Genomic DNA, 115,343 nt, shown 5'->3' on the forward strand with positions numbered 1-115,343 from the left:
GTCGTGCCACTGCTGCGACGGCCTGCCGACCGTTGCGAGCTGTCGGCCCAGTTCGTCGAGCCGGTCGGCGACGCCGACGAGTTCGGCGAGCGCTTCGCCCGACGCGCCCGGCGGTTCAGCGCCGTGGCGTAGGTGAGGGAGGGTGGGTTCGTCGAAGTCAAGCAGACGTGCGAATTCCTCCGCGCGTCGGCGCTCCATCGGGTTCAAGTTCACCGGGCACACCCCCTCTCACTGCATGGATCCTGCTCCTGTACTGAGAACAACGCACGAGTAGCCCCTGAGGTTACGGTTCGCCGCGAACCTTGCGATGCGGACACTTCGGCCGCTTCTCGGTCCGGCCTCGCGGCGGCATCGGGCCGGTATACGGCCCTGACCTGGCGGTATCGGTCCGTCTGGGGCGGTCCCGGACGGGGTCGTGGATTACGTGGAAGCGGGTTGAGGTCCCGCTATCGGATGACGTCGGTGTCGTGTACCCGACAGTCGTATCGACGATCCCGGCAGCGAGCCCGCGCTGCCGGGACGCACCGGTCAGCCGCGGAAGCCGTCCGGCAGCAGCCGCGCGAGGGTGCGCACGGCCCGGTACTGGAGCGCCTTGACCGCGCCCTCGTTCTTGCCCATGGTGCGGGCGGTCTCGGCGACGGTGAAGCCCTGGAGGAACCGCAGGACGATGCATTCCTGCTGGTCGGGGTTGAGCTTCTTCACCGCGGTGAGCAGCGTGGCGTTGGTGAGCTTCTCCAGCGCCGCGGTCTCGGGGGAGGTGGTCGGGTCGGTCTCGGCGGCGTCGGCCCCCAGGACGTCGGGTTTGACGATCTCCAGCCGGTACCGGCCGGACTTGAAGTGGTCCACCACCAGGTTCCGCGCGATCGTGACCAGCCAGGCCCCGAAGGCCCGGCCCTGCCACGAGAAGCTGGAGATGCGCCGCAGCGCCCGCAGGAACGTCTCGGACGCGAGGTCCTCGGCGAGCTGCGCGTTGTTCACGCGGAAGTAGATGTAGCGGTACACCGTGTCGGAGTAGCGGTCGTAGATCTCCCCGAACGCCCTCGGGTCGCCGTCCTGGGCCCTGGCCACGAGGTCGGCGACCTCGTCGCCGTCGACCTGGTCGCCGGGGTCGGGCGCGGCCTCGGTGGCCCCGCCGGCACCCGAGCCCGAGCGGACCTGGTGCTGCTCGGCGGTGCCGGTGTCCAGGCTCAGGACCGTCCAGACCGCCTGCCTGAGGCGTTCGAACGTGGAGGCCGGCTGCGACAGGGCGTCGGCGACGGCCCCGGCGCGCAGGAAGGAGGTGAAATCGGGAGTGGACTGCGTCGAGTAGGTGCTCGCGAGCGGGTGCGGCAACGCTGGCGAGCCGAAGATTGAGCCAGCCGTGGCTGGTGCAATACCGGGCACTAGTGGCCTCCTCGTGTGAGGGGTCGGGCCGAGTCGAGCGAACGGATCCCGCAGGGACTGACCCGCCTGAGTCTAGAAATCAGGAGGGGCCGCGACGCGGATTTGCGATCGGCGTGTCGCGCTCGGTGACGGCTTCGGCCGGGGCGATGTCGGCGCTCGCACAGCGCGCCGGCGTACCCTTCGTTTTGGGGGCGGAATCCCACCATTACCTCCCCAGACGTGTCGACGGCCCGCGATCGCGGACCGGTTGTGCCTCAATAGTGAGCGAGGAATGACAGAGGGTGTCGCACAAGCTGTGCGATGTCTCCGTGAGTGAAGGGAGCAGGGTGAACAGGCTGACGCTTTTGACTACAAGGGAATGCCATCTGTGCGACGCCGCGCGCGCCGACCTCGACCGGGTCGCCCGCGCCACCGGCGAGTCCTGGACCGAGATCGACGTCGCCGACCACGCCGAGTACGCCCGCGAATACGGCGACCGGCTCCCCGTCGTGCTGCTCGACGGGCGCGAACACGGCTACTGGGACGTCGACGTGCCCCGCCTCGAACGCGACCTCGCCGCTGGGGACACGAAGCCCTAGACACCCCGTGCGATTCGACACACCGAAATTCTTCGGTTAACGGTCATCGACGACTTTTTGGTGCAAACTCAAGCCCTACGGCGGCTCGCCGGGAGAACACCGGACTTCGGTACAGCTGGGCTTCGCCCAGCGTTACGGGGGTGTACCGCGCCGGTCCCCGCGGGCCGCCGTATCGGTCCCCACTGCGTGTTCACACGATGAACGCAGCCGGTCCCGCAGAAGGCCAACGGGTTAGCGCCGCCTGTGCGAGGCCCTGCACGGCCCACCTCCTAAGCTGAGTCACGCGTCGGTCATCGACGACACGGAGGCGAGCGGACCTGGAGTTCCACCATTGACGACCACCGGTGAAGGCACACCCACCCCCGACGCCGCGCCCGCCGCGGCCGCCGACCTCCCCGCGGCCACCGTCAGGCGACTGCCCGAGTACCTCCGCGCCCTCGGCACCCTCTCGGAGTCCGGCGTCGAGACCGTCTCCTCCGAGACCCTCGCCGCGGCGACCGGCGTCAACTCCGCGATGCTCCGCAAGGACCTCTCCCAGCTCGGGGCCTCGGGGATGCGGGGCGTGGGCTACAACGTGACCGCTCTCGCCACCCACATCGCAGGTGTGCTCGGACTCACTCAGGACTCCCGCGTGGCCATCATCGGCCTGGGGCACTTGGGGCAAGCGCTGGCCCGATACCCCGGGTTCTCCGAGCGCGGCTTCGACATCGTTGGCCTCTTCGACGCCGACCAGGGCATCATCGGTAGGGACCTGGACGGCATCCCGGTGCGCGACGTGGCGCTCCTGGCCCAGGCAGTACGTGACGAAGGCATCAACATAGGGGTCATCGCCACACCCGGCGCGGCCGCCCAACATGTGGCCGACCTCCTCGTAGATGCTGGTGTCACAAGCATTCTCAACTTCGCGCCGTGCGTGCTGGCCGTGCCCGCGGGCGTGGTCGTCCGCAAGGTCGACCTGGCGGTCGAGCTCCAGATCCTCTCGTTCCACGAACATCACAAGACGATCGGCCTCCAAGCGGACCAATATCGGAAGACGCAGGCGAACACCGCCTGAGCAGACACGCACGTCAACAGACGGGAACGGTGAAGTGAACCTCCTGGTAGTCGGCATCTCGCATCGCAGTGCCGCGGTGGAGACCCTCGAACGCCTCGCGGTCGGCCCCGAGGCCGCCGCCGACCTGTCCCGCGCGCTGCTGCGCGGCGGCGAGGTCCGCGAGGCCGTGGTGCTCTCGACCTGCAACCGCGTCGAGGTCTACGCCGCCGCCAGCTCCTTCCACGGGGGGCTCACCGCCGTCGTCGACGAACTCCACCGCGTCTGGGGGCTCTCCGAGACCGAAGCGGCCCTCGACTTCGCGTCGTGCGGGTACGTGCGGCACGGGGCCGACGCCGTGGCCCACACCTTCCGGGTGGCCGCCGGGCTGGACTCGATGGTCGCGGGCGAGCCGCAGATCCTCGGGCAGCTGCGCGAGGCCTACGAGACCGCGCGCGAGGCCGACCAGGTCGGGCGGCGCCTGCATGAACTGTTCCAGCAGGCCCTGCGCGTGGGCAAGCGCGTGCGGGCCGAGACCGACGTGGACGCGGCCGCGCCTTCGATCGTGACCGCCGCGCTCGGCCTGGCCGAGACCGAACTGGCCCAGGCGGGGCTGTCGCTGGCCGGGGCCCGCGCGGCCGTGGTGGGCGCGGGCGCGATGGGCTCTTTGGCGACCGCCACGCTCGCGCGCGCGGGCGTCAAGACCCTCGCCGTGGCCAACCGCGACCGCGCCAAGGCCGACCGGCTCGCCGCCGAATGGGACGCCGAGGCCGCCTCCTACGACGACCTCGCCGCCCTCGCTGCCGGGGTCGACCTGCTGGTGTGCGCGACGGCCTCGCCCGAGCCGGTCCTGCGCGAGGCGCACCTGGCCGGGCGGACCGAGCCGCTGGTCGTGTGCGACCTGGCGCTGCCCAAGGACGTGGCCGAAGCGGTCGCGCTCATCGAGGGCGTGACCGTGATCGACATCGCCGAGATCCAGCGGGCCGAGGCCGCCGGTGCCGCCGCCGAGACCCTCGCCGAGGTCGAGGCGCTGCTGGCCGAGGAGATCGCGGCCTACAACGAGAGCCTGCGCGCCGACGCGGTGACCCCGACCGTGGCCGCGCTGCGTTCGGCCGCCGCCGACATCGTCGAGACCGAGCTCTCGCGCGTGGCCCGCCGCGGCGACTTCACCGACGACCAGCGCGCCGAGGTCGCCCGCACCGTGCATCGAGTGGTGCAGCGGCTCCTCCACGAGCCGACGGTCAGGGTCCGCGAACTCGCGGGCCGCCCCGGTGCGCCCGACTACGCCCAGGCCCTGCGGGACCTGTTCGCGCTGGACGCGGGCACGGTCGCCGAACCCGACGGCGACCGCCTCGCCGACGCGCTGCGCGTCAGCCCGGTCCCCGAGTCGGCCGAAGCGGGCGTCCTCGCGGACGCGCTCGCCGCGGACCACTCGACTCACGGCAGCAACGCTGCCGCACGTGCCGACGAGGCTCCTCGTCTCTCCTCGTCCGCCGCCCCAACGCCGCCCGGCGCGTCTGAGGTCGCGCCGGCCTTAGGAAGGGAAGCACCTGTGATCCGTGTCGGGACCAGGGGATCGAAACTCGCGCTCGCGCAGAGCGGCATGGTCGCCGAGGAGCTCGCCCGCGTCTCGGGCGAGCGGGTCGAGCTCGTGGAGATCAAGACCACAGGGGACGGGACCACGGTGCCCGTGGCCCAGCTCGGGGTCGGGGTGTTCGTCAACCAGCTCCGCGAGGCGCTGGACCGCGAGGAGATCGACATCGCCGTCCACTCGTTCAAGGACCTGCCCACCGCCCAGCCCGAGCACCTGGTGATCAGTGTGCCCCCGCGGGCCGACGCGCGGGACGTGCTCATCGCCTCGGGCGGGCGCACCCTGTCCGACCTGGGGCCGGGCGCGAGGATCGGGACCGGGTCGCCGCGGCGCATCGCGCAGCTCAACGCCCTGGGCCGCGGGTTCGAGTGCGTGCCGATCCGCGGGAACATCGACACCCGCATCGGCCGCGTCGGCGACGACCTCGATGGAGTGATCCTCGCCGCGGCGGGCCTCAAGCGGGTCGGCCGGGAGGGTGAAGTCACCGAGTACCTGGACCCGCTGGTGATGCTCCCCGCTCCGGCACAAGGGGCATTGGCGGTCGAATGCCGCAAAGCGGATATGACAACTGCGCTGATCTCAAGTAAGCTCAACGACCGGTACTCACAGGCCGCCGTCGCCGCCGAACGCGCACTTCTGCAACGACTCGAAGCCGGATGCAGCGCTCCCGTAGCCGCACTCGCCGATGTCGCCGAAAGCGCCGAACCCGGCGAGGTCGACCTGTATCTGCGGGGGGCCGTAGGGGCCGTCGACGGTTCCGTCATCGAACGGCTGTCGACCACCGCCGCGCTCCCTGACGCACGCGAGACGGGCGACGCCGAACTGGCCGCCCGGGCCGCCGCCGTGGGGATCGCACTCGCGGAGGACCTGCTCGCGGCCGGGGCCGAGCAACTATTGAAGTTAGACGCAAGCTCAGACGACTGTTGATGGAGAGAACATGACCAGTGCCCGTAAGCCGGTGGGCCGCGTGCGATTCGTGGGGACCGGCCCAGGCGACCCGGGACTGCTGACCAAGCGCGCCCTCGACGCGATCCGCGAGGCCGACCGCGTCTACTACGACCGCTCGCTCCCGCAGTCGCTCGTCGAAGCCGCCAAGGAGATCAACGGCGACGACACCCGGCTGCGACTCATCGAGTCCTCCCCGGGCGACCAGGGCAAGCTCATGGCCGCCGCGGCGCGCGAGGGCGAGAACATCACCCGCCTCATCGTCGGCGACGCCTACCCCAACCGCCTGGCCCGGGCCGAGATCAAGGCCGCCTCGGCCGAGCAGGCCCGCTTCGAGGTCATCCCCGGCATGAGCCACGCGCAGGCCGTCTCGGTCTACGCGGGGATGCCCCCCGGGGAGATCCGCACCGTCATCGAGATCGACGACATCGCCTCGGTCGAGCCGCTGGTCATCGCCGACGCGATCAAGCGCGGCTCGCTGACCGTGACCGCCGACGTCTCCGACCTCTCCAGCCTGAGGGACATCCTCCTCTCCGGCGGGGTCCCCGGCGAGACCGCCGTGGCCGTCACCGGCGACGCGACCGGCGAGACCGAGTACACCACCACGTCCTCCGTCGACACCTTCGTGGAGGCGGCCCTCGGCTACGCCGGGCAGGTCGTGCTCACCATCGGCCCCGGCGTCGACGACCGCCACGAACTCGCCTGGTGGGAGGGACGCCCGCTCTACGGCTGGAAGGTCCTCATCCCGCGCACCAAGGAACAGGCCGGCGTCATGTCCGAGCGCCTGCGCGCGTACGGCGCGATCCCCTGCGAGGTGCCCACCATCGCCGTCGAGCCCCCGCGCACGCCCGCCCAGATGGAGCGGGCCATCAAGGGCCTGGTCGACGGCCGCTACGCCTGGATCGTGTTCACCAGCCAGAACTCGGTGAAGGCCATCTGGGAGAAGTTCAAGGAGCACGGCCTGGACGCCCGCGCGTTCGGCGGCCTGCGCATCGCCTGCATCGGCGAAGCCACCGCCGACGCCGTGCGCGAGTTCGGGATCGAGCCCGAACTGCTGCCCACCGGCCAGCAGTCCTCCGAAGGCCTCCTCGAAGTCTTCCCGCCGCACGACCCGGTCCTGGACATGGTCGGCCGCGTGCTGCTGCCGCGCGCCGACATCGCCACCGAGACCCTCGTGCAGGGGCTCTCCGAGCGCGGCTGGGAGGTCGACGACGTCACCGCCTACCGCACCGTGCGCGCCTCGCCGCCCGCCGCCGACATCCGCGACGCCATCAAGTCCGGCGGCTTCGACGCGGTCCTGTTCACCTCGTCCTCGACCGTCCGCAACCTCGTGGGCATCGCCGGAAAGCCGCACCAGCGCACCGTCGTCGCGTGCATCGGTCCGGCCACTTCGGACACCGCGACCGAGTTCGGGCTGCGCGTGGACGCCAAGCCCGACAACGCATCGGTGCCCGACCTCATCGAGGCACTGGCCGAATACGCCACGGAGCTCAAGCAGCGCTTGGCCGAGGGGCCGATCAAGACCCGCCGCGGCCAGAAGGTGCAGGGCCCCACGGCGCTGCGGTTCCGCTAGCAGGCAATGAGTTTAGGAAGGAAGTGGCCGCAGTGCCGACCAGCTCCGAATTCCCGGTGATCCGACCTCGGAGGCTGCGTCGCACTGCGGCCCTTCGCCGTCTCGTGGCCGAGACCCGCGTGCATCCCTCCGACTTGGTGCTGCCGCTGTTCGTCAAGGAAGGCTTGACCGAGCCGGTCGAGATCGCCTCCATGCCCGGGGTCTACCAGCATTCGGTGGACTCGGCGCGCAAGCTCGCGGTCGAGGCCGCGCGATCGGGAATCGGGGGGCTCATGCCCTTCGGAATCCCGGCGGTGCGGGACGCGATCGGTTCGGGCGCAACGGATCCGGACGGGATCCTGAACGTGGCGACCCGCGCGATCCGCGAGGAGATCGGCGACGACCTGGTGGTCATCCCCGACCTGTGCCTGGACGAGTTCACCGACCACGGCCACTGCGGCGTCCTGCGTCCGGACGGCACTGTGGACAATGACGCGACCTTGGTGCGCTACGGCGAGATGGCGCTGTGCCTGGCCGAGTCGGGCGCGGACCTGCTCGGCGCCTCGGGGATGATGGACGGCCAGATCGGTTACGCGCGTGCGGCACTGGACGAAGCGGGCCACACCGACACCGGGCTCTTGGCGTACGCGGCGAAGTATGCCAGCGCCTTCTACGGCCCGTTCCGCGACGCGGTCGAGTCCCAGCTCCAGGGCGACCGCCGCACCTACCAGCAGGACGCCCCGAACGTCACCGAGGCGCTGCTGGAGATCGACCTCGACGTCGAGCAGGGCGCCGACATCGTCATGGTCAAGCCCGCGCTGCCCTACCTCGACATCGTCCGCGCCGCAGCCGACCGCAGCCCGGTCCCCGTCGCGGCCTACCACATCTCAGGCGAATACGCCCAGATCGTGGCGGCGGCCGAACGAGGCTGGATCGACCGCGACGCGGCCATCATCGAATCCCTGACCAGCATCAAACGAGCCGGAGCAGGCATCATCGCCACCTACACCGCCCTGGAAGCGGCCGAGATCCTCCGCTAGTCCTCTGGGAGCGTCTGGGTGATCCGCTGTTGGGTCAGTTGCGGGAAAATCTTCGCTGCGGCGATGAAGTCCTTGTCTTCGTGCAGCACCGTGAGTTTGAGCTGCATCGCGGTCGCCGCGATGAGGTAGTCGGCGACGCTGAACATGTTGTGCATGCTGCGATCCATCAGGTCGTGCCGGATCGCACGCACGTAGTCCCAGGCGCCATCCGGTACCGCGACGAACTGATTGCCGGCGAGAAGATTCATCTCGGCCATCTTCGCCTGGTTCTTCCCCACGGATGCCAGGGCCTCGCACAGGACCGGCTCGCAGATCGCGAATCGCCGTCGTCTTGCGAAGTCGACCCATGCGGGGTCGACTTCGCGCCGGAGGATGCGGACGAGCGCGCTGGTGTCGATGAGGAAGTTCACTCGTCGGCGGCTTCCATCTGATCGAGGTCGATCACGCCTTCGTCGACCATCGAGAAGAGGTCGCGCCAGGCTTCTTCGGGACTTTTGTCCTGAGCTTGGGCGTAGAACGAGAGCGCCTCGTTGATGGCCTGCTTCTTGGTCTTCGCCCCGCTCTTCGACATGACATCGGCCAGCAGTTCGTCGTCGATGTCCACGAGCGTCTTGGTCATGACCGCCTCCGCACTCTTATATCGCATGTAGTTCAGAGTATATCCAAGGTGGCGGTCCTTAGTGAAACTTAGGAGTACTCCGCGTGTTGTGAGATGCCGGTCTTGCCGTGCGGGTCAGCCGATGAGCGGGGCCAGGTAGGCGATGAGGGCTCGTTTGACCTCCATGGTGGTGAGGGGGAGGTCTTTCTCCTCGGCGGCGATGAGGAGGGGGAGGGTTCCTCGGAAGAGGTGGATCGTCATGGTCACCGTGAGGGCGAGCCGGGCCGGGGGGATGCCGGGGGCGCGCTGGAGGAAGATCGCTTCGAGGCTTGAGAACATGAGCTGTTGGGCGGGGCGTTTGGCTTCGGCGAGTTCGGGGGTGACGCCGGGGTCGGCCAGGAGGGCGTGGAAGCCGGGGTTGGCGCGGTCGAAGGCGATGATCGGGTCGAGGACGCGGTCGACGAGGTGCGGTAGGGGCAGGCGCGGGTCCTGGGGGGCGAAGGCCTCGCCGTGGGCGGCCTCCAGGCGTTCGACGTAGCGGGCCATGAGGGCTTCGGCCAGTTCCTGCTTGTTCTTGAAGAACTGGTACAGCGTTCCCGGGGAGGCGCCTGCTCGGGCGGCTATCGCGTTGGTGCTCGCCTTCGCGAAGCCTTGTTCGGCGAAGACCTCCGCGGCGGCGTCGAGCAGTTCGGCCATGCGCTTCTCGCCTCTGGCCTGGCGTTTGCGCACGGGCTTTGCTGTGTCCTCGGTCACCGATTTCCCTTCGACTTGCTAATACGAGTCGTTGCTCGTATTTTTATTTGCGAGTACTCGCTCGTGTTCGCAGTCTACGCCGGTCGGGAGACCACATGACCACCATCGCCCCCTCCCCGCCCCGCACTCGCGGGCTGGGCCAGTTCCTCTTCCGCCGCAGACGGGCCGTGCTCGTCTCGGCGCTGCTGCTCACCCTCGTCGCCGGGTTCTTCGGCGCGGGGGCCCTGAACGCCTTCGTGCTCTCCCGTTTCGAGGCCCCGGGCTCGGAGTCGATCGTGACCAAGGCCGAGCTGGCCGACGAGTTCGCCGTGGGCCCGGCGAACTTCCTGCTTCTGGTCACCGCCGCCGACGGCGACGTGGACTCCGCTGCCAGTGCCGCCGAAGGCGAGGCGATCGCGAAAGCCTTGGAGGACACCGGCCTCGCCATCGCCATACGGTCCTATTGGGACGACGCGTCGCCGACGCTGCGCAGCGACGACGGCTCCCAGGCGCTCATCACCGCGAACCTCCCCGGGGACGTCACGCACGTGAGGGAGAACGTCCTGCCCGAGCTGAAAGCCGAGTTCACCCGCACCGAAGGCGCGGTGGCGGTCGCGGTCGGCGGCTCCGACGAGCTGTTTCGCGAGGCCGCGCAGCTCGCCCGCGAGGACTTCCTGCTCGCCGAGGCGATCGTGATCCCCGGGCTGCTCGTCCTCCTCATCGCGATCTACCGCAGGGCCGCGGCCGCGTTCCTGACCGTCGGCGTGGGCCTGTTCGCACTCGTACTCTCCTTGGGGGTCATGCGGATCGTGGCCGCCTTCACCGAAGTGTCCACATTCGCCGCGAACCTGATCCTCGTGATGGCCATCGGCCTGGCCGTGGACTACTGCCTGTTCATCGTCAACCGCTATCGCGAGGAGGCCGCGCTGCACGGCCGGGCCGAAGCCGTGGCCCGCACCGTGGCCACGGCCGGGCGCACGGTCGTCTTCAGCGCCGTCACCGTGGCCGCGAGCCTCTCGGTGCTGCTGTTCATGCCGTTCCCGTTCCTGCGGTCCTTCGGGTACGCCGGGATCGTGGTCCCGCTCGCCGCGGTCCTCGGCGCGGCCGTGGTCCTGCCCGCGGCCCTTGCGGTCTGGGGCCACCGCGTCGAGCGCCGAAAGGCCCCGAAGCCGCTCGAAGAGGGCCGCTGGCACCGGCTCGCGACCCGCGTCATGGGCCGCCCGGTCCTGTACGGGACGCTGGCGCTCGCGCTGGTCGCAGTTCTGGCCTCGCCGCTGCTGGGGGTCCGCTTCGGGGTGCCCGACGAGCGCGCGCTCCCCGAGGACGCGGCCAGTCGCGTCGTGACCGACCAGGTCACGGCGAACTTCGCGGCCGAGGAGACCGACACGATCTTGATCCTGGTCGAAGGCGCGGACGCCGAGTCGCTGTCCGCTTACGCCGCAGCGGTATCCGAAGTGGACGGCATCATTCAGGTGGACTCGGCGGCCGGCTCGTTCATCGCGGGGGAGGAGGCCGGGCCGGGGGATCCCGAACGGTTCCAATGGAACGGCCAGGACACGTGGCTCGCGGCCGTGCCCACCGGGGACGCGATGCGCGACGACCCGTACGCGATGGTCGGCGAGGTGCGGGCCGTCGCCGCCCCGTTCGAAGTGTCCGTCTCGGGCTACCCGGCCGACCTCGCCGACTTCCGCGACGCGCTGCTCGACCGGCTGCCGCTGCTGCTCGCCCTGATCGTGCTGGTGACGTTCGTGATCCTGTTCCTCATGACCGGCAGCGTGATCGCCCCGATCAAGGCGACCATCCTCAACGCACTGTCGCTGTCGGTCATGTTCGGGGCCCTAGTATGGGTGTTCCAGGAAGGGAACCTCGCCGGACTCATCGGTTTCACTCCACAAGGGTCGTTCGAGCCGAGCATCCCGATCCTGATGTTCTGCATCGCCTACGGGCTCTCGATGGACTACGAGGTGTTCATGCTCTCGCGCATCAAGGAGGAGTACGACCGCACCGGCGACCGGGTCGGCTCGATCGCAGCCGGGCTGCAACGCTCCGCGCCGCTGGTTACCGCCGCCGCGCTCGTCCTCGCGTTCACCTTCGCGGTCTACGCGACCGGCGACGTGGTGTTCCTCCAGATGCTCGGCCTCGGCATGGCCCTGGCGGTCGTCGTGGACGCCACCGTGATCCGCGGCGTGCTGCTGCCCGCGATCATGCGGCTCACCGGCCGCGTCAACTGGTGGGCCCCGGCGCCGCTGCGGCGACTGCACGCCCGCATCGGCCTCCGCGAAGGCTGACGGCCTATAGGATATATCCTATAGGAAATGAGGAACTGAGGGCGATATCCTATATCATATAGGATATATCCTATACGGTCGCGACCTCAGGCGACCATGACCGGCTCGGGGTGGAGGCGGACGCCGAACTTCGCCTCCACCTCGCCGGCCACCTCATCGGCCAGGCCCAGCAGCTCCGACGCCGAGGCCCCGCCCCGGTTCGTCAACGCCAATGTGTGCTTTGTGGACAGACCGGCGTTGCCGCGCCGGTATCCCTTCGCGAACCCCGCCGCGCCGATCAGCCACGCCGCCGAGACCTTCACGCGCCCTTGGTCGGCGGGCCAATGCGGCGGCTCACCGCCCGCTCGCTCGGTCAGCTCGTGGAACACCGCCTGCTCGATCACCGGATTGGTGAAGAACGAACCCGCACTCCACGTGTCATGGTCACCCGCATCGAGCACCATGCCCTTCCCGCGCCGCAACTCGACCACCGCCGCCCGCGCCGCCGCCAAAGGCACCCGGTCGCCGACCTCGACGTCCAATCGCTTCGCCAACTCCGCGTAGGCGATCGGACCCGACAGCCCGCTCTCGGTCAAAGCGAAGTCCACACTCAACACCACGAACCGGCTCGAATGCTTGAACACCGAACGCCGGTAGGCGAAACCGCACTCCGCGGGCGACCAGTCGCGAACCTCGTCCGCCTCCCGGTCCCACACCCGCACTGAAGCGATCGTCTGCGCGACCTCCTGCCCATACGCCCCCACGTTCTGAATCGGCGTCGCCCCCGCGGAACCGGGAATCCCGGACAGGCACTCCACCCCCGACAGGCCCTCGGCCACCGTCCACGCCACGAACTCGTCCCACACCTGCCCGGCCTCGACCCGCACCACGCCGTCGCGCCGCACGATCCCCCCGCCGCGCAGCACCACCACCGTGCCGTCGAAGCCCGCGTCCCCGATCACCACATTGCTGCCGCCGGCCAGCAACAGCGTCGGCCCCGACGCGGCCCGCAGCACCGCCACCGCCTCCTGCGACGAAGCGGCCTCGACCAACTCCCGGGCAGGACCCCCCACCCGAAGCGTCGTGTACTCACTGAGCGCTTTGCCGGAAATCCGACTCGGTTCACGGTTCCCGCTTGGCCGTGGGCTGGCGTCTGTCACACCCGAAAGCCTAAGCTTTACGCAGGCTACGAGGAACGGCGGTCATCATGGCTAAGCTGCGCGTCACCGATCACCTCAACGAACTCAAGACCGAGGCCGCCGGCCTGCGCTCGGCCTGCGAACCCGACATCCTCGACCGCGTCGCCCCCTCCAGGCCCGACACCACCGTCGCCGGGATCCTCTCCGGTCTCGCCCGCCTCTACCAATGGGCCGTGAACGCCCTCCTGACCACCCCCACCGACGACGACCTGCCCGAGCCGCCCCCGCCCACGGGCCCCGTCCTGGACGCCTACGACCGCGCCCTGGGCGCCGTCCTCGACGCCATCGAAGCCCGCGGCCCCGAATCCCCGGCCTGGACCTGGGCCCCCGTCGAATGGCGCGCCGAATTCTGGCATCGCCGTGTCGCCGTCGCCACCGCCCTCGCCCGCTGGGACGTCCAGATGGCCGTCGGCGCCACCGCGCCCGTCCCCGTCGCCCTCGCCTCCGAGGCCATCACCGAAGTCTTCGACGCGTTCCTGCCCGTCGGCGCCCGCAGGGGCACCCACACCGGCGCCAACGGGCTCGTCCAACTGTTCGCCCAAGACGCCGACGCGACCTGGTTCATACGCCTGCGAGAAGGCCGCGTCGCCCTGCTCGACCAGCCCGACCCCCAGATCGCGCTCCAGGCCCGCGGGGCCGGATCGGCCTCGGACATCGCTTTGGCGCTGTGGGGGCGGCTGCCGTTCGGGATCTGCGATCTGGTGGGGGACGAGGCGCTGCTCCAGGCCCTGCGGGTCGAATAACGTTTCGGTAAACCCGGCCCGGAAAGCGGACAAACGTTCGGCTCCGACTTGGCAAAGGCATTCCCGCGACGCTAGGCTCAGCTCACGCTCCGCGGTGTCCGCACCGCGCGGCGTCCGTCCAGCGCAGGGCACGTGTGGTCCTGCCTTGGTCGGCACAACCGCCTTTTACCACGGATCGTCTGGCACGTACCTGCCAGTGAAAGGGACCACAGAACAATGGCAACAGTGACGTACTCGGATGCCTCGCGCATCTACCCGGGCACCGAGAAGCCCGCCGTCGACAAGCTCAACATCGAGATCCAGGACGGCGAATTCCTCGTCCTCGTCGGCCCCTCGGGCTGCGGGAAGTCCACCTCGCTGCGCATGCTCGCCGGCCTGGAGGAGATCGACGAAGGCTCGATCTTCATCAACGACACCGACGTGTCGAACCTCCCCCCGAAGTCCCGCGACATCGCGATGGTCTTCCAGAACTACGCGCTCTACCCGCACATGTCCGTCTTCGACAACATGGCGTTCGCCCTCAAGCTGCGCCGCATGCCGAAGGCCGAGATCAAGCAGCGCGTGGAGGACGCCGCGAAGCTCCTCGACCTCTCGGAGTACCTCGGCCGCAAGCCGAAGGCCCTCTCCGGTGGTCAGCGCCAGCGTGTGGCCATGGGCCGCGCGATCGTGCGCGAGCCGCAGGTGTTCCTCATGGACGAGCCGCTGTCGAACCTCGACGCCAAGCTGCGCGTCCAGACCCGTTCGCAGATCGCCTCGCTCCAGAAGCGCCTGGGCATCACCACCGTCTACGTCACCCACGACCAGGTCGAGGCGCTGACGATGGGCCACCGCATCGCGGTCATGAAGGACGGCCTGCTCCAGCAGTGCGACACCCCGCGCGTGCTCTACGACAAGCCGAAGAACACCTTCGTCGCGGGCTTCATCGGCTCGCCGTCGATGAACATCAAGACCGTGTCCCTGACCGAGGCCGGCGGCCTGTTCGGCGACGTGACCCTCCCGCTCTCGCGCGAGGTCCGCGACGCGGCGACCGCCGACGGCGGCGGCAAGCAGGTCACGATCGGCATCCGCCCCGAGCACTGCAAGCTCGGCACGGAGACCTCCGGCGGCATCCCGATCGAGGTCGACCTCGTCGAGGAGCTGGGCTCGGAGGCCTACGTGTACGGCCACGCCGCGTACAACGGCTCGTCGGAGCGCTTCGTGGTCCGCACCGAGTCGCGGAACGTCCCGCGCCTGGCCGAGACCGTGTACGTGGTGCCCGAGCCGGGCCACGAGCACGTGTTCCACGCCGAGAACGGCGACCGCCTCAACTAGGCGAAAATCGTATAGCCTATAGGATATATCCTATAGGGCGACGTCGAAGGGCTGCACGATTTCGTGTGGCCCTTCTTCGTGCGGGGGAAACCCGGGCTTAACGCGAGGGGCGCTACCGTTGTGGGTATGGCCGCCCTCACAGCGACGGACGGCTCGCTCGCCTCGCCGAGCGGGCCCGTGTCAGCGAGCGGACGGACCGGCGTCGGGCGAGAAATGTCGAGCGGTCTGGTCGACGGCGAGCGAGAAGCGTCGGGCGAGCGAATCGACGGTGTGCGAGAGGCGTCGGGCGAGCGGGCCGATGGCGGGTCAGTGTCGGTGAGTCGGCGCGCTGGCGGCGAGCGCGGGGCGTCGGGCGAGCGAATCGACGCCGCTCGCATCGTTCGGCCTCGGGTCGCGGGAGGGGACGAGTTCACCGTCGGGACCGAGTTCGGGCGCCGTCTCGACGACGGGCGGATCGAGTGCACCGTCTGCCCCAGGGCCTGCCGCCTGAGGGAAGGCCAGCGGGGCCTGTGCTTCGTGCGGGCCCGGCGCGGCGACCAGATCGTCCTGACCTCCTACGGCCGCTCCTCGGGATTCTGCATCGACCCGATCGAGAAGAAACCGCTGAACCACTTCCTGCCCGGGGCCCCGGTGCTGTCCTTCGGCACCGCCGGGTGCAACCTCGCGTGCCGGTTCTGCCAGAACTGGGACATCTCCAAGTCCCGCGAGATCGACACGCTCTCCTCCCAAGCCGAGCCCGAGGCTCTCGCTGAGACCGCGAAGCGCTTGGGCTGCAAGTCGATCGCGTTCACCTACAACGACCCGACCGTGTTCCTCGAATACGCCGCCGACTGCGCCGACGCCGCCCGCGAGGCCGGGCTCAAAGCCGTCGCCGTCTCGGCCGGGTACATCAACGCCCCGGCCCGCCGCGAGCTCTACTCGCACATGGATGCGGCGAACATCGACCTCAAGGCGTTCACCGAGGACTTCTACCGCAAGATCGCGTTCGCCTCCCTGAAGACCGTCCTCGACACCCTCGAGTATTTGATCCACGACACGGACGTGTGGACCGAGATCACCACACTCCTCATTCCAGGGCACAATGACTCCGATGCGGAGATCGCGGCCGAAAGCGCCTGGATCGCCGAACACCTCGGCCCCGACGTCCCACTGCACTTCACCGCGTTCCATCCCGACTTCAAGATGCGCGACGTGCCGCCGACACCACCGGCGACGCTCCGCAGGGCCCGGCGGATCGCCCAGGACGCCGGGCTGCGATACGTCTACACCGGCAACGTCCACGACCCGCAGGGCCAGACCACCACGTGTGTCTGTGGCGAAGCCCTCATAGTGCGCGATTGGTACCGCATTGACCGTTATGCGGTGTCGGATAGCGGACAGTGCAGTGGTTGCGGGGCGCGCGTTCCCGGCGTTTTCGACGGACCGGCGGGAGACTGGGGTCCCAAGCGGCAACCGATCCGCATAGCCGCACCGTCATACCGGACAGCACCCGAAACCACACCGCGCCGACCATAGGAACCACCACCGGAAGACCTGCGATGCCATCGATCACTTCAGACACCGTGCGGCCCGAGGCCGTCGCCGGCCGCTTCTACCCGGCAGGGCCCCAGGCCCTGCGATCCGACCTCGAACGACTCATCGCCGAGGTCGGCCCGGTCGACGAACCGCTCGCCGCGGCCTACATCGTCCCGCACGCCGGCTACCGCTACTCCGGGCCCGTGGCCGCCCAGGTCTACGCCCGCCTCGCCGCCCACCGCGGCCGCGTCAAACGCGTCGTCCTGGTCGGCCCCTCCCACCACTACCCGCTCCGCGGCCACGCCGCCGCCCCCTACACCTCCTGGCGCACCCCGCTCGGCGAGGTCAAAGCCGCACCCACCCACGTGGTCGGCCTCTCGCGCCTCCCGCACGAGAGGGAGCACTCGCTCGAAGTGCAACTGCCGTTCCTGCAAGTCGCCCTCGGCGACGACATCGAGGTCACCCCGGTCGCCTGCGGCATGAGCCAGACCCCCGACACCGCGCGGATCATCGCCGCGCTCCTGGCCGAAGCGGGCGAGGACGCCGTCCTCATCTGCTCCACCGACCTGTCCCACTACCACGACCAGGAAACGGCGACGCGCATCGACGCCGCCACCGCCGAAGCGATCAAGGGCCTGCGGCCCCGCGAGATAGCCGCCCAGCACGCGTGCGGCGTGTTCGCCCTGCGCGGCACCGTGGCCTGGGCCGACGCCACCGGACGCCGCCCCCGCCAACTCGCGCTCGCGACCTCGGCCGACACCGCCGGAGACGCCGACCGGGTGGTCGGATACCCCGCGTTCGCCGTGGAGCGGCCCGCGCTGTGATCCGCGAGCGCCGGGCGAAACTCGCGTGAGATTCGCCCGGCGGGGCATTTACCCTGTAAGACGTGACCGAGCACGAGAACGAGACCACCGAGTCCGGCGACGACCTTCCCGAGCAGATGCAGATCCGGCGCGAGAAGCGCGCCGCCCTCCTCGCGGAAGGCAAGCAGCCGTACGCGCTCGGCTACCCGCGCACCCACACCCTCGCCCAGCTGCGCGAGCAGTTCGCCGACCTGCCCGACGGGGAGTCCTCGGGCGTGACCGTCTCGACCACCGGCCGGGTGATCTTCGTGCGGACGGCCGGGAAGCTGTGCTTCGTGCGCCTGAGGGACGGGGACGGCACCGAGTTCCAGGTGATGCTCTCGCTGGGCAAGGTCGGCGAGGAGGCGCTCGCGGACTGGAAGCGCCTGGCCGACATCGGCGACCACATCGGGGTGACCGGCGAGGTCGTCACGTCCAAGCGCGGTGAGCTGTCGGTGATGGCCGACTCGTTCGCGATCACGGGGAAGGCGCTGCGGCCGCTGCCGGTGGCGCACAAGCCGCTCGCCGAGGAGACGCGGGTGCGCCAGCGCTACGTGGACCTGATCGTGCGCCCCGAGGCGCAGGCGAACGCCCGCAACCGCGCGAAGGTGGTGCGGGCGCTGCGGGACCTCCTCGACGACCGAGACTTCGTCGAGGTCGAGACCCCGATGATGCAGGTGCAGCCGGGCGGGGCGACGGCGCGGCCGTTCGTGACGCACATGAACGCGTACGACATGGACCTGTACTTGCGGATCGCTCCGGAGCTGTATCTCAAGCGGTGCGTGGTCGGCGGGATCGACCGGGTCTTCGAGATCAACCGGAACTTCCGCAACGAGGGCGCCGACTCGTCGCATTCGCCGGAGTTCGCGATGCTGGAGGCCTATCAGGCCTACGGCGACTACCGGACGATCGCGGAGTTGACCAAATCGCTCATTCAAGGCGCGGCGCGGTCGGCGTTCGGGTCGGAGACGGTGACCTTGGCCGACGGCACGGAGTACGACCTGGGCGGTGAGTGGAACGAGATCACCGTGTTCGGGTCCCTTTCCGAGGCACTCGGAGAAGCAGTGACGGTCGACACTCCGCTGGAGACGCTGCGTGCGTATGCGGAGAAAGTCGAACTCGGGGTGGACCCGATCTGGGGTCCGGGGAAACTCGCCGAGGAATTGTTCGAGCACCTGGTCTCGGACCATCTGCACGCGCCGACGTTCGTGTTCGACTACCCCGAGGAGACCTCGCCGCTCACTCGCGGTCACCGCGACACTCCGGGCCTTGCGGAGAAATGGGACCTGTACGTGCGCGGGTTCGAACTGGGCACCGGTTATTCGGAGCTCATCGACCCGGTGATCCAGCGCGAGCGCCTGGAAGCGCAGGCCAGACTGGCCGCGAAGGGCGACGACGAGGCCATGGGCGTCGACGAGGACTTCCTGCGGGCGATGGAGTACGGGCTGCCGCCGCTGTGCGGGATGGGCATGGGAATCGACCGACTCCTTATGGCGCTCACCGGACTCGGCATCAGGGAGACGATCCTCTTCCCGCTGGTGAAACCCGAATAGCAAAGCAATGGGACCGCACTGCGACAACGCCGCGGTGCGGTCCCTTTTCCGTGCGTCCCGGGAGTCGGGGCGAATTCGGACTCGATGCGGGCGGGGCCTGTAGCCGCGCATTCACAAATAAATGCTTCCACCCTCTTTCCCTTCTCTAAGGGACTCGTATATGCTCTGGCACTAGCAAGACGATTGTCCCGGGAGCGCCAGTCGCGTCCGTTCGAGAGGAATATGTCATGGCGAAGAAGACACAGGTCATCCTGATCGACGATATCGACGGCAACAAGGCTGATGAGACCGTCAAATTCGCCATCGACGGGCAGGCCTACGAGATCGATCTCTCCGCTTCGCACGCCAAGGAACTCCGTGACGCACTGGAGAAGTTCCAGGAGGCCGGCACGCGCCTGGGACGGTACAGCCTGGGCGCGCCCCGCGGCCCGGTCCGCGGCGCCTCGGCCCCGCGTCGCCAGACTGTGGACCGTGAGCAGAACAAGGCCATCCGCGAGTGGGCCGAACGCTCCGGCAAGCGCGTCTCCCCGCGCGGGCGGATCCCGCAGGCCATCGTCGAGGAATACAACGCCGCGCACAACTAGACCGGCGTCTTGAGTCTCCGCCCGCCTCCCCGTCCCGGGGCGGCGGGCGTTTTCGGTTCGGGCCTGGAACTGTCGTACCCTGCGGGCATGATCGGCATTCTTCGGTTAGCGGGGTGATGAGCGGGTATTGCGCTCACAGCGAACGTCTTATCACCGGGAATGGTCTCCGAGGCACGCTTGTTGCTACCCACGTGGCAACCGCCGCCCGCAGAACCGGGAGATAAGGTGTACCCACAGGGTTTTGCTAGCCACGACCAGTACTGACGACAAGTAAGCGGCGGACGCGAGGAGCAGAAGCGCATGTTTGAACGGTTTACGGACCGTGCCCGACGCGTGGTCGTCTTGGCTCAAGAAGAAGCCAGGATGCTCAACCACAACTACATCGGCACGGAACACATCCTGCTCGGCCTCATCCACGAGGGCGAGGGCGTGGCGGCGAAGGCCCTGGAGAGCCTGGGCATCTCCCTCGAAGGCGTCCGCCAGCAGGTCGAGGAGATCATCGGCCAGGGCCAGCAGGCCCCCTCCGGCCACATCCCCTTCACCCCCCGGGCGAAGAAGGTCCTGGAGTTGAGCCTGCGCGAGGCTCTCCAGCTGGGCCACAACTACATCGGCACCGAGCACATCCTGCTGGGCCTCATCCGCGAGGGCGAGGGCGTGGCCGCGCAGGTCCTCATCAAGCTCGGCGCCGACCTCAACCGGGTCCGCCAGCAGGTCCTCCAGCTGCTCTCGGGCTACCAGGGCAAGGAGCCGGCGGGCGCGACCGCGGGCGGCACCTCGCAGGAGTCGCAGCAGTCCGGCTCGCTCGTGCTCGACCAGTTCGGCCGCAACCTCACGCAGGCCGCGCGCGACGGCAAGCTCGACCCCGTGATCGGGCGCCAGCGCGAGATCGAACGCGTCATGCAGGTCCTGTCGCGGCGCACCAAGAACAACCCGGTGCTCATCGGCGAGCCAGGCGTCGGCAAGACCGCCGCCGTGGAGGGCCTGGCGCAGGCCATCACCAAGGGCGAGGTCCCCGAGACTCTCAAGGACAAGCAGCTGTACACGCTGGACCTGGGCGCCCTGGTGGCCGGTTCGCGTTACCGCGGTGACTTCGAGGAGCGCCTGAAGAAGGTCCTCAAAGAGATCAAGACCCGCGGCGACATCATCTTGTTCATCGACGAGATCCACACCCTCGTCGGCGCGGGCGCGGCCGAGGGCGCGATCGACGCGGCCTCGATCCTCAAGCCGATGCTCGCCCGCGGCGAGCTCCAGACGATCGGCGCGACCACGCTCGACGAGTACCGCAAGTACCTGGAGAAGGACGCCGCGCTCGAACGGCGCTTCCAGCCGATCCAGGTCGCCGAGCCGTCGCTGGCGCACACCATCGAGATCCTCAAGGGCCTGCGGGACCGCTACGAGGCCCACCACCGCGTCTCCATCACCGACGGGGCGCTGGTGCAGGCCGCGACGCTGGCCGACCGCTACATCTCCGACCGGTTCCTGCCGGACAAGGCGATCGACCTCATCGACGAGGCGGGCGCGCGCATGCGCATCCGCCGGATGACCGCACCGCCGGACCTGCGCGAGATCGACGACGAGGTCGCCGAGACCCGCCGTCAGAAGGAGTCGGCGATCGACGCCCAGGACTTCGAGGCCGCCGCGCGCCTGCGCGACACCGAGAAGCGCCTCCACGAGAAGCGCGCCAAGCGCGAGCAGGAGTGGAAGGCCGGCGACCTCGACCAGGTCACCGAGGTCGACGAGGAGATGATCTCCGAGGTCCTCGCGAACTGGACGGGCATCCCGGTCTACAAGCTCACCGAAGAGGAGACCTCGCGTCTGCTCAAGATGGAGGAGGAGCTCCACAAGCGGATCATCGGCCAGGAGGACGCGGTCAAGGCCGTCTCCAAGGCGATCCGCCGCACCCGCGCCGGCCTCAAGGACCCCAAGCGCCCGTCCGGTTCGTTCATCTTCGCCGGCCCCTCGGGCGTCGGCAAGACCGAGCTGGCCAAGGCGCTCGCGGAGTTCCTGTTCGGCTCCGAGGACTCCCTGATCCAGCTGGACATGTCCGAGTTCCACGACCGGTACACCGTCTCGCGCCTGGTCGGTGCGCCTCCCGGGTACGTCGGGTACGACGAGGGCGGGCAGCTCACCGAGAAGGTGCGCCGCAAGCCGTTCTCGGTGGTTCTGTTCGACGAGATCGAGAAGGCCCACCCGGACGTGTTCAACACGCTGCTCCAGATCCTGGAGGACGGGCGCCTGACCGACGGCCAGGGCCGCATCGTCGACTTCAAGAACACGGTGCTGATCCTGACCACCAACCTCGGCACGAAGGACGTCGGGAAGGCCGTGTCGCTGGGCTTCCAGGCCGACTCGACCGAGGGCGGGGACTACGAGCGGATGAAGGAGAAGGTGAGCGAGGAGCTGAAGAACCACTTCCGCCCCGAGTTCCTCAACCGCATCGACGACACGATCGTGTTCCCCAAGCACTCGCAGGAGGCGATCGTCTCGATCGTGGACCTCATGGTCAAGCGCATCGAGGACCAGCTGATCAACCGCGACATGGCGCTGGAGCTGACCGACAACGCGAAGCTGTACCTCGGCCACAAGGGCTACGACCCGGTCATGGGCGCGCGGCCGCTGCGCCGCACGATCCAGCGCGAGATCGAGGACACGCTCTCGGAGAAGATCCTGTTCAACGAGTTCGTGCCCGGACAGATCGTGATCGTCGACGTCGACGGCGACCCCAAGGACGTCGAGAAGTCGAAGCTCACGTTCCGCGCCGCCGACAAGCCCGCGGGCGTGCCCGATGCGCCCCCGGCCGAACTGGCCGGTGAGCGGGCGCCCAAGAGCCCGGGGGCCGGCACCGGCACCCTCCCGCCGAAGAGCCCGGGTTCGGGCCCCCGAGGCGGCCAGATGGGCCAGGGCGGCGCGTAGCCGCCGAAAGCCGAAACGGGGCGGGACCGAAAGGTCCCGCCCCGTTCGCGTGCCTAACGCGCCATCAACTCCGCGCGCAACTCGCTCGGCAGCTTCGCCACCGCGATCCGCAACGTCACCCGCGGTACCGCTTCGCCATGCTCGCGCAAGAACGCCACCAGCCGGTCCTGATCGACCACGCCGACCTCCCGCAGCCCCGTCCCCACGGACTTGAGCACGAGCTCGTCCGCATCGCCCAAGAGCAGCGCGGCGATCGCCAAAGCGTCGTCCACGTCCCCCTGCCGGATGAACCAGAACGCCGCGGTGATCGCCGAACGCCGCTCCCACACCACGCTCGACCGCGCGAGCGCGAACAGCGGATCACGCGGCTTGTCCAGCAGATACCAGCCCACCACCCGCGGCGCGGCCCGGTCCACCAGGCCCCAATCGTCGATCCGATCGTGCCTGCGCAGATACAACTCGCACAGCTCGCGCCGCTCCTCGTCGGTGATCCCCCTGCGCCGTGCCTTGAAATCGAGGACGCTCACCGCGCCCAACCGCGAGTCGTAGTACTCCGACTCCAGCAACCGCTCCACCTCGTCGAGCGGCATGTCCGCGTACACCGCCGCCGTATCGAAGATCGACTTCATCCGCACCCCGATCACCCCCGACGCGCCGCCACGCCGATGCTTGGCGATCTTCACCCGCTCCTGGTCCGACTGCAACGCCCACAGCGCCGCCTCGAACCCCTCAGCCGTCAACTCCATACCCTCAAGACGACCCGAACCCCCGAAACTCATCGCGCCCCACGCACGAAAAACGCCGGAGCAGCCGCTCCGGCGTTTTCTCTCCAAGTGGCGGAGGATAGGGGATTCGAACCCCTGAGAGCTTTCACTCAACACGCTTTCCAAGCGTGCGCACTAGGCCACTATGCGAATCCTCCGCCGAGTACGATACCCGACCCCCAGCGCCGACTCCCACCGGGTTGAACGAGGTGACCTGGCTTGCACTGGACCCGAACCGCGCACGTGACGCCCGCGACCGACCCGCTCGCCCCGTTCGGCACCGGCCCCGCGATGCGGTACGCTGTCACCCGTCTCCCATGCGGCGTCATCTTGTGAACCTCCCCAGGGCCGGAAGGCAGCAAGGATAAGCGGGCTCTGTCGGGTGCGTGGGAGACCCAGCCGCCTTAGCTCAGTCGGTAGAGCGTGTTACTCGTAATAACAAGGTCAACGGTTCGATTCCGTTAGGCGGCTCCAACGAACACCCCGGCCCGCGCCGGGGTTTTCGCGTTCACCCCCACGGCGGCACCGGCCCTGGCCCCGAACGTCGGACCCACGCCGTACCCTGGCAGCAGACCAGCAAGCAGGAGGAAGACGTGGCACTCGCCCTGTACCGCAAGTACCGCCCGCAGACCTTCGCGGAGGTCGTGGGCCAGGAACACGTCACCGAACCGCTCATCAACGCCATCGCCGCCGGCCGCCTCAACCACGCCTACCTCTTCTCCGGCCCCCGCGGCTGCGGCAAGACCTCCTCGGCGCGCATCCTCGCCCGCTCCCTCAACTGCGCCGGGGGCCCCACCCCCACCCCCTGCGGCGAATGCAACTCCTGTCGAGCCCTCGCCGCCGACGGACACGGCTCGGTCGACGTCATCGAGATCGACGCCGCCAGCCACGGCGGCGTCGACGACGCCCGCGAACTGCGCGAAAGGGCCGTCTTCGCGCCCGTCGACTCCCGGTTCAAGATCTACATCATCGACGAAGCGCACATGGTCACCGCCGCAGGCTTCAACGCCCTGCTCAAACTCGTCGAAGAACCCCCCGACTACGTCCTGTTCATCTTCGCCACCACCGAACCGGACAAAGTCCTCCCCACCATCCGCTCCCGCACCCACCACTACCCGTTCCGGCTCATCCCGCCCCCCGCGATGCGCGAACTGTGCCGCGACCTGTGCGAACAGGAAGGCGCCGTCGTTGCCGACGACGTGTTCCCGCTCGTGGTGCGCGCTGGCGGCGGTTCGGCGCGCGACACGCTGTCGGTCCTCGACCAGCTCATCTCCGGCTCCGGGCCCGAAGGGGTCACGTACGAGCGGGCGGCGGGGCTGCTCGGCGTCACCGACGCGGGGCTGCTCGACGAGATGTGCGAGGCGTTCGCGGCCGCTGACGGGGCGGCGGTCATGGAAGTGGTCGAGCGCGTCGTCGAAGGCGGGCACGACCCGCGTCGCTTCGCCGGTGACCTGCTCGAACGCCTCCGCGACCTCATCGTCCTCACCCAGGTGCCCGACGCGGGGAGCCTGGGCCTGGTCGACGCCCCGGCCGATCAGCTGGGGAAGATGACCAGCCAGGCCACGCGCATGGGCACCTCGACGCTCACCCGGATGGCTGAAGTCGTGGCCGCCGGTCTGGCCGGGATGCGGGGCGCGACCGCGCCTCGGCTGCTGCTCGAACTCGCCTGCGTGCGGGCGATCCTGCCCGGCTCGGACGAGTCGATGGCCGGGCTCATGCAGCGCCTGGAGACCCTGGAGCAGCGCGCCGCCGGAGCGGCGTTCGCCGCCCCCCGCGCCGCCGAGGCCCCGCAGCAGGCCGGTCCGGCCGCGGCCCGCACGGCACTCGCCAAGGCCGCCGCCGAGAAGGCTCCCGCCGCGCCGATCGCACCGGCTCCGGCTCCGGTCGAGGCGGCACCGCCTTGGGACGACGAACCCGAGGCCGCGCCACCTGCGCCAACGCCCGCACCAGCCGCCCCGGCAGCGGCTCCGGTGCCCGAGGACGACTGGGCCGACGCCGAACCGGCCCCCGCCTACACGCCCGCGCCCGAGCCGGTCGGCGACTCAGGGGGCGCCAGCGCCGCGTCCATCCGTCGCCAATGGGACCGGATCATGATGGCTGTCAAGGACAAGAAGCGCACCACTGCCGCGCTCCTGTCCGACGCGACCATTGCCGACGCCACCGAGGGCGAAGTCACTCTCGCGTTCAAGCACGCCTTCCATGCCGAGAACCTTCAGAAGGAACCCGCCTACGGCATCGTGGTCGCGGTCTTGTCCGACGTCCTCGGCGGCACCTGGAAGATCCGCTGCGAAGTGGGGGACCCGGCGAACCTCCCAAAAGCGGGACGGGCGGCGCCGCCGGCCCCGACGCCTAGCATCGCCCAGCCCCGCACCCCCACCGACGCACCCGCCCAGACGGCCCACGCCGAACCCCCGCCCGAGGAATACGACGAACCCAGCCCGGACGACCCGGTCGCACCCGGCGGGTTCGGCACCAGCGAAGAGCAGGCACTCAAACTCCTCACGACCGCCTTCGGCGCCAAGCAACTGCGTTGAAGCCGCCCCCGGGCGGACCATCGGTGTCCGACCGGGCGGCTAGGCTGGCGAAGGAAACCCGAACCCACCGGCGAGGAGAGACGACATGTTCCCTGGCGGAGACATGCAGAAGCTGCTGCAACAGGCCCAGCAGATGCAAGCCGACATGATGGCCGCGCAGGCCGAACTGGCCGAATCCGAAGTCACCGCGGCCGCGGGCGGGGGCCTCGTGAGCGCCACCGTCACCGGCGACGGCGAACTCGTTCGCGTCAAGATCGACCCCAAGGCCGTCGACCCCGAGGACGTCGAGACCCTCGAGGACCTCGTCCTCGCCGCCGTCCAGGCCGCCACCGAGGACGCCAAGCGTCTCGCCGCCGAGAAGATGGGCCCGCTCGGCGACGCCCTCGGCGGCATGACCGGCGGCCTGGGCCTGCCGGGCATGTAACCATCCTCAGCGGCCGCGCCGGCGCACTGCGCCTGCGGCCGTCCTTTGACGATCACGTTCGCGCGGCGAGAAAAGAGAGATCCTTGTACGACGGGGCTTTGGGCGACCTCATCGAGGAGTTGGGGCAGTTGCCGGGCATCGGCCCGAAGAGCGCCCAGCGGCTCGCGTTCCACCTGCTCGCGTCCGAGCCGGTCGAGGTCGAACGGCTCACCTCGGCGCTGGAGCGGGTCAAGGCGCAGGTGCGGTTCTGCGAAACGTGCGGGAACGTCACCGAGGCCGAGCAGTGCGGGATCTGCCGCGACCCGAGACGCTCGGAGGCGCTGATCTGCGTCGTGGAGGAACCCAAGGACGTGCTCGCGATCGAGCGCACCGGCGAGTTCCGCGGCCGCTACCACGTCCTGGGCGGGGCGATCAACCCGCTTGAGGGGATCGGCCCCGACGACTTGCGCATCCGCCAGCTCATGGTCAGGTTGCAGGCCGGGGAGACCAAGGAGCTCATCCTCGCCACCGACCCGAACACCGAGGGCGAGGCGACCGCGACGTATCTGGCGATGCTCGTCAAACCCATGGGGTTCAAGGTGACCCGGCTCGCCAGTGGTCTGCCGGTCGGCGGGGACCTGGAGTACGCCGACGAGGTCACGCTCGGCCGGGCGTTCTCGGGCCGCCGCGACGTCGATTAACCGCGCCCGAACCTACAAAAAGGCAACCGCTCGCAGTGGCCCGCGCCACTGCCCACGTGCGCGCTCCTACGCCTGAAGGCTATTCGAAATCGTTGCGGCACAACGAATCCCGTTCTCACACTTCGTGCACGATTTGGGTAACAATAGTCGCCGAATCGGTCACGATCACATAACGCTCAACAGTGGTCCAGCTCACCGTGTCTTACGCTTCTGGGGAACCTCCGAATACCCAACGAACGACGGGTGAAGCAATATGCGCACGTCTCGAACCGCCCCAGCCAGACGAGTGGTCGCCGCCTCCGCCGGCGCCGCACTCGCGCTCGGCATGGTCGCCGCCTGCAGCAGTGAGAGAGAAGGTGAAGACCTCAACGAGACCACGCCGTTCATCTTCGGCTCCCCGGGCGACCCCAGCTCCATGGACCCGGTGTTCGCCTCCGACGGCGAAACCTTCCGCATCACCCGCCAGGTCTTCGACACCCTCCTCGACCACGACGGCACCGAGATCGTCCCCGGCCTGGCCGAAAGCTGGGAGCAGAACGCCGAAGGCACCGAATGGACCTTCAACCTGCGTGAAGGCGTGACCTTCCACGACGGCGCCGAACTCGACGCCGCCGCCGTCTGCGCCAACTTCGACCGCTGGCACAACTTCACCGGCGGCTACCAGTCACCGAACTACACGTACTACTACTCCAGCTTCTTCGGCGGCTTCGCCGAGAACGACCCCGAGATCACCCAGGTCCCCTCCAACTACGCCGGCTGCACCGCCGACGGCCTCACCGCGACCATCGCCATCAACGAGTACACCGCCAACTTCCCCGGCGCGTTCTCCATGGCCACCACCGCGATCGTCAGCCCCGACTCGCTCGCCCAGATCACCGACGACGAGATCGTCACCGCCGAGGACCCGCTCCCGGCCTACACCCAGGAAGCCGGCGTCCTCGCCGGCACCGGCGCCTACGAACTCGTCGAATGGGACCACGGCGCGCAGTCGGTCACCCTCGAACGCTTCGACGACTACTGGGGCGAGACCGCCAAGGTCAAGACCCTCATCTTCAACACCATCTCCGACGAGACCGCCCGCCGCCAGGCCCTCGAGGCCGGCGACATCCAGGGCTACGACCTCGTCGCCCCCGCCGACGTCCAGCCCCTGCTCGACGCCGGATTCCAGGTCCCGACCCGAGACGTCTTCAACGTCCTCTACCTGACCTACCAGCAGCAGACCCCCGGCCTCGACGACCACGCCGTCCGCGAAGCGCTCTCCAACGCGATCGACCGCCAGCGCATCGTCGACTCCGTGCTCCCGCCGGGCGGCGAAGTCGCCACCCAGTTCGTCCCGCCGACCATCGACGGCTGGTCCGACCAGGTCCCGACCTTCGAATACGACCCCGACCTGGCGATCGAGAAGCTCGCCGCCGCCGGGCAGTCCGACCTCACCCTCGAGTTCTGCTACCCGACCGACGTGACCCGGCCCTACATGCCGGCCCCCAAGGACATCTTCGACATCATCGCCGCCGACCTCGAAGCCGTCGGTGTGACCGTCGAACCCACCCCGATCACCTGGACCGAGTACATCCCGACCACCCGCAGCGGCGACTGCCCGCTCTACCTCCTCGGCTGGACCGGCGACTTCACCGACGCCTACAACTTCCTCGGCACCTGGTTCTCCGAAGAGACCACCGAATGGGGCTTCGACGACCAGGCGATCTTCGACGGCCTCGCCGCCGCCGCGGCCGAACCCGACCCGGCCACCCGCACCGCACTGTGGGCCGACCTCAACGTCAAGATCATGGAGCTGCTGCCCGGCCTGCCGATCTCGCACTCCCCGCCCTCGATCGCGTTCGCCGCGAACGTCACCCCCATGGAGGTCTCCCCGCTCACCCAGGAGAACTTCGCCCAACTCTCGTACAACAACTAGTGAAGCAATCGAGTCGATAGCAAAATATGCTGCGCTACACGATTAAACGCCTCCTGCAGCTGGTCGTGGCGTTGTTGGGACTCACTCTGCTGCTGTTCGCGTGGTTCAAAGCCCTCCCGGGCGGACCCGAGACCCGCATGCTCCCCGACAACGCCACCGACCAGCAGCGGGAGGCGCTTCGCCAGGCACTGGGACTGGACGAGCCGATCTGGTTCCAGTACGGCGAATTCCTCTCCCGCATCGTCCGCCTCGACTTCGGCTCCTCCCTGTCGAGCGGACGGCCCATCGCCACCGAACTGGCCGACCGCCTCCCCGCCACCATCGAACTCTCGTTGTGGGCCATGGCGATCGCGATCGGCATCGGCATCCCGCTGGGCTACCTGGCCGCGAAACGCCGCGGCTCCTGGCTCGACTTCACCGCCGTCTCAGGCTCACTCGTCGGCATCTGCATCCCCGTGTTCTTCCTCGCGGCGATGCTCAAGGTCGTCTTCGCGCAGCAACTCGGGTGGCTGCCGACGACCTTCCGACTCTCACCGGGCCTGACCTACACCGACATCACCGGCCTCAGAGTCCTCGACGGCCTCCTCACCGGCGAATTCGACGTGGCCCTCGACGCGGCCCGGCACCTCGTGCTGCCCGCGCTCGCGCTCGCGTCGATCCCGTTGGCGGTCATCGTGCGCATCACGCGCGCTTCGGTTCTCGAAGTGGTCGGCGAGGACTTCGTGCGCACCGCCGACGCGAAGGGACTCAAGCCGCAGACGATCCGCGGCCGCCACGTCATGAAGAACGCGATGCTGCCGATCATCACCGTGATCGGCCTGCTGTTGGGCAGCCTGTTCGCCGGAGCGGTCCTCACCGAGAGCGTGTTCGCGTTCGGCGGGGTCGGCTCGTTCGTCTACCAGGCCACCACCGAACGCGACTACCCGGCGCTGATGGGGTTCATCCTGGTGATCGCCGTGTCCTTCGTCGTACTGAACCTGATCGTGGACCTCGCTTACGGGTTCCTGGATCCGAGAGTGCGGGTGCGCTCATGATGACCTCCAAGATCGAGCGGCTCGACCGGCTCGTCGAGGCCGGTGTCCAAGCCCGGCACGGCCAGTCGGGGTCGCTGTGGCGCCAGTCTTTGCGGCGCATGAGCCGGTCCCCGATGGCGATCTGCGGCGCGATCATCGTGTCGTTGTTCGTCCTCATGGCCATTCTCGGCCCGTGGATCGCCCCTTACAGCCCCACCGCGCAGACCTGGGGCAAAGAGGTGTTCCTCAACCAGAACATCTTCCCCGGCCCGCGCGCCGAGAACTGGTTCGGCCTCGACCACTTGGGCCGGGACATGTTCTCCCGCATGATCGTCGGCGCCCGCCAGACGCTCCTCGTCGGCGTCGTGGCGACCCTGATCGGGTTCCTCGCCGGGGCCGTGATCGGCGGCGTGGCCGCCGCTTCGGGCGCGTTCGGCGGCCGTTGGGGTCAGCGCGTCGAATCGGTCATCATGCGCACCGTCGACATCGCACTGTCCATTCCGATGCTGCTGCTCGCCCTCAGTGTCGCAGCGCTTTTGGGTCCGAGCCTGACCACGGTCATGATCGCCGTGGGCGTCGCGCAGATCCCGATCTTCGCGCGTATGCTCCGCGGTTCCATGCTCGCGCAAGCGCACTCGGACTACGTCCTCGCCGCGATCGCACTGGGTGTGCCCAAACCGCGCATCGTGGTCTCGCACATCCTGCCCAACTCGATGGGCCCGGTGATCGTCCAGGCCACGCTGGTGCTCGCCACGGCGATCATCGAGGCCGCGGCGCTGTCGTACCTGGGCCTGGGCAACCCCGACCCGGGCAACCCGGAGTGGGGGACGATGCTCTCTGACGCGCAGCGGTTCCTCTCCGGCGCACCGCAACTCGCGATCTATCCGGCGGTGGGCATCATCGTCACCGCGCTGGGCTTCACGCTCCTGGGCGAGGCCATGCGCGAATCGCTCGACCCGAGGCTGAGGAGGCAGGAGTGACGAATCTGCTTGAAGTGGAAGACCTTCGGGTCGCGTTCGGTTCGGCCACCGCGGTCGACGGCGTCTCGTTCGGTGTGGCCGAAGGCAAAGTGGTCGGCCTGGTCGGCGAGTCCGGTTGCGGCAAGTCCGTCACCAGTCTGGCGATCATGGGCCTGCTCCCCAAGAGCGGCGGCCGCGCCCGACGCGGCCCCGCGAAACCCGCGCAGGCCGCCGCCGGGACCGACACCGCCGAAGTGCCGCAGGCACCTTCGGTCGCCAAGCGCCGCAAGGGAGGAGCTGACGTCACCGGCCGCGCCGCGTTCGACGGCGTCGACCTCCTCGCGCTCAGCCCGACCGCGATGCGTCAGCGTCGCGGCAAGGACCTCGCGATGATCTTCCAGGATCCGCTCTCGAGCCTCAACCCGGTGGTCACGATCGGCCGCCAGATCACCGAGGTCTTGGAGCGCCACCGGGGTCTCAAGGGGGACAAGGCGACCAAGGAGGCCGCGAACCTCCTCGACCGCGTCGGCATCCCCGACCCGTTGCGCCGCTTGAAGGAGTACCCGCATCAGCTCTCGGGCGGGATGCGCCAGAGGGTGCTCATCGCGATCGCGGTGGCGTGCGCGCCGAGGCTCCTGATCGCCGACGAGCCGACGACTGCCTTGGATGTCACTATCCAGGCGCAGATCCTCGAACTGCTCAAGGACCTTGTTGACTCCGAGGGCACGGCGCTGCTGATGATCACGCACGATCTCGGTGTGGTGGCGGGGATCTGCGACGACGTGAACGTGCTCTACTCGGGCCGCGTGGTCGAGTCCGCGCCGGTCCGGGAGCTGTTCGCGCGGCCCACACACCCGTACACGGTGGGCCTGCTCGGGTCGATCCCGCGCCTGGACCTGCCGATCCACGAACCGCTGACACCGATCCGCGGCTCGATCGCGGACGTGATCCGCTGGAAGGACGGCTGCGCGTTCGCGCCCCGCTGCGACCGCGTCACCGAGGCCTGCGTGGACGGTGAACCGGCGCTGACCGGGGCCGTGCACGCCCACCGCTGCGTCATGGCCGAGGAGGTCGTATGAGCACCGAACCCGAAGCCGACGTGAAGGTGGCCGAGGATTCCCAGGCGCCGCTGCTGGAGGTCGAGGACCTGAAGGTCCACTTCCCGATCCGCCGCGGCATCGTGGTCGAACGCACCGTGGGCGCGGTCCGCGCCGTCGACGGGGTCGGCCTCTCGATCGACTCGGGCGGCACGTACGGTCTGGTGGGCGAATCCGGTTGCGGCAAGACCACCTTCGGGCGGGCCGTGCTGCGACTGGAGGAGCCGACGGCCGGCCGCGTCCGCCTCGGCGGCGACGAGGTCACCGCGCTCAAGGGGGAAGCGCTGCGGCGCTTCAGGTCCCGGATGCAGATGGTCTTCCAGGATCCCTTGGGCTCGCTCAACCCCCGGCACAACGTCGAGATGCTCTTGGCCGAGCCGCTCAAAGTGCACGGCGTGGGCTCGAAGGAGGAGCGCCGCCGCCTCGCCGTCGAGACGCTCGACGCGGTCGGGCTTCCCAAATCGGTCCTGGAGCGCTATCCGCACGAGTTCTCCGGCGGGCAGCGCCAGCGACTGGGCATCGCCCGCGCTCTGATGCTGCGGCCGAGCCTGATCGTGTGCGACGAGCCGGTGAGCGCGCTCGACGTGTCGATCCAAGCGCAGGTGATGAACCTGCTCGACGAGCTCCAGGGCGAGTTCGGGCTGACGTATCTGGTGATCGCGCACGACCTCGCGGTGGTGCGGCACCTCTCCGACCGGGTCGGGGTCATGTATCTCGGCAAGCTGGTCGAGGAGGCCGACTCGGAGACGATCTACGAGCACCCGCGGCACCCGTACACGAAGGCGCTCCTGTCGGCGGTCCCGCAACCGGACCCGGAGATCGAGGCGACCCGCGAGCGCATCATCCTCAAGGGCGACCTCCCTTCTCCGGCGAACCCGCCCTCAGGCTGCCGCTTCCGCACCCGCTGCCCGTGGGCCGAGGACATCTGCGCGGAAGTCGAACCCGAATGGCGCGAGGCCGCGAGCGGCCACAAGGTCGCCTGCCATTTCGACCTCTGACCCGACCAGCAGTTGCACCACAATCCACAGAGTTATCCACAGGCAGGAAGTTCTTGTTGCCATTCGCTCGCGGGTCGTGCGAGGCTTGAGGAATGCGCGAGAACATGATCGAAACCGGCCCGTCCACCGCCTCCCACCTGGGATTGCAGTGGGCGGGTTCGGTGATCGTGAACGCGCTCCACATTTCCGAAATGGCGGGAAACAAAGTTATCCACAGCCCGAAAATTAGTTCTCGCCGATCTCCCCAACCCGTGAAAGGGTTGGTACAAAAAAGCCATCTGGCCCTGCGGGATGGCGGCGAATGGAAGAGGGTATTCGCGAACGTCGCCATACCGAGACCGCGCGCGGGAAGCCACCTGCGCGCGGTCCCCGCAGAGCCAGCTCCGCGCGGAACACGCGGGTGGCCGGGCACACCAGCCCGGCCACCCCACGCGAAAAATTTCTGAGAAAACCCGTCCCCCCGGGGGCCGTTGGCTGAGCAGGACCGGCGCCTGTGGGACACCGCGATGATCGCCGAAGGCGTGGAACGGTGGTAGGCAGCGCGGGCTTGGGACGCGTTGGGGGCATCGGGGGCAGGCCGCACGGCTGCGGCGGATATGAGCGGTTGTTCGATACTGCCACAATGGCACCATGAACCAGGGCACCACTGAAACCTTCACCGCTCCCGACAAGATGAGCGCCGGGATGCGCCGAAACGGGGTCATGATCTGCGCGTTCTTCGGCCTCGGCTGGTACGTCGGCGGTGCGGGCGTGCTTCCGGCCGGCGCGTATTGGGTCGGCCTCGGCCTGGCCGCCGCTGTGAGCATCGCCCTCGTGGTGGCGGTCTACCGGGTCGGCTCGGGTCGGGAGCGGCCGCGTGAACTGCCGAAGGACTGGGGTCGCCGCTACGGGATCTGGGTCGGTGTCGAGGTCGTGCTCATCGTGGCGGCCGTGGTGCTGGCCAACCGGTTCGACCTGGTCGACTTCCTGCCCGGGACGATCGCCGTGATCGTCGGCTTGCATTTCGTGCCGCTCGCGCGCGCGTTCGACGAGCCGATCTACCGCTGGGGCGGCATCGCCATGACGGTCGCCGGTCTCGGCGGCGTGGCCGCCGCGTTCGGCGACGGCCTGGTGGCCGGCGGGATCGCCGGGATCGGTTCGGCACTCGTGTTGTGGGCCACCGGCTTCGCGGTGCTCAAGCGCGGCTGAACGCGCCGAGCCGGTCGGCTTTGACGTTGCCGCCCTGCATGATCAGATGCAGGCGGTGCTCGGGGTCGGTGAGGACGGCGAGGTCGGCGAGCGGGTTGCCGTCGACCACGAGCAGGTCCGCGCGAGCCCCGGGCGTGATCTGGCCGATCCTGCCCTCCTCGCCGAGGAGCCGGGCGGCGGTGACGGTGGCCGAGCGGATCACGTCGGCCGCCGGGATGACCGCGCCACGGATCGTGAACTCCTGCAACTGGTGTCGCCGCATCCCGCCGAGCAGGTCCGAGCCGTAGCAGATCGCGACGCCGGCGCGGTGGGCCGTCTCCAGGGCTCGGAGCCCCGCGTCGAGGACCGTGGTGTTCTTCGCGAGATTCGCTGCGGAGAGCCCGAACTCGGCGCCCTCGCGGGCCATCTGCCGGTAAGTGACCAATGTGGGCACCAGGAACGCGTTGTGGCGCAAGAAGAGTTCAGTGCTGGACTCGTCGAGCAGGTTGCCGTGCTCGATCGAGCGGACCCCGGCCTCAAGGCCACGGTTGATCGCGCGCGCCGTATAGGCGTGCCCGGTGACGTACCGGTTCGCGGCCTCGGCCTCGTCGACGATCGCGCGGATCTCCTCGATCGCGAACTGGGTGGAGTCGATCCGGTCGGTCGGCGAAGCGACCCCGCCCGAGAGCATGATCTTGACGTGGTGGGCGCCGGTGCGCAGCTGCTCGCGCGCGGCCTTGCGGACCCCGTCCACGCCGTCGCACACCAGGCCCATGCTCGGGCAGCACTGGTGTGAGTCGCTCACCTGGCGCCCCCGCGGGCGCATGTCGACGTGGCCGCCGGTCTGCGAGAGGGCCTTGCCGCCGAAGAAGATCCGCGGCCCCTCGATGAGCCCTTCGGCGACGGCGTCGGCGATCCCGAAGTCCGCGCCGCCGGTGTCGCGCACCGTGGTGAATCCACGATGGAGCATCGCGCGCAGTTCGATCGCGGCCGTCGCGGCCACGTAGGCGGGCGAGTCGTCGGCGATGCCGCCCAGGTCGGCGCTGTGGGCGTTGACGTGGACGTGGCAGTCGACGAGCCCGGGCATGAGGGTCCGCCCCTCCAGGTCGACCACGCGGGCCCCGTCGGGCGCTTCGACGTCGGGACCGACCGCGTCGATCTCGTTGCCGCGCACCAGGACGCGCTGGCCGGGCAGGAGCGTCCCGGCGACGGTGTCGAGCAGGGCGGCCCGGTCGAACAGCACGGTCTCGGTCATCGGTGCCTCCTGGTTGATCGCGGCATAGACTAGCCGCGCGGCTAGTGACGGGTATCAATATGCCGGATCGTGCGCGGCGGCGCCGCTGGGGGTGGCCTCATGTCAGGATCGGGGGATCCACGGCGGTGAATTTTTCCCCTCGGCGTCGTCTGCATGAGTGTTCGTACTGTTGAGGAGTGAGTTGACATGTCGTATCCCGAACCCAGGTACTTCGGTGACGAAGGCGAGATGAACGCGCAGTTCCGGCCCGCCGGGGCCGCGGCGGACATCCTGTTCGCCAATGGCGGTTCCGCCGACTACCTCGCGACCGGCGCGACCACGAACGGCCAGTTCGGGCTCTACCAATGGAACATGAGCGGGGCGCGTTCGGGCCCGGACCCGCATTTCCACCGCACCATCTCCGAGTCGTTCTACATCCTCTCGGGCACGATCCGGATCTACAACGGCGCCAAGTGGGTCGACCATGTGCCCGGCGATTTCGTGCACGTCCCCGAGGGCGGCGTCCACGGGTTCCGCAACGAGTCCGGCGAGCCCGCCTCGATGCTGCTCATGTTCCACCCCGGCGCGCCGCGGGAGGAGTACTTCGAGGGCCTGCTGACCGTCGGGGAGCTCTCCGACGAGGAGCGCAAGGAGTTCTTCGCCCGCCACGACAACTTCTGGGTCGAGGAGTCCTAGGCACGGAAAAGGCCGGACGACACCGCCGTCCGGCCTTTCGCGTTGCGTCCCTTAGAGGTTCTCGATGACCTCGCGCATGAGGCGCGCGGTCTCGCTCGGGGTCTTGCCGACCTTGACGCCGGCGGCTTCGAGGGCCGCCTGCTTGGATTCGGCGGTGCCCGCCGAGCCGGAGATGATCGCGCCCGCGTGGCCCATCGTCTTGCCCTCGGGGGCGGTGAAGCCCGCGATGTAGCCGACGACGGGCTTGGTCACGTTGGCCTTGATGAACTCGGCCGCGCGCTCTTCGGCGTCGCCGCCGATCTCGCCGATCATGACGATGGCCTTGGTCTCGGGGTCGGCTTCGAACGCCTTGAGGCAGTCGATGTGCGTGGTGCCGATGACCGGGTCGCCGCCGATGCCGACGGAGGTCGAGAAGCCGAGGTCGCGCAGCTCGTACATGAGCTGGTAGGTCAGCGTCCCGGACTTGGAGACCAGGCCGATGGGGCCGGTGCCGGTGATGTCGGCGGGGGTGATGCCCGCGTTCGACTTGCCGGGGCTGGCGATGCCGGGGCAGTTCGGGCCCACGATGCGGGTCTTGCCGCCCTTGGCTTCGGCGTAGTTCCAGAAGGTCACCGAGTCGTGCACCGGGATGCCCTCGGTGATGACGATGACCAGTTCGATCTCGGCGTCGATCGCCTCGATAACGGCGGCCTTGGAGAAGGCCGGGGGCACGAACACCACGGAGGTGTTGGCGCCGGTCTCGGCCATGGCCTCGGCCACGGAGGCGAACACCGGGAGGCTGACGCCGTCGACGTCGACCTTGGTGCCGGCCTTGCGCGGGTTGACGCCGCCGACGATCTCGGTGCCGGCGGCGAGCATGCGGCGGGTGTGCTTCATGCCCTCGGAGCCGGTCATGCCCTGGACGATGACCTTGCTGTTCTCGTTGAGGAAGATCGCCATTGGCCTAGGCCTCCTTGTTCGCGAGTTCAGCGGCCTTGTCGGCTGCGGCGTCCATGGTCTCGACCACGGTGATGAGCGGGTGGTTCGCCTCGGCGAGGATCTTGCGGCCCTCTTCGGCGTTGTTGCCGTCGATGCGGGCGACGAGCGGCTTGGTGACGGTCTCGCCGCGGTCGGCGAGGGTCTGGAGCGCGCCGAGGATGCCGCGGGCGACCTCGTCGCATGCGGTGATGCCGCCGAAGATGTTCACGAAGACGCTCTTGACCTGCGGGTCGGAGAGGACGACTTCGAGGCCGTTGGCCATGACCGCGGCCGAGGCGCCGCCGCCGATGTCGAGGAAGTTGGCGGGCTTGACGCCGCCGTGGTTCTCACCGGCGTAGGAGACGACGTCGAGGGTGGACATGACCAGCCCCGCGCCGTTGCCGATGATGCCGACCGCGCCGTCGAGCTTGACGTAGTTGAGCCCGGATTCCTTCGCGCGCTGTTCGAGCGGGTCCACGGCGGACTTGTCCTCGAACTCGGCGAACTCGGGGTGGCGGAAGGCCGCGTTCTCGTCGAGGGTGACCTTCGCGTCGAGCGCGAGGATGGTGCCCTCGGGGGTGCGCACGAGGGGGTTGACCTCGACGAGCGTGGCGTCTTCGGCCACGAACGCGCCCCAGAGCTTGACGAACACGTCGACGAGCTGGTCGCGGAGGTCCTCGGGGAACCCGGCGCGGGTGACGATGTCGCCGGCGATCTCGGGGGTGACGCCGACGCCGGCGTCGATCGGGAGCTTGACGACCTTCTCGGGCGCGGTGTGCGCGACCTCTTCGATCTCCATGCCGCCCGCGGTCGAGGCGATGCACAGGAAGGTGCGGTTCGCCCGGTCGAGGAGGTAGGAGAAGTAGTACTCCTCGTCGATGTCGGCGGTCACGGTGAGCATGACCTTCTCGACGGTGTGGCCCTTGATGTCCATGCCGAGGATGTTGGTGGCGTGGGTCTTGGCCTCGCCTGCGTTGTCGGCGAGCTTGACGCCGCCGGCCTTGCCGCGTCCGCCGACCTTCACCTGCGCTTTGACGACCACCCGGTCACCGAGGCGCTCAGCGAGCTCCACGGCCTCCTGCGGTGTGGTGGCGACGCCGCCGTCCAGCACCGGCACGCTGTGCCGGGCGAACAGTGCGCGGCCCTGGTATTCGTACAGATCCACTGTAGAGTCCGCTCCACTAGCTAGTCTTCTTTGACCGGACGGCCTGGTCCCTTCCGCTCGGGCCCGGAGGCGGGCCGCGCTGCGGCGAGCCGGTTCCGGCGAGCGGGTGGACGGTTCAGGTGCCCGTTATCGCAGGGTAACGCGCGGCGGACGCGGGCGGGGGCTGGCAGTGATCGGGTGTGACGAGTCAGGCTGCTTTCGCCCCGAAACGGGCCGGGACCAGGCCGAGCGGACCGAGCCGGAGGGCCGGCAGGGCCGGGCAAGAGGGTTCGGGCACCGCGCGGGGCGCGGGCGGGGGTCTTGCGCGTCGTGCGGTCGGTTGCCGTGTGCTGCGGGGATTGCGGGGGCAAAGAGGCGGGGACCGGACGCACCCCTCAGGCGTCCGGTCCCCTTAGCGGGAACCAAGCCCACCCCTCAATGGCTTGATTCCCTTAGGCACGATGCCCTATCGCCACCCCTCAATCGACAGGGCATCGGCAGTTTGTGGCACAGCTCTATGAGCGTGTGCGCATCATTGCGGCGCCTTTCGGGCCGCTGCCGATGCGTCTTCCGAGGCGTTGCTTCCCCGTCTGACACTTATAAGAACGAGGGCCGCAGCACCCGGTTACGGTCTGCTCAGAATATTTTTTTCGGGCGGCGTTTTCCCTGCTGGGAGCCGATAACACGGCTGCGGGACGGCCCTGATCGGGTGAGGCGACATGTTCGCGGACCCATTCGGCGATGACTTGCGTGGAAGCGCCGGGGCCGAATATCTCGGCGACTCCGGCTTCCCTCAGTTGCGTTGCGTCGGCGTCGGGAATGATGCCGCCGCCGAACAGCACGATGTCCTTCGCGCCGGCTTCGTCGAGCAGTCGCAGCACGCGCGGGAAGAGGGTCATGTGGGCGCCGGAGAGGATGCTCAGGCCGATCGCGTCGGCGTCCTCGGCGAGCGCGGTGGCGACGACCTGCTCGGGGGAGTTGTGCAGGCCGGTGTAGACGACCTCCATGCCCGCGTCGCGCAGGGCCCGCGCCACCACTTTCGCGCCCCTGTCGTGCCCGTCGAGCCCGACTTTGGCCACGACCACGCGTATGGGCGCGCTGCTTGCAGACATTGATGTACCTCCTCGTACGGAGGCCGCGGCGCGCACGTCGCTCGTGGCGAGGCGTGCGCGCCGCGGCCGATGCATAGGAGTGAGCTTAGTCGCGACCGATGGGAGTCGGAAGGCCTAACGGCCGTAGGGCGGCTGCGGGGGCTGTCCGCCCTGCTGGTAGCCGGGCGGCGGGGGCGGGAAGCCGGGCTGCCCGAACTGCTGCTGGGGCTGGCCGTAGCCCTGCTGCGGGTGGCCGCCCTGCGGCGGGTATCCCGGGTGCTGGGGCGCGCCCTTGATGAAGGCCTTGACCTCGTCCTTGGTGATGTACAGGAAGCTGGCGTAGCCCAGGGCCGCGCCCATCAGCAGGTACATGATCAGGCCGATCGCGTTGAACACGATCAGCGACATGAGCAGGGCCAGGACCGAGCCGCACGCGCCGATCATCATCAGGACGATGCCGGTCATGCGCAGGCCCGCGGCCGTGACCTTGCCCTGGGGCAGGGCCCAGCCGTACCAGGCGAAGGCGCCGGCGATGGCGATGCCGAGCACGCCGCCGGGGACGGCGATCGGGCCGATGACGGCCATGTTGATGATGTTGCCGAGGATGCTCACGCCGGCGACGACCAGGGCGACGAGGCCGATGTGCTTGATGCCGACGGGGGCTTCGCCGGTCAGCGGGGCCGTCTGCGGCTGCGGGTATCCGGGCCCGGGCTGCTGGGGGCCGGGCGGGGGGAATCCGCCGGGCTGGGGCGGCTGCTGTCCGTAGGGCTGCTGGCCGGGGGCCTGCGGCGGGACGGGAGGCGCGCCGAGGGGGCTGGGGGGCGGGGTCTGGGGGCCGCCGGGCTGGTAGCCGGTCTGGGAGCCGCCCTGCTGGGGCATGACGGTGGTCTCGGCGTAGGTCGCGGCGGGGGGTTCGGCCGGGCCGGTGGGGTTGCCCAGGGGCGAGGGCGGCGGGGGCGGGGTGCTGCTCTGCGGGGACGGTGCGCCGCGCTGGATCTTCATGGTGCGGTCGAGGTTCTCCTCTTCCGCGGCCGGAGCCGGGGGCGGCGTGGCGCCGCCGGGCTTGAGCTTGAAGGTCCCGCCGTCGTCCTCGGGCTGGTCGTTCTCAGGGGGAGTCATGACATCCACTCTCCATGCCGGATCGGTTGTGACTGCTCTCGCTCTCACCTTACCGACCGTGGTCGAACGGCGGGAGTCCGTCCGGTGCGGTGGCGGGAGGGCATGGGGCGCAGCGGGTCCGGCTTCGCCTGGGGCGTCTCCCCCGTTCGGGGGAGAGGGGCGGTTCAGCCCAGGTGCTTGAGGAGGACGGCGCGGTGGGTGGTCTTGGCTTCGTTGAAGCGCGCTTCGCCTGCGGGGGTGAGCATGAGGAAGTTGGCGCGGCGGTCGAAGTCGCATACGGCGCGGGTGATGAGTCCGGCCTTCTCCAGGCGGGTGACGGTGCGTGAGAGCGCGCTCTGGCTGAGGTACATCTCGGCTTCGATGTCCTTCATCTTGGCCTTGGAGGTGTGACCGGAGCAGTTGCGGGTGAGGATCAGCAGGACCTCGAACTCGCTGAGCCCCAACGCATGTCGGGCCTGGAGCTCGGATTCGAGTTCGCAGGACGTGTTGTGGTACACGCGGAGTGTTTCAGACCACTTGGCGCATACGTCGACTTCAGCTGGAGCCTCCATGACCAGGAGATTACCATGTCAAGACATTTAATGTCCATGCATTTGATGTGTTGACATCAAATGCACGTGCATGTAAGTTGATCCGCATGACGATCACCGAACCGAAATCCCAGGCTGCCGTCAGCCTCGTCGACACCCCCGCACACGCCCCGAGCCGCTGGGGACCCAAACTCTGGGCCGTCCTCTTCGTCGCCGGACTCGCGATGTTCCTCGACGCCCTCGACGTCTCCATGGTCGGTGTCGCGCTCCCGTCCATCGGCGCCGAACTGGGCCTCGAAACCGCCTCGCTCCAATGGATCGTCAACGGCTACATCCTCGGCTACGGCGGGCTCCTGCTCCTGGGCGGACGCATGGCCGACCTGCTCGGCCGCCGCCAGGTCTTCCTGACCGCCCTCGTGGTCTTCGGCGCGGCCTCCCTCATCGGCGGCCTGGTCGACAACGAGGCCCTGCTCATCGCCTCCCGCATCGTCAAGGGCGTCGCGGCGGCCTTCACCGCCCCGGCCGCGCTGTCGATCATCACCACCACGTTCAAAGAAGGCCACGACCGCAACAAGGCCCTCTCGATCTTCACCGTGTTCGGCGCCACCGGGTACGCCTCGGGCCTCATCGCCTCCGGCCTGCTCACCAGCGTCGACTGGCGCCTGACGTTCTTCGCGCCGGTCGCCGTGGTCGCCGTCGTCATCGTCGCCGCGTTCATCGTGGTGCCGAAGAACGCCGAACGCGAGCGCGGCAGCATCGACTTCGCCGGGTCGGCCACCCTCACCGGCGGCATGCTCGCCGCCGTCTACACGATCGTGACCGCCCCCGAGACCGGGTTCACGCCGCTGGTCACCGCCACCGCCATCGCCGCAGTGGTGCTCCTGGGCGCGTTCTTCGTGATCGAGAACAAGGTCGCCCACCCGCTGGTGCGGCTGAGCATCTTCAAGGTCAAGTCGATCGTGCGGGCCAACCTGGCCGCGCTGGCGATCTTCGGGTCCTACATCAGCTTCCAGACGATCGTGTCCCTGTATCTCCAGAACACGCTCCAGTGGGAGCCGATCCAGATGGCGCTCGCGCTGGCCCCGGCCGGGATCATCGTGGCGATCCTCTCCCCGATCGCCGGGAAGTTCATCGACCGCTACGGCACCCGCACGATGATCATCGCCTCGATGGCCGCGTTCGTCCTGGGCTACCTGTGGTTCATCGTCCGCGGCGGCGACCCGAACCCGAACTACGCGCTCGACTACCTGCCCTCGTTCCTGCTGCTGGGCCTCGGTTTCGCGCTCGGGTTCTCCTCGGTCATGGTCCAGGCCACCGAAGGGATCGCCGACGACGAGCAGGGCCTGGCCTCCGGGCTGGTCCAGACCTCCGGGCAGATCGGCGGCGCGGTCGTCCTGGCCATCGTCACCGGGCTCATCGCCTCCGGCACCGCCAGCGGCATCGCCCAGTTCCGTCCCGGGCTCTACCTCGTCACCGTGGTCGCGCTCGTCGGCCTGCTCGCCAGCGCTTCGGCGCTGCTGGGTCGCCGTGGGGCGAAGGACGAGGTGGTCGAGGCCGCGTAACCGTCCCGTGAGGGAGCTGATCGAATAGGATATATCCTATAGGATTTTGACTCCGTTATGTGTGAGGGGCCGCCGTCTTCGGACGGCGGCCCCTTCGGCGTTTTCAGTCGGTGGCGTGTGCTGCGGTGGGCGGGCCGAGGGCGCGGCGGGTGGGGATCGCGGTGGCGGTCCAGGCGAGGAGTGCGGCGACGGCGACGGTGGCGGGGATGGCCCAGAGGGGGCCTTGGGGCCAGGGTTCGCCTAGGAAGCCAGGCCTAGGACGGACATGGGGAGGACGGAGAACGCGAGTCCGGCGCCGATGGCGATGCCCGGGGTCAGGAGCGCTTCGCGGCCGATCATCGATCGGATCTGGCGGGGGTGGCGCCTAGGTCGCGCAGGTCGGCGGCCAGGGCGATCGGCCCGAATCCGAAGCCGCGCTCGTAGGTCGCGGCGATCTCGGGACTGATCTCGGTGCTGTCGGCGAGGACGAGGTCGAGCCGGTCGCCGGGAAGCTGATCGGTCATGTGGGGCCTCCGAAGGCGGCGCGGGGTTCGGAGGATGAGCGACGGTGAGGAGCAGACGATTCGGATGCGCCGGGAACCGCGAGCGGTTCGGTCGTGTGAGAGACGGTCGACTCGGTGGCGTGTGGTGCGTTCATGTCCGCCGCCTGCCGGGGCGGCGAGGCGAGGCCCGGGCGCCGCGGGCCGTGTGGTCGCGAGTCGAGGGCGGTCGGCGGTGCGCTGGCGGCGCGGCCCGGCCGCGGCGGGTTCCGGTTGTTCGCGGAGTGGTCGGTTCGGTTCGCGCGTTCATGTCCTGTGTCGGCCGAGTGCCGTCAGGCGTGCTGCGAGGTCTTCGGTGGTCGGGTTCGGCAGGTACGCGTCGATGCGGCCGTCGGCCACGACGCAGGCGGCGTGGGCTCGGGCTGCCGCCGTCGGGTCGTGGGTGACCATCACCACCGTCTGGTCGGACTCGTCGACGAGTTCGCGCAGCAGGTCGAGGACCTCGGCGGCCGTGTCGCGGTCGAGGGCCCCGGTCGGCTCGTCGGCGAAGAGCACGTCCGGGCGGGACGCGAGCGAGCGGGCGATCGCCGCCCGCTGCTGTTGGCCGCCGGACAGTTCGCCGGGCCTGCGGCCGAGCAGCCCGGTCAGGCCGACGCGTTCGACGAGGTGGCCGAGCCAGGCCCGGTCGGTCTTCGCGCCCGACAGGCGCAGCGGCAGCGTCAGGTTCTCCTCGACCGTCAGCGACGGCAGCAGGTTGTAGGACTGGAACACGAACCCGACCCGGTCGCGCCGCAGCACGGTCCGCTTCGCCTCGCTGAGCCCCGACAGGCGCCGCCCGCCCACCCGGACCTCGCCGCTGGTCGGGTCGTCGAGCCCGGCCGCGCAGTGCAGCAGCGTCGACTTGCCCGACCCCGAAGGGCCCACGACCGCCAGGAACGTGCCCCGCCCGACTTCGAGCGAGACGCGGTCCAAGACGGTGTGCGCCCCGTCGTAGACCTTCGAGACCTCCCGCAGCAGCAGCGCCGGGGGCCGGGCGGTGTCGGAGCGCAGCGGCGCGGCCGGGGCGGTGAGCGTGCTCATCGGCGCTTCCCGGCCACGGCGCGGACGATGAGGCCGATGCCGCTGGCCGCGGCGATGAGCCCGAACGGGATCGCGAGGATCCACAGCCCGATCGCCTGGAGCACGGCGTTGAAGACCACGCTGGCCCCCAAAGCGACCCACAGCGCGGTGGTGGTGAGTTTGTAGTGGTCGGCTCGGTACGGTGTCGTGTGCTGGTCCACGGTGTTCCCTCCTCGGGTTCGATGCTGTCGACGCTATGGCCAAACGCGTTCGCGCCCAATGCAGTCACCTGCCGAAACAGGGGTGGGGCCAGGTGGTGGGGCGGGGGTACAGGCAGCTGTAACGACGATCGGGGCCCGCGCGGGTAGGTTTCGGAGTCGACCACGGGACGAAGGGGGTGCACGGTGGCCGAGGGCAGGTTCGGGCGCTGGCGCGCCCGCTACGACGAGCTGCTGCGCCCCGAGGGCGCGGGGAGCGACTCGCGTTCGGTGCTCATGGCGTCCTTGCGGGCCTCGGGCTACGGGGCGGTGGGGGCCGCGTACGGGATCCTCGCGCTGTACACGATCCCACTGCTGCTGCTCGCGGGCCTGCTGGCGCTGCTGGGCGTGGGGAGGCCGCTGATCGCGCCGATGATGCAGTGGGTGCGGATCGTGGCCGGGCTCGAACGCCGCCGCCTGCGCCGCCTCGGACATGACGTCGCATCGCCGTACGTGCCGCCGATCGCCGACCCGCCGCGCACCCTGCGCGAGGTCCGCGCCGACCCGAGCGCGCGCCGCGACCTGTTGTGGCTGGTCGTCCACGGCACCTGGGGGCTGATCCTCGGGGCCGTCCTGCTCCAGATGCCGTTCACGTCCGTCCGGGACGTGACCTACCCGCTGTGGTGGTACTTCGCCGCCGACTCCGAGCAGCAGATCCTCAACGGGCTCATCACCGCGCAGTCGGCGAACACGGCGATCCTCGGTTGCGCCACCGGCATCGCGGTGTTCATCCTGTGGCTGCTGTTCGCGCCCAAGATCCTCGACTTCCAAGGCCGCCCCGGGGTGAGCCTGCTGGGCCCCGACCCCGAAGTCGACCTCTCCGAGCGGGTCGCCCAGCTGACCGCGACGCGCGCGGCCGCCCTCGATGCACACGCGGTCGAGCTGCGGCGGATCGAACGGGCCCTGCACGACGGGGCCCAGAACCGACTCGTGGCCGTCGCGGTCCTCATCGGCGCGGCCCGCCGCGAGATCGAACGCGCCCCGCAGCGCTCCGACGAGATCCTCGAGCGCGCCCAGACCACCGTCGAGGACGCCCTGGCCGAATTGCGAGCAGTCGTCAGATCGATCCTCCCGCCGGTCCTCGAAGACCGCGGACTCGCCGGGGCGCTCAGCGCCCTGGCCTCCGACTGCGCCGTGCCCTGCACGGTCGAGGTCGACGTGGCCACCCGCTGCCCGGCGAGCGTGGAGGCCACCGCCTATTTCGTGGTCGCCGAGTCGCTCACCAACGTGGCCAAGCATTCACACGCGACCCGCGCATCGGTGTCCGTGGCCTTGCGGGGGCCTATGCTCAGCGTGGTCGTGACCGACGACGGCCGCGGCGGCGCCGACACCGAAGCCGGGTCCGGCCTGGCCGGAATCGCGCGCCGCGTCGAAGCCCTGGACGGGACCGTCGCCGTCGACAGCCCCGCCGGCGGCCCAACCGAGATCAGAGTGGAGCTGCCGTGCCAATTTACGACTCTGCAAGCGGCGTCGTGAGGCGCATCGTGATCGCCGAAGACGACACCCTCCTGCGCGAGGGCCTCAACCTCGTCCTGCGAGGCGAGGGCTTCGACGTGGTGGCCTCGGTGGGCGGCCCCGCCGAGTTCCTCGCCGCCGTCGAGGAGCACCGGCCCGAGATCGCCGTGGTCGACGTCCGGATGCCGCCCACCCACACCGACGAGGGCATCAAAGCCGCCGTGGCCGCCCGCCGCGCCCACCCCGGGCTCGCCGTGCTCGTCCTGTCGGCCTATGTGGAGCAGTCGTTCGCGACCGACCTCCTCGCCGACGGCGCCCGCGCCGTCGGCTACCTCCTGAAGGAACGCGTCGGCCGCGTCGATGCGTTCATCGAAGCCCTCCACCGCGTCGCCTCCGGCGGCACCGCGATCGACCCCGAGGTCGTGGCGCAGCTGTTCGCGCAACGCCGCGCCGACGACCCGATCGAGCGCCTCACCCCCCGCGAGAAGGAAGTCCTCTCGGTCATGGCCGAAGGCCTGGGCAACCAGGCGATCGCCGCGCGCCTCTACATCACCGAGAACGCCGTCCACAAGCACATCCGCAACATCTTCCTCAAACTCGACCTCAACCCCGGCGACCAGACCGACCGCCGAGTCGCCGCCGTCCTCCATTACCTCGAACGCGCCTGATTCGCATAACTTTTCCTCGCGAATCGGACTGAAACCGCGTGCAGTGTCCATAATGCTGCGATCCTCGACCCCTGAAGCCGACACGACGAGGGGGACGTCATGCGCGCTGTCTGGGCCGAACTGGTCGGTACTTTCTGTCTGGTGTTCTTCGCCGTCGGGGCGGCCGTGTACGGGATCGAACCCGAGGGGATCGGGTTCGTCGGCGTCGCGTTCGCGTTCGGACTGGTGCTGTTCGCGCTCGCGTACGCGCTCGGGCCGATCTCCGGGTGCCACGTCAACCCCGCGGTCACGCTCGGGGCGCTGCTGACCGGCCGCATCGGCGCCGGGGCCGCGATCGGATACTGGATCGCGCAGTTCGCCGGCGGCATCGGCGCCGCGGCGCTGCTCAAGTTCATGACCACCGGCGGCGGCGCCACCGACCAGACCGGCGCGCTCGGCGCCAACGACTACGGCGCGACCGTCGACATGGCAGGCGCGTTCGTCATCGAAGCGCTCCTGACGTTCCTGCTCGTGTTCGTCGTCCTCGCCGTCACCTCCAAGAAAGGCGCGACCCCGGCCGCCGGAGCGGCCATCGGCCTCGTCCTGGCCGTCATCCACCTCGTGGGCCTGCCGCTCACCGGCACCTCGGTCAACCCGGCCCGGTCCCTCGGACCGGCCCTGTTCGCCGGGGGCGCGCCGCTCGAACACCTGTGGCTGTTCATCGTCGCCCCGCTCGTGGGCGGCCTCCTCGCCGCACTCGTGCAGCCCGCGCTCTACGGCAGGGAGCACACGCCCGTCGACGAAGCCGTGTGACCACCGGAAAGCCCCGGCCGCAGTGCGGCCGGGGCTTCCTTGTGTCTCAGTCGTGCTCGGGCGAGGCCCACATGCCGCGCCGCTCGGCCCGCGCGAGCTTCTCGGCCTTGCGGAGCGTGTCGCCGATCGTCAACTCCTGGTGCCGCAGGATGTACGTGTGCGCCATGCCCTCAGCGACCGCCAGGACCGCGTAGTTCATGCCGTTCTCCATCACCACGTGCGCCAGCAGCCGGTCGTACTGATCGTGGGTCGGATCGCCGGGGTCGGTGAACAAGTGCAGCGTGCGGCCTTCGAGCTTGTCCTTCGCGAACCGCTTGGACTCCGCGCCCCAGTCCTCCTCCTCGCGGTAGCCGCCGGACTCGGGGGCGTTGATCCCCATGACCCGCACCCGGACCTTCTCGCCGTCGATCCTCGCGCGGAACGTGTCCCCGTCGACCACCTCGTAGGCCTCCACCGTCGCGTAGAAGTCGCCCGGACCTTCCATGTGCCGCCTCCCTCGGGGCCCGGCCCCTCGCGGGCGAGCCTGGAGTCATCCTCGCATTGCCGCGCCCGTCAAGGGAACCGTCCCGGCAGAGCCCCGCTGTGACAGACTGTTCGGCGTGGAGCAACGACCGAACCGACGCCCCCGCGGTGCGGGAGCCGCGCAGCGCGACACCGTGCGCATCGACCCCTCCGCGCTCCCCGCCCCCCGCCGTGGCAAAGGCCAGGACGCGACCACACCCGTGCGCGCCAAGTCCACCCGACGCCCCCGGGCCCTGCTCGCCTCCGCCCTGGCGACCACCGCGTGGGCCGTCACCGTCGTGTTCACCCCGATCCTGGTGTTCGTCATCCTCGGCTGGTGGCAGGCCGGCGCCGAAGGGCCCGTCTCGGTCGTGGCCGCCGCCGCGGGCACCGTGTGGCTCACCGGGCACGGCGCGCCGGTCGACATCGGACCGATCCACCTGAGCATCGCCCCGCTCGCCCTCACCGCTGTGATCGCCTGGCGGCTGGCCAAAGCCGCCGCCGGGACCACCCGCGCGATCGGCGGCCGCGACGCCGCCGCCGTCCGAGCCGCCGCCGGTCTCGTCACCATCCTCTACTCCGGACTCGTCGCCCTGGCCGCGGCGCTGTCGGGGATCGGCCCGTTCGGCGTCGACGTCGTCCCCGCGCTCCTCCACGCCGTGCCCCTGACCATCGCCGCCACCGCCTACGGGGCCGCCCGCGAAGCCGGGGTCCTGCCCTGGGACGCGGCCTCCGAATGGCTGCGACGGGGCCTGCGCACCGGCATGATCACCGCCGGAGGCGTCCTCGCCATCGCCGCCGCCGCGGTCGGCGTCGCCTTCGCCGTACGCGGCCCGGTCGTGGCCGACACCCTCGGCGTCTACGGCGACGAAGCGTGGATCGTGGCCCTCATGACCCTCCTGTTCCTGCCCAACCTGGCCGTGTGGGCCGCCGCCTACATCGCCGGGCCCGGCTTCGCCGTCGGCGCCGGGACCGCCGTCCAGGCCGAACTGGTCGAACTCGGGCCGCTCCCGGCCTTCCCCGCGTTCGCGGCCGTCCCCAACGCGACCCTCCCCGACTACGCGACCATCCTCATCGGACTCCCGTTGATGCTCGCGGCCGTGTTCGGCGTCATCCTCACCTACCGGTCCCCGGATCTGCGCCTGCCGCGCGTCACCACCGCCGCGGTCGTGGCCGCCGCGACCGCCGCCGCCGTCCTCGGCGCCCTCTCGCTCCTGTCCGGCGGCGACGCCGGGACCACCCGCATGGCCGGGCTTGGCCCCGACCCGCTCGCCGTCGCCGGAGTCGCAGGGATCCAGTTCCTCATCGGCCTCGTCGGCGCGGCCCTGGTCGCCCGCCTGTTCGCCGTCCACCGCCGCGCCGCCGAAGCCGAGCTCGTGCGCAGAGACACGGTGGTCATCCCCGAACCGGGCGCAGGGCCCGAAGACCGGTTAGGGTTCTGGGCGTGACCGCCAACCTCGTCGTGCTCGTCTCCGGCTCCGGCTCGAACCTCCAGGCCCTCATGGACGCCTGCGCCGACCCCGCCTACGGGGCCCGGGTCGTGGCCGTCGGCGCCGACCGCCACGGCACCTACGGGCTCGAACGCGCCCAGAACGCAGGCATCCCCACGTTCGTCCAGCGCGTGAAGGACCACCCCACCCGCGACGAATGGGACGCGGCGCTCACCGCCGACATCGCCGCGTACGAGCCCGACCTCATCGTCTCGGCCGGGTTCCTCAAGATCTGCGGCCCCCGCCTCCTCGAGGCCTACCCCGGCCGCTACATCAACACGCACAATTCGCTGCTCCCGGCCTTCCCGGGCATGAACGGCCCCGGCGAGGCCCTCAACGCGGGCGTCAAACTCGCCGGAGCGACCCTGTTCATCTGCGATTCGGGGATCGACACCGGGCCCATCGTGGCCCAGTGCGCGGTGCCGGTCGAGGACGACGACACCGTCGAGACCCTCACCGAGCGCATCAAGGAAGCCGAACGCGCCCAACTGGTCGAGGCCGTGGGCCGCATGATGCGCGACGGCTGGAAGGTCGACGGGCGCCGCGTGCGCCTGGGTTGACCTCACCGAAATGACCCCCGCGCCCCTCGCGGTCAACGCCCTGGAGACGGCCACCGTCACCGCCGCTCTCGCGCTCATCCCGCTCGGCCTGCTCGCCGCCTGGGCCCTCGCCGCACTGCGCATCGGGCGCGGCGTCCCGACCCGGCTCGCGTGGCGGCACTCGGTGGCCGAAGTCGGGATCGTGGCCGGGACGCTCCCGTGGCTGTTCCTGGTCCTGACCCCGAGGAGCGGGGCGGGCGGGCTCCAGCTCGTGCCCTTCGCCGACCTGATCGACCTCGCTTCGGCCGACCCGCGGACCATCGTCGAACAGCTCGTGGGGAACCTTCTCCTGTTCTTCCTGGCCGGGCTGTTCGCGCCGCTGCGCTGGAACCTGGGCCTGTGGCAGGTGTTCGTGGCCGGGGCGGCCGGGGCCGCGCTGGTCGAGGCCGCGCAGTACGGGTTCGGGACCGGGCGCGTGGCCTCGGCCGACGACGTGCTGCTCAACGCGGTCGGAGCGCTGCTGGGCGCTTTGGCGTCGCGGCACTGGTGGCGATCCTCACGCCCCGTCGTCGAACCGGCACCCGAAACGGCCGTGTTAGGCTCGGCTCGTCGCGACTGGCGAGTGAGGTCTTTCGAGGTTTCCCGTGGCACGGACCGGGCAGCTCGTTGTTGAGGGGAAGCCTTCAGAGACATCGCAGGTGGAGCACCACCAGGGAGCGGCACTGCTGAACCTGTTACTGCGGTCGAACGCCTGGGCCGCAGTCATTACTCGACCAGGAGCAGTGCATTCATGTCTGAGCGGAAGCTCATCAAGCGAGCCCTCATCTCGGTGTACGACAAGACCGGCGTCGTCGATCTGGCCCGCGACCTCCATGCGGCGGGCGTGCAGCTCGTGTCGACCGGGTCCACCGCCGCGCGCATCGCCGAAGCGGGCGTCCCCGTCACGAAGGTCGAGGAGCTCACCGGGTTCCCCGAGATCCTCGACGACCGCGTGAAGACCCTCCACCCGAAGGTCCACGCCGGGATGCTCGCCGACGTTCGCCGCACCTCCCACCGCGCCGAGCTCGCCGAGCTCGGCATCGAGCCGTTCGACCTGCTCGTGGGCAACCTCTACCCGTTCGCGGCCACGGTCGCCTCGGGCGCGGGCTTCGACGACATCGTGGAGAAGATCGACGTGGGCGGGCCTTCGATGGTCCGCGGCGCGGCCAAGAACCACGCGAACGTGGCCGTGGTGGTCGACCCGGCCGACTACGACCTGGTGCGCACCGCCGCCACCGAAGGCACCACTGCCGCCGAGCGGCTTCGCCTGGCCGCCAAGGCGTTCGCGCACCTCGCCACCTACGACGCGGGCGTCGCGACCTGGCTGGCCGAACAGACCGCCGAGGGCGGGCTCGGCGATTTCGGGGCCGTGCCGATGGCCAAGCTCGCCGACCTGCGCTACGGGGAGAACCCGCACCAGGCCGCGGCCGTCTACAGTGTCCCCGGCGCGGCCGGGCTGGCGCAGGCCGAGCAGTTGCACGGCAAGGCGATGAGCTTCAACAACTACACCGACGCCGACGCGGCCTGGCGGGCCGCGCACGACTTCGCCGAGCCCGCGGTCGCGATCATCAAGCACGCCAACCCGTGCGGGATCGCCGTGGGCACTTCGATCGCCGAAGCGCATCGTAAGGCGCACGAGTGCGACCCGTTGAGCGCGTTCGGGGGCGTGATCGCGGCGAACGCCGAGATCGACGCCGAGGCCGCCTCGCAGATCGCGGGGATCTTCACCGAGGTCGTAGTCGCTCCGGCGTTCACCGACGAAGCGGTCGCGATCCTGACCGCGAAGAAGAACCTGCGGCTGCTGCGGGCCCCGGCGTGGGCGCCCGCCGAGCTGGAGCTGAAGCCGATCTCGGGCGGGGTGCTCGCGCAGCGGCCCGACCGGGTCGACGCCGACGGCGACGACCCCGCGAACTGGACGCTCGCGACGGGCGACGCGGCCGACGACGCGACGCTGGCCGACCTCGTGTTCGCTTGGCGCGCGGTGCGTTCGGTGAAGTCGAACGCGATCCTGCTCGCTTCCGGCGGCGCTTCGGTCGGGGTGGGCATGGGCCAGGTCAACCGGGTCGACTCGGCGAAGCTCGCGGTCGAACGCGCCGGAGCCGACCGCGCCCGCGGCGCGGTCGCCTCCTCGGACGCGTTCTTCCCCTTCCCCGACGGCCTCCAGATCCTCATCGACGGCGGCGTGAAGGCGGTCGTCCAACCGGGCGGTTCGGTCCGAGACGAAGAGGTCATCGCCGCGGCGAAGGAAGCGGGCATCACGATGTACCTGACGGGGACGCGGCACTTCACCCACTAAGGGGAGGGGCCGAAATCGGGGCTCGCGCCAACGGCCATCCCTAGCCCCCACCCACCCAGGGGGGAAAAGGAAGCCAAGTGCACGGTCGAGTTTGCGGCGGGGGTACGACAGGAATCGGGCCGAAAAACCGCCGCGGGCCGAAAAGTCGTCCGATCGTGTGAACGTAGGTGAGGGCCGCACGGGAATCTTCCCGTGCGGCCCTTCTTGTTACGAGGCCCAGGAGAGGCAGGCGCTCGGGAGGTAGCCCCAGGCGTCGCCGGAGAAGTTGACGCGGGCCCATTGGTCGGAGGTCTGGCCGCAGGCGGTGTAGGCCTCGCCGGGGGTGAGTGAACAGTCGGCGCTGTAGGTGCGACCGGCGACCACGCCGCCGACCGTGCCTTCGCCGGTGCCGGGGGCGGCCCATACCGAGCGGTTCTCGGTCGCCACGGCTGAGCAGGCGGCCGCTTCGGTGTCGGCCTGGGCCGGGGAGGCGAATCCGGCGGTGAACGCGGCTGCGGCCGCGAGGGCCGCGAACGTCATCGTCATTCGTTTCACAGTTCACTCCATTCGAGTCGATACGCGGGGATTGCCCGCATCGAGACGACGCTTTCATGAAGTGGGACCGCTGTCGACGCCCGAACGCCATTCGTCGGATTTCTTACCAGAACTGTTCTAGCTGAAAGAATTCACAGGTGGCGAGGCCCTTGCCGGTTGGGCACGCATGGACCGTTCACGATAGGTTAAAGGCATGCAGATGCTCTGTCCGAAATGTCGGAACCCGATGCACCAGTACGAGCGCAACGGCGTGGTCGTCGAGCAGTGCTCCGAATGCAAAGGCATTTTCCTCGACCGCGGCGAGCTTGAGCACCTGATGACCGCTGAGGCCTCGTTCCTGCGCGGCGCCGCGGTCGCTCCCTCGCCCCCGCAGGACGACCGCCGCTATGACGATCGTCGTCACGATGACCGCCGCTACGACGACCGGCGCCGCGACGACCACTACGACCGCCGTCGCGACGACGAGTACCGCTACAAGAAGAAGAAGCGCAAGAGCGTCTTCGAAGACCTCTTCGACTTCTGACCCGAGACTTCCGACCGCCGCACGATCACACCGTGCGGCGGTCTGCGTGCGTCAGCCGCCGAGCGGGTAGACCGCCCTCGGCGTCCACGGGATCGGCGCTCCGGTGAGCGTCTCGGAGCTCCAGTCGCCGGGGCTGGGGTGGGTGTACAGCGTGAACGACTCGACGCGGAACTTCGCCTCGAAGCCGGAGAGCGAGGCGAACGCGGCGTCGAGCGCCTCGGTGCCCACGTTCTGCGCGATGGTGATGTGCGGGTGGTACGGGAAGGTCCGCTCGCGTTCGGCCGGTCCCGAGCGGATCGCCGATTCGAGCTGCTCGCACATCGCGATCCCGTCCACCACGGCCGCGAACACCACTTCGGTGATCGGCCGGAACGACCCGGTACCCCGCAGGTGCAGGTCGAAGGCCGGGCACGCGGCGGCCACGACCGCCAGGTGCGCGCGGAAGGCCTCCAGCGAACCGGCGGCGATCTCGGTGGGCCCCAGGAGGGTCAGGTGCGCCGGGACGCTCCCGCCGAGCGGGTCGCCCGAGGCGATCCTGGCCTGGTCGAGGACCTCGCGCCACGGCGAGGGGACCGGGATGGCCACGCCGACGGTGACCGTCCGCTCGGCTCCTGGGGCGGGGCCCACTACAGCGCCACCGGCGGGAAGAATCCGACCTTCTTGTACGCCTTGGCCAGCGTGCGCGAGGCGACCTGGCGGGCCCGCTCGGCGCCCTTGGCCAGGATGCGGTCGAGCTCGGCCTTGTCGGCGAGGTACTCCTTGGTGCGGGCCGAGATCGGGCCCATGAAGTCGGCCGCGACCTCGGCGAGGTCGCCCTTGAAGTCGCCGTAGCCCTTCCCGGCGTACTCGGATTCGAGCTTCTCGACGGTCGTGTCGCCAAGGGCCGCATAGATGTTGAGCAGGTTCGAGACACCGGGCTTGTGCTCGGTGTCGAAGCGCACCTCCGCGTCGGAGTCGGTGACGGCGCTCTTGATCTTCTTGCGGATCTGGTTCGGTTCGTCGAGCAGGTACAGGCACCCGCGCGGGCTGGTCGAGGACTTCGACATCTTCTTCTCGGGCTCGGCGAGGTCCTTGATCGTCGCGGTCTCCTTGACGATGCGGGCCTCGGGCACGGTGAACGTCTGCCCGTAGGTGGTGTTGAACCGGATCGCGAGGTCGCGCGAGAGTTCGAGGTGCTGGCGCTGGTCCTCGCCCACCGGCACCTGCTCGGTCTGGTAGAGCAGGATGTCGGCGGCCTGGAGGATCGGGTAGGTGAACAGACCGACCGTTGTGCGTTCTTGTTTGGCGGACTTGTCCTTGAACTGGGTCATCCGGCCCGCCTCGCCGAACCCGGTCTCGCAGCCCAGGATCCAGGCGAGCATCGGGTGTTCGGGCACCTGGGACTGGACGAACAGGGAGCTGCGCTCGGGGTCGACACCGATCGCGAGCAGCTGCGCGGCACTGACACGAGAGCGTTCGTGCAATACCTTTGGGTCGTGATCGACGGTGATCGCGTGGAGGTCGACGACGCAGTAGAACGCGTCCGCGGTGTCCTGGATAGGCACCCACTGCCGTAGCGCGCCCAGGTAGTTGCCGAGGTGGAACGAGTCCGAGGTGGGCTGGATCCCCGAGAAGACACGGGGTTTGCGGTCGGCAGTGGTCATGTCCCGATTCTGACATCCGGGCCGGACGAGCGACCACCCGGTATTGCGGCGCCGCCGATCCTGATGTTTAATTGTGTTGGATCTTGAGCGAAGGAGAGGCGACATGCTGGCGCAGCAGCGGCAGACCCGCATCGCCGAACGCGTCCACCGCACCGGCGCGGTGCGCGTGGCCGAACTGGTCGAAGAGTTCGGCGTCTCGGACATGACCATCCGCCGTGACCTCGAAACCCTCGCCGACCGCGGCCTGGTGGCCAAAGTCCACGGCGGCGCCACGGCCGTCGACTTCGGCTCCACCGCCGAACCCGGGTTCGCGGTCAAACAGGTCCGCCAAGAGGCCGAGAAGCAGGCCGTGGCCGACGCCGCCGCGACCCTCGTGGGCCCCGGCCAGGCCATCGCCCTGTCGGCCGGGACCACCACCTGGACCCTCGCCCACCGGCTCACCGACGTCCCCGACCTCACCGTCGTCACCAACTCCGTGCCCGTCGCCGACGTGTTCTACCGCTCGGGCCGGGCCGACCAGACCGTGATCCTCACCGGCGGCGTGCGCACCCCCTCCGACGCCCTCGTCGGCCCCTTCGCCGTCGCCTCCCTCGAGCGCGTCAACGTCGACACCGTGTTCCTGGGCGTCCACGGCATGTCCGAACGCGCCGGATTCACCACCCCGAACCTCCTCGAAGCAGAGACCGTCTCCACCCTCGCCGCCAAAGGCCGCCGCCTCGTGGTCGTGGCCGACCACACCAAGTTCGACGTCGTCGGGATCGCCACCATCGCCGCCTTGAGCGACGCCGACGTCATCGTCACCGATTCCCTCCTCGACGAGGAGGCCCGCAGGGCACTCGCCTCGCACGTCGACCAAGTCGTGCTCGCGCCCGTGCCCGAACCGGGAAAGCGCAACACCCACGAGAAGAGCCCATGACCGCGTTCTGCCTGGAATCGGGCGTCCTCGCCGACGGCCGCCAGATCCTCTACTTCAACACCGCCGACGGCGCCGGGCGCGCCTCGTTCGCCGACAAACGCGACCTCGGCGAACGCGCCCGCGCCGGGCACATGCGACACGACGTCCTCCGCGACGAGTGGATCGCCGTCTCCGCCGGCCGCAACGCGCGCCCCCAACTGCCCGTCGACTGCCCCCTGTGCCCCAGCCGCGACGGCGAACTCACCGAAGTCCCCGCCCCCGACTACGAGGTGGCCGTCTTCGAGAACCGGTTCCCCAGCTTCGGGGGTGCCCCCGGCGAGAGCGGCCACACCCACGGCATCGAAGTCAGCGCCCCGGCCACCGGACGCTGCGAAGTCGTCTGCTTCTCCGCAGACCACGACGCCTCGCTCGTGGACCTCCCGCCCGAACGCGTCGCCCTCGTCGTGGCCGCCCAAGCCCAGCGCACCGCCGACCTCGCCGCGCGCGGCGACGTCGAGCAGGTCTTCTGCTTCGAGAACCGCGGCGTCGAGATCGGGGTGACCCTGCACCACCCCCACGGCCAGATCTACGGCTACCCCTACGTCACCCCCCAGACCTCCCGGCACCTCGACGCCGCCCGCCGCCACCGGGACGAGACCGGCCGCAACCTCTTCGGCGACATCCTCGAAGCCGAACGCAAAGGCCCGCGAGTCGTCGCGGCGAACGACCTGTGGACCGCGTTCGTGCCCTACGCCGCGCGCTGGCCGTTCGAAGTCCACCTCTACCCGAACGAGCGATTCGCCGACCTCACCGAGCTGCCGAGCGCATACATCGAGGCGTTCGCACCGCTTTATCTCGATGTGCTGCGCCGCTTCGACGCGGCGTTCCCCGAGGGCCGCATGCCGTACATGGCAGGCTGGCACCAAGCCCCCGTCCGAGAAGGACGCGACCTGGCCTGGCTGCGGCTGGAGATCGTCTCCAACCGCCGCGCCGCGGGGAAGGTCAAGTTCCTGGCCTCGTCCGAGTCGGTCATGGGCGGCTTCGTCAACGACCTCGGCCCCGAGAAGGCCGCGCAGATACTGAAGGATGCCTTGTGAAATACCTCGTCACCGGCGGTGCCGGCTACATCGGTTCGATCGTCGCCACGATGCTCCTCGAAGCGGGACACGACGTGGTCGTCCTCGACGACTGCTCCACCGGCGCGGCCGAGCGCGTCCCGGCCGGGGCGACCCTGGTGCGCGACACCGTCCAGAACGCCGCGGCCGTGCTCGACTCCAGCTTCGACGGCGTCCTGCACTTCGCGGGCCTCATCGCCGCGGGCGAGTCCATGGAGAAGCCCGACATCTACTGGGAGGCCAACACGGCCGGGACGTTCGCGCTGCTCGCGGCGATGCGCGAGGCCGACGTCAAGACCCTCGTGTTCTCCTCCACCGCCGCCGTCTACGGCAACCCGACCGAGGTGCCCATCCGCGAAGAGGCCGTCAAGGCCCCGACCTCGACCTACGGCGCCACCAAGCTCTCCAGCGACATGGCGATCGCCTCCGAGGTCACCGCGTACGGTCTCGCCGCGGTCTCGCTGCGGTACTTCAACGTCGTCGGCGCCTACCAGGACCGCACCGGCATCTGGCACGGCGAGAACCACGAACCCGAGACCCACATCATCCCGATCGCGTTCGACGCGGCCTCGGGGCGGCGCGAGAAGTTCGCGATCTTCGGCGAGGACTACCCGACCCCTGACGGGACCTGCGTGCGGGACTACATCCACGTCGCCGACCTCGCCGAGGCCCACCTCCTGGCCCTCGATTCGGCCCAGACCGGGGAGCACCGGATCTACAACCTCGGCAACGGCACCGGCTTCTCCAACAAGCAGGTCGTGGCCACCGTCAAGCGCGTCACCGGCGTCGACTTCCCCGTCGAGTTCGGGCCGAGGCGCGCCGGCGACCCGGCCGAGCTCGTGGCCTCCTCCGAGCGGGCCAAGACCGACCTCGGCTGGAAGCCCAGCCGCGACAGCCTCGACCGCATGGTCACCGACGCCTGGGAGTACTACCAGCATGCCCGCGCATAACACCCCGGACCCGCACGCCGAGGCGCTGGCCCGGACCGCCGCGGAGGCATTCCGTACGGTGTACGGTGAAGAGCCGGAGGGGGTGTGGGCCGCCCCTGGGCGCGTCAACCTCATCGGCGAGCACACCGACTACAACGACGGCTTCGTGATGCCGTTCGCGCTGCCGTTCTACGCCGCGGCGGCCGCCTCCAAATCCGAGACCTGGGAGTTCCACTCCACGTACGACGGCGGATCGACGGTGCGCTCCGGGCGCCTCGACGGGCCTGCTGTCCAGCGGGTCGACGGGTGGGCCGCCTACCTCGCCGGGGTCGCGTGGGCGCTGGGCGAGTCGGGCTATCCGGTGGGGCCGGTGCGGATCGCGCTGTACTCGGACGTGCCGCACGGCGCGGGGCTGTCCTCGTCGGCCGCGCTCGAATGCGCGGCGCTCATCGCGCTCGCGGACCTGTACGGGCACGAGATCGACAGGGCTGAGGCCGCGAGGATCGCTCAGTTGGCCGAGAACGAGTACGTGGGCGCGCCGACCGGGGTGCTGGACCAGTCGGCCTCGCTGCTGTGCAGCGAGGGGAACGTGATGTTCATGGACTGCCGCGACCTCTCGCGCGAGCAGGTGCCGTTCGACCTGGGGCCCGAGGGGCTGACGATGCTGGTCGTCGACACGCGGGCGCCACACCGGCACGCCGACGGCGAGTACGGTGCGCGTAGAGCCGATTGCGAGGAGGCCGCGCGACTGCTCGGGGTGAGCCACCTGCGGGACGCTCCGGCGGACGCGACGCTCGCCGACGACCGGCTCAACCGGCGGATGCGCCATGTGCTGAGCGAGAACGAGCGGGTCCAGGCCACGGTGTCGATCCTCAAGGGCGGCAACGTGTCCGGGATCGGCGATCTGTTGACGGCCTCGCATGTGTCGCTGCGCGACGATTACGAGGTCTCCTCGGTCGAACTCGACTCGGCCGTCGACGCGGCCCTTGGCGCTGGCGCCCTGGGCGCCCGCATGACCGGCGGCGGCTTCGGCGGCAGCGCGATCGCGCTGGTCCGCGTCGAGGACGCCCCGAAGGTCGAGACGGCGGTGCTCGAAGCGGCGGCGAAGGCCGACCTCCCGGAGCCGAGAATCTTCACGGCGAGAGCGGCGGCGGGCGCGCACCGAGTCCTCTGAGTCCGAGTCAGAACGAAGGCGACGCGGCTGCGGCTCGGCCCCAATGGGGCCGAACCGCAGCCGCGTCCGTACCCCGCGGTCGGGCGTGTCGCGATGCAAGCGCCCCCGGTTTCAATGATGGCGGAGGGGTGTGACACGTCAAGCGGGGCTCGTGATGTGACTGAGGTTCGCGTGCGGGCGCTCTCGTGGAGGGGGCGTGATCGCTCTGCCATACTCCGGGCATGGATCTCCTTCAGCTGGTGCTTCGGTACCTTCACCTCGTCGGATTCGCTGCGGTGCTCGGCGGGTGGCTCGTTTCATGGCTCGGCGGGAAGCGGAACTTCAACACCGCGATGCTGTACGGGATCGCGACGCAGCTGGCGACCGGGATCGTCCTGTTCGGGCTCGCGGCCGCCGGGGACGACGCCAATCACGCCAAGCTCGGGGTGAAGTTTCTGCTGGCGCTGCTGCTGGGCGTCATGATCGCGATTCCGGTGTGGAAGAAGCGCGAGACCATCGCCGCGGGCCACTTCTTCGCGACCGGCGCGCTCATCGCCGTCACCGCCGGAGTCGCCGTCTTCTGGCAGTGACGCGGCGACCCCTCGAATTCACCGGTTCGTCACACGGCGTGGGCACGCGGAGCTGCAATGTCGCCGTAGTGCAGGCGAAACACCAGTTCATCACTGGTCTCAGTCATAGGATGTTTCGGTAACGAAATCATCAAGGACAGTGTCAAAGGCCATCGAGTACGGCCATGATTAGGCGGGTATCGACTTACCCCCTTGAATCGTCAAAGGAGACCGAAATGGCTGTCAAGCCGTTCAAGCTGGCCCTGGCGGGCTTCTCCGCCGTCGGCCTCGCCGCGCTCACCGCCTGCGGCGAAGCGCCCACCGACAACGGCAGCGACGGCAACGCCGACGCGTCGTTCCTGGCCTGCATGGTCACCGACTCCGGCGGCGTGGACGACAAGTCGTTCAACGAGTCCTCCTGGGCCGGCATGCAGAAAGCCGAGGACGAGAACGACGACATCAAGGTCGCCTACAAGGAGTCCTCCTCCGAGGCCGACTACGACCCGAACCTCCAGGCGTCGGTCGACGACGACTGCGACTTCATCGTCGGCGTCGGCGGCCTCATGTCCGCCAACGTCACCACCGCGGCCCTGGCCAACGAGGACATCCCCTTCGCGATCGTCGACGGCGGCCCCTCGGACGCCGACGGCAACCCGGTCGAGGCCGACAACGTCTACTCGATCCAGTTCGACACCGCCCAGTCGGCCTACCTCGCCGGCTACGTCGCCGCGTCGCAGACCGAGACCGGCATCGTCGCCACCTGGGGCGGCATCCAGATCCCGCCGGTGACCATCTTCATGGACGGCTTCGCCGAAGGCATCGCCAAGCACAACGAGGACAAGGGCACCGACGTGCAGCTCCTCGGCTGGGACGAGGCCGCGCAGTCCGGCACCTTCCTCGGCAGCTTCGAGGACACCGCCGCCGGCAAGAGCACCTCGGACACCTTCATCACCCAGGGCGCCGACATCATCTTCCCGGTCGCCGGCCCCGCCGGCATCGGCGCTCTGACGGCCGCCGCCGAGAACGACGCGGTCTCGGCCATCTGGGTCGACACCGACGGCTACGAGTCCACCGAGTACGGCGCCGAGCTCATCACCTCCGCCGAGAAGGGCCTGGCCAACGCCGTGCACGACGCGGTCCTGGCCGCCTACAACGGCGACACCGGCTCGGGCACCTACGTCGGCACCCTCGAGAACGAAGGCGTCTCCCTCGCCCCGTTCCACGACTTCGACGCCGTGGTCTCCGACGAGACCAAGGCCGAGGTCGAGGCGCTCACCGCGCAGATCATCTCGGGCGAGATCGTCGTCCAGTCCCCGGCCAGCCCGGTGACCGAGTAGCGACCGCTTCGAGCTCTGATTCGCAAAGGGACGTTTAGTGCGACTTGAACTGAAGGGCCTGACGAAGAAGTTCGGCTCGTTCACCGCAGACGACGACATCGACCTCGTGGTCGAGCCCGGCCAGATCCACGCCGTCCTCGGCGAGAACGGCGCGGGCAAGTCGACGCTCATGAACATGCTCTACGGGATCCTCCAGCCCACCAGCGGAGAGATCCTCATCGACGAGGAGCAGGTGGCCTTCTCCGGCCCGGGCGACGCGATCGCCGCCGGGATCGGGATGGTCCACCAGCACTTCAAGCTCGTGGGGCCCTTCAGCGTCGCCGACAACGTGCAGCTGGGCCGAGAGCACACCCGCACCGCGGGCGTGCTCTCGGCCTCGGCCGCGCGCAAAGCCGTCCTCGACGTCTCGGAGCAGTACGGACTCCGGCTCGACCCCGACGCGATCTGCGAGGACCTCCCCGTGGGCGTCCAGCAGCGCGTCGAGATCGTCAAGGCCCTCTCCGGGCCCAAGACCGAGCTGCTCATCCTCGACGAGCCCACGGCGGTGCTCACGCCCGCCGAGATCACCGAGCTGCTCCAGATCATGCGCAACCTCGCCGCGGCGGGCACGTCGATCCTGTTCATCTCCCACAAGCTCAAAGAGGTCCAGGCCGTCGCCGACACCATCACGGTGATCCGGCGCGGCAAGGTCGTGGCCGAACTCGAGCCGACCGCCTCCGAATCCGAGATGGCCTCGGCCATGGTCGGCCGCGCCGTGTCCCTCCAGGTCGACAAGACCCCCGCCCAGCCCGCCGAGGCCCGTCTCGAAGTCAAGGGCCTCACCGTGGTCTCCGGCGCAGGCGTCAAGGTCCTCGACGAACTCGACCTGACCGTCCACTCCGGCGAAATCGTCGGCCTCGCCGGCGTCGAAGGCAACGGCCAGACCGAGCTGGCCCGCTCGATCCTCGGCCTCATCAAGCCCGACGCGGGCTCGATCGCCGTCGACGGCGAGGACGTCCAGGGCCGCAGCCCCGCCCGCCGCATCGCCGACGGCCTGGGCTACATCCCCGAGGACCGCGGCCGCGACGGCCTCGTGGCCGAATTCTCCGTGGCCGAGAACCTGGTGCTCAACCAGTACCGGGACCGGCCGTTCGCGAGCCTCGGCATGGTCAACGCCGCCAAGGTCCACCAGCAGGCCGTCGACTCCATCGCCGAGTTCGACATCCGCACCCAGTCCCCGGACGAGTCGGCCTCGTCCCTGTCCGGCGGCAACCAGCAGAAGGTCATCATCGCCCGCGAGTTCTCCCGGCCCCGCCGGTTCCTCGTCGCGGCGCAGCCCACCCGCGGCGTCGACGTGGGCGCGACCGAGTTCATCCACTCCCGCCTCATCGCCGAGCGCGACACCGGCACCGGAGTCCTCCTCATCTCCTCCGAACTGGACGAGATCTACGCGCTCGCCGACCGCATCGCCGTGATCTACAACGGCCGCATCGTCGGCGAGGTCGCCCCCGACACGCCCCGCGAGGTCATCGGCCGCCTCATGGTCGGCGGCCAGATCAACGCCGAGACCGAAGCCGACGCCACCACCGATGAGCCCAATGGAGGTGACCGTTGAGCACGGAATCCCAGACCCCCGACGAGCAGCCCGAAGCGCCGGAGCGGATCGAAGCCCTGCCCGAGCCCGAGCAGCCCGAGCCCCGGCCGAACTTCATGCGCCTGTTCGGCCGCTACCTGTCCGAGGCCAACTCGGTCATGGTCACCGTCTACTCGCTGCTGCTGGCGTTCTTCATCGGCGCGGTGCTGCTCATCGTCTCCGACGAGTACACCCGCTCGACCTGGACGTACTTCTTCGCCCGGCCCCAGGACGCGCTGCTGAACTCCTGGTACCTGGTCAGGGACTCCTACCTCGCGCTGTTCGAGGGCTCGATCCTCAACCTGAACACGCTCGACAAGTTCATCGCCGGGACCGCCGACTTCGGCGACCTGCTCCGGCCCCTGTCCGAGACGCTCACCTACGCCACCCCGCTGATCTTCACCGGCCTGGCCGTGGGCCTCGCCTTCCGCGCGGGCCTGTTCAACATCGGCGCCCAGGGCCAACTCATCTTCGGCATGCTCGGCGCGCTCATCATCGGTTTCAGCCTTGACCTGCCGATCTGGCTGCACCTGCCGCTCGCGGTCATCGCGGGCGCGGTCGCCGGCGGCCTGTTCGGCGCGATCCCCGGCGTCCTCAAGGCCTCCACCGGAGCCCACGAGGTCATCTCCTCGATCATGCTGAACAACATCGCCGCGCTGTTCCTGGTGTGGGCGATCAGCACCCAGTTCCTCCACTCCGAGACCAGCTCCCAGCTGGTCACCAAGCCTGTCGACACCTCGGCGCGGCTGCCCACGCTGCTCTCCTCGCTCAACGAGACGCTGCGCGTCAACCTCGCGCTCGTCATCGGCGTGGTCGTGGCGATCGTGGTGTGGTGGCTGCTCAACCGCTCCACGTTCGGGTTCCGCATCCGCGCCGTCGGGTTCAACGAGCACGCCTCGGCGACCGCGGGCATGCACATCGGCCGCACGTACACGACCACGATGGCCGTCTCCGGCGCCATCGCGGGCCTGGCGGGCGCGGCCCTCGCGCTCGGCGTGGGCGCCTCGGGCGTCACCAACAACACCGCGCTCGAATACGGCTTCGACGGCATCACCGTGGCGCTGCTGGGCCGGGCCAACCCCGGCGGCATCGTGGCCGCGGCGGTCCTGTTCGGCGCGCTCAAGGCCGGGTCGCTCTCGGCCCAGCCGGACGTGCCGGTCGACATCTCGATCCTGCTCCAGGCCATCATCGTGCTGTTCATCGCCGCGCCCGCGCTGGTCAGGGCCATCCTGCACCTGCGCACGCCGCGCGGCGGCCTGGTCACCCTCGAAGCGAAAGGCTGGTGAGCCCCATGGCAGTGGACACCATGACCGCCGCCCCGTCGTTCGTGGACGAGAGCAAACCGGTCCGCCACGTCAAGGCCGCGTCGATCCTGCTCGGGCTGACCGTCCTCATCGTGGTGGGCATCCAGCTCGTGGGCATGGGCGAGACCGCGACCGTGGCCTTCGACCGGACCCTCACCGACCTGCGGTGGGCCATGCCCTCCACTGTGGTCGTCTACGTGCTCGCCTTCGTCGTGGCGGGCCTTGCGGGCTGGATGTTCAAGGGCCTGCCCAAGCGCTGGTTCAAGGTCGCGGTGGCCGTTTCGGTCACCGCGATCGTGCTGATCCTCTTGATCTGGAACTACTCCCAGACCGGCACGGTCTTCCGCGCCGAGTCGATCCTCGCCGGGGCCCTGTTCCTTTCGCTGCCTTACGTGTTCGGCGCGCTCTCGGGCGTGGTGTGCGAGCGCTCCGGCGTGATCAACATCGGCATCGAGGGCCAGTTCCTCATGGGCGCCTTCACCGGCGTCCTGGTCGCCAACATCACCGGCAACGTCTACGCCGGGATGGTCGGCGCGATGCTCGCCGGGCTGCTCTCGACCATGCTCCTGGCGCTGCTGGCCACCAAGTACCAGGTCAACCAGGTCGTGGTCGGCGTCATCCTCAACCTGCTGGCGCTGGGCTTCACCAGCTTCATGTACGACCAGCTGAAGAAGGCCGAGGGCTTCAACTCGGCGTTCACGATCCCCACGATCTCGTGGGGCCCGCTCGCGGACATCCCGATCCTCGGCCCGGTCTTGTTCCAGCAGAAGCTGTTCGTGTACGTGGGCCTGGTGCTCGTGTTCGTCGTCTGGTTCCTGCTGTACCGCACCAAGTGGGGCCTGCGCACCCGCGCGGTCGGCGAGCACCCGACCGCCGCGGATTCGATGGGCGTCAACGTCAATCGGCTCCGGTTCTGGAACGTGACCCTCGCCGGTCTCATCTCCGGTTTCGGCGGCGCGTGGTTCACCATCGCGAACTCGTTGGCGTTCAACAAGAACATGACCGCCGGGCTCGGGTTCGTGGCCCTCGCGGTCATGATCGTGGGCCGCTGGAACCCGCTCGGTGTGCTCGCCGGGGCGCTCATCTTCGGCTTCACCACCCAGATCGCCCGCGACCTCGACGCGGCGGGCGGCGCGCTCATCCCCGGGGACTTCCTCAAGATGCTCCCGTACGCGGTCACCCTCGTGGTCGTGGCCGGGCTCATCGGCAAGTCCAGGGCCCCCGCGGCCGATGGCGTGCCGTACAACCCGGGGGACAAGTAGCGCATGGCGACGCACGACATCGACTGGGACACGTTGCGGGCCACCGCTCGCGAGGCCATGGGCCACGCGTACGTCCCGTACTCGAAGTACCCGGTCGGCGTGGCCGGACTCGTGGACGACGGCCGGATCGTCTCGGGGTGCAACGTCGAGAACGCCTCCTACGGGCTGACCCTGTGCGCCGAGTGCGGCATGGTCTCCCAACTGGCCGCCACCGGCGGCGGCCGCCTGCTCGCCATCGCCTGCGTCGACGGCGCGGGCGAACCCCTCACCCCTTGCGGGCGTTGCCGTCAGCTCCTGTTCGAGCACGGCGGGCCCGAGTGCCTTGTGGACGACCGGCCCGAGCCGACCACCGTGGGGGCCTTGCTCCCCGGGGCGTTCGGGCCGGGCCACTTGGCATGAATGGCGCCTCCAGCCGGGGCGCCGCACACCGTCTAGTGAGGGAATGCCAATGATCACCGCTGTCGACGTCATCCGCACCAAACGGGACGGCGGCGAACTGTCGACCGCCCAGATCGACTGGGTCATCGAGAACTACACCAACGGCACGGTCGCCGACGAGCAGATGTCGGCGCTCAACATGGCGATCTTCCTCAACGGCGCGAAGCCGCGCGAGATCGCCGACTGGACCGCGGCGATGATCCGCTCGGGCATCAAGCTCGATCTGTCCTCTGTGGGCAAACCATGCGTGGACAAGCACTCGACCGGCGGCGTGGGCGACAAGATCACGCTGCCGCTGGCCCCGCTCGTGGCCGTGTTCGACGTGGCCGTGCCGCAGCTCTCGGGCCGGGGCCTGGGGCACACCGGCGGCACGCTCGACAAGCTGGAGTCGATCCCCGGGTTCCAGGTCGACATGACCGAGGCCCAGGTCCTGGAGCAGCTCAAGGACATCGGCGCGGTCATCTGCGCGGCCACCGGCGACCTCGCCCCGGCCGACAAGAAGCTCTACGCGCTCCGCGACATCACCTCCACTGTGGAGTCGATCCCGCTCATCGCGTCCTCGATCATGTGCAAGAAGATCGCCGAAGGCGCCGACGCGATCGTGCTCGACGTCAAGGTCGGCTCCGGCGCTTTCATGAAGGACTTCGCCCAGGCCCGCGAGCTCGCCGAGACGATGGTCCGCCTCGGCGCCGACCACGGCGTCGACACCCGCGCGCTCCTGACCGACATGTCGATCCCCTTGGGCCGCACCGCGGGCAACGCCCTCGAGGTGCGCGAATCGGTAGAGGTCCTCGCGGGCGGCGGCCCCGCCGATGTAGTCGAGCTGACGGTGGCCTTGGCGAAGGAAATGCTCGCCGCAGCAGGCCAACCGGACGCCGACCCGGCCGCCGCTCTGGCTGACGGCCGCGCGATGGACGCCTGGCGCAAGATGATCACCGCCCAAGGCGGCCAAGTCGATGCGCCGCTTCCGATCGCGCGCGAGACCGAGGAGATCACCGCAGGCGCCGACGGCTTCGTCACCGAGATGGACGCCTACGCGGTCGGCGTCGCCGCCTGGCGCCTCGGCGCAGGCCGCGAACGCCCCGGCCAACCCGTCCAAGCCGGAGCGGGCATCGAAATCCTCAAGACCATCGGCGAACCGGTCAAGGCAGGAGACCCGATCTTCCGCCTCCACACCGACACCCCCGACCGCCTCCCGGCCGCAAAAGAAATCCTCGCCGACCAATGGCGCATCGGCACAGAACCGACCAAACGAACCCCGATCATCCTCGACCGAGTCACGAGCTGACAGGCAGCGAACCGGGCGGCGACCTCGAAGAGGTCGCCGCCCGGTTCGCTGCCCATGGTCAGTCGCTTTGTCTGCGTGCCATCGCCTTTGCCACGAGCAGGGAGGCGCGGGCGCGGTACTCGCCTTGAGGGAGTGAAGCGGCGATGCGCTCGGCGCGGGCCGTCGAGGCGGTGCTCAGCTTTTCGATCAGGTCCAGCAGGGCGCTGTTCCGCTCGGCTGGGTCGCCGATCATGCGGGCGACCTTCTCGGCCCGACGCGGATCTGGGGCGGCGAGGGCCAATGCGGCTTCGCGGAGGCACTCGTCCCAGGCGGCCGTCTCGATCGAGAGCTCCCCGGCTATCCGCTCGGAGTTCGCGGGCACCAATGGGGCCCAGGCGATCATGATGCCGGCCAGTGTCGAGTTTCGAGTGGCGGCCGCGCTGTCGGGGAAGGCTCTCGCGCCGCGTTCGGCGGCTTCGAGCAGCTCCACGGCCCGGTTGCGATCGAACGCCGCGAGCTCGGATGCCAGCTCTCGCAGCAGCTCGGGTCTGGTGGGGTCGTCCTCGTCGAGCTGGAGCGCGTAGTGGACGGCTTCGTGCAGATAGCGCTCGGATCTGATCGAATCCTCGGGAGTCATGGCGCGACTGGCGCCGATGAGCGCGAGCGACTTCGCGTGGCCGGTCGCCACGCCGGGTTCGATGGAGTCGGCGGCTTCGATCGTGAAGGCCGGAAGGGTTTCAACGAGTCGTCGCGCGAGCAGTGCCGCCGCCTCGGCCCGTGCCTTCGGTGGATTGATCCGGCCGAGAGCGGATTTGGCGAGCGCGGTGGAATCGATGGCCGCGCCGATCACGAACTGCGTGAAGGCGAGTGACTTCGCGTGCTGGTTCTCGATGGTGTCGGCGATGGACAGCGCCGCTTCCGGCATCACAGGAGCGATGCCTTTGACGAGGCCCACCAACATCTTGTCGGCATCGGGAGCGGTCTTGACGGCGCGGGCGAGATCGGTGAGGCGCGAGGGTGCCACCGTCGCGACTGTCGCGGCGATCGACTCGATGGCGGGGCCGCGATCGAGATGCGGCGAGTAGCTGGACTTGACCAGTTGAACGGCGTGTCCGGGATCGACCCAGGCGTATCCCTGCGCCAGTTCGAGCAGGGCTCGGCGTCGCCGCTCGTCGTCGCGTGCGGCGCGGGCGATGCGCTCGGCCGCCGCCGCCATGCCCTGGGCGGCCACATGCCCGGATTCGCTCGCCGGTCCGATCGCCTTGAGGTAGCCGGCGAATCGGCGGTCGTCGTCGGGGTCGAGTTCGAGAAGGCGCTCTGCGAACCGGGGTGCGGGGCTCGCCAACTGTTCGGCGAAGTGCGAGAGCTGCCCCAGTTCTGCCTCATCCTGGAGCCCCGTGACGCGTTCGATCTCGTCGAGGAGCCGGTCGAGGAAGGTCGACTCGGCGTGATCGGTGGTCGTGAGTTCGTTGAGCAGGCAGTTGAGGAGTTCTCCGCGCTGCTCCCTTGACGCGCATCGGTCGTTGAGGGTGTTGAAGAGCCCAAACGCCAGTGAGTGGTCGATCCGCAGGAGGGAGGTCGCGAGGTCGGCGAGGCTGTCGATCTCCTCGTCGGCGAGCGCTTCTGGCGAGAGGTCGACCTCGTCCTGTGCCAGCAGGGCCGCGGCGACCGTGGGGTCGACGTGGGCGATGCGCCGAGCGGCCTCGATCAAGTAGGACTGCTTCAGCGGGGTTTCGAGCGTTTCGATGAGCCCGTCGTTGAGGGAGTCGAGGAGCGTGTCGAGCATGCTCGGTTCTGCGCTCAAGTGGGACCGGGCGGCGTTGATGAGGCTGTCGCTGAACTGATCGTTGTGCGCTTCCGGGGTTAGCGCGGTGAGGAACAGCGAGCACAGTCCAGTCAGTACGGGAACACTGTGGTAGACGCCGTCTTCCATGAATCTGGCGCTGAGGCACACATGCTCCAGTATGGAGAGGATCAGCTCGGTCTCGTTCTCGGGGAGGAGGTTGGCGTAGGCGATCTTCGCGGTGGCCTCGTCCGGTGAGGAGTATCCGAGACCGTCGATGAATTCGGTCAGGAAGTCGCGATGCCGATCGAACAGGCCTGAGACCAGCCCTGTGACCACGAGCTGTCTCGTGTGGTCGAGCGGGAGTCCTTCGAGGATGCCGACCGCCCACTCGGGCTTGGCGTCGGCGGCTTCCGCGACGGCGTCGATGACGACCTCCTCCCTTTCGGGATCTTCGAGGTGCGTCCACAGCGCGGCGTCGACGGCTTGGCCCAGCATGTGTTCGAGGCGGTCTCGCGCGGTGGGCAGGTTCCATTCGGGGACCGGCGACGCGGCGGGCTCCGCGGGCACGGGTCGAATGTCGGTGTCGGCCGATCGCGTCGTCTCCGATGCGCTGAGCGCTGGCGGGACTTCCAGTACCGTCTCCGGAGCCGCTGGCTCTACAGGCGGTGCTTGCGTGGGGATCGTCGGCGCTCTGCGGGCCAGGATGATCGAGCCTGCGCCGTTGAAGTAGTACTGGGGTTTTGCTTGGCCTGGGCGGTTGAGTTCGAGTTTGACGTATTCGTAGAGCTCTTGGGTGGTCAGGTGGAGTTGCGCTTCGGCGAGTTGGAGTCCTCGGACCAGCACTTCGGTGAAGGGGCTGGGGCCGCCGGGGCGGGTCTCGTCTATCGCCAGTTGGTTCGCCGCCGAGCTGGTCAGGACGCATCTGCCGCTCCCCGTCGCCTCCACCATGAGCTTGCCGCCCCGGAAGCCGCCGCTGTGGCAGCAGTCCAGAACCGTGATCGTCGCCGCCGCAGGGGATTCGTTGATGAACTCTTCGACGTCCTCCTTGTAGCGCAAGGCTGTGGACCGGAGGCTGCTCGTTTGCGTGTCGCTGGCGCACAGGTGGAGTCGGTTTGAGATGTCGAGCTTGCCGTGGCCGCTGTAGTAGAGGAGCAGCACGTCGTCGCGGGTCGCGTCGTGGATGTAGAACTGTTCGAGCTCGACCCTCAAGTCCTGGACTCGCCGGTCGAACAGCGGCTCGATGTCGGGGTCTTCGAACATCCCGAAGTCGGGATGGGCAAGGGCGGCCTGGAGGGCTTTGACATCCTCCTTCGGGCCGTGGAGTTCAGGGAGCCCGCCGGGGTCGCGGTAGTAGATGGAGTTGCCGATGAGCAGGGCTCGGTAGCGGGGTTTGGGCATCAGCGGCCTTCGAGGGTGCGGCCGATCGACTCGGCGAGGGACTGCATGGAGCGCTGGTCGATGTTTTCACCCGTGAGGGTGATGTGCCGATCGGTGTCGCCCTCGGACCAGCTGACCTTGAGCGAGCGCGTCTTGTCGCGTCCGATCCACGCCTTGAAGCACGCCACGCCTCCGGCGATCGCGGCCGGGGAAAGCAGCGCCAGGACCACCGTCTCCAACACGCCCCTGGTGCCCTCGGCACCTTCGTTGGGGCGCAACGAGACCGACCCGGCCTCGCTGCCGAGCATCCGATGCAGTTCTGCCAGTTCGTTCCGCCATTGCGGGCTGTCGGGGGCGTATTTGCTCGTCTCGGCTTCGATCCTGACTTCGACCATGGTGGACGCCTTTCGGGCCGGGCTCTCCATGGTATGACCGCGCCGCCTTCCGCGCAGACCGCGTTAGAGGAGCATCCCGGTGCGGAAACCGGCGGCGACCGCGTGGGCCCGATCCCTCACGCCGAGTTTGCGATACAGACGCCGGGCATGGGATTTGACGGTGTCCTCGCTGAGGAACAGGAGCCGGGCGATCTCGGCGTTGCTGAGGCCGTCGCTCATGGCCCTCAGGACGCCCAGCTCGCGTTCGGTCGGCATGGTCCCGTACTCGGACGCGGCGGGGCGCTGGGCGGGGACGCTCGGGCGGGGCCAGTTCGCGAGCATGCTGCACACCAGGGCGGACACGAGCTCGTCGGCGTGGTCGCCGGTGCCGAACACGCCGCGGGCTCCGGCGTCCACCGCCTGCGCCGTCAGGTGCGGACCGTCCACTCCCATCACGATGATCGCGGTCCGGGGCCAGGTGGCCCGCATCCGCGCGAGGAACGCCGCGCCGCAGGACAAGGCCACGGCCGCGTCGAGCACCACCACCTCCGCCGGACGGGTGACGAGCATGGTCAGGGCCTCCTCGCCCGAGTCCGCGCTGCGGACCGCATGGTCGATGCCGTGGCGGGCGGCGAGCGCGGTGATCGTTTGCGGCCTGGAGAAGACCTTGGAGCAGATGAGGACTGAGAGCATGGCGGGTTCCTGTCGGCAGTGGACGCACAGCGGTCCGGCGACGTTGCATCGGTACCTATAGATTGACGCTTGAGCGCGGTTTCGGTCGTTGGCAGGCGTGACAGCGTTTCGACCGGCGCGTTGTTCCCGCACACAGCCCGCGCGAGGGGCGGTTGCGATCCAGATGGCGAAGGCCGCGGAGGTGACGGTGGCGATCATCGAATCGACGAGCAGCACTGCGAGAGAGATCATTCGGCGCATCGGCGACGGCGTTCCCGAGCTGGCCGAGCGGATCACCGACCGCATCTTCAAGGAGATCCCGGTCTACGCCGCGGGCGCGGTGGCGCCGCGTGAGGTGGTGCTGCAATCGGTCAAGGTGAACGTGCAGGACGCGTTCGACCGCCTCGCCGGGCGCAAGTTCGACCTGGCCAGTGCGGTCATGACCGGTCGGACGCGGGCGCAGGTGGGGATGCCGCTGGCGGATCTGCTGTCCTCGTTCCGGATGGGGTACGACGAGACGTGGGAGGCGATGATCCGGGCCTCCCGTCTGGCGCCGGCCATTCCCGCCGCCGAGGTCGTCAACCTGTCGCGCAACTGGTTCCACCTGCACAACCTGGTCGGCGACACCCTGATCCACGCGTATCGCGAAGAGGCGCAGCATTTGCTGCTGACGCGCGAGCGGGAGCGGGCCGCGCTGGTGAACGTGCTGCTGTCGACCGACATCGGGCTGGCCACGGTCGTGGAGGTCGCCGACAAGCTGGGGCTGCCGGTCGAGGGGGAGTTCGTGGTGGTCGCGGCGGCGACGGGCCTGGGCGAGGATCCGATTCCGCGGATCGATTCGAGCCTGTCGGCGATCGACGTGGGTTCGGTGTGGCATCTGACGCAGGACGCGCTGGTCGGGGTGCTGTCGTTGGAGAAGGCGTCCAAGGCGGCCGCGGCCTTGGAGGTGCTGGGGCGGGGCGCGACCGGGCCGGTCGGGGTCAGTCCGGTGTTCACGCAGCTGCGGCGATCTTCCTGGGCGCTCGGGTTGGCGCAGTTGGTGCTCAGTCGCCACCCGGGAAGCACCACTGTGGAGCAGTTCCGGGACGACCCGATGAACGTCCTGGTGGCCTCGGCCCCGGACGCGGCCCAGGAGACCTCCCGGACGGTCTTCGGCGCGCTCCTGGATCTCCCGGCCCACCGCCGGGACCTGCTGCTGGAGACGTTCGTGGCGTGGATCGAAGCGGGAGGCTCCGCGCAGGCCACCGGCGAGGCGCTCACCTGCCACCCCAACACCATCCGGCATCGCTTGCGCCGCATCGAACTGGAGACCGGCAAGAACCTCACCCGCCCGGGTGATGTAGCCGAACTCGTGGCCGCCTGCCACGCGTGGACGCAACTGCCGCCGCAGACGTGGAACCGATGATCCCCATTAGTGGAATGGAACATTCCCTTCTGATATAGTGGCGGTATCAGCCCGACCGGACCACCGGATCGAGGCCGGAACCGAAGGGACGCATCATGACCGACTGGAAGCTCCTCACCGAGGCCCACACCGCCCTGCTCGACACCGTTACCGGCCTCGGCGCGAACGACTGGGCGAAGCCCACCCCCTGCGCCGACTGGAACGTCGCCCAAGTCCTCCAGCACGCGGTCGGCGACCAGCTCGGCTTCTACGCCGCCATCACCGGCGGCCAAGGCCCGACCTTCAACCCCTTCGCCCCCGACGGCGAACTCGCCGAAGACCCGGTCGCACTCACCGCCTCGGCGCTGGCACTCTCGGCCGAGTCCTGGGCGGGCATCGCGAAGGACGCCGCCGAAGTCGCGGTCCCCGTGCCGCCCAACGTGCTCGACGCGCACACCGCCGTCGGCGCCTGCGCCCTCGACTCGGCGGTCCACGCCTGGGACATCGCGGTCGCGACCGGCCGCCCACAGCCCCTCTCGCCCTGGGCCGCAAGCGAAATCCTCGTTGCCGCCAAGCAGATCGTCGAACCCCTCCGCGCCTGGGGCGCCTACGCCCCCGCACTCGAAGCCCGCGAAGGCGACGACGAGATCGCCACGCTCCTGCGCTACCTCGGCCGCGATCCGCGTTGGGCCGCAGCGGCCTGAGGCGATCGGCGCAGCAGCGTCCACCCGTTCGGCTCGAAAACCCGTAGCCTGGAACGCAGTGCGCGGGATCGGGTCGAGCGTCTTCGGTTTCGCCTTGTTCGGAAGGAGAGTCGAGCATGTCCGACGTCGAGTTGCCGCCTGGTATCGACCCGAATATTCCGGCCACCTCTCGCGTCTATGACGCGTTGCTCGGTGGGACCACCAACACCGAGGTCGACCGTGTGGCCGCGGAGATCTTCGCCCAGCACATTCCGCAGGCACGAGAGTGCGCGCGGCTCAACCGGAACGCGCTCATCCGCGGCGTGGAGTACCTCGTGCGCGACGCGGGGATCGACCAGATCATCGACATCGGGTGCGGGCTGCCCACCGAGCAGAACACCCACCAAGTGGCGCAGGAGATCAACCCGGACGCGCGAGTGGTCTATGTGGACCACGACCCGATGGTCGTCTCCCACGCGACCGCGCTGCTGGCCGAGAACGAGCGCGCCATCGTCATCGGGGCCGACCTCACCGACCCAGCCGACATCCTGGCCCGGCCCGAACTGCGCGCGCACCTTGACTTCTCGCGTCCGGTCGCACTGCTCATCGTCGGCATGATCATGCAGATCAGCGACGAGCAGGGGCCGAATGAGATCGTGGCGACCCTCATGGGCGCCCTGCCCTCCGGCAGCCACCTGTTCATCACCTCCTGGCCCGACACGGGCGAACCGGCGCAGGCCGCGCTCTCGGCGGCCTGCATCGAGACGCTCGGCAACGGCTGGATGCGTCCGATCCCGGTGCTGGAGAGCCACTTCCTCGGCATGCCGTTCGTCCAACCAGGACTGGAGTACATCCCGCGCTGGTTCCCCGCAGAGCCCGACCGCGACGTGCCCGCCGTCGACCGGCTCGAACCCTACGAGCGCACCCAGATGGCCGCGATCGCCCGCAAGCCTTGAGCCTCGCGCTGCAGCGGATGCGACGCATCCGCTGCGGCGACCTCAGCTGGCGTTGACCAGTTCGACCACTTCGACCGGGTCGGCCTCGTCGCCGGTGGCGCGCAGGACCACCATCGTCTTGTCGACCGGGTTCCCGTCGGGCCCGAACGTGAGCGTCCCGGTGACGCCCGGCGCGGCGTAGTCGCGGAGGATCTCGGCGAGGTCGTCGGGGGCCACCTCGAAGCCCTCCTGCTGCGCCGCGGCGCCGACCACGCGCACCGCCTCGAACGACATGAGCGCCTGGCCGTCGCCGAGGTCGAGCGCGGTCATCCCGAACGTCTCGGCCAGGTCCTCGACGGCGTGCGCCATCGCCAGGCGCGAGTCCTCGTCACCGGGCCCGGCCTCGGCCCACTGCTGCGGGTGCGACAGGCCCATGACGTACAGGTCGACCCCGGCCGAGTCGCGGAAGTACGAGTACGACGTCGAACTGGGCGTGGTCGAAGCGTCGTCGCCGGAGACGATCGTCAGCCGGTGCTCGTCGCACCCGGCCACGTTCCCCCTGGACTGGAGGCTGCGAATCAGCGACGGCAGCGCGCCCTTGCCGAGCCCGGCGAAGAACACGTACCGGTCCCCGGTGATCTCCTGGCACAGCTCCTCGACGATCCCGTTGAACGAGGACGCGTTGATGCCGGCCTTGTCCGAGCCGTCGTAGTTGTAGGGTCGCGGCAGCTCCGCGCAGCCGTGCTCGGTGAGCGCGGTCGTGAAGCCCTGGTAGAGGGTGGCCGCGTAGTCGTAGTCCTTGTCGTCGTCGCGGATGATCACGGTCTGGCACGGGTCGGTGCGGCCCGCGATGAAGTCCACGATCGCGGCGGCCTCCTGCGTGTTGGTGGGGGAGACGCGGAACGTGGTGCGGTCGGGGTCGTTGACGCGCGGCAGCATCGAGTCGCCGGTCATGGTGGCGCCCATGAAGACCAGGCCCGCCTCGGCGATGCGCTCCACGAACCGCTCGGTGGTGCGGAAGCTGGAGCCGCCCCCGGCGACGGCGATGATGCCGTCCTTGTCGCGGCGGTCGACGATCGCGTCGGCGGCCTCCTCCCAGTCCTCGTTGCCCGACCCGAGGTCGGCCAGGAGCAGCCGCATCTTGTGGTTCTGCCCGTCGTTGACGATGGCCTGCGCGGCGATCGCGCCCTGGATCTGGTCGACCATGTCGGACAGCTGGTTCGGGTCCGATCCCTTGAACGTCAACGGGAGCGCGAGCACCACGGTGAAGTGCTCGACCTCCTCGGCGTCCGCGTTCTGCTCCCTGAGCACCTCGCAGGCGAGTTCGAGCCGCTCCTCGGTGCAGTTGGTGCCGTCGCTGATCGGCTGGCAGGTGCGCGGGAACCCGGTGGGCCCGAACACCGAATCGCCGCAGCCCCAGCCGAACGGGCGGAAGACCACGAACGCGACCGCGAGGACGACCGCGACGACACCGACGATCGCGACGGCCTTGAGGGCCTTGCGTCTTCCGGCCTTGTCGAATGTGGAGTCTCGCTTGGCGCCCGCGGTGCGGTCGGCGCTGTAGTACTGCCACTGCTCGTACTTCGCCTCGTCGTGGAGCAGCGCGGTGAGCTTGCCCCCTGAACTGGCGGGGACGTTCCCGTTGCCTTCCCTCTCGTGCCGGTACTCCTCGAAGCGCCCGTTCGTGGTGTGCCGCCCCAGATCACGCAGCTGCTGCGCGAACTGCGATGCGAGGTCGCCCTCGGCGCCGACGACCACGATCTCCAGGCCCGAGGCGAGCACGTCGAGCAAGAACGCGTTGGCGTAGATCGCGGCCAGGTCGTCGCGCCTGCTCAGCAGCCCGGGGTGGTCCTGCTCGTCGGGGCCGAACTGGGCGATCTTCTGGGCCAGCTCGCGGGCCTTGACGATGTGCAGGCGCGAGGCCCCGGACATCGACCGCTCCAGCAGGGCCCGCCTGCTGCCGTAGGCGATCCACCGCAAGAGCGAGTTGACCGGCCCGAACGGGATCGAGATGCCGAGCAGGTCGAACGAGGCGCCGCTCTGCGCGTTGGTGTTGAACCCGTGCAGCGCACCGGTGTTCGGGGAGTCGCCGCGCGCGGTGGTCAGGAACAGCGACAGCGCCTGATACGACTGCTGCGTCTCGTCGCCTCCCGCGAACCCGTACCGGGCCGCATGGTCGATCATGGACAGATGCGGCAGAAGCCTGCGCAGGTCGCCGTCCACCGACGCCGCGAAGCGCTCCCAGAACCGGGCGCCGTCGAGCTCGGCCGGGCCGCTGAGGTCGAGGCGGTGGGTGAAGTCGGCGCTCAGGCTGCTGAGCGCGCGCTCGTCGGCGCCGGATCCGACGACGAGCAGATCGGGGCGACCGCGGCGGGGCTTCGCGCGGCCGGGGTGCTGAGGGGGTGCAGGCTCGGGCATCTGTCGATGATGTCAGCACCGTGCGACACAACGTGTTCCAGAACGGGCGCTGTCAATTGCCCGACAGAAAAAACGGGGCCGGAGCTTCCGCTCCGGCCCCGCCTCATCTCGATCGGGGTCAGCCGGCCAGGAACGAGGTGTTCAGCAGCAGGTTCGGGCTGCCGTTGGTGCCCGAGATCGCGTCCTGGACGGCGTTCTCGGTCAGAGCGGTGACGACGTCGTCGGGGGTCGCCTCCGGGTTGGCCTCGAGGTAGAGCGCCACGACGCCCGCGACGTGCGGGGTCGCCATCGAGGTGCCCGAGATGGTGTTCTCGGCGTCGTCGCCGTCGATCCACGCGGAGGTGATCGCCGCGCCCGGCGCGAGGATGTCGACGCAGTCGCCCCAGTTCGACCACGAGGTCTGCGCGTCATTGGAGTCGGTGGCGCCCACGGTGATCGCCGACTCCTCCGAGGCCGGGGACACGTTGCACGCGTCCTGGCCCTCGTTGCCCGCGGCGATCGCGAAGGTCACGCCCGAGTCGACCGCCGCGGCGATCGCGTCGTTCAGCGCCTGCGAGAACCCGCCGCCGAGGCTCATGTTGGCCACGGCCGGACCGTCGGCGTTGGCCGCGACCCAGTCGATGCCGCCGATGATCGCCGAGTACGAACCCGAACCGGCGCAGTCGAGCACACGCACCGCGCGGATCGTCACGTCCTTGGCCAGGCCGTACGTCGAGCCGCCGATGGTCCCGGCGACGTGGGTGCCGTGACCGTGGCAGTCGTCGGGGTCGGCGTCGTCGTCGATGAAGTCGTAGCCCTCGCCGACGCGGCCGGTGAACTCCTGGTGGGTCGCGTTCAGGCCCGTGTCGAGCACGAACGCGTCCACGCCGGTCCCGCCCTGGTGGTACTCATAGGACGCGTCCAACGGAAGCGCCTCCTGGTCGACCCGGTCCAGGCCCCACGAGGGCGGGTCGGTCTGGACGTCGCTGGCGTAGGCGTACTGGTCCTGCTCCACGTACGCCACCGCGTCGTCCGCGGCCAGTTCCAGCGCCTCGGCCTCGGACATCTCGGCCACGTAGCCGTCGACGAGGTCGAGGGTGTGCTCGATGTCGACGTCCACGCCGAGGTCACTCGCCAACGCGCCCAGGCCCTTGGCCTGCTCTTCGAGGACGACGATGTACGAGCCCTCGATCGCGTCGGGGGAGTCGGCGTTGATGATGAACGCCGCCGGGTCTGCGCTGTCGTCGGCGGAGGCGTACGCGGTGGCGGCGATGACCGAGCCGCCCGCGGCCGCCGCTGCGACCGCGATCGCGGCCGCGGTGCGCAGCCGCCGATGTGTTCCTGCCCTGCTCAAGAGGGAACTCCTTCGGTTGTGCCCGATGGCCGCGCTGCTTGACTCGCGCCCACCGGGAAGGGTGGTCAGGGGCCCTGCGGTCCGCCCGGGCGGGAGCGGGCCGGGCGGGGAGGCCCGGCCCGCGGCACCCGTCCGGGCCTTGCGGCCGTGCGACGGACCGTCAGACCCTGAACGTGAGCCTAAACCTGAGAATAAATCGTGTAAAGGGTTTGTATCGGTTGAATAGATCAGTGAATGCCGATATCGAGCCTTTGGTCCAAAGCGGACGAATGGCCGAAGGCCCTCGCGCTCAGCGAGCGCGAGGGCCTTCGGTCTCAGAGGTCAGCGGTGCCTTTCGGTGCCGCTCAGAGGGTGTAGAGCAACCGGTTCGGGCTGCCCGAGCCCGCGCCGGTGACCACGCCGGTGGTCGCGTTCGAGACGATCCAGTTCTTCACCGTCGTCGTCGAGGCGTTCGGGTTGGCCTGCAAGTAGAGCGCGACCGCGCCCGCGACGTGCGGGGAGGCCATCGAGGTGCCCGAGATCGTGTTCGTCGCCGTGTCGCTGGTGTGCCACGCGGATGTGATGTTCGAACCGGGCGCGAAGACGTCCACGCAGGTGCCGTAGTTGGAGTAGCTCGCCCGCGCGTCGGTCGAGGTGGTCGCCCCGACGGTGATGGCCGGGCCGGTGGAGGCCGGAGACCTGTTGCAGGCGTTGGTGTTCTCGTTGCCGGCCGCGACCGCGAAGGTCACGCCCGAGGAGATCGCCGAGGACACCGCGTTGTTGAGCGAGGCCGAGTAGCCGCCGCCGAGGCTCATGTTCGCCACGGCGGGCTTGATCGCGTTGGCCGCGACCCAGTTGATGCCGTTGATGACCCCGGCGGTGGTGCCCGAGCCCGAGTTGTTCAGCACGCGCACACCGTGGAGCGTGACGCCTTTGGCCACACCGTGGATCGTGCCGCCGACGGTCCCGGCCACGTGGGTGCCGTGCCCGTTGCCGTCCTGCGGGTTGGAGTCGCCGTCGACGAAGTCGTAGCCGTTGCCCACGCGCCCGGAGAACTGCGAGTGGGTGGCGCGGATGCCGGTGTCGATGATGTAGGCGTGGACGCCCGCACCGGTGTAGTTGTAGGTGTAGGTCGTCGACAGCGGCCGGTTGCGCTGGTCGATGCGGTCCAGGCCCCACGTGGCGTTGGTCTGGGTCGCGTCCAGGGTCACGACCGCGTTCTGCTCCACGAAGGCCACGCCGTCCTCGGCGGCGAGTTCCTTCGCCTCCAGTTCGGTGGCCTCCAACAGGAACGCGTCGACCTCTTCGTAGACTTCGACGACCTCGCCGCCGTCCACATCGGCCACTTCGGCCTTGAGGGAGGCGTTGTCCTCCAAGACGACGATGTACTCGCCCGCGATCGCGCCGGGGGCGTCCTGGCCCACGATCGTGCCGAGGGTGGTCTGGGCTTCGGCGGCGGTGGCCGTGAACGCCAGTGCGGTGAATACGGCTGCGCCGAGCGACGCGGCCGCGGTGGTTCTCTTCTTGTGCGACATGGACTTGCGATCCCTTCGGGTGGTCCGGGCCGGGGTTTGGCCCGAACGGGATTGAGGGTGGCGGGGACCGAGGGCGGGGACCGGATCGGCGGGTCGCCGACACTTGCGTGCGGGGGCCGCGGGGGCCCTGTCGCCTCGCGACGGCTCCAGGTCGCGAAGGCTCGACGGGAGGGCCCGCCCGCGGTCACCCGCTATTCACTTGTGCGGGGGCGGATCAGAGTTCGAGGCCCCAGTGGTTGAGCGTCCCGGTGTCACCGGCGAACGCGTCGACGATGCGCAGCGTCCAAGTGCCGCTTGCGGTCTCGCTGGAGAGGTTCACGGTGTAGGTCGCGATCACGTTGTCCGCCGAGTCGAACCCGGAGGCCTTCACCTGGTAACTGGTGCCGTCCGGCGCGATCAGGTAGATCGCGAGGTCGCCGCGGTAGGTGTGGGTGATGTTGACCGAGACCTTGGAGGTCGCGCTCGCGCTGCCCTCGCAGTCGAGGGCGATGGTGGAGTTGACGGTGGCGCGGTCGGGGATCGGCACGGCGGTGGTGTTGGTCGCGGCGCAGTCGCTCGGCTCGCCGGGGTCGCCGCCGCCGTCCTCGGTTCCGGTGTACAGCAGCAGGTTCGGGCTGCCCTGGACGTCGGAGATGCGGCCCTCGGAGGCGTTGCCGGTGACCCACTCGGCCACGTCGTCGGTGGTCGCGCCCGGGTTGAGGCCCAGGTAGACCGCCACGGCGCCCGCCACGTGCGGCGAGGCCATCGAGGTGCCCGAGATGGTGTTCGTGGCCGTCGCGCTGGTGTGCCAGGCGGAGGTGATGCCCACGCCGGGCGCGAAGACGTCCACACAGGACCCGTAGTTGGAGAAGTACGCGCGGGTGTCGGTGTTGTCGGTGGCGCCCACGGTGATCGCGTCGGCGGCCGAGGCCGGGGACTTGGTGCACGCGTCGGTGTCCTCGTTGCCGGCCGCGACCGCGAAGGTCACGCCCGAGGCCACGGCGGCGTTCACCGCGTCGTTGACGGCCTGGGAGAACCCGCCGCCGAGGCTCATGTTCGCCACGGACGGACCCGAAGCGTTGGCGGCCACCCAGTCGATGCCGGCGATGACGTCGGCGTAGGTGCCCGAGCCGGCGCAGTCGAGGACGCGCACGCCCACGAGCGTGACCTCCTTGGCCAGGCCGTACGTGGTCCCGCCGACCGTGCCCGCCACGTGGGTGCCGTGGCCGTTGCAGTCGTTCGGGTTCGTGTCGCCGTCGACGAAGTCGTACCCGGCGCCCACGCGCCCGGTGAACTCCTGGTGGGTGGCGAGGATGCCGGTGTCGATGACGTAGGCGGTGACGCCCTCACCGGTGCCGAGATACTCGTAGTTCCCGTCCAGGGGCAGGTCGAGCTGGTCGACCCGGTCGAGGCCCCACGTGGCGCCGGTCTGGACGTCGGCCACGGAGACCGTCTGGTTCTGCTCGACGTAGGCCACCGAGTCGTCGGCGGCCAGGCGCGAGGCCTCGGTCGCGGTCATCTCGGCGAGGTAGCCGTTGACCGAGTCGAAGGTGTCCTCGATGGTCGCGCCGTATTCGTCGACGGTGGCGGAGGTGGCGGCGGACAGCTCCCGGTCCATCACGACCAGATAGGACCCCGCCACGGCGGTGTCGGAGTCGGCGGCGAGGACTTCGGCGGTGAGCGGATCGGCTTGGGCCGCAAGGCCGCCGAAGGCGATCGAGCCGACGATGGCGGTGCCGCCGATGACGGCGGCCGCCGTTCGGCGAACAGTCGGGTACGAGACGGTCATAGGGGGGTACTCCCTCTCGGTTCGGAAGGCCCAGTACGCACCAGGGCGCACCGTGGCACAGGGCGCGGTTCGGTGGAACCGGGCCCTTTCGGGCTTTCAAACCGAGGTTAGGGAAATCACAACGAATTGTGAAGACCCTGGAAGATGCCCATAAATCACTGAATGAAGAGTCCGTTACCAACCGGTATACGCCCGTAAGAAACCGATAGAATATTCGGCTCCGTTATGAAACCGCGACCTGCCGCACGCAAGCCCATGCGCAGCGGTGATGCATTGAAAGCGTTGCACCGCACCGGGAAGCGCCGCCTACTCGGCGAGCTCCATCCACCGCTCCTCGATCTCGTCCTTCTCGGTCTCCAGAGCGGACAGTCCCGACTGGAGCTCGGTGAGCTTGCCCGGATCGGTCGCGAACTCGGCCATCTGGGCGTGCACGCCCGTGATCTTCTCCTCGACCTTCGCCAGGCGCCGCTCCAGCTTCCCCAGCTCCTTCTGCACCGCCCGGTCCTGGGCCGCCGAAGTCACCGGCGCCGCCTTCGCCTGCGGCGCGGGCGCAGCGGTCTTGTCCACTTCGGCCCGGCGCTCCAGATACTCCTCGATGCCCCGAGGCAGCATCCGCAGCCGCCGGTCGCCCAGCAGCGCCCACGTCTCGTCGGCCACCCGCTCGGTGAAGTACCGGTCGTGGCTGACGACCACCATCGTCCCGGCCCAGTCGTCGAGCAGGTCTTCGAGCTGCGTCAACGTCTCGATGTCGAGATCGTTCGTGGGCTCGTCCAGGAACAGCACGTTCGGCTCGGCCATCAGCAGGCGCGCCAACTGCAAGCGCCGCCGCTGCCCGCCGGAGAGGTCGCGCACGAACGTGCGCTGGCGCCCGCCCACGAACCCGAGCCGCTCGGCGAGCTGCCCGGCCGACATCTCCTTCTTGCCCAACTGGACCCGCTTGGCGACGGCCTCGACCGCTTCGAGCACGCGCCACGAACCGTCCAGGTCCTCCATGTGCTGGGTCAGCCACGCGAGCTTGACGGTGCGCCCGACCTTGATGCGGCCCTTGGCCGGCTGCACGTCCTCGAGCGCGGCGGCGAGGGCGCGCAGCAGCGAGGTCTTGCCCGCGCCGTTGACCCCGAGCAGCCCGATCCGCTTGCCCGGACCGAGGATCCAGTCCAGATGCTCCAAAAGGGTCTTGTCGCCGGCCTGGACGGTCACGTCCTTCGCCTCGAACACGGTCTTGCCCAGGCGGCCGGTCGCGAAGCTGATCAGCTCGGCGGTGTCGCGCGGCGGCGGCTCGTTCGCGATGAGCTCGTTGGCCGCGTCGATGCGGAACTTCGACTTCGAGGTGCGCGCCTTGGGGCCGCGGCGCAGCCACGCCAGCTCCTTGCGCATGAGGTTCTGGCGCTTCTCCTCGGCCACGTTGGCCTGGCGCTCGCGCTCGGCGCGGGCGAGGACGTAGGCCGAGTAGCCGCCGTCGTACTCGTAGACGTTGCCGCGCTGGACGTCCCAGATGCGGTCGCAGATCTCGTCGAGGAACCAGCGGTCGTGCGTGACGACGATGATCGCGGCGCGGGTGCCGCCCAGATGCGAAGCGAGCCAGGCGATCCCCTCGATGTCGAGGTGGTTGGTGGGCTCGTCGAGCAGGAGCAGGTCGGCGTCGGCGGTCAGGACCCGGGCGAGGTCGACGCGGCGCCGCTCGCCGCCGGAGAGGACGCCGATACGCGAGTCGAGGCCCTCGGGGAGCTTGGGGGCGTCGAGGCCGCCGAACAGCCCGGTGAGGATCTCGCGGACGCGGGCGTCGGAGGCCCATTCGTGGGCGTCGGCGTCGCCGAAGAGGGCCTCGCGCACGGTGGCGGCGTCGTCGAGGTCGTCGGTCTGGCCGAGCACCACGACGCGGGTGCCGCCGGTGTGGACCACGCGCCCCGAATCCGGCTCGTCGGCCCGCGCGATGAGCCGCAGGAGCGTGGACTTCCCGTCGCCGTTGCGGCCGACCACGCCCACGCGCTGCGACGCGGCGATGCCGAGGGACACCGCGTCGAGGATGACCTGGTCGGGGTAGGCCTTCGAGACGGTTTCGAGATTGACGAGATTGGGCGCTGACACGAGGCACAAGCCTACCCGGGCCCCAGCCGCCCCCGTGCGCGCGAGCACGCCGAGAGCGACGCAGAGCGCCCCGAAGACGAACCGCAGCCGCCTCCGTGCGCGAGCACGCCGGGGGTTGAGGGCGAGCGGCGTGGGTCCGTCCCTGCGCCGCCCCGTGCGCGCGAGCACTCCGGGCACACGCGAGGCTGATTCCGGCGCCGCTACGCGTGCCCGGCTCGCGCTTTGACCTCCCTTCGGGTGACATGGGCGCTGGTGGGGGCGGTTCTTGTCGTACCCGGCGGGGATGCTCGCACCTATATTTCCCCTCCGGGTGGGTGGGGGCTAGGGATGGCCGACCAGGCAAGGCCCGGGAAATCGGTTGATGCGAACGGTTGCTGACTCTGCTATGGTGTCACGGAAAAGTCATTGTGACGTCACGAACGGACTCTTATGGCATCCCCTAGATTCGCCACCGGGCGTGCGGTGCTCACCGTCGCCCGGCTCCTGCCTCGCATCAGCCGACCCCGCACCGCGCTGTTCGCCCTCACCACCGTCCTCACCGCCGCGCTTCCGCTGGTCATGACCATCTGCACCGGTCTGCTCATCGGCGCCGTTCCGGCCGCCGCGGCGGCCGGGGCCGATTCTTCGGAGGCCCGCGGCGCCTACCTCCTGCTCGCCGCGGGCGCGGGAGCGCTCCTCGCCGCCCGCGTGGTCGGCAACTTCCACCGCGCCAACGCTCTGGTGCTCGGCCGCGAGCTCGAACTGCTCCTCCAAGACCGCCTCATCGCCGCCGTGGCCCGGCCCGTCGGCATCGCCCACCTCGAAGACGACGAGGTCCTCGCGCTGCTGCGCGTGGCCCGCCAGCTCGGCGCCGACTTCATGCGCCCCGAACGCGCCGTCCAGGGCCTGGGCACCATCGCGCCGCAGTTCCTCGAAGCGGCGGGCGCCGCGATCGTGCTCGCGTTCTTCAACATCTGGGTCGGCCTGGCCTGGCTCGTCGCCTGGCCCGCGATCTTCCTCGCCATGCAGGCCGAGTACAACCGCGTCGGCAAGACCGCCTACCTGCGCTCCACCGAGATGCGCGAGACCGAGTATGTGCGCGACCTCGCCATCACCGCCGCCCCCGCCAAGGAGATCCGCGTCTGGGGCCTCATGGGCTGGCTCATGGACCGCTACGACCGCCAGTGGGCCGCGCGCATGGACCACTCCAAACGCCACCAGCGCATCCGCCTGCGCACCGCCGTCTGTGTGATCGCCACGCTTCTGGTGCTCACCGCGATCACCACGTTGGGCCTGGTCGACGCCGGGCTCAGCGGCGCGGTCGGTCTGGGCGCCCTGGGCGTCTACATCATCGCGCTCACCGGGATGTTCCAGTTCTCGGCGTTCGACGACGTGGCCGCGTTCGTGGCCTTCGGCTCGCTCCCGGTCCCCAAGATCCTCGACCTGGACGCCGAACTCGAAGCCGAGCGGATCAGCGCCACTGCCGAACTGCCCAGCGCCGCACCGCAACAGCGCATCCGCTTCGAAGACGTCGGCTTCACCTACCCCGGCGCGAGCAGGCCGGTCATCGAAGGCCTCGACCTGGAGATCACCGCGGGGACCTCCCTGGCCGTGGTGGGCCACAACGGGGCCGGGAAGACCAGCCTCGTCAAGCTCCTCTCCGGCTTCTACGCCCCGACCGCGGGGCGCATCACCGTGGACGGCACCGACCTCGCCGAGGTCGACCCGGCCGTGTGGCGCACCCGCCTCTCGGCGCTGTTCCAGGACTTCACCCGCTACCAGCTCAGCGTGCGCGACAACATCACCCTGGGCGCGCCGCACCTCGCGGGCGACACCGACCGGATCTGGAAGGCCTGCGAGCCGATGGGCATCCGCGACCTCATCGAATCGCTCCCCAGTGGACTGGAGACGGTGCTCTCCAGCGAGTACGACGGCGGCACCGACCTCTCCGGCGGCCAGTGGCAGCGGATCGCCCTGGCCCGCGCGCTGTTCGCCGTCCAGGCGGGCGCGAAGGTCTTGGTCCTCGACGAGCCCGCCGCCGCGCTCGACGTGCGCGCCGAAGCCGAGCTGTACGAGCAGTTCCTCGACATCACCGCCGGTCTCACCACGATCGTCATCTCCCACCGGTTCTCCACGGTGCGCCGCGCCGACCGCATCGTGGTCCTCGACGGCGGCCGCGTGGTCGAGGACGGCAGCCACGACCAGCTCATGGACCTCGGCGGCCGTTACGCCGACGCGTTCACCCTCCAAGCCTCGCGCCTCGCGCGCTGACCCCCCAGGAGCATCCGTGTTCTCACGCATCACCGCCTGGTGGCGCGGCCTGACCGGCGCGATCGCCGTCGGCTACCGCGCCAACCCGAAAGCGATCACCGCGCAACTCGTCCTCGGCGCTTTCGCCGCCGTCCTCTCGCCGTTCGCGGTGTACCTCACCAAGCTCATGGTCGATCAGATCCAAAATGGTCAGTCCACTGAGGCTTATTACGCGGCGGGCGGACTCGCGCTCGTCGTGGCCGCGGTCTGGGCCAGCATCTTCGCCTACGTCAAGATCGTGTTCGAGGTCCTCGACCACACCCACCGCGCCGCCGACCGGGAGGTCATGGCGCTCATGGGGAATCCGCCGGGCCTGGACCACCACGAGCGCTCCGACTACCTCGACGAGGTGCAGCGCATCCGCGAGGACCGCTGGCTCCTCGCGGGCGGCACCAACTGGATGGTGCAGTGGACGCGGGCGGTGATCACCATCGTCGTCGGCGGGGTGATGCTCGCCCAGGTCCACCCGCTGCTCCTGCTGTTCCCGGCGCTTTCCCTGTTCGGCCTGTTCGTCGCCAAGCGCGCCAACGACATCGAGATCGACGTCATGGAGACCACCAGCGCGCCCGAGCGGCGCCGCAGGCACCTCTTCGAGGTCGCGACCCTGGCCGAATCCGGGAAGGAACTGCGCATCTTCGGCTCCACCGCCGAGATCGCGCGCCGCCACCACGAAGCGGCCCGCACCGTCGCCGACATCCGCAACCGGGGCCAATGGCGCTCGGCCCGCACCTCCAACCTCGAAGGCGTGCTCGCCGCGATCGGCATGGCCGCAGGGGTCGCCCTCGTGCTCAACCTGGCGATCAACGGCCGCGCCACCGCGGGCGACGTGATCCTCCTCGTGGGCCTGATCGGGATGATCGCCGGCAACGCGGGGAACCTCGCGGCGCAGACGATGTTCCTGCTGCGCTTGGGCAAACTCGGCACCCGCCTCGCCTGGCTGCGCGGCTACGCCGAGCAGACCAGCGGCCCGGTCGAACCCGCGCCGGTCCCCGACCGGCTCGAAGCCGGCATCACCCTCGAAGGGGTCAGCTTCGCCTACCCCGAGGCCGAGCGGCCCTCGCTGGACGAGGTGACCTTGACGCTCCCGGCCGGGAAGGTCGTGGCCCTGGTGGGCGAGAACGGCGCGGGCAAGACCACGCTCGTCAAGCTCCTGTCCGGTTTCTACCAGCCCACCGAAGGCCGCATCGGCGTCGACGGCCACGACCTCTCCGGTTTCGCCGCGAGCGAGTGGCGCGAGCGCATCGGCGCGACCTTCCAGGACTTCACCCGCTTCGAGTTCACCGCCCGCGAGTCGATCGGCATCGGCGACAACCGATCCGGATACGACGACGACACCGTCCGGGCCGCGATGACCCGCGCCGGAGCCGAAGACGTCATCGACGACCTGCCCGAAGGCCTCGACACCCGCCTGGGCGCCCGCTGGGACGAGGGCACCGACCTCTCCGGCGGCCAATGGCAGAAGATCGCCATCGGCCGCGGCCGCATGCGGCCCGACCCGCTCCTGGTCGTCTTCGACGAACCGACCGCCGCCCTCGACCCCCAGACCGAGCACGCCCTCTTCGAACGCTTCGCCGCCGAAGTCCACGCGGGCCGCCAAAGAGGCACCGTCACCGTCCTGGTCTCCCACCGCTTCTCCACCGTCTCCATGGCCGACCTCATCGTCGTCATGGAATCCGGCCGCGTCGCCGAGATCGGCACCCACGACGACCTCATGGCCCGAGGCGGCGCCTACTCCGAGCTCTACACCCTCCAGTCCTCGGCCTACCGCTGACCGGACCGGTGCCCCGAGCCCGCGCTCGGGGCACCGGCCGAAGCTCGTTGCGGGAGCCGCGCACTGCCTGCACACTGGGAGGATGGGTGATGAGGTGCCGCTTGAAGGCGGTTGGATGAGCAGTGCGGTGCTCAAGGACGGGAGCGTGCGGCGGAGCGTGGGGACCAACGCGGGGTTTGCGCATCGGCTGCTGCGCCACTTCGAGAACGCGGGGTGGGATCACGCGCCGCGGCTGCTCGGGGTCGACCCCGAGGGACGGGAGATGCTGGGCTACATCGAAGGCGAGGCCGCGATCGAGTTCGACCGGTCGGCCTACGCCGAAACCGACGCGAGCCTGGCCCGGCTCGGCGCGTTGGTCAGGCAGTTCCACGACCTCGCGGCCGATCCGGCCCTGTCGGGAGAGGCCGAGACGGTGTGCCACAACGACCTGTCCCCGAAGAACACGATCTATGTGGACGGCCTGCCGGTGGCGATCATCGACTGGGACGGGGCCGCTCCAGGGGAGCGCGTGCATGACGTGGCGCATCTGTGCTGGCAGCATCTCAGGCTCGGGCCCAAGGCCACCGACGTCCCCGAGACCGCACGGCGCCTCGGGCTCGTCTGCGACGCGTACGGACTCGACGAGGACCGCCGGAGCAGGCTCGTCGAGGCGGTCCTGTGGTGGCAGGAACGCTGCTGGCGCGGCATCGAAGCCGAAGCAGCGGCAGGGGACCCGGTGAAGATCCGGTTGCGCGACATGGGGACTCCCGCCTGGATCCGGGAATGTCACGTGTGGGTCGAGTCCCACCAGGCCGAACTCGAAGCGGCCCTGTGAATCAGCGCGTGAACGGCTCGTAGACCGCCCGACCGGTGCGGCGCGCTTCCAAGCCCAAAGCGATGCGCGGCCGGTTGAAATAGGCCGCGCGCTCGGCGGCCTCGTCCAGGTCGAAGAACCCGAAGTCGGCCAGTTCCTCCTCCTGCAACCGAATCCGCGACGGGTCGTCGAGCACCCCGCCGTCGAAGAGGTACATCGTGAGCGGCTCGTCCACGATCTGCGGGACCTGCGGGATGAAGTCGACCAGGAGCAGGTCGCCCACCGGCAGGGCGAGGCCGATCTCCTCCTTGATCTCGCGCGCGCAGCCCTCGTGCGGCGACTCTCCCTTGTCGACCATGCCGCCCACGAACAGCCAGTCGTCCCGGTAGTGCGGCTTGACCAGCAGCACCCGGTCGTCCGGGTCGGTGATCAGCGCGGACGCGACCGTGTACGAGACCGCGATCGTCTCAAGGAACTGCTTCGAAAACGCGTCATCACCCATGCCGCCCAACCTATCGCGGATCAACGCGCACCGAAGGAACGCCGGTACGCCGCCGGGGTGGTGCCCACCAGGGCCCGGAACCGCCTGCGCAGGTTCACCGCCGAGGACAGGCCCGCCCGCGCCGCCACCGCCTCGACCGAAAGGTCGGTCTCCTCCAACAGCACCCGCGCCGCCGCGACCCGCTGCGCGAGCAGCCAGCGCCCGGGGCTCATGCCGAGCTGGTCGGCGAACCGGCGCGCGAGCGTGCGGGTCGAGACCCGGCCGCGTTCGGCGAGCGCCTCCACGCTCAGATCCTCGCCGAGATGCTCGACCGCCCATTCGAGCAGCGGCCCGAGCGAGTCAGCCGCTGCGGCGGTCTCGGCGGCCGCGTATTGGCGTTGGCCCCCTTCGCGATGCGGCGGCATCACCATGTGCCGCGCGACCTGTGCCGCGTACGCCGCGCCCAGGTCGCGCCGCACCAGGTGCAGGCACAGGTCGACCCCGGCGGAGGTGCCCGCGCTGGTGGCCACGTCGCCGTGGTCGATGAAGATCGGGTCGGCCTCGACTTCGACGCTCGGGTAGCGGGCCCGCAGTTCTTCGGCCATCCGCCAGTGCGTGGTGGCCCGCCTCCCGTCGAGCAATCCGGCCTCGGCGAGCACGAACGCCCCCGAGCAGATCGCCGCGATCCGGGCTCCGCGCCGATGCGCGGCCCGCAGCCCTTCCAGGACCGCCGGGCCGGGCATCCGGTCGCGGTCCTGGAGCCCGGGCACCACGATCGTGTCGGCCCGCGACAGCGCTTCGAGGCCTTCGCTGACGGCCATCGCGTATCCGGCGAGGGTCGGGACCAGGCCCGGCGTCTCGGTGCAGACGCCGAACGCGTACCGGGATGGCAGTGCGGGCCGGTCGGTGCCGAAGACCTCGGCGGCGCAGGCGAGTTCGAACGTCGACTGCGGGGCGGTCACGAGGGCGGTGACGCGATGCGGGCTCATGGCAGAAAAGTACCTCAAGAAGTCGATCCTGACACTGACGCGGCGCGTGGCGCGGCGCGAGGATCGACCCATGACTGAAGCGCACGATATGCAGGTCGTCCAGGTCGACGACGTGGAAGCCGTCGAGGTCGTCCCCGGGATCATCCGGCGGCGGCTCGCGATCACCGAGCACGCCCGCGGCTGGGTCTACGATTTCGCGCCCGGCACCGAGTGGCCCGAGGTGGACGTGCACGAGGCCGAGGAGCGCTACTACGTCGTCTCCGGTGAGTTCATCGACCGCGGCCAGCGGCTCGGACCGGGCAGCTACGTGGTGTTCGCGCCCGGCAGCTCGCACCAGCCGCGCACCGAGACCGGGGCCCGGATGCTGGGCATCAGCATCACCGGGTAAGGCCTGTGGATAACTTCGGTGAAACCGGTTCCTAGCTGGGGTTTCGCCTGTGGATAACGCAGACGCCGCCGGGGTGAGCCCCGGCGGCGTCGCAGGTGTCTCAGGCCCGGTTGTAGGCGCTGGCCACGGCCCGCATCGTGGCGAGGACGATGTTGGGGTGGACGCCCGCGCCCCACACGGTGCGGCCGTCGATCACACATTCCACATAGGACGCGGCCTGGGCGTGCTGCCCGGCCGACAGCGCGTGCTCGGCATAGTCGAGGACCTCGACGTGGACCCCGACGGTGCTCAGGGCGTCGGTGAACGCCGAGAGCGGGCCGTTGCCGGTGCCCGAGACCTTCTGGTCGACGCCGCCCAGCGTGATCTTCGCGTCGAGCGTGACCTTCTCATCCGCGTACGCGGTGGTGTGGTCCTCCACGACCAGGCGCTGCGTCGGCTGGTAGTCGGGGTGGTACTCGCGGCGGAACACGTCGTGGATCTCGGCGGTCGAGACCTCCTTGCCGGAGGCGTCGGTGTGCCGCTGGATCGCCTGGCTGAACTCGATCTGCATGCGCCGGGGCAGGTCGAAGCCGAACTCGGACTGCATCACGTAAGCGACGCCGCCCTTGCCCGACTGCGAGTTGACGCGGATGACCGCCTCGTAGTTGCGGCCCACGTCCTTGGGGTCGATCGGCAGATACGGTACGCCCCAAGTGAAATCGTCCACTTCGGTGCCCGCGGCGGCCGCGTCGGCCTCCAGGTGGGTGAAGCCCTTCTTGATCGCGTCCTGGTGCGAACCGGAGAACGCGGTGTACACCAGGTCCCCGGCGTACGGGTGCCGCTCGTGCACCGGCAGCTGGTTGCAGTACTCGACGGCGCGTTTGATCTCGTCGATGTTGGAGAAGTCGATCTCGGGGTCGACGCCTTGGCTGAACAGGTTGAGGCCCAGCGTCACCAGGCACACGTTGCCGGTGCGCTCGCCGTTGCCGAACAGGCAGCCCTCGACCCGGTCGGCCCCGGCCTGGACGGCCAGCTCGGCGGCGGCCACGCCGGTGCCCCTGTCGTTGTGCGGGTGCACCGACAGGATCAGCGACTCGCGGTTCGGGAGGTTGCGGTGCATCCACTCGATCGAGTCGGCGTACACGTTCGGGGTGGCCATCTCCACGGTCGCGGGCAGGTTGACGATCAGCGGCCAGTCGGGGGTCGGCTGGATGACCTCGGCGACCTTCGCGCACACCTCGACGGCGTATTCGAGTTCGGTGCCGGTGTAGGACTCAGGGGAGTACTCGTAGCGGATCGCCGTGTCGGGGGTGTGGATGTCCTTGTACTTCAGGCACAGCCGCGCGCCCTGCGTGGCGATGTCGGTGATGCCGTCGCGGTCGAGGCCGAACACGACGCGCCGCTGGAGGACCGACGTGGAGTTGTAGAAGTGGACGATGGCCTGCTTGGCGCCCCGCAGGCTCTCGAAGGTGCGCTCGATCAGGTGCTCGCGGCACTGGGTGAGGACCTGGATCGTGACGTCCTCGGGGATCAGGTCCTGCTCGATGAGCATCCGCACGAAGTCGAAGTCGGTCTGCGAGGCCGAAGGGAACCCGACCTCGATCTCCTTGTAGCCCATGGATACCAGGAGCTGGAACATCTTCTTCTTGCGGTCGGGGGTCATCGGGTCGATGAGCGCCTGGTTGCCGTCCCTCAGGTCGACCGCGCACCACACGGGGGCCTTGTCGATGACCTGGTCGGGCCAGGTGCGATCGGACATGGGGACGTCGAACTGGGATTGATAGGCCTGGTAACGCTTCGCGCGCGCGGCGAAAGGCGTGGAAGTCACGGATGCTCCTGAGAATGACTGGTGTCTGGAACCGAAGTTGACTGAGCCAGCCGGCATGCGGAAACCCGCGGCGAGGAGCCGACCTAGTTGGCCCCGCCGCGGCAGATAAGGAGCATCGAGTACCGCATGACGCCCGAAGCCTACCCCGCGGCGCCGCGGATTCGAACCCGATGCCCGGATTCTGGGACGCGTGTCCCGAATCGGCCTACGGCTGGATGAGCAGGTCGGCGATGGCCGTGCGCGCCCGCTCGGTGCGGTCGGGACCGGCCACGGATTCGTGCAGGCTCGCCGGGTCGCCCGCGACCCCGATCGCGGCGACCGTGGTCGGCACCAGCGGCGCGGCCAAGTCGAACTCGGCGGCCAGGGCGGCGGCGTCGAAGCCGCCCATCTGGCGCACGGTCAGCCCCTCGGCGGCGGCCTGGAACGTCAGGTGCGCCATGGCCTGGCCCAGGTCGTAGGCGGCGTGGGAGAGTGGGCCGCGCGCGTTGGCGTCGGTGCGGATCGCGACCAGCAGCGCCGAGGCGTGGGAGGCCCAGTCGCGGTTGCCGGGGTTGAGGCATTCGAGGACGCGCTTGAACTCGCCGGTGTCCCTCTTGGCGAGCAGGAACCGCCACGGCTGCGTGTTCCCCGCGCTCGGGGCCCAGCGGGCCGCCTCGAACAGGGCGGTGACCTGGGCGTCGTCGAGGTCGACGTCGGGTGCGAACGCTCTGGTGGAGTGGCGGGAGGCCAGGAGCGGGTGGATGGGGACCGCGGTCTTGGCGTGGCGGTCGGCGTGGGCGGTCATGCGGCGTCCTTCGGTCAGCGGTGGCCGCGGAGGTGTCCGCGGCGCCGGCCCGCGTTCGGGGCCCGCTCGTGGGTCCGCCCGGCCGGGCCGGTCGGCGTCGTCGCCACCGTTCATGGTGCCACGACCGGCCCCGCAGGCGACCGCCTGTGTCGCCTTCCTTACTCTCAGGTCCCGCTTGTGGGTGACGGATCAGTCTCGGCCTCGGGCGACTCCGACGGCGTCTCGGTGGGGGTCGCCGACGGGTCCGGAGTCGGCGTCGGCTCCTCGGGTGCCTTGGGGCCCAACGGCTTCGCCTCGGACGGTTCGCCCGGCAGCTCCACGGTCGCGACGGCCGGCTCGGGCGGGGCGGCGAGTTCGAGGGTGCCGAACGCGTCACTGGTGACCGAGAGGATCGTGCCCGCCTCGTCCAGGCACCACGTCCCGGCCGGGAACGGCGTCTCGACCACGACCGTGTTCGCCGTCAACGTGAAGCAGTCGCCGTCCTGGGCGATCGCGAACGGCAGGTGCCGGTCGAGCAGCCGCGGCAGCCACTCCACGAACGGGCGCTGCACGTGCGGGTCGTAGGTCCCCGGGATCTCCCCGGTGATCCCGGCGAGCTTGACGCAGCGGTTCGCCGCGCACTGGAAGAACCCGCCGGTGGTCCACGCGACCGTGACGTCCACGGTCCCGCCCAGCGCCCAGTCCGGCACATCCACGCGCCACGTGCCGTCCTCGGCGGCCCACACCGTGACCGTGCCGCCCTCCGACCACGTGTACTCGGCGGTGAAGGAGGTGTCCAGCGCCTTGGTCACGCGGCCGATGAGGGTCGCTTGGGCGCTGGCGCGCCGCGGAGGTTCGTCCGGTTCGTCCACCACGGTCGCCGTGCCGCACCCGGCGGCGCCCCACGCGGTCGCGAGGAGCGTGAGCGCCGCCACTGCCTTGCGCAAAGTGAATGCCACAGGCCGATTCTCTGTCCCATCACCCAGAACGACCTGGCGACACACCGGGGCGCGCGGTTAAGGTGACATGGCCGTCCGAGCCCGGGCGGCACGTCGAGACCCGAACGAGTGAGGTGAAACCGTGGCGCTAGTCGTGCAGAAGTACGGCGGATCATCGGTGGAGAACGCCGAACGCGTCAAGCGCGTGGCCGAACGTATCGTCGCCACGCGAAAGCGGGGGGACGACGTGGTCGTGGTGGTCTCGGCCATGGGCGACACCACCGACGAGCTGCTCGACCTGGCCGCGCAGGTCTCGCCGGTGCCCGAGCCGCGCGAGCTCGACATGCTGCTGACCGCCGGGGAGCGCATCTCGATGTCGCTGCTGGCCATGGCCATCAACGACCTCGGGTTCCAGGCCCGCTCGTTCACCGGCTCGCAGGCCGGGATGCTGACCACGGCCGTGCACGGCGGGGCCCGCATCATCGACGTCACGCCCGGTCGCATCCGCGCCGCGCTCGACGAGGGCTACATCACGATCGTGGCCGGGTTCCAAGGCGTCAGCCCCGACACCAAGGACATCACCACGCTGGGGCGCGGCGGGTCGGACATGACCGCCGTGGCGCTCGCGGCCGCGCTCGAAGCCGACGTATGCGAGATCTACTCGGACGTGGACGGCGTCTTCAGCGCCGACCCCAGGATCGTGCCCAACGCGAGGAAGCTGGACGCGATCACCTTCGAGGAGATGCTCGAGATGGCCGCCTCGGGCGCGAAGATCCTGTATCTGCGCAGCGTGGAGTACGCCCGCCGCTACGGCATCCCGCTGCACGTCCGCTCGTCGTACTCGAACAAGACCGGCACCATCGTGTCGGGTTACATGGAGGAGCTGCCAGTGGAGCAAGCACTCATCAGCGGCGTCGCGCACGACCGCTCCGAAGCGAAGATCACCGTCACCCGCGTGCCCGACAAGCCCGGCGCGGCCGCGTCGATCTTCCAGGTCATCGCCGACGCCGAAGTCGACATCGACATGATCGTGCAGAACGTGTCGACCGCCGGGAACGGCCACACCGACATCTCCTTCACCCTCCCCAAGGAGTCCGGGCCCAAGGCCACCGGCGAACTCAAGCGCCACCAGGAGGCGATCGGGTTCGAGAAACTCATCTACGACGAGCACATCGGCAAGATCTCCCTGGTCGGCGCCGGGATGCGCTCGCACCCCGGGGTGACGGCGAACTTCTGCCAGGCCCTCGCGGACGCGGGCGTGAACATCGAGATCATCTCCACCTCGGAGATCCGCATCTCGGTGGTCTGCCGCGACACCGACCTGGACGCGGCCGTGCGGGCCGTGCACGACAAGTTCGAACTCGGCGGCGACGAAGCGGCCGTGGTCTACGCGGGGACGGGGCGATAGTCATGGCGCGCAAGCTGAACGTCGCGATCGTCGGCGCCACCGGCGTCGTCGGCTCGATCATGCGGCGGCTCATCGCCGCCGAGCGCGGCAACTGGGGCGAGGTGCGACTCATCGCGTCGGCCCGCTCCGCCGGGAAGCAGCTCGAGGTGGGCGACGAGGTCCTCACCGTGCAGGCCATCGGCGCCGAAGCGTTCGACGGGATCGACATCGCGCACTTCGACCTGCCCGACGAGGTCAGCGCCGAATGGGTGCCGGTCGCGGCCGCCAAGGGCGTGGTCGTGATCGACAAGTCCGGGCACTTCCGCATGGACCCCGAGGTGCCGCTGGTGTGCCGGGAGGCGAATCCCGGCGACGCCGCCAACCGTCCCAAGGGGATCATCGCGAACGCGAACTGCACCACCCTGGCGCTCATCCCGACCCTCGCGGCCCTGAACGCCCAGTTCGGGCTGGAGTCGATGTCGGTGGCGTCGTACCAGGCCGCGTCGGGTTCGGGCAAGGAAGGCCTGGAGGCGCTGTACGCGCAGCTCCAGAAGATCGCCGGCGCCGAGGGCATCGGCACCGCGGGCAACGACCTGCGCCTGGTGCTCGGCGAGGAGTTCAACGCGCCGTTCGGGGCGCCGCTGGCGCTCAACGTGGTGCCCAAGGTCGGCGGCTGGAAGGACGGCGGCTGGACCTCCGAAGAGCTGAAGGTGCGCAACGAGTCCCGCAAGATCCTCGGTCTCCCCGAACTGAAGGTCGCCTCGACCTGCGTGCGGGTGCCGGTCGCGGTGGGCCACTCGCAGGTCGTGCACGCGACCTTCGCCAACGAGGTCACGGTCGAGGCCGCGCGGCGCGTGCTCGAAGCGGCCGACGGCGTCGACCTCGTCGACGACCCCGAGAACATGGTCTTCCCGATGCCGATCGACTCGGTCGGCAAGGGCGGCACCCAGGTCGGGCGCCTGCGCCAGTCGATCGACTTCCCCAACTCCCTGGAGTTCTTCGTAGTCGCCGACAACCTCATGAAGGGCGCGGCCCTGAACTCCATCGAGACCGCCGACCTGGTCCGGCGCGAACTCGAAGCGGCATAGAAACGAACGAAGCGGCGGCCCGGGGCTTTGCCCCGGGCCGCCGCTTGTTTTGCGGGCATCACGAACATCGGCCGTTTCGCGAATCGAAGGCCCCTCGGCAAAACCCTGACAGAGGGGTACGACAACCCGCAGTGCGAAGCGTAAGGAGCGGGGCGGAATTCGGGCAGCGCGAGTGTCCACAGACGCCGACCGCCGGGCCCCCGATTTCAAGGGTGCCCGGCGGGTGCGACATCGCGCAGTGCGAAGCGTTAGGCGTCGCGTTTCTTGAACAGGGTCCAGGCCGCGGCGATGATGATCGCGGCGAAGGCGGCGAACACCGCTCCGGAGCCCCAGCGGTCGAAGAAGCCGTAGTCGGTGCCCATGCCCAGGTCGGCGTCGCCGACCGTCATCAGGAGCGAGCCGGCCGTGAACGGAAGGAACTTCACGGCCGGGACCAGCCAGTCGAGCGCCGGGATCGTGGACAGGCCCAGGATCAGGTTCTCCAGGATCAGCGGCATCAGGAAGATCACGACCAGCGCCGAAGGCACGCCGCGGAACAGCAGACCCAGGCCCAGGCCCACGAGCATGTACACCAGCGTGTACACCATGTAGCCCAGCAGCGCCGAGCGCACCGGGTCGTCGAACAGGCCCGGGATCTCGCCGAAGAAGATCATCACGATCCCCGCGTTGAGCGCCATCGACACCACGGTCGCCACGACCGTCACCGCCGACATCACCAGGACCTTCGCCAGGATCAGGCGCGAGCGCTGCGGCAGCGCCGTCAGCGTCGGCTGGATCGTGCCGTGCCGGTACTCGTGGCCGGTCGCGAAGATGCCGATCACGGCCAAGAACACGGCCAGGAACGGGATCCCGAACGTCGCGCCGCCGTTGATCGCCACGGCGATGATCTCGGGGAACAGCTCCTCGTCCCCGGCCGCGAAACCGAAGATCACCGGGATCGCGGCCGCGGCCAAGAGGCCGATCCCGATCAGCCAGTACGTGGAGCGCAGCGTGGTCAGGCGCGTCCACTCGTATCGAAGGGCATCAAGCATTCTGGGCACCGCCGGTCTCGGTCGCAGGGCTGGGGAGCGGCTCGGCCGCGACGAACTGCTCCGAAGAGCCGGTCGCGGACATGAACGCCTCTTCGAGCGAGGCGGAACGGGTGGACAGCTCGGCCAGCTCCACCCCTTCGGTGAAGGCCAGGTGCCCGACCGCGCCGATCTCCATCCCGGAGATCACGAGCTCGCCGGTCGCACCCTTGGCGACCTCCGCGCCCGCGCCTTCGAGCGTCGGCACGAAGTCGTCGGCCACCGGGGAGCGCACGATCACCGACGACTGCGTGAAGTCGCGCACGAACTGCTCGACGTCGCCGTTGAAGATCATCGTGCCGCGGCCGATGACCACCAGCTCGTCGGCCATCAACTGCATCTCCGACAGCAGGTGGCTGGAGACGAAGATCGTGCGGCCCTCGGAGGCCAGCTGCTTGAGCAGGTCGCGCATCCAGTGGATGCCGTGCGGGTCGAGCCCGTTGGTGGGCTCGTCGAGCAGCAGGATGCCCGGGTCGCCGAGCAGCGCCTGTGCCAGGCCGAGCCGCTGCGCCATGCCGAGTGAGTAGCCCTTCGGCTTCTTGCGCTTGACCGAGCCGAGGCCGACCAGTTCCATCACTTCGTCGACGCGCTTGTCGGCGACGCCGTTGGCGCTGGCGAGCATCCTGAGGTGGTTGCGGGCCGAGCGGGTGGGGTGGAAGGGCTTGGCCTCGAGGAGGGTGCCCACTTTGTTCATGGGGCGGCGCAGGTCGGTGAAGCGGACGCCGTCGAAGAGGGTTTCGCCGCCGCCGTGGTCGAGTCCGAGCATGAGCCGCATGGTGGTGGACTTCCCGGACCCGTTGGGGCCGAGGAAGCCGGTGACGACGCCGGGCTTGACGTCGAAGCTGAGTTGGTCTACGGCCACCGTCTTGCGGTAGCGCTTGTGTAGACCCTTCGCGGTGATCAAGGGCGCTCCAAGGTTGCTGGGTCTGTATGTCCGGGCCAGTCTATGGAAGCGAAACCCCTGCGCACATGAGCGCGCAGACCGATTTCACTCTCCTCCTCAGGGAGGAGGCCGAGGCCGGGGCGGTACCGGGGTACTACCCGAGGCGTTTTCGCGCCCGGGTGTTCACGCGCGGTTCACCACGCGCTCCGGTTCGGGTCGCCTTGGGCCGCTGAACTGGGGCGGTTCCCTCCCGTCCCCAACTGAAGACAGGAACCGCGCCGTGCACAAGCGCCTGCTCGTTCCCCCTGTGGCCCTCGCTCTCGCGTTCCTCGCGGTCCCGGCCGTCCCCGCCGCCGCGCAGGACGACGCGATCTCGCTGAACGTCCTCGGCACCTACGAGTCCGGCGTCTTCGCCGCCGGAGCCGCCGAGATCGTCTCGTACGACCCCCAGACGCAGCGGGTGTACACCGTCAATGCCGAAGCGGCCGTGGTGGACGTCCTCGACGTCGCCGACCCGACCTCCCCCGAGAAGCTGTTCACCCTCGACGCGGCCGAGGCGATCGGCGTCAGCGGCGCGGTCGCCAACTCCGTGGCCGTCCACAGTGGTGTGATCGCGGTGGCCGCCGAGGCCCCCGACAAGGTCAGCCCCGGCTGGGTGGTGCTGTTCTCCACCGACGGCGACCTCATCGCCAGCCTCCAGGTCGGGTCCCTGCCCGACTCGCTCGCGTTCTCCCCGGACGGGAAGTACGTGGTCGTCGCCAACGAGGCCGAGCCCGCCGACGACTACTCGTCCGACCCCGACGGCACGGTCTCGATCATCGACGTCGCCGCCCTCGAAGTGCGCACCGCCGACTTCGCCGCTTATGCCTCGGGCGAGCGCGACCTGCCCGAGGGCTTCCGCGTCTTCGGCCCCGATGACGACATCGCCGCGGGGATCGAGCCGGAGTACGTGACCGTGCCCGACGCGACCACCGCCTACGTCACGCTCCAGGAGAACAACGCGATCGCCGTGGTCGACCTGGCCGCGGCCGAGATCGCCGACATCCACGCGCTCGGCACCAAGGACCACCTCGCGCCGGGCAACGAGCTCGACGCCTCCGACAGGGACGGCGCGATCAACCTCGCGTCCTGGCCGGTCAAGGGCCTGTACCTGCCCGACTCGATCGCCTCGTACACCTCGGGCGGGCAGACGTACCTCGTCACCGCGAACGAGGGCGACGTGCGCGAGTGGGGCGAGTACACCGAGGAGGCGCGGGTCAAGGACCTGGAGCTGTGCGAGGACGCGTTCGCCGGGTACGACCTGGCCGAGCTCCAGTCCGACGCGAACCTGGGGCGCTTGAAGGTCACCAGCACGCTCGGGCAGACCGAGGCGGGCTGCTACGACGAGTTGTACTCGTTCGGGGCCCGCTCGTTCACGATCTGGACCGCAGGCGGCGACCTGGTCTTCGACTCCGGCTCGGACTTCGAGGCGCTGCTGGCCCGCGACTGGGCCGAGCACTTCAACGCCGACAACGAGGGCAACGACTTCGACGACCGCTCCGACGACAAGGGCCCCGAGCCCGAGGCGATCGAGGTCGGCACGATCGGGGACCGCACGTACGCGTTCATCGGCCTGGAGCGCCAGGGCGGCGTGATGGTCTACGACGTGACCGACCCGGCGAACGCGACGTTCGTCGACTACGCGAACCGGCGCGACTTCGGCGTCGAGCCCGGAGAGGGCGACGCGGGCGACCTGGGCCCGGAGAGCATCGAGTTCGTGGCCGCGGCCGACTCGCCCACGGGCGAGGCGATGATCGTGGTCGGCAACGAGGTCTCGGGCACGACCACGATCTACGGCATCGAAGGCGGCCCGACCGACGGCGGCGGCACCGAGCAGCCGAGCGACGACGCCTCGGGCGGCGAAAAGCTCCCCGAGACCGGCACGGGCGCGACCGCGCTCCTGGCGGGCCTGGCCGCGCTCCTGGCGGTCGGCGGCGGCCTCCTGATCGCGATGCGCCGACGCGCCGCCTAGTCCGCGTCGACCGATCCCGGTCCCGCCTTGGGCGGGGCCGGGATTTTTCGCGGGCCTTGCCTGGGCGGCCATCCCTAGCCCCCGCCCACCCGGAGGGGAAACATAGGTGCGAGCATCGCCGCCGGGTCCGACAGAAACCGCCCCCGGGCCGTCCCGAGGGCCGAAATGTCACCCGAAAGCGTGCGCCTACGCGAGCGGGGCTCGCGCCGCTGACACGCGGGGTCGGGCTCGCGGTGCTAAAGCCCCGGTTGTCTAGACTTGACGGGTGAGCCTGCGACTGTACGACACCGGCACCCGATCCGTTCGCGAATTCCAGCCCCGGAATCCCGGCCGCGTGGGCGTGTACCTGTGCGGTCTCACCGTCCAGGGGCCCCCGCACATCGGGCACCTGCGGTCAGGCGTGTCCTACGACGTGCTCGTGCGCTGGCTGCGGCGCACCGGCTACGACGTCACCTACGTGCGCAACGTCACCGACATCGACGACAAGATCCTCGTCCGCGGCGAGGAGCAGGGTCGCCCGTGGTGGGCCATCGCCTACGAGAACGAGCGCGTCCTGGCCCGCGACTACGCCGCCCTCGGGGTCCTCGCGCCCACCTACGAGCCGCGCGCGACCGGGCACATCACCCAGATGACCGACCTCATCGCCACCCTCATCGAGCGCGGCCACGCCTACGCGACCCCCTCGGGCGACGTCTGGTTCTCCGTCTCCTCCTGGCCCGCCTACGGCGAGCTCTCCCACCGCCGCCCCGAGGACATGCTCTCGACCCCCGAGGCCGGCGACAAGCGCGACTCGCGCGACTTCGGCCTGTGGAAGGCCCACAAGAGCGGCGAGCCCGCCGACGCGGCCTGGACCTCCCCGTGGGGCCCCGGGCGCCCCGGCTGGCACATCGAGTGCTCGGCGATGGCCCGCCGCTACCTCGGCGACGCGTTCGACATCCACGGCGGCGGCACCGACATCATGTTCCCCCACCACGAGAACGAGCTCGCCCAGTCGCGCGCGGCCGGGCTCGGGTTCGCCGAGTACTGGGTCCACAACGGGATGCTCAACCTCGCCGGCACCAAGATGAGCAAGTCCCTGGGCAACACCCTCAGCGTGGCCGCCTTGGGGGAGAAGGGCTTCGGCCCCGCCGCGATCCGCTACTACCTCACCAGCGTCCAGTACCGCTCGGCCGTCGACTTCTCCGAGGACGCCCTCGGCGAGGCCCAGGCCGCGTGGGAGCGACTGGCGAACTTCGTCCACCGCGCCGCCGAGGCCCTCGGCGCCGAGGCGACCATCGGCGGGGCCCTCAGCCCCGCTTTCTGCGCCGCGATGGATGACGACTTGAACACACCCGCGGCCGTCGCGGCGATCCACGACGCCGCCCGCACGGGCAACACCGCACTCGACGCGGGGGACGACGCCGCCGCGTCCAGCGCCGCCGCCGGTGTCCGAGCTATGCTCGACCAGCTCGGCCTCGACCCGCTCGACCCGCACTGGGACGACCCGGGGGACGCGAAGCTGACCGGCGCCGTCGACGCGCTGGTGAAGCTCGCGCTCGATCAGCGCGCCGAAGCCAGGGCCCGCAAGGACTACGCGGCTGCCGACCGCGTCCGCGACGAGCTCGCGCACGCCGGCGTCACCGTCAAGGACACCCCTCGCGGTCCCGTATGGACCGTCGACTAGGCATGTGCGCCTTCACGAACACGAGCCAGGGGATCTTTTACCGATGAGCACCAAGGGCGGGCACCCGAACCGTCGCAAGACCAGCAAGGCCGGCCCGAAGATCGGCTCCGGCGGGGGCAAGAAGGGCCTCGCCGGGAAGGGCCGCACCCTCAAGGCCACCGAGCGCCCCTGGCACAAGGAGTACCAAGGCGACGACAAGCCGCGCAAGACCCAGTGGAAGCAGTCCAAGGAGCGCGCCAAGGCCGCCTCCGAGGGCCGCTCGACCAACATCGGCAAGACCAAGCCCCGGCGCGAGAGCCGCCGTGACGACGAGCCCGAGCTGATCCTCGGCCGCAACCCCGTCCTGGAGGCCCTGCGCGCCAAGGTGCCCGCCACCGCGCTGTACGTGGCGTTCGGGACCGAGCTCGACGACCGGGTGGCCGAGTCGGTGCGCCTGGCCGGGAACCGCGACCTCCCCATCAAGGAACTCGCCCGCCGCGACCTCGACCGCCGCACCGGCAACGCCCTCCACCAGGGCATCGGCCTCCAGATCGAGCCGTTCGAGTACACCGAGTTCGACGACCTGCTGGAGATCAGCCGCACTTCGGGCACCGCGCCGCTGCTGGTGGCCCTCGACGGCGTCACCGACCCGCGCAACCTCGGCGCGATCATCCGCTCGACCGCCGCGTTCGGCGGCCACGGCCTGATCATCCCGTCCAAGCGCGCCGCCTCGGTGACCGCCGTGGCCTGGCGGACCTCCGCCGGGGCCGCCGCGCGCCTGCCGGTGTCGAAGATCGTCAACCTCACCCGCACCATCCAGGCCTGCCAGCAGGCCGGGTTCATGACCGTGGCGCTCGACGGCGGCGGCGACGTGGACGTGTTCGACCTGCCCGTGGCCACCGACCCGCTGCTCATCGTGGTCGGCGACGAGGGCAAGGGCGTCTCGCGTCTGGTCTCGGAGACCTGCGACCACCGCGTGGGCATCCCGATCGCCAGCGAGGTCGAATCGCTCAACGCCTCGATCGCGGCCTCGATCGCCCTCGCCGAGGTCCAGCGCCAGCGCCGCTGAGCCGCGCCTCGGTCGCGCTCGCCGAAGTCCAGCACCGCCGATCCCCTATAGGATATATCCTATAGGATTCGCGGTGGTGTGGCCCAGTGCGAGCCCGGCGGCGGTCCCCTGCCGCTCGCGCCTGCCGATTAACCTGTAACGATCCTGCACGCCCTATCCCCCGGAGCTGCGCCACCATGTCGGCTGATTACCTGCTCGCCGTCGACCTCGGCACCTCGCACACGGTGGCCGTGGTGGTATGGCCCGACGGCCGCACCCGCCCGCTGCTGTTCGACGGCTCCCCGGTGATGCCCTCGGCGGTCTTCCTCGACCCGGCGGGCACCATCCACACCGGCAAGGACGCCGAGCGCCTCGCGCTCACCGCGCCCGAGCGGTTCGAGCCCAACCCCAAGCAGCGCATCAGCGACGGCACACTCCTGCTGGGCGACCGCGAACTGCCCGTGACCGCCGCGTTCGCCGCGATCCTGGCCCGGGTCGCTCGCGCCGCCGTCGAATCGGTGGGGCACCTGCCGAACGCGGTGCTCACCTGCCCGGCGGCGTGGAGCGAGCAGCGGCGCGGGGCCCTGCACGACGCGGCCGCGCAAGCGGGCTACCGGCCGGTCAAGATCCTCACCGAACCCGTTGCGGCCGCGCACTACTACACCTCGCGCCTGTCGCACCCGCTCGCGCCGGGGCAGTCCCTGGCCGTGTTCGACTTCGGCGGCGGGACCCTCGATATCGCGGTGCTCGAGAAGCGCCAGGACGGCTCGTTCGGGGTGCTCGCCGACGGCGGCCTGCCCGACCTCGGCGGCCTCGACTTCGACGCCGCCCTGGTCGCGCACGTGGGCGAGACGGTCAAGCGGAAGGCCCCCGAGATCTGGGAGCGCCTGGAACGCCCCAGCGGCGCGAGCGAAATGCGCAACCGCAGGGAACTGTGGGAAGAGGTCCGCGCGGCCAAGGAGATGCTGTCGCGCTCCTCGGTGGCCCCGGTGACCGTGCCGGACATGGAGCAGTCGCTGCACCTGACGAGGGGCGAGCTCGACCAGCTCTCGCGCCCGCTGCTCTCGCGCGCGGTGGGGGAGACCCAGCGGGTCCTCGGCCTCACCGGCCGCGACCCCTCGCTGCTGGCCGGGCTGTTCCTGGTGGGCGGATCCAGCCGGATGCCCATGGTGTCCAAGATGCTCCACGAGGGACTCGGCATCGCGCCGACGGTCCTGGAGCAGCCCGAGCTGCCGGTCAGCGAGGGCGCGGCGCTGGCCTTCCGCACTCCGGCCCCGGTGACCCCGCAGGCCTCCCCACCTTCGCCGCCGCCGATGTTCACCGGCCCGCAGCCGGGCCAGTCGGGCAGTCTGCCGCCGATGACGCCGCGCTCGGATGAGACGGTCCTGTTGCGTCCCAAGGGTTCCATTCCGGCGAAGCGGAAGGTCCCTCCGAAGTGGATCGCCATCGCGGCCGCGATCGTGGTGCTCGCGGTGGTGATCCCGCTCGGCTGGTGGTGGCTGACGAACCCGTACAAGCAGCGGCCCTTCGCCGACGAGTTGAAGGCTGTGGGGGACGCGACCGCGCTCTCCGCCGAGGCCAACGACAGCATCTACCGCGTCCGGGTCTCGGAGGACAAGGCCCTGTTCGTCTACACCGCCGAGTCCGACGACCCCTCCGGTGAGGAACTGCGGGTCCGGGCCGTCGACACCCAGAGCGGGAAACCGCTGTGGGACAACGACAAGGTGTTCGCCGGCGACGGGTGGGACGAGAACTTCTTCGTCTCCGGAGAGCTCATCGCCTTCTCCCAAGAGGTCGACGCCGCTGACGGAAGCACCCAGTACCGGCACTACTTCCTCGACTGGGACTCCGGTGAGACTCGGGGGACCGTCACGAGTGAGGGCCGCAACGCGGGCCGCTCGGGGGACCTGCTCGTGGTGGCACCGGTGGGCGGCACCGACTTCAAGGTCTACGACGCCGAGGGCGAGACGGTCGCCGAATGGCAGCTCGGGTCCGAAGAGGACGGTGTCACGATCGTCGACTGGAACCTGGTGGGCGACCCGAAGGACCTCGGCAGGCCCGCGACCCCTGCGAACGGCGACGGCCGGGTGTGGGCGCTGACCAGCGACGGCGTGGTCCACGTGATCGAGGCCGAGTCCGGCAAGGAGGTCGCCGAGCGGGAGCTCGAGACTGTGGACGACCTCTACTTCGCCTGGGACGGTTTGATGTACGTGGCCGTGGACCAGGAGACCGGATACGAGCTGAACGTCTACGACATCGACGATGAACTGTCCGAAATCGACAGTGAACGGGTGGACTCCGGCGAGGTCGGTCCCGAATGGATGACGCGCTGCGGCGAGTCGCGCGTCTGCGTGAGCGAAGCGGTGCCCGACCTCTCCGACGCCTACCACTGGCGGGTCTACGACGCCGACGACAAGGACTTCGCGCACGTCTTCGACAAGGAGGCGCACCGGTACGTGGAGCCGCTCGGCGACCGACTCCTGGTCGAGTACTACGAGGGCACCGACCTGCGCACCCAGATCTACGACAAGGGTTTCGACAAGGTCGGCAACAGCCTGGAGGACACGTTCTGGCCGGTGGACGGCGGCAGCGCGCTGGCCTGGCCCGGCAACAACGGGTTCAGCACCTCGGTGGACAACGTGATCGGCCTCGGTCGCGACGGCTCGCGCACCTCGCTGCGCACCGACCTGGAGGTCTACTCGTGCGCTGCCTCCGATACGCGCCTGGCCTGCTTCACCGTGGACGGCATGCAGATCTACTCGTTCCGCGACGAGTAGGTCCCGCGCCTGGATTCAGGCGGCCGGGAGCCGGTGGCCGCGCAGCCTGACCCGCAGCGTCCAGGCGATCTGGAGCACGAACCCCAAGGCGGGCAGGCCGAGTACGCACAGCGCGTACAGCTGGTCGACCGTGGCGAAGCCGATCCCGGCGAAGTGCGTCTCCTCGTTGGTGAAGAACGGCTTCGCCAGCGCCGCGATCACGGCCGCCGCCAGCGCGGCCGAGCCGTAGGCGATCCGGCGGGTGGGGACGATGAGCGCCGCTGCGCAGAAGGTGAGCGCGACGGCCCCGTAGACCGCCGCGCCCGTCACGGGGAACTCCGTCGAGCCCGACTGGTTGGTGGAGTAGCCGAACGTGAAGGCCCACAGTTGGATCGCGCCGATGAGCAGGAGGCCGGCCTCGGCCACGACCGTGTCGGCGCGGGCTCTCGGCAGTCGCCATGAGACCCATAGGAATCCGACTGGTGCGACCGCGACCGCGAACCACACGATCACGTCGTTCCAGGCTTCGCCGTCGTTGTCGACCGTCAGCAGCGCCCATGACAGGAGGGTCATGGAGGTGGCGAATATGCCTGCGGCCCAGGCGGTCGCGCGGACCACGAGGCCGGGTGCGGTGAGCGCCACCGCGAATGCGAGCGCGGCGGTGAGGGCGAGCGGGATCTGCGCGTACTCGGGCCGGGGGCCGGCGACCATGTAGATCAGGGCGCCTGCGAAGAGCAGTCCCATCAGCGGGACGCCGATGTGTTCGAACCGGACCTTGCGGGGAGCGGAGTTCATCTCAACAGTGTCGCTACGTCGTGCCACTGAGTCATCACCCAGTTCGTGCCATCTTCAAGGTCTGGTGGGGATCGGGCGGTTCGGTGTCGATTGTCCACACTGTGTGCTCGCAAAACTACAGTACCGGGTATGCAACTTTTCAGATCTGTTGCCGCGCCTCAGGTTCGTGCGGGTCGACCGACTCGCAGCGAACCGACCGTAAGGGATTTCCCATGCGACACAACAGGTTCACGGGCGCCGTCGCGGCGGCCGCGCTGACGGCGGGCTCGATGCTCGCCGTCGGCTCGGGCGCGGCGGCGGCCCCGACCACCGCACCGCAGGCGGAGGCGGCCTCGACCGAGGCGCCCACCACGGTGGTACTTCCCACGGGCGACCGGGTCACGTTGCTGCCGAACGGCAGCGCCGGGATCGCACCGGCTCTCGGCCGCGAGGACGCCTCGTTCATCACCCCGCCCTCGCCGAGCGGCGACGTGATCGTGGTGCCGACCGACAAGGTCGCTGCGGTGCTCTCCGGCGAGGAGGACCCTCGCCGCTACAACGTCTCGGAGCTCCTGCGAGGCGGGCACACCGACGCCACCGACGTGTCTGCTTCCGAACTGGACGATCGCGAGTACGCGGGGCTCATCCCGGACACGAGCCCGCAGACCGCGTCCGAGGACGAGGAAACCGTCAAACTCCGCGTCGACCTCCGCATGCGCGACGGCGGTGTGCCCGAGGGGAGCTGGGTGCTCTGGTCCGATCGCGACGGTGAGGACTTCGACTTCGTCGAGATCGACGAGTCCGGCGGCGGCAGCGTCGCCGTCCCCGAGGGCGACTACGTGATCGTCGGCGGGTTCTGGAACGCGCCCACCGACACCGAGCGCGGCGAGACCATCATGGGCATGGTGCCGGTGACCGTCGAGGGCGACCTCACGCACCTGGTCATGGACGGTTCGACCTCGTCGCCGGTGAGCGTCGAGGTCGAGCAGCCCGACGCCGAGTTCCTGAACGCGACGATGATGCTCAGCGCCCGCGCCGGTGACAACAATCTCGGGTTCGGCACCTTCCTCGACCCGCTGGACGACGCGTTCCTGCTGCCCGAGCCCGATCTCGAAGAGTTCGAACTCGACTTCATCTATCAGCCGGTCCTCGCCGACCCTGAAGGCGAGTACGTGTACAACCTCGCCTTCGCGCACACCGGCGGGTTCCCGTCGGACGCGGCCTACAGCGTCACCGACGCCGAGCTCGCGGTCGTCGCGGCCGAATACCGCGACCTGGGCGTCCCGAACGACGGCTACACCTGCGACTACGGCGACACCGCCGCGCAGATCGGGATGGGCTTCTGCCGCATGGTGGAGACGCCGGTCCCCGCGCAGCGGACCATGTACTACACCCCGGGGCCGCAGATCGAGTGGGGCCACTTGCTCGTCTCGGGGGTCCTCGACGAGGACCTGTTCATCTCGGACGGGTTCACGGCCTCGCGCGACGCGGTCTACGGAGCCGGTCCGGCCGCGCTCGCGATTCCCAACGGGGGACTCTCCTCTCCGACCGCCGACGCGTACCGGTCCACGTTCGAGGGAACCGAGTACTTCGAGGCGTACCTCAGCATCGGCGGCGGCAACGGCGAGACCGTAAGGCTCGTCGGCGGCAGCGCCGACTTCGAGCTCAGCCGGGACGGTGAAGTGCTGGCCTCCGCGGAGGGCTTCGATCCTTACATGGAGTACGTGATCGCCGAACTGCCGGAAGGCGACTCGGGCCGCTACACGCTCGCCTTCGACTACACGGCTTCGGCGGCGACCACGGTCTTCGGCACCGCAGGGAGCAACACGTGGGAGTTCGACTCGACCTCGGTCGCCGAAGGCGAGTGGACTCCGATCGCCTTCCCGACCGTCGCGCTCGAAGCCGACGACATCGCCGGGGGCTACGCGCCGCGACGCGGCTGCCAGGAGATCACCCTGGAGATGCGCAACTACGAGTGGGGCCCGGTGACGCACGCAGTCGACATGGCCTTCGAGGTCTCCTACGACGACGGCGCGACCTGGAAGAGCGTCGACATCGACCGCGACGGCGACACCGCCACGGCCGAACTGCGCCACCCACGGGGCGCCGAGTTCGTGTCGATCCGCACCACGGTCGTGGACGACGCGGGCACGGAGAACACGAACACGGTGATCCGGGCCTACGGCCTGCGCTAACCATCCCGCGGCCCGCCCCCAACCGGGACGGGCCGCGGCCAGGGGTCAGCGCCTGCCGAAGTCGTCCGCTAGAATCGTGGCGTCGCGCTCCAAGGGGCGCTGACCAGCCGCTGTAGCTTTAATTGGTAGAGCAACGCACTTGTAATGCGTAGGTTGCGGGTTCGAGTCCTGTCAGCGGCTCCAGTCTCTTAGAGGGGTTCATTCCGATGCCGGTTGCATCGGGGTGGGTCCCTCTTTTCGTGTGCTGGGTGTGTGGTGGGTGAAGGTCAAAGGCGGCGGCGACGGTGGGGTGGGTGGTCGGTTGGGGTTGGTTGGTGGCTGCTGGGTGTGTGGTGGGGAAGGTCAAAGGCGGCAGCGACGACGAGGCGGGTGGCCGGGCGGGGTCGGTAGTCGGTGGCCGGGTGTGGATGTGGTTGGGGTGCTTGGGGTTCGGGGTCGAACGTGAGTGGTGTCTAGCCTTGTGGGTGATGACAGTGGGCGTGGTGGGTGGGATGATTGGTGTACGTACAGGGACATGGTTTTCGTACGGGTGGCGTGTTGGGTGCAAGCAGACTAAGCCAAGCCTCTGGCCCGCTCGTTATCTCGGCGGATTCCGAGCCGACCGTTTCGCGCTCCTGGTTTGTTTTCGGGGGTGGGTCGTTCCTCAATCCTTCGTATGATCGGGTTTGGGTCGCTTCCGGCAGCTTGTCTCAGAGTGGGACATGGGATCAGGGAGGGCTCAGAGATCACTTGGTTGGGATCACCCTGGCCAGGAGGCAGTGTCGTTGGAACGAGGCACACCGTATCGAGGCGGTCAGGACTGGCAGGGGAGCACGACACTCCCTCACCGGGTACCACCCCCGGGCTAGTTCACTCGAGACGACCACAGCGAAGCGACAGGGGTTGCTTGCTACGGCCTTGCCACGGAGACAAGGACACCGCACCACCCCACGCACGCCGTGTACCGGCCCACACCGCAAGGCGAGGGCCACCGAAGGCAAGGGCGCGACGCCGCAAGGCCGAGGGCCCGACTCGGCATGGCTTGACACCGCGAAGGTGAAGAGCCGAAGCGGCATGGGCGCAACGCCAAGGAGGCGGAGCGCCGAGGCCGTATGGGCCAGGGCCGGAAGGCACCGGGCCTGAGGAAGTGTGGGCGCGACGCCGAAATGGCGGAGGGCCGAGGCAGCATGGGCACGAAAAGCCAAGGCCACCAGCGAAACCGCCACTAGCCGAGGCGCCCACCGGCAGGACACCGAAGGAGGTGAACACCGATGCAGCACACCACGACCATCAGCATGTCCGCCGCGACCTCCCCCCAGGAAACCGCGACCGGCACCTCCACCATGCCCACCGCCACCACGACCGCAACGGCGACCGACACGGTCATCACCCCCGCCGCCACCGCCACCCTGACCGCCGCCGCCGGGCGAACCCTCGCCCGCACCGGCCGGGCCACGGCACCCCACCCCGGGCCATCCCCCACTGGCCTCCGTCGCCGCCAGCCCGAACCCCAAACCAATCAGGCCCGACCTCAAAAGCGACCCGCACCAATCCCCCACCTCGTTGTCGCTGCCGCCTGAACACCGACTCAAACCAGCCCGGCCCCGAGAACAGCCCGCACCATTCCCTCACCTCTTTGTCGCCGACGCCTGAACCCAGCCCCACTTCGGCCTTTCCCCGACCACGAACCAGGCCAGCCGCCCACCTCATCGTCGCTGCCGCCCGACCCCCAACCCAGGTCAACCCGGCCCCGACCACGAGCCAGGCCACCCACTCACCCCTTCATCGCCGCCAGCCCGAACCCCGCCCCGATCGGACCTAGCCCCGACAAACAGCCCGCAGCGCCCTCTCACCCTTTTGTCGCTGCCGCTCGAACCCGGGCACAAACCGGCCCGGCCCCGAAAACGGCCCGCACCAATCCCTCACCCCGCAGTCGCTGCCGCCCGAACCCCAACCCAGGTCAACCTGGCCCCGACAGCGAGTCGCACCATGCGCGAGTCGGGCCGGTGAGCATCGCCCAAGCGAAGGCCACCGGCACCGCCGAGGCGAGCAGCCACGGCCAGGTCTCCTCGTTCTCCCGCGGAAGCATCGCCATCGCGATCAGGCCGAAGAACCCCGCGTAGAGGCACATCAGCACCACGATCGTGATGCGCGCGCCGTTGCGGCGGCGGGTCAGGCCGATGTTGAGCGCCGCGTGGAAGAGTGCGAGGCCGATCACCGCGCCCGAATAGACGAGCCAGACCCCCATCTCCGCAGTGAATCTGTGGTCCATTTCCAGCGTGAAGACCACCAGCCCCACCCCGAAGTACACCGCATAGCCCACGGCGAGCCACAGCATCACCAGCGCGGCCGTGACCACGAAGGGGACGCGAGGGCCCGTGCCGATGCGGGGGCTGTGCAGGGCCGAGGCCGGATCGCACCAGGCGCGGGCCTCGTTGGTGAGGGCGAGGTTCATCAGCAGGATCGCGCCGGGCAGGAGGAACGGCCCAAGATCGAAGTAGCTCCACATGTACAGGCCCAGCAAGAACCCGGCCGAGCCGACGACCACCACGGCCTGGCGGGCCCAGTCGCGGCCATTCCACAGCTTCACCGCCAGCAGCACGGTCACGGCGATCAATGCCACGTTCGGCACCTGCGCCGCCAGCGCCCACCACTGGGGTTCGCTGACGACGGTGCCGCCGTCGCGGTAGGAGATCGTTGAGTCGAAGAGCGCGTAGAGCCCACCGAAGGCGGTGTACTAGACCATGGCGATCACGTTGAGCCACAGCACGGCGATGAGGCCGACCATCCTCCACGGCGCGTGCTGTCGTTCCTTTGTGGAGGGTCCAAGAGGCTGGGGGATCGGATCCATGAGGCGGCCTTCGATAGGGGGTAGGGGCCGTTTCGAGCGTATGGCACCCGATCCAGGCGCGGGGTCCGCGAACCTCAGTCCTCGACGCTCACCGTGCCCGCGACCAGGCCCGTCGCCGCCTCCACCGCGAGCGCGCCCGCCGAGTCAGAAGCCAGTGCGAGCGCGGACCGAAGGTCTTCGAGCGCCGCGAACGCCTCGCCGCGCTTTCGCTGCTGCGCCAAGGGAAGCCGCGGGATCTTCACCGCGAGGATCCGGCGCTTCGCGCCGGTCGCGGTGCGCTTCGCCGCTCCCGGGAGGCGGGCGGCGAGGTTCGCGGCGATCCAGCCGAGATCGATCGACTCACCGCACTCGACAGTCCACTGTGTCTCTGTGGCATCGGCGAGGTCGCCCAGACGCACCTGCGGAGTGCCGAGCGGGTCCACGATCGCGCAGCGGCCCTTGCCTTCCGCGCCTCCAGGGGACACGGTCAAGTGGCCGTCCCGCTCCAGGTCGGCCAGGCTGGTCTCCGGAGCCGACTCCTCCGCCCCGGACCCGAAGCGCGGCAACGCCGTCTCGCCGATCGCCGCCAGCGCCTCCCCGAGGCCCGCGACGGATTCGGCGAGGTTCGCTCCGCCCGCTGCGGTGCTGGCGAGGTAGACGGCGGGGGAGATGTCCACGTCCTCGTCCCATAGCCGCATGAGCGGCACGGTGGCCGCGTCGGGGGTCGCCATCGGGGTTTCGGGTGCGGCGGTGAAGGTCCGCCAGGCGGCGGCGAAGCCGCGGCCGTTGGAGACCAGCAGGTGGCTCGTCTCGCCGCGCGGGGTCAGGATCCACAAGTGGGCCTTGGCGTCCGGGTGGTCGACCACGGCGCGCAGCGCGCCCCAGCGGAGCAGTTCGGAGCGGATGCGGCGGCCGGTGCGGCGGTGGGCGACCTGGGCGGGCATGCGCACCACGGCGTGCCCGCCGGGGGCGAGGAGGGCGACGCAGTGGAGTGCCCACGCCAGTTCGGGCTCGGTGCGCGGCGGGGTGCCGAAGGCCAGGCGCGGGTCGTCCCCGGCCGGGAGGCGGTCGTAGCCCCAGTCCTTGACGTTGAACGGCGGGTCGCACACCACGAGCGAGTAGCGCTCGGGCGGCAGCGGGTCGAGCAGTGAGTCCCCTACGCGGACTTCGACATCGGCGTCCTCGTCGAGGAGCCCCAGGCGCCGTGCGGCGATCGCGGTGCGCGGCGCGGAAAGGTCGGTCCCGGACAGTTCGCGGCAGGGCCCGACCCTGGCGGCCACCGCTGCGAGGAGGTCGCCTTCCTCGCAGGCCGGGTCGTGGACGGTCAGGACTCGGGTGGCTGCGGCGCTGTTCGTCGGCGTCTCGGCGCCTTGGGCGGGGTCGGCCGGTGCCTGCGAGCCCCGGGCCACCTCGGCCGCGAGGTCGGCCAGCGGGCCTATCCCGGGCCCTGTGCCGGTCCCGGCCGCTTCGCGGGCGCGTTCGATGAAGAACTCGAACAGCTCAGCCGCCGACATCTCGCTTTCCAAGGCCCCCAACTCATCCGGATCGTCGAAGGCCGCCGCGACCGCCCCCAGTGCCGCCTCCGCCGTGGGGTGCTCCCCGCTGATCGCGAACCAGGCCCGGTCGGCGCCGGTGACGCGCAGCTCCCGTCCGTGCGCGGCCGCCCAGTCTTCCAGTGCCGCAAGCGAGAAGCGGGGCCTGCGGGTCGAGTCGTCCACGGGGGCCGGGAAGTCGGGTTCGCGGCGGCGCCAGTTGCTCACCGCGTTGCGGCCCACGCCCGCGAGGCGGGCGAGATCGGTGAGCGTGATGGTCGCGCCAGAGGCGTTTCGGGTGGTCATGCGGCACTCCTGTCGGATTCCTGGGATTCTAGCCCACCCCGCGTCGCTGAGGTTTGACACAGTCTACTAGTCTCGTGAAGTAAGTTCACAAGCTTCAAAGAGCGATCGACACCCCACGGAAGGTTTTCCATGAACATCGAACTCCCCGAACTCTCGAAGCGCCTACTCGCCGTCGGCGGGGCCGCCCTCATCGGCATCGCCGCGCTCGCCGCGTGCACCCCCGAGGCCGACAACGGCATCGACACGAGCAAGGGCGACGACACCGCGGTCGAAGAGGAAGGCGGAGCCGACGAGGCCGCCGGAGGCGGCGACGGCACCAGCCCCGAATCGCCGCTTCCGGCCGGTTCGACCGTCGAGGTCGGCGACTGGACCATCGGCGTCAGCGACGTGACCTTGGACGCGACCGACGCGATCCTGGCCGAGAACGAGTTCAACGAGGCCCCCGCCGAGGGCTTCCAGCAGGCCATGTTCACCATCGACGGCACCTACAACGGCACCGAGACCGGCACCCTGTGGCTCGACGTCGTGGTCGGCGTCTGGGTCGACGGCACCTTCTACGACGGGTGCACCAACGTCGTCCCCGGCGACCTCATCGACACCCCCGACGTCTCCGGCGGCGGCCAGGCCTCCGGCGCGACCTGCGCCGAGATCCCCGCGGGCACCACCGAAGGGGTGCTCTACGTCGAGGACCTGTTCTCCCTCGACGGCACCCAGTACTTCATCGAGCTCGGCTGAGCGCCCCGCGCGCCACAGCACCCGAGACCGGAGGACGCGGCGACCATGGGCGGAACCCGCGTCCTCCTCGGCGTGTCGGCCCGGACGTAAACTCCAGGCCATGACCGCCGCCCGCATCCTCGAAGCCCTCGCCGAGCTCGCCCCCACCGCCAAGGCCGCCCCCTGGGGCGCGATCGGCTCCCGAGTCGCCTGGGGCGGCGGGATGGGCACCGTGGCCGGGGCCGACGAGCTCGCCGCCTACGACGAACTCCACCGCGACGAGCGGAGCCTGCGCCAGGGCTTCGGGATCGTCATGGGCCGCATGAAGGTCGACGGCAAGAACCGCCAGGTCGCGATCCCCCTCGCCGCCCGGCCGGTCCGCCTGGAGCCCGCCCAGGCCCGCCCGTTCGACTTCAAGATCCTCCCCGCCGGCGACATCGCCGTGCACCCCTCGCTCGAAGGCACCCCCTTCGCCGAGCAGCTCATCGCCGTGTTCGACCCCGACCGGCCCGCCGAGCTCCTCGCCGAACCCGAATGGCTCGCCGAAGCCGCACGCGCCGCCGGATACCCCGTCACCGCCGTCGAACCCCGCAAGGCCCGCAAGGACGGCCCGGCCGTCGTCCTCGCCCAACCCGTGGTCTTCATCGCCGACTACTCCGAGGACACCCCGATCGCCAAGAGCCTCAGAGAATGGGCGGCCCGGCCCGGCATCGACGCCACCGCGCTCGACGCGGTGTACCGCACCAACGACAGTGTTACGGAATCCACAGAGGACGATGCCCCGCGCGGTCCGCTGCCGCTCAGCCGCGAGCAGGCCGCCGCCGTGGCGCTCGCCCGCCGCCACCCGGTCACCGTCGTCACCGGCGCACCCGGTTGCGGCAAGAGCCACACCCTCGCGGCGATCGCGTTGGACGCCATCGCCTCCGGGCAGTCCGTCCTCATCGCGACCCAGTCCGTGCACGCCGCCGACGTGCTCGGCGGGATCCTCGAGAGGCACCCCGGGCCCCGCCCGATCCAGTTCGGCGACTCCGAAAGGGACTCAGGCCTCACCCTCGACGCCGACCGGCGCTCCCAGGCCAAGGCCGCCGAGCAGGCCGCCGCCGACGCCCGCGCCTACACCGAGCGCATCGAGACCGAGATCGCCACCGGCCTCGAACTCGAACGCCGCCGCCTCCGCGCCCCCGACGCGCCCGTGTTCCTCCTCGACGACTTCCCCGGCCTGAGGGAAGCCGAACTCGACGAGGTCGAGACCCTCGCCGCATTGGCGCACAGCACGAACGGGAGCCTGTGGCGGCGCTGGAAGTGCCGCCGGGCCCGGGCGCGCCTCACCTCGGCCATCGGCACGATCGGCACCGCCGACTCGCTGCGCCGCGCCGTCGAGGTCGCGCGCGACGTGCAGGCCGCCGCCGTCCTCTCCAGCCGCGGCGGGCTCGACCTGGGGACCCTGTGGCGCGCTTTGGAAACCGCCGACGCCGACTGCGCCGACGCGGCCGGGACCGCCCTGAAGACCCGCCCCAGTGCGGGGACCGCCGCGCGCCGCGCCCTCACCGCGCTCGACACCGCACTGCGCAAAGGCAACCGGGGCGACCGCCGCCGCATGCTGGCCGAAGTGGACACCGCCGCGCTGCTCAAAGCCGCACCACTGTGGATCGGGACCGTGGCCGACACCGAAGCGGTGCTGCCGCCCGTCCCGGGCCTGTTCGACCTCGTGATCCTCGACGAGGCCAGCCACATCAACCAGCTGCGGGCCGCGCCCGTGCTCGCCCGCGCCCGCCGCGCCGTCGTCGCAGGCGACCCCAAGCAGCTGCGGTTCGTGTCCTTCACCGCCGAACGCAGGCTCCACGACGTGCTCGACCGGCACGGCCTGCGCGAGAGCGAATACCTCCTCGACACCGGCCGGGTCTCGGCCTACGACCTCGCCCGCGGCGCCGGGCCCGTCGCCGAGCTCACCGAGCACCACCGCAGCGTCCCGCACCTCATCGGCTTCTCCGCCGACCGCTTTTACAACGGACGCGTCGCGCCCGTGACCACCCACCCGCGCAACCACGAAGCCGACGCGATCAGCGTCCACCGCGTCAGCGCCGAGAAAGCCGACGCCAGCGGCGTGGTCGGACCCGAAGTCGAACGCGCCGTGGCACTCCTGGCCGAACTCGTCGACCGAGGC

The 115,343-nt window shown here is 69.6% G+C and carries 97 protein-coding genes, 3 tRNA genes, 1 other RNA gene and 1 pseudogene (2 of these 102 running past the window's edge); 63 read left to right on the top strand and 39 right to left on the bottom strand.

Annotation, left to right across the window (positions count from 1 at the left end; genetic code table 11):
- Positions 1-198: the 5' end (the start) of a DUF5667 domain-containing protein gene (locus AB0B28_RS02935; protein ID WP_360115485.1), read on the bottom strand. Its footprint begins 969 nt before the window's first position; 198 of the gene's 1,167 nt are visible here — the first part of the coding sequence; its start codon is at positions 196-198; its stop codon lies beyond the left edge, outside the window.
- Between the two features lie 330 nt (positions 199-528).
- On the bottom strand, positions 529-1,332 hold the full coding sequence (locus AB0B28_RS02940) for an ECF subfamily RNA polymerase sigma factor, BldN family (RefSeq protein ID WP_360115488.1): 804 nt from the start codon (positions 1,330-1,332) through the stop codon (positions 529-531).
- Positions 1,333-1,709: 377 nt separating this feature from the next.
- Here AB0B28_RS02940 and AB0B28_RS02945 point away from each other — a divergent pair, with 377 nt between their 5' ends.
- The 5 genes from AB0B28_RS02945 to hemB all read left to right on the top strand — a co-directional run bounded on the left by AB0B28_RS02945 (position 1,710) and on the right by hemB (position 8,119).
- Entirely contained in the window at positions 1,710-1,961 is a 252-nt protein-coding gene (locus tag AB0B28_RS02945) for a glutaredoxin family protein (RefSeq protein WP_360115491.1), read from the top strand.
- 331 nt (positions 1,962-2,292) lie between these two features.
- Positions 2,293-3,015: a redox-sensing transcriptional repressor Rex gene (locus AB0B28_RS02950; RefSeq protein ID WP_360115494.1), complete on the top strand. Its 723-nt coding sequence runs from the start codon at positions 2,293-2,295 to the stop codon at positions 3,013-3,015.
- A gap of 34 nt (positions 3,016-3,049) precedes the next feature.
- Positions 3,050-5,509, top strand: coding sequence for a glutamyl-tRNA reductase (locus AB0B28_RS02955; protein WP_360115498.1), 2,460 nt, complete (start codon positions 3,050-3,052; stop codon positions 5,507-5,509).
- Between the two features lie 10 nt (positions 5,510-5,519).
- On the top strand, positions 5,520-7,100 hold the full coding sequence (locus AB0B28_RS02960) for a uroporphyrinogen-III synthase (RefSeq protein ID WP_360115500.1): 1,581 nt from the start codon (positions 5,520-5,522) through the stop codon (positions 7,098-7,100).
- A 32-nt stretch (positions 7,101-7,132) separates the two neighbouring features.
- Entirely contained in the window at positions 7,133-8,119 is a 987-nt protein-coding gene (gene hemB, locus AB0B28_RS02965) for a porphobilinogen synthase (protein ID WP_360115503.1), read from the top strand.
- Here the strand turns inward: hemB and AB0B28_RS02970 are convergent.
- From AB0B28_RS02970 to AB0B28_RS02980, 3 genes are all read right to left on the bottom strand, one after another.
- On the bottom strand, positions 8,116-8,529 hold the full coding sequence (locus AB0B28_RS02970; RefSeq protein WP_360115506.1) for a PIN domain-containing protein: 414 nt from the start codon (positions 8,527-8,529) through the stop codon (positions 8,116-8,118). The two genes, hemB and AB0B28_RS02970, sit on opposite strands and share 4 nt — an antisense overlap.
- The gene (locus AB0B28_RS02975; RefSeq protein WP_360115509.1) at positions 8,526-8,738 is read right to left on the bottom strand and encodes a type II toxin-antitoxin system VapB family antitoxin; all 213 of its coding nucleotides are present in this window, start codon (positions 8,736-8,738) and stop codon (positions 8,526-8,528) included. Before AB0B28_RS02975 ends, AB0B28_RS02970 begins: the two co-directional genes overlap by 4 nt.
- Before the next feature lie 114 nt (positions 8,739-8,852).
- Positions 8,853-9,470 carry a TetR/AcrR family transcriptional regulator gene (locus AB0B28_RS02980; RefSeq protein WP_360115512.1) on the bottom strand — a complete coding sequence of 206 codons (618 nt, stop codon included), beginning with the start codon at positions 9,468-9,470 and terminating at the stop codon, positions 8,853-8,855.
- 95 nt (positions 9,471-9,565) lie between these two features.
- Between AB0B28_RS02980 and AB0B28_RS02985 the strand changes: the two genes are divergently transcribed.
- The gene (locus AB0B28_RS02985) at positions 9,566-11,737 is read left to right on the top strand and encodes an MMPL family transporter (RefSeq protein ID WP_360115515.1); all 2,172 of its coding nucleotides are present in this window, start codon (positions 9,566-9,568) and stop codon (positions 11,735-11,737) included.
- A gap of 86 nt (positions 11,738-11,823) precedes the next feature.
- On the opposite strand, the gene AB0B28_RS02990 is transcribed toward AB0B28_RS02985, so the two are convergent.
- Entirely contained in the window at positions 11,824-12,828 is a 1,005-nt protein-coding gene (locus tag AB0B28_RS02990) for a UDP-N-acetylmuramate dehydrogenase (RefSeq protein WP_360115914.1), read from the bottom strand.
- 95 nt (positions 12,829-12,923) lie between these two features.
- Here AB0B28_RS02990 and AB0B28_RS02995 point away from each other — a divergent pair, with 95 nt between their 5' ends.
- The 7 genes from AB0B28_RS02995 (at position 12,924) to AB0B28_RS03025 (ending at position 22,376) form a co-directional block, all read left to right on the top strand.
- Entirely contained in the window at positions 12,924-13,658 is a 735-nt protein-coding gene (locus AB0B28_RS02995; RefSeq protein ID WP_360115518.1) for a hypothetical protein, read from the top strand.
- Positions 13,659-13,874: 216 nt separating this feature from the next.
- Positions 13,875-14,969, top strand: a complete 1,095-nt coding sequence (gene ugpC, locus AB0B28_RS03000) for a sn-glycerol-3-phosphate ABC transporter ATP-binding protein UgpC (RefSeq protein WP_360115521.1) — start codon at positions 13,875-13,877, stop codon at positions 14,967-14,969.
- A 453-nt stretch (positions 14,970-15,422) separates the two neighbouring features.
- A complete protein-coding gene (gene amrS / locus AB0B28_RS03005; RefSeq protein ID WP_360115917.1) occupies positions 15,423-16,484 on the top strand; it encodes an AmmeMemoRadiSam system radical SAM enzyme in 1,062 nt (353 codons plus the stop codon).
- Between the two features lie 23 nt (positions 16,485-16,507).
- Positions 16,508-17,308, top strand: coding sequence for an AmmeMemoRadiSam system protein B (amrB, locus tag AB0B28_RS03010; RefSeq protein WP_360115524.1), 801 nt, complete (start codon positions 16,508-16,510; stop codon positions 17,306-17,308).
- 116 nt (positions 17,309-17,424) lie between these two features.
- Positions 17,425-18,879, top strand: coding sequence for a lysine--tRNA ligase (gene lysS, locus AB0B28_RS03015; RefSeq protein WP_360115920.1), 1,455 nt, complete (start codon positions 17,425-17,427; stop codon positions 18,877-18,879).
- A gap of 227 nt (positions 18,880-19,106) precedes the next feature.
- Positions 19,107-19,463 (top strand): Lsr2 family protein, encoded by a 357-nt coding sequence (locus AB0B28_RS03020; protein WP_360115527.1) that lies wholly within the window; start codon positions 19,107-19,109, stop codon positions 19,461-19,463.
- Between the two features lie 300 nt (positions 19,464-19,763).
- On the top strand, positions 19,764-22,376 hold the full coding sequence (locus AB0B28_RS03025; protein WP_360115530.1) for an ATP-dependent Clp protease ATP-binding subunit: 2,613 nt from the start codon (positions 19,764-19,766) through the stop codon (positions 22,374-22,376).
- Between the two features lie 53 nt (positions 22,377-22,429).
- Here the strand turns inward: AB0B28_RS03025 and AB0B28_RS03030 are convergent, their stop codons facing one another.
- Together AB0B28_RS03030 and AB0B28_RS03035 are read right to left on the bottom strand one after the other, a co-directional pair.
- Positions 22,430-23,122 (bottom strand): DNA alkylation repair protein, encoded by a 693-nt coding sequence (locus AB0B28_RS03030; RefSeq protein ID WP_360115533.1) that lies wholly within the window; start codon positions 23,120-23,122, stop codon positions 22,430-22,432.
- An 88-nt stretch (positions 23,123-23,210) separates the two neighbouring features.
- A tRNA-Ser gene (locus tag AB0B28_RS03035) sits at positions 23,211-23,298 on the bottom strand.
- Between the two features lie 149 nt (positions 23,299-23,447).
- On the opposite strand from AB0B28_RS03035, the gene ffs reads away from it, so the two are divergent.
- From ffs to AB0B28_RS03090, 11 genes are all read left to right on the top strand, one after another.
- Positions 23,448-23,541: signal recognition particle sRNA small type (gene ffs, locus AB0B28_RS03040), an RNA gene on the top strand.
- Positions 23,539-23,614: transfer RNA gene (locus tag AB0B28_RS03045), tRNA-Thr, on the top strand. The genes ffs and AB0B28_RS03045 overlap by 3 nt, the downstream gene beginning before the upstream one ends.
- Positions 23,615-23,733: 119 nt before the next feature.
- Complete coding sequence (locus tag AB0B28_RS03050; RefSeq protein WP_360115536.1) at positions 23,734-25,674, top strand: DNA polymerase III subunit gamma and tau; 1,941 nt, start codon at positions 23,734-23,736, stop codon at positions 25,672-25,674.
- 85 nt (positions 25,675-25,759) lie between these two features.
- Complete coding sequence (locus AB0B28_RS03055; RefSeq protein ID WP_360115539.1) at positions 25,760-26,098, top strand: YbaB/EbfC family nucleoid-associated protein; 339 nt, start codon at positions 25,760-25,762, stop codon at positions 26,096-26,098.
- An 83-nt stretch (positions 26,099-26,181) separates the two neighbouring features.
- A complete protein-coding gene (gene recR, locus AB0B28_RS03060; RefSeq protein ID WP_360115542.1) occupies positions 26,182-26,778 on the top strand; it encodes a recombination mediator RecR in 597 nt (198 codons plus the stop codon).
- A 253-nt stretch (positions 26,779-27,031) separates the two neighbouring features.
- Positions 27,032-28,693 carry an ABC transporter substrate-binding protein gene (locus tag AB0B28_RS03065; RefSeq protein WP_360115545.1) on the top strand — a complete coding sequence of 554 codons (1,662 nt, stop codon included), beginning with the start codon at positions 27,032-27,034 and terminating at the stop codon, positions 28,691-28,693.
- Positions 28,694-28,719: 26 nt separating this feature from the next.
- Complete coding sequence (locus AB0B28_RS03070) at positions 28,720-29,727, top strand: ABC transporter permease (protein ID WP_360115548.1); 1,008 nt, start codon at positions 28,720-28,722, stop codon at positions 29,725-29,727.
- Positions 29,727-30,686, top strand: a complete 960-nt coding sequence (locus tag AB0B28_RS03075) for an ABC transporter permease (RefSeq protein ID WP_360115550.1) — start codon at positions 29,727-29,729, stop codon at positions 30,684-30,686. Before AB0B28_RS03070 ends, AB0B28_RS03075 begins: the two co-directional genes overlap by 1 nt.
- Complete coding sequence (locus tag AB0B28_RS03080; protein WP_360115553.1) at positions 30,683-31,744, top strand: ABC transporter ATP-binding protein; 1,062 nt, start codon at positions 30,683-30,685, stop codon at positions 31,742-31,744. The genes AB0B28_RS03075 and AB0B28_RS03080 overlap by 4 nt, the downstream gene beginning before the upstream one ends.
- Complete coding sequence (locus AB0B28_RS03085) at positions 31,741-32,760, top strand: oligopeptide/dipeptide ABC transporter ATP-binding protein (RefSeq protein WP_360115556.1); 1,020 nt, start codon at positions 31,741-31,743, stop codon at positions 32,758-32,760. Before AB0B28_RS03080 ends, AB0B28_RS03085 begins: the two co-directional genes overlap by 4 nt.
- A 630-nt stretch (positions 32,761-33,390) precedes the next feature.
- On the top strand, positions 33,391-33,948 hold the full coding sequence (locus AB0B28_RS03090) for a hypothetical protein (protein WP_360115558.1): 558 nt from the start codon (positions 33,391-33,393) through the stop codon (positions 33,946-33,948).
- Here AB0B28_RS03090 and AB0B28_RS03095 read toward each other — a convergent pair.
- A complete protein-coding gene (locus AB0B28_RS03095; RefSeq protein WP_360115561.1) occupies positions 33,935-35,182 on the bottom strand; it encodes an amidohydrolase family protein in 1,248 nt (415 codons plus the stop codon). The two genes, AB0B28_RS03090 and AB0B28_RS03095, sit on opposite strands and share 14 nt — an antisense overlap.
- A gap of 186 nt (positions 35,183-35,368) precedes the next feature.
- On the opposite strand from AB0B28_RS03095, the gene AB0B28_RS03100 reads away from it, so the two are divergent.
- Positions 35,369-35,857 (top strand): cupin domain-containing protein, encoded by a 489-nt coding sequence (locus AB0B28_RS03100; protein WP_360115564.1) that lies wholly within the window; start codon positions 35,369-35,371, stop codon positions 35,855-35,857.
- A 51-nt stretch (positions 35,858-35,908) separates the two neighbouring features.
- Here the strand turns inward: AB0B28_RS03100 and sucD are convergent, their stop codons facing one another.
- The 5 genes and pseudogenes from sucD to AB0B28_RS03125 form a co-directional block, all read right to left on the bottom strand.
- On the bottom strand, positions 35,909-36,796 hold the full coding sequence (gene sucD / locus AB0B28_RS03105) for a succinate--CoA ligase subunit alpha (RefSeq protein WP_360115567.1): 888 nt from the start codon (positions 36,794-36,796) through the stop codon (positions 35,909-35,911).
- Positions 36,797-36,800: 4 nt separating this feature from the next.
- Positions 36,801-37,979, bottom strand: coding sequence for an ADP-forming succinate--CoA ligase subunit beta (gene sucC, locus AB0B28_RS03110; RefSeq protein WP_360115570.1), 1,179 nt, complete (start codon positions 37,977-37,979; stop codon positions 36,801-36,803).
- A gap of 695 nt (positions 37,980-38,674) precedes the next feature.
- A pseudogene (locus AB0B28_RS03115) lies at positions 38,675-39,070 on the bottom strand (cobalamin B12-binding domain-containing protein); the annotation flags it as partial.
- A gap of 114 nt (positions 39,071-39,184) precedes the next feature.
- Positions 39,185-40,168, bottom strand: a complete 984-nt coding sequence (locus AB0B28_RS03120; protein ID WP_360115572.1) for a hypothetical protein — start codon at positions 40,166-40,168, stop codon at positions 39,185-39,187.
- A gap of 164 nt (positions 40,169-40,332) precedes the next feature.
- Positions 40,333-40,719 (bottom strand): MarR family transcriptional regulator, encoded by a 387-nt coding sequence (locus tag AB0B28_RS03125; protein ID WP_360115575.1) that lies wholly within the window; start codon positions 40,717-40,719, stop codon positions 40,333-40,335.
- Positions 40,720-40,805: 86 nt separating this feature from the next.
- Between AB0B28_RS03125 and AB0B28_RS03130 the strand changes: the two genes are divergently transcribed.
- Entirely contained in the window at positions 40,806-42,260 is a 1,455-nt protein-coding gene (locus AB0B28_RS03130) for an MFS transporter (RefSeq protein ID WP_360115578.1), read from the top strand.
- A 335-nt stretch (positions 42,261-42,595) separates the two neighbouring features.
- Here AB0B28_RS03130 and AB0B28_RS03135 read toward each other — a convergent pair whose 3' ends face one another.
- From AB0B28_RS03135 to AB0B28_RS03145, 3 genes are all read right to left on the bottom strand, one after another.
- Entirely contained in the window at positions 42,596-42,763 is a 168-nt protein-coding gene (locus tag AB0B28_RS03135; RefSeq protein ID WP_360115581.1) for a hypothetical protein, read from the bottom strand.
- A gap of 282 nt (positions 42,764-43,045) precedes the next feature.
- A complete protein-coding gene (locus AB0B28_RS03140; RefSeq protein WP_360115584.1) occupies positions 43,046-43,819 on the bottom strand; it encodes an ABC transporter ATP-binding protein in 774 nt (257 codons plus the stop codon).
- Positions 43,816-44,019: a hypothetical protein gene (locus AB0B28_RS03145; RefSeq protein WP_360115587.1), complete on the bottom strand. Its 204-nt coding sequence runs from the start codon at positions 44,017-44,019 to the stop codon at positions 43,816-43,818. The genes AB0B28_RS03140 and AB0B28_RS03145 overlap by 4 nt, the downstream gene beginning before the upstream one ends.
- Before the next feature lie 183 nt (positions 44,020-44,202).
- On the opposite strand from AB0B28_RS03145, the gene AB0B28_RS03150 reads away from it, so the two are divergent.
- The 3 genes from AB0B28_RS03150 (at position 44,203) to AB0B28_RS03160 (ending at position 46,970) form a co-directional block, all read left to right on the top strand.
- Positions 44,203-45,531 carry a sensor histidine kinase gene (locus AB0B28_RS03150; protein WP_360115590.1) on the top strand — a complete coding sequence of 443 codons (1,329 nt, stop codon included), beginning with the start codon at positions 44,203-44,205 and terminating at the stop codon, positions 45,529-45,531.
- Positions 45,498-46,178: a response regulator transcription factor gene (locus AB0B28_RS03155; protein ID WP_360115593.1), complete on the top strand. Its 681-nt coding sequence runs from the start codon at positions 45,498-45,500 to the stop codon at positions 46,176-46,178. Before AB0B28_RS03150 ends, AB0B28_RS03155 begins: the two co-directional genes overlap by 34 nt.
- 99 nt (positions 46,179-46,277) lie before the next feature.
- A complete protein-coding gene (locus AB0B28_RS03160; RefSeq protein WP_360115596.1) occupies positions 46,278-46,970 on the top strand; it encodes an aquaporin in 693 nt (230 codons plus the stop codon).
- A gap of 46 nt (positions 46,971-47,016) precedes the next feature.
- Here AB0B28_RS03160 and AB0B28_RS03165 read toward each other — a convergent pair whose 3' ends face one another.
- Positions 47,017-47,454: a thermonuclease family protein gene (locus tag AB0B28_RS03165; RefSeq protein WP_360115599.1), complete on the bottom strand. Its 438-nt coding sequence runs from the start codon at positions 47,452-47,454 to the stop codon at positions 47,017-47,019.
- A gap of 115 nt (positions 47,455-47,569) precedes the next feature.
- Here AB0B28_RS03165 and AB0B28_RS03170 point away from each other — a divergent pair, with 115 nt between their 5' ends.
- From AB0B28_RS03170 to purH, 4 genes are all read left to right on the top strand, one after another.
- The gene (locus AB0B28_RS03170; RefSeq protein ID WP_360115602.1) at positions 47,570-48,919 is read left to right on the top strand and encodes a DUF6350 family protein; all 1,350 of its coding nucleotides are present in this window, start codon (positions 47,570-47,572) and stop codon (positions 48,917-48,919) included.
- A complete protein-coding gene (gene purN, locus AB0B28_RS03175) occupies positions 48,916-49,521 on the top strand; it encodes a phosphoribosylglycinamide formyltransferase (protein ID WP_360115605.1) in 606 nt (201 codons plus the stop codon). Before AB0B28_RS03170 ends, purN begins: the two co-directional genes overlap by 4 nt.
- Positions 49,522-49,531: 10 nt before the next feature.
- A complete protein-coding gene (locus AB0B28_RS03180) occupies positions 49,532-50,173 on the top strand; it encodes a VanZ family protein (protein WP_360115608.1) in 642 nt (213 codons plus the stop codon).
- A gap of 117 nt (positions 50,174-50,290) precedes the next feature.
- Positions 50,291-51,835, top strand: coding sequence for a bifunctional phosphoribosylaminoimidazolecarboxamide formyltransferase/IMP cyclohydrolase (gene purH, locus AB0B28_RS03185; protein WP_360115611.1), 1,545 nt, complete (start codon positions 50,291-50,293; stop codon positions 51,833-51,835).
- Between the two features lie 207 nt (positions 51,836-52,042).
- On the opposite strand, the gene AB0B28_RS03190 is transcribed toward purH, so the two are convergent.
- Positions 52,043-52,369, bottom strand: coding sequence for a hypothetical protein (locus tag AB0B28_RS03190; RefSeq protein ID WP_360115614.1), 327 nt, complete (start codon positions 52,367-52,369; stop codon positions 52,043-52,045).
- A gap of 226 nt (positions 52,370-52,595) precedes the next feature.
- On the opposite strand from AB0B28_RS03190, the gene AB0B28_RS03195 reads away from it, so the two are divergent.
- Entirely contained in the window at positions 52,596-52,892 is a 297-nt protein-coding gene (locus tag AB0B28_RS03195) for a zf-TFIIB domain-containing protein (RefSeq protein WP_360115617.1), read from the top strand.
- A gap of 51 nt (positions 52,893-52,943) precedes the next feature.
- On the opposite strand, the gene AB0B28_RS03200 is transcribed toward AB0B28_RS03195, so the two are convergent.
- Positions 52,944-53,519: a 2'-5' RNA ligase family protein gene (locus AB0B28_RS03200; protein WP_360115620.1), complete on the bottom strand. Its 576-nt coding sequence runs from the start codon at positions 53,517-53,519 to the stop codon at positions 52,944-52,946.
- Positions 53,519-54,535: a tryptophan--tRNA ligase gene (trpS, locus tag AB0B28_RS03205; protein ID WP_360115623.1), complete on the bottom strand. Its 1,017-nt coding sequence runs from the start codon at positions 54,533-54,535 to the stop codon at positions 53,519-53,521. Before trpS ends, AB0B28_RS03200 begins: the two co-directional genes overlap by 1 nt.
- Positions 54,536-54,638: 103 nt before the next feature.
- On the opposite strand from trpS, the gene AB0B28_RS03210 reads away from it, so the two are divergent.
- The 11 genes from AB0B28_RS03210 to AB0B28_RS03260 all read left to right on the top strand — a co-directional run bounded on the left by AB0B28_RS03210 (position 54,639) and on the right by AB0B28_RS03260 (position 66,437).
- Complete coding sequence (locus AB0B28_RS03210) at positions 54,639-55,451, top strand: DeoR/GlpR family DNA-binding transcription regulator (protein ID WP_360115626.1); 813 nt, start codon at positions 54,639-54,641, stop codon at positions 55,449-55,451.
- Complete coding sequence (gene galT / locus AB0B28_RS03215; protein WP_360115629.1) at positions 55,448-56,527, top strand: galactose-1-phosphate uridylyltransferase; 1,080 nt, start codon at positions 55,448-55,450, stop codon at positions 56,525-56,527. Before AB0B28_RS03210 ends, galT begins: the two co-directional genes overlap by 4 nt.
- Entirely contained in the window at positions 56,524-57,495 is a 972-nt protein-coding gene (gene galE, locus AB0B28_RS03220) for a UDP-glucose 4-epimerase GalE (protein WP_360115632.1), read from the top strand. Before galT ends, galE begins: the two co-directional genes overlap by 4 nt.
- Positions 57,482-58,648, top strand: a complete 1,167-nt coding sequence (galK, locus tag AB0B28_RS03225) for a galactokinase (protein ID WP_360115635.1) — start codon at positions 57,482-57,484, stop codon at positions 58,646-58,648. Before galE ends, galK begins: the two co-directional genes overlap by 14 nt.
- A 221-nt stretch (positions 58,649-58,869) precedes the next feature.
- Positions 58,870-59,217, top strand: a complete 348-nt coding sequence (locus AB0B28_RS03230) for a hypothetical protein (RefSeq protein WP_360115638.1) — start codon at positions 58,870-58,872, stop codon at positions 59,215-59,217.
- A gap of 215 nt (positions 59,218-59,432) precedes the next feature.
- On the top strand, positions 59,433-60,533 hold the full coding sequence (locus AB0B28_RS03235; protein WP_360115639.1) for a BMP family ABC transporter substrate-binding protein: 1,101 nt from the start codon (positions 59,433-59,435) through the stop codon (positions 60,531-60,533).
- A 37-nt stretch (positions 60,534-60,570) separates the two neighbouring features.
- On the top strand, positions 60,571-62,127 hold the full coding sequence (locus AB0B28_RS03240; RefSeq protein ID WP_360115641.1) for an ABC transporter ATP-binding protein: 1,557 nt from the start codon (positions 60,571-60,573) through the stop codon (positions 62,125-62,127).
- On the top strand, positions 62,124-63,431 hold the full coding sequence (locus AB0B28_RS03245; RefSeq protein ID WP_360115644.1) for an ABC transporter permease: 1,308 nt from the start codon (positions 62,124-62,126) through the stop codon (positions 63,429-63,431). The genes AB0B28_RS03240 and AB0B28_RS03245 overlap by 4 nt, the downstream gene beginning before the upstream one ends.
- A 5-nt stretch (positions 63,432-63,436) precedes the next feature.
- Positions 63,437-64,711, top strand: coding sequence for an ABC transporter permease (locus AB0B28_RS03250; protein WP_360115647.1), 1,275 nt, complete (start codon positions 63,437-63,439; stop codon positions 64,709-64,711).
- 3 nt (positions 64,712-64,714) lie between these two features.
- Complete coding sequence (locus AB0B28_RS03255; protein ID WP_360115650.1) at positions 64,715-65,110, top strand: cytidine deaminase; 396 nt, start codon at positions 64,715-64,717, stop codon at positions 65,108-65,110.
- 49 nt (positions 65,111-65,159) lie between these two features.
- Positions 65,160-66,437 carry a thymidine phosphorylase gene (locus tag AB0B28_RS03260; protein WP_360115653.1) on the top strand — a complete coding sequence of 426 codons (1,278 nt, stop codon included), beginning with the start codon at positions 65,160-65,162 and terminating at the stop codon, positions 66,435-66,437.
- A gap of 58 nt (positions 66,438-66,495) precedes the next feature.
- Here AB0B28_RS03260 and AB0B28_RS03265 read toward each other — a convergent pair whose 3' ends face one another.
- The 3 genes from AB0B28_RS03265 to AB0B28_RS03275 all read right to left on the bottom strand — a co-directional run bounded on the left by AB0B28_RS03265 (position 66,496) and on the right by AB0B28_RS03275 (position 70,646).
- Entirely contained in the window at positions 66,496-69,600 is a 3,105-nt protein-coding gene (locus tag AB0B28_RS03265; RefSeq protein ID WP_360115656.1) for a caspase family protein, read from the bottom strand.
- On the bottom strand, positions 69,600-69,974 hold the full coding sequence (locus AB0B28_RS03270; protein ID WP_360115659.1) for a hypothetical protein: 375 nt from the start codon (positions 69,972-69,974) through the stop codon (positions 69,600-69,602). Before AB0B28_RS03270 ends, AB0B28_RS03265 begins: the two co-directional genes overlap by 1 nt.
- Before the next feature lie 63 nt (positions 69,975-70,037).
- Positions 70,038-70,646, bottom strand: a complete 609-nt coding sequence (locus AB0B28_RS03275) for a response regulator transcription factor (protein WP_360115662.1) — start codon at positions 70,644-70,646, stop codon at positions 70,038-70,040.
- A gap of 163 nt (positions 70,647-70,809) precedes the next feature.
- Here AB0B28_RS03275 and AB0B28_RS03280 point away from each other — a divergent pair, with 163 nt between their 5' ends.
- The 3 genes from AB0B28_RS03280 to AB0B28_RS03290 all read left to right on the top strand — a co-directional run bounded on the left by AB0B28_RS03280 (position 70,810) and on the right by AB0B28_RS03290 (position 73,648).
- Positions 70,810-72,030: a helix-turn-helix domain-containing protein gene (locus tag AB0B28_RS03280; protein ID WP_360115665.1), complete on the top strand. Its 1,221-nt coding sequence runs from the start codon at positions 70,810-70,812 to the stop codon at positions 72,028-72,030.
- Positions 72,031-72,125: 95 nt separating this feature from the next.
- Positions 72,126-72,713, top strand: coding sequence for a TIGR03086 family metal-binding protein (locus AB0B28_RS03285; RefSeq protein WP_360115668.1), 588 nt, complete (start codon positions 72,126-72,128; stop codon positions 72,711-72,713).
- Positions 72,714-72,829: 116 nt separating this feature from the next.
- Positions 72,830-73,648, top strand: coding sequence for an SAM-dependent methyltransferase (locus AB0B28_RS03290; RefSeq protein ID WP_360115671.1), 819 nt, complete (start codon positions 72,830-72,832; stop codon positions 73,646-73,648).
- A gap of 42 nt (positions 73,649-73,690) precedes the next feature.
- Here the strand turns inward: AB0B28_RS03290 and AB0B28_RS03295 are convergent, their stop codons facing one another.
- The 5 genes from AB0B28_RS03295 to AB0B28_RS03315 all read right to left on the bottom strand — a co-directional run bounded on the left by AB0B28_RS03295 (position 73,691) and on the right by AB0B28_RS03315 (position 82,748).
- The gene (locus tag AB0B28_RS03295) at positions 73,691-76,045 is read right to left on the bottom strand and encodes a hypothetical protein (protein WP_360115674.1); all 2,355 of its coding nucleotides are present in this window, start codon (positions 76,043-76,045) and stop codon (positions 73,691-73,693) included.
- Positions 76,046-76,163: 118 nt separating this feature from the next.
- Positions 76,164-77,378 (bottom strand): S8 family serine peptidase, encoded by a 1,215-nt coding sequence (locus AB0B28_RS03300; protein WP_360115677.1) that lies wholly within the window; start codon positions 77,376-77,378, stop codon positions 76,164-76,166.
- A 344-nt stretch (positions 77,379-77,722) separates the two neighbouring features.
- Complete coding sequence (locus AB0B28_RS03305; RefSeq protein WP_360115680.1) at positions 77,723-78,892, bottom strand: S8 family peptidase; 1,170 nt, start codon at positions 78,890-78,892, stop codon at positions 77,723-77,725.
- 214 nt (positions 78,893-79,106) lie between these two features.
- Positions 79,107-80,660, bottom strand: a complete 1,554-nt coding sequence (locus AB0B28_RS03310; RefSeq protein WP_360115683.1) for a S8 family peptidase — start codon at positions 80,658-80,660, stop codon at positions 79,107-79,109.
- Between the two features lie 306 nt (positions 80,661-80,966).
- On the bottom strand, positions 80,967-82,748 hold the full coding sequence (locus tag AB0B28_RS03315) for an ABC-F family ATP-binding cassette domain-containing protein (RefSeq protein WP_360115686.1): 1,782 nt from the start codon (positions 82,746-82,748) through the stop codon (positions 80,967-80,969).
- Between the two features lie 429 nt (positions 82,749-83,177).
- Between AB0B28_RS03315 and AB0B28_RS03320 the strand changes: the two genes are divergently transcribed.
- The 3 genes from AB0B28_RS03320 (at position 83,178) to AB0B28_RS03330 (ending at position 87,622) form a co-directional block, all read left to right on the top strand.
- Positions 83,178-84,998, top strand: coding sequence for an ATP-binding cassette domain-containing protein (locus AB0B28_RS03320; protein WP_360115689.1), 1,821 nt, complete (start codon positions 83,178-83,180; stop codon positions 84,996-84,998).
- A gap of 16 nt (positions 84,999-85,014) precedes the next feature.
- On the top strand, positions 85,015-86,808 hold the full coding sequence (locus AB0B28_RS03325; protein WP_360115692.1) for an ABC transporter ATP-binding protein: 1,794 nt from the start codon (positions 85,015-85,017) through the stop codon (positions 86,806-86,808).
- A gap of 82 nt (positions 86,809-86,890) precedes the next feature.
- Positions 86,891-87,622 (top strand): phosphotransferase, encoded by a 732-nt coding sequence (locus AB0B28_RS03330; RefSeq protein WP_360115694.1) that lies wholly within the window; start codon positions 86,891-86,893, stop codon positions 87,620-87,622.
- 1 nt (position 87,623) lies between these two features.
- Here the strand turns inward: AB0B28_RS03330 and AB0B28_RS03335 are convergent, their stop codons facing one another.
- Together AB0B28_RS03335 and AB0B28_RS03340 are read right to left on the bottom strand one after the other, a co-directional pair.
- A complete protein-coding gene (locus tag AB0B28_RS03335) occupies positions 87,624-88,103 on the bottom strand; it encodes an NUDIX hydrolase (RefSeq protein ID WP_360115697.1) in 480 nt (159 codons plus the stop codon).
- Positions 88,104-88,123: 20 nt separating this feature from the next.
- On the bottom strand, positions 88,124-89,071 hold the full coding sequence (locus AB0B28_RS03340) for a helix-turn-helix domain-containing protein (protein ID WP_360115700.1): 948 nt from the start codon (positions 89,069-89,071) through the stop codon (positions 88,124-88,126).
- Between the two features lie 70 nt (positions 89,072-89,141).
- On the opposite strand from AB0B28_RS03340, the gene AB0B28_RS03345 reads away from it, so the two are divergent.
- Positions 89,142-89,459, top strand: coding sequence for a cupin domain-containing protein (locus AB0B28_RS03345; protein ID WP_360115703.1), 318 nt, complete (start codon positions 89,142-89,144; stop codon positions 89,457-89,459).
- 100 nt (positions 89,460-89,559) lie between these two features.
- Here AB0B28_RS03345 and leuA read toward each other — a convergent pair whose 3' ends face one another.
- From leuA to AB0B28_RS03360, 3 genes are all read right to left on the bottom strand, one after another.
- Positions 89,560-91,266 carry a 2-isopropylmalate synthase gene (gene leuA / locus AB0B28_RS03350; RefSeq protein WP_360115706.1) on the bottom strand — a complete coding sequence of 569 codons (1,707 nt, stop codon included), beginning with the start codon at positions 91,264-91,266 and terminating at the stop codon, positions 89,560-89,562.
- Positions 91,267-91,471: 205 nt separating this feature from the next.
- Positions 91,472-92,050 (bottom strand): nitroreductase family protein, encoded by a 579-nt coding sequence (locus AB0B28_RS03355; protein ID WP_360115709.1) that lies wholly within the window; start codon positions 92,048-92,050, stop codon positions 91,472-91,474.
- A gap of 164 nt (positions 92,051-92,214) precedes the next feature.
- A complete protein-coding gene (locus tag AB0B28_RS03360; RefSeq protein ID WP_360115712.1) occupies positions 92,215-92,988 on the bottom strand; it encodes a hypothetical protein in 774 nt (257 codons plus the stop codon).
- A gap of 121 nt (positions 92,989-93,109) precedes the next feature.
- Between AB0B28_RS03360 and AB0B28_RS03365 the strand changes: the two genes are divergently transcribed.
- Both AB0B28_RS03365 and AB0B28_RS03370 read left to right on the top strand, forming a co-directional pair.
- Positions 93,110-94,375 (top strand): aspartate kinase, encoded by a 1,266-nt coding sequence (locus AB0B28_RS03365; RefSeq protein WP_360115715.1) that lies wholly within the window; start codon positions 93,110-93,112, stop codon positions 94,373-94,375.
- A gap of 2 nt (positions 94,376-94,377) precedes the next feature.
- Entirely contained in the window at positions 94,378-95,442 is a 1,065-nt protein-coding gene (locus tag AB0B28_RS03370) for an aspartate-semialdehyde dehydrogenase (protein WP_360115718.1), read from the top strand.
- A 248-nt stretch (positions 95,443-95,690) separates the two neighbouring features.
- Here AB0B28_RS03370 and AB0B28_RS03375 read toward each other — a convergent pair whose 3' ends face one another.
- Positions 95,691-96,473: a hypothetical protein gene (locus AB0B28_RS03375; RefSeq protein WP_360115721.1), complete on the bottom strand. Its 783-nt coding sequence runs from the start codon at positions 96,471-96,473 to the stop codon at positions 95,691-95,693.
- Positions 96,466-97,413 carry an ATP-binding cassette domain-containing protein gene (locus tag AB0B28_RS03380; protein WP_360115724.1) on the bottom strand — a complete coding sequence of 316 codons (948 nt, stop codon included), beginning with the start codon at positions 97,411-97,413 and terminating at the stop codon, positions 96,466-96,468. Before AB0B28_RS03380 ends, AB0B28_RS03375 begins: the two co-directional genes overlap by 8 nt.
- A gap of 259 nt (positions 97,414-97,672) precedes the next feature.
- On the opposite strand from AB0B28_RS03380, the gene AB0B28_RS03385 reads away from it, so the two are divergent.
- From AB0B28_RS03385 to AB0B28_RS03400, 4 genes are all read left to right on the top strand, one after another.
- Positions 97,673-99,403: a choice-of-anchor I family protein gene (locus tag AB0B28_RS03385; RefSeq protein ID WP_360115727.1), complete on the top strand. Its 1,731-nt coding sequence runs from the start codon at positions 97,673-97,675 to the stop codon at positions 99,401-99,403.
- A gap of 265 nt (positions 99,404-99,668) precedes the next feature.
- On the top strand, positions 99,669-101,066 hold the full coding sequence (gene cysS, locus AB0B28_RS03390; RefSeq protein ID WP_360115730.1) for a cysteine--tRNA ligase: 1,398 nt from the start codon (positions 99,669-99,671) through the stop codon (positions 101,064-101,066).
- A gap of 43 nt (positions 101,067-101,109) precedes the next feature.
- A complete protein-coding gene (gene rlmB / locus AB0B28_RS03395) occupies positions 101,110-102,114 on the top strand; it encodes a 23S rRNA (guanosine(2251)-2'-O)-methyltransferase RlmB (RefSeq protein WP_360115733.1) in 1,005 nt (334 codons plus the stop codon).
- 176 nt (positions 102,115-102,290) lie between these two features.
- Complete coding sequence (locus tag AB0B28_RS03400) at positions 102,291-104,870, top strand: Hsp70 family protein (protein ID WP_360115736.1); 2,580 nt, start codon at positions 102,291-102,293, stop codon at positions 104,868-104,870.
- A 15-nt stretch (positions 104,871-104,885) separates the two neighbouring features.
- On the opposite strand, the gene AB0B28_RS03405 is transcribed toward AB0B28_RS03400, so the two are convergent.
- Positions 104,886-105,644: a hypothetical protein gene (locus AB0B28_RS03405; protein WP_360115739.1), complete on the bottom strand. Its 759-nt coding sequence runs from the start codon at positions 105,642-105,644 to the stop codon at positions 104,886-104,888.
- 212 nt (positions 105,645-105,856) lie between these two features.
- On the opposite strand from AB0B28_RS03405, the gene AB0B28_RS03410 reads away from it, so the two are divergent.
- The 3 genes from AB0B28_RS03410 to AB0B28_RS03420 all read left to right on the top strand — a co-directional run bounded on the left by AB0B28_RS03410 (position 105,857) and on the right by AB0B28_RS03420 (position 109,377).
- On the top strand, positions 105,857-107,818 hold the full coding sequence (locus tag AB0B28_RS03410; protein ID WP_360115742.1) for a hypothetical protein: 1,962 nt from the start codon (positions 105,857-105,859) through the stop codon (positions 107,816-107,818).
- A gap of 106 nt (positions 107,819-107,924) precedes the next feature.
- A tRNA-Thr gene (locus tag AB0B28_RS03415) sits at positions 107,925-108,001 on the top strand.
- Positions 108,002-109,068: 1,067 nt separating this feature from the next.
- The gene (locus AB0B28_RS03420; protein ID WP_360115745.1) at positions 109,069-109,377 is read left to right on the top strand and encodes a hypothetical protein; all 309 of its coding nucleotides are present in this window, start codon (positions 109,069-109,071) and stop codon (positions 109,375-109,377) included.
- A 380-nt stretch (positions 109,378-109,757) separates the two neighbouring features.
- On the opposite strand, the gene AB0B28_RS03425 is transcribed toward AB0B28_RS03420, so the two are convergent.
- Complete coding sequence (locus AB0B28_RS03425; RefSeq protein WP_360115748.1) at positions 109,758-110,420, bottom strand: hypothetical protein; 663 nt, start codon at positions 110,418-110,420, stop codon at positions 109,758-109,760.
- A 302-nt stretch (positions 110,421-110,722) separates the two neighbouring features.
- On the bottom strand, positions 110,723-112,465 hold the full coding sequence (locus AB0B28_RS03430) for an N-6 DNA methylase (RefSeq protein WP_360115751.1): 1,743 nt from the start codon (positions 112,463-112,465) through the stop codon (positions 110,723-110,725).
- 129 nt (positions 112,466-112,594) lie between these two features.
- Between AB0B28_RS03430 and AB0B28_RS03435 the strand changes: the two genes are divergently transcribed.
- Together AB0B28_RS03435 and AB0B28_RS03440 are read left to right on the top strand one after the other, a co-directional pair.
- Positions 112,595-113,200 (top strand): hypothetical protein, encoded by a 606-nt coding sequence (locus AB0B28_RS03435; protein ID WP_360115754.1) that lies wholly within the window; start codon positions 112,595-112,597, stop codon positions 113,198-113,200.
- Positions 113,201-113,300: 100 nt separating this feature from the next.
- On the top strand, positions 113,301-115,343 hold the 5' portion of the coding sequence (locus tag AB0B28_RS03440) for an ATP-binding protein (protein ID WP_360115757.1). It continues 642 nt past the right edge of the window; only the first 2,043 of its 2,685 coding nucleotides appear in the window; the start codon lies at positions 113,301-113,303; the stop codon falls past the right edge of the window.

It is taken from the genome of Glycomyces sp. NPDC046736, from assembly GCF_040645615.1.
Taxonomy (GTDB): Bacteria; Actinomycetota; Actinomycetes; order Mycobacteriales; family Micromonosporaceae; genus Glycomyces.

Bases quoted from the DNA above. Each gene is read 5' to 3' on its own strand.
- AB0B28_RS03340 (WP_360115700.1), bottom strand. From the start codon at position 89,071: ATGAGCCCGCATCGCGTCACCGCCCTCGTGACCGCCCCGCAGTCGACG.
- AB0B28_RS03055 (WP_360115539.1), top strand. From the start codon at position 25,760: ATGTTCCCTGGCGGAGACATGCAGAAGCTGCTGCAACAGGCCCAGCAG.
- AB0B28_RS03250 (WP_360115647.1), top strand. From the start codon at position 63,437: ATGGCAGTGGACACCATGACCGCCGCCCCGTCGTTCGTGGACGAGAGC.
- AB0B28_RS03430 (WP_360115751.1), bottom strand. From the start codon at position 112,465: ATGACCACCCGAAACGCCTCTGGCGCGACCATCACGCTCACCGATCTC.
- AB0B28_RS03265 (WP_360115656.1), bottom strand. From the start codon at position 69,600: ATGCCCAAACCCCGCTACCGAGCCCTGCTCATCGGCAACTCCATCTAC.
- AB0B28_RS03165 (WP_360115599.1), bottom strand. From the start codon at position 47,454: ATGGAAGGTCCGGGCGACTTCTACGCGACGGTGGAGGCCTACGAGGTG.
- AB0B28_RS02960 (WP_360115500.1), top strand. From the start codon at position 5,520: ATGACCAGTGCCCGTAAGCCGGTGGGCCGCGTGCGATTCGTGGGGACC.
- AB0B28_RS03370 (WP_360115718.1), top strand. From the start codon at position 94,378: ATGGCGCGCAAGCTGAACGTCGCGATCGTCGGCGCCACCGGCGTCGTC.
- galK (WP_360115635.1), top strand. From the start codon at position 57,482: ATGCCCGCGCATAACACCCCGGACCCGCACGCCGAGGCGCTGGCCCGG.
- AB0B28_RS03400 (WP_360115736.1), top strand. From the start codon at position 102,291: ATGTCGGCTGATTACCTGCTCGCCGTCGACCTCGGCACCTCGCACACG.
- purH (WP_360115611.1), top strand. From the start codon at position 50,291: ATGTCTGAGCGGAAGCTCATCAAGCGAGCCCTCATCTCGGTGTACGAC.
- AB0B28_RS03195 (WP_360115617.1), top strand. From the start codon at position 52,596: ATGCACCAGTACGAGCGCAACGGCGTGGTCGTCGAGCAGTGCTCCGAA.
- AB0B28_RS03095 (WP_360115561.1), bottom strand. From the start codon at position 35,182: ATGACCGAGACCGTGCTGTTCGACCGGGCCGCCCTGCTCGACACCGTC.
- AB0B28_RS03295 (WP_360115674.1), bottom strand. From the start codon at position 76,045: ATGCCCGAGCCTGCACCCCCTCAGCACCCCGGCCGCGCGAAGCCCCGC.
- galT (WP_360115629.1), top strand. From the start codon at position 55,448: ATGACCGCGTTCTGCCTGGAATCGGGCGTCCTCGCCGACGGCCGCCAG.
- AB0B28_RS03075 (WP_360115550.1), top strand. From the start codon at position 29,727: ATGACCTCCAAGATCGAGCGGCTCGACCGGCTCGTCGAGGCCGGTGTC.
- AB0B28_RS03210 (WP_360115626.1), top strand. From the start codon at position 54,639: ATGCTGGCGCAGCAGCGGCAGACCCGCATCGCCGAACGCGTCCACCGC.
- AB0B28_RS03410 (WP_360115742.1), top strand. From the start codon at position 105,857: ATGCGACACAACAGGTTCACGGGCGCCGTCGCGGCGGCCGCGCTGACG.
- AB0B28_RS03435 (WP_360115754.1), top strand. From the start codon at position 112,595: ATGAACATCGAACTCCCCGAACTCTCGAAGCGCCTACTCGCCGTCGGC.
- AB0B28_RS03140 (WP_360115584.1), bottom strand. From the start codon at position 43,819: ATGAGCACGCTCACCGCCCCGGCCGCGCCGCTGCGCTCCGACACCGCC.
- AB0B28_RS03335 (WP_360115697.1), bottom strand. From the start codon at position 88,103: ATGGGTGATGACGCGTTTTCGAAGCAGTTCCTTGAGACGATCGCGGTC.
- AB0B28_RS03260 (WP_360115653.1), top strand. From the start codon at position 65,160: ATGATCACCGCTGTCGACGTCATCCGCACCAAACGGGACGGCGGCGAA.
- AB0B28_RS02975 (WP_360115509.1), bottom strand. From the start codon at position 8,738: ATGACCAAGACGCTCGTGGACATCGACGACGAACTGCTGGCCGATGTC.
- AB0B28_RS03070 (WP_360115548.1), top strand. From the start codon at position 28,720: ATGCTGCGCTACACGATTAAACGCCTCCTGCAGCTGGTCGTGGCGTTG.
- sucD (WP_360115567.1), bottom strand. From the start codon at position 36,796: ATGGCGATCTTCCTCAACGAGAACAGCAAGGTCATCGTCCAGGGCATG.
- AB0B28_RS03375 (WP_360115721.1), bottom strand. From the start codon at position 96,473: ATGCTTGATGCCCTTCGATACGAGTGGACGCGCCTGACCACGCTGCGC.
- AB0B28_RS03310 (WP_360115683.1), bottom strand. From the start codon at position 80,660: ATGACCGTCTCGTACCCGACTGTTCGCCGAACGGCGGCCGCCGTCATC.
- AB0B28_RS03330 (WP_360115694.1), top strand. From the start codon at position 86,891: ATGGGTGATGAGGTGCCGCTTGAAGGCGGTTGGATGAGCAGTGCGGTG.
- AB0B28_RS03290 (WP_360115671.1), top strand. From the start codon at position 72,830: ATGTCCGACGTCGAGTTGCCGCCTGGTATCGACCCGAATATTCCGGCC.
- AB0B28_RS03160 (WP_360115596.1), top strand. From the start codon at position 46,278: ATGCGCGCTGTCTGGGCCGAACTGGTCGGTACTTTCTGTCTGGTGTTC.
- AB0B28_RS03230 (WP_360115638.1), top strand. From the start codon at position 58,870: ATGGATCTCCTTCAGCTGGTGCTTCGGTACCTTCACCTCGTCGGATTC.
- AB0B28_RS02985 (WP_360115515.1), top strand. From the start codon at position 9,566: ATGACCACCATCGCCCCCTCCCCGCCCCGCACTCGCGGGCTGGGCCAG.
- AB0B28_RS03270 (WP_360115659.1), bottom strand. From the start codon at position 69,974: ATGGTCGAAGTCAGGATCGAAGCCGAGACGAGCAAATACGCCCCCGAC.
- AB0B28_RS03355 (WP_360115709.1), bottom strand. From the start codon at position 92,050: ATGACCGCCCACGCCGACCGCCACGCCAAGACCGCGGTCCCCATCCAC.
- AB0B28_RS03420 (WP_360115745.1), top strand. From the start codon at position 109,069: ATGCAGCACACCACGACCATCAGCATGTCCGCCGCGACCTCCCCCCAG.
- AB0B28_RS03405 (WP_360115739.1), bottom strand. From the start codon at position 105,644: ATGAACTCCGCTCCCCGCAAGGTCCGGTTCGAACACATCGGCGTCCCG.
- AB0B28_RS03025 (WP_360115530.1), top strand. From the start codon at position 19,764: ATGTTTGAACGGTTTACGGACCGTGCCCGACGCGTGGTCGTCTTGGCT.
- AB0B28_RS03235 (WP_360115639.1), top strand. From the start codon at position 59,433: ATGGCTGTCAAGCCGTTCAAGCTGGCCCTGGCGGGCTTCTCCGCCGTC.
- trpS (WP_360115623.1), bottom strand. From the start codon at position 54,535: ATGACCACTGCCGACCGCAAACCCCGTGTCTTCTCGGGGATCCAGCCC.
- lysS (WP_360115920.1), top strand. From the start codon at position 17,425: ATGCAGATCCGGCGCGAGAAGCGCGCCGCCCTCCTCGCGGAAGGCAAG.
- AB0B28_RS03065 (WP_360115545.1), top strand. From the start codon at position 27,032: ATGCGCACGTCTCGAACCGCCCCAGCCAGACGAGTGGTCGCCGCCTCC.
- amrB (WP_360115524.1), top strand. From the start codon at position 16,508: ATGCCATCGATCACTTCAGACACCGTGCGGCCCGAGGCCGTCGCCGGC.
- AB0B28_RS03285 (WP_360115668.1), top strand. From the start codon at position 72,126: ATGACCGACTGGAAGCTCCTCACCGAGGCCCACACCGCCCTGCTCGAC.
- AB0B28_RS03130 (WP_360115578.1), top strand. From the start codon at position 40,806: ATGACGATCACCGAACCGAAATCCCAGGCTGCCGTCAGCCTCGTCGAC.
- AB0B28_RS02995 (WP_360115518.1), top strand. From the start codon at position 12,924: ATGGCTAAGCTGCGCGTCACCGATCACCTCAACGAACTCAAGACCGAG.
- AB0B28_RS03275 (WP_360115662.1), bottom strand. From the start codon at position 70,646: ATGCTCTCAGTCCTCATCTGCTCCAAGGTCTTCTCCAGGCCGCAAACG.
- AB0B28_RS03180 (WP_360115608.1), top strand. From the start codon at position 49,532: ATGACCCCCGCGCCCCTCGCGGTCAACGCCCTGGAGACGGCCACCGTC.
- AB0B28_RS03255 (WP_360115650.1), top strand. From the start codon at position 64,715: ATGGCGACGCACGACATCGACTGGGACACGTTGCGGGCCACCGCTCGC.
- AB0B28_RS03090 (WP_360115558.1), top strand. From the start codon at position 33,391: ATGAACCAGGGCACCACTGAAACCTTCACCGCTCCCGACAAGATGAGC.
- AB0B28_RS03280 (WP_360115665.1), top strand. From the start codon at position 70,810: ATGGCGAAGGCCGCGGAGGTGACGGTGGCGATCATCGAATCGACGAGC.
- AB0B28_RS03120 (WP_360115572.1), bottom strand. From the start codon at position 40,168: ATGACTCCCCCTGAGAACGACCAGCCCGAGGACGACGGCGGGACCTTC.
- AB0B28_RS03030 (WP_360115533.1), bottom strand. From the start codon at position 23,122: ATGGAGTTGACGGCTGAGGGGTTCGAGGCGGCGCTGTGGGCGTTGCAG.
- AB0B28_RS03100 (WP_360115564.1), top strand. From the start codon at position 35,369: ATGTCGTATCCCGAACCCAGGTACTTCGGTGACGAAGGCGAGATGAAC.
- AB0B28_RS03135 (WP_360115581.1), bottom strand. From the start codon at position 42,763: ATGACCGATCAGCTTCCCGGCGACCGGCTCGACCTCGTCCTCGCCGAC.
- AB0B28_RS03305 (WP_360115680.1), bottom strand. From the start codon at position 78,892: ATGTCGCACAAGAAGAGAACCACCGCGGCCGCGTCGCTCGGCGCAGCC.
- AB0B28_RS03320 (WP_360115689.1), top strand. From the start codon at position 83,178: ATGGCATCCCCTAGATTCGCCACCGGGCGTGCGGTGCTCACCGTCGCC.
- AB0B28_RS03020 (WP_360115527.1), top strand. From the start codon at position 19,107: ATGGCGAAGAAGACACAGGTCATCCTGATCGACGATATCGACGGCAAC.
- rlmB (WP_360115733.1), top strand. From the start codon at position 101,110: ATGAGCACCAAGGGCGGGCACCCGAACCGTCGCAAGACCAGCAAGGCC.
- AB0B28_RS03125 (WP_360115575.1), bottom strand. From the start codon at position 40,719: ATGGAGGCTCCAGCTGAAGTCGACGTATGCGCCAAGTGGTCTGAAACA.
- ugpC (WP_360115521.1), top strand. From the start codon at position 13,875: ATGGCAACAGTGACGTACTCGGATGCCTCGCGCATCTACCCGGGCACC.
- AB0B28_RS03345 (WP_360115703.1), top strand. From the start codon at position 89,142: ATGACTGAAGCGCACGATATGCAGGTCGTCCAGGTCGACGACGTGGAA.
- AB0B28_RS03085 (WP_360115556.1), top strand. From the start codon at position 31,741: ATGAGCACCGAACCCGAAGCCGACGTGAAGGTGGCCGAGGATTCCCAG.